At 36.7% G+C, this 115,343-nt stretch carries 86 protein-coding genes, 6 pseudogenes and 1 riboswitch (1 of these 93 running past the window's edge); of the genes and pseudogenes, 29 read left to right on the top strand and 63 right to left on the bottom strand.

Translation table 11 applies throughout. The annotated features are described in order from the left end of the window. Window positions 1-134: 134 nt before the first annotated feature. From F6K06_RS00585 to F6K06_RS00625, 9 genes and pseudogenes are all read right to left on the bottom strand, one after another. The gene (locus tag F6K06_RS00585; RefSeq protein ID WP_240039114.1) at window positions 135-317 is read right to left on the bottom strand and encodes a hypothetical protein; all 183 of its coding nucleotides are present in this window, start codon (window positions 315-317) and stop codon (window positions 135-137) included. Between the two features lie 29 nt (window positions 318-346). Then, window positions 347-598 carry a hypothetical protein gene (locus F6K06_RS00590; RefSeq protein ID WP_287308793.1) on the bottom strand — a complete coding sequence of 84 codons (252 nt, stop codon included), beginning with the start codon at window positions 596-598 and terminating at the stop codon, window positions 347-349. 68 nt (window positions 599-666) lie between these two features. Next, window positions 667-1,215, bottom strand: coding sequence for a protein kinase (locus tag F6K06_RS00595; protein ID WP_124146437.1), 549 nt, complete (start codon window positions 1,213-1,215; stop codon window positions 667-669). Between the two features lie 445 nt (window positions 1,216-1,660). Then, window positions 1,661-4,756, bottom strand: coding sequence for a UPF0182 family protein (locus tag F6K06_RS00600; RefSeq protein WP_287239157.1), 3,096 nt, complete (start codon window positions 4,754-4,756; stop codon window positions 1,661-1,663). 1,054 nt (window positions 4,757-5,810) lie between these two features. Next, window positions 5,811-5,951, bottom strand: a pseudogene (locus F6K06_RS00605) (diguanylate cyclase domain-containing protein); the annotation flags it as partial. An 11-nt stretch (window positions 5,952-5,962) separates the two neighbouring features. Continuing rightward, the gene (locus F6K06_RS00610) at window positions 5,963-6,265 is read right to left on the bottom strand and encodes a PAS domain-containing protein (protein WP_205127480.1); all 303 of its coding nucleotides are present in this window, start codon (window positions 6,263-6,265) and stop codon (window positions 5,963-5,965) included. Between the two features lie 108 nt (window positions 6,266-6,373). Continuing rightward, the gene (locus F6K06_RS00615) at window positions 6,374-6,754 is read right to left on the bottom strand and encodes a PAS domain S-box protein (protein WP_124146439.1); all 381 of its coding nucleotides are present in this window, start codon (window positions 6,752-6,754) and stop codon (window positions 6,374-6,376) included. After that, a complete protein-coding gene (locus F6K06_RS00620; RefSeq protein ID WP_338043229.1) occupies window positions 6,727-7,128 on the bottom strand; it encodes a PAS domain S-box protein in 402 nt (133 codons plus the stop codon). Before F6K06_RS00620 ends, F6K06_RS00615 begins: the two co-directional genes overlap by 28 nt. A gap of 810 nt (window positions 7,129-7,938) precedes the next feature. Further along, window positions 7,939-9,591 carry a cell wall metabolism sensor histidine kinase WalK gene (locus F6K06_RS00625; RefSeq protein WP_124155470.1) on the bottom strand — a complete coding sequence of 551 codons (1,653 nt, stop codon included), beginning with the start codon at window positions 9,589-9,591 and terminating at the stop codon, window positions 7,939-7,941. Between the two features lie 237 nt (window positions 9,592-9,828). Between F6K06_RS00625 and F6K06_RS00630 the strand changes: the two genes are divergently transcribed. Further along, entirely contained in the window at window positions 9,829-14,226 is a 4,398-nt protein-coding gene (locus F6K06_RS00630; protein WP_287239152.1) for a response regulator, read from the top strand. A gap of 609 nt (window positions 14,227-14,835) precedes the next feature. Here the strand turns inward: F6K06_RS00630 and F6K06_RS00635 are convergent. The 4 genes from F6K06_RS00635 to F6K06_RS00645 form a co-directional block, all read right to left on the bottom strand. Further along, window positions 14,836-14,979, bottom strand: coding sequence for a hypothetical protein (locus F6K06_RS00635; protein WP_161565078.1), 144 nt, complete (start codon window positions 14,977-14,979; stop codon window positions 14,836-14,838). A 348-nt stretch (window positions 14,980-15,327) separates the two neighbouring features. Further along, entirely contained in the window at window positions 15,328-15,546 is a 219-nt protein-coding gene (locus tag F6K06_RS33670; protein ID WP_124155404.1) for a PEP-CTERM sorting domain-containing protein, read from the bottom strand. Next, on the bottom strand, window positions 15,473-16,669 hold the full coding sequence (locus F6K06_RS00640; RefSeq protein ID WP_287239150.1) for an LL-diaminopimelate aminotransferase: 1,197 nt from the start codon (window positions 16,667-16,669) through the stop codon (window positions 15,473-15,475). The genes F6K06_RS33670 and F6K06_RS00640 overlap by 74 nt, the downstream gene beginning before the upstream one ends. A gap of 38 nt (window positions 16,670-16,707) precedes the next feature. After that, complete coding sequence (locus F6K06_RS00645; RefSeq protein ID WP_124146749.1) at window positions 16,708-16,920, bottom strand: hypothetical protein; 213 nt, start codon at window positions 16,918-16,920, stop codon at window positions 16,708-16,710. Between the two features lie 779 nt (window positions 16,921-17,699). Here F6K06_RS00645 and thrB point away from each other — a divergent pair. Next, a complete protein-coding gene (gene thrB / locus F6K06_RS00650; RefSeq protein ID WP_124146750.1) occupies window positions 17,700-18,617 on the top strand; it encodes a homoserine kinase in 918 nt (305 codons plus the stop codon). Between the two features lie 1,086 nt (window positions 18,618-19,703). On the opposite strand, the gene F6K06_RS00655 is transcribed toward thrB, so the two are convergent. Continuing rightward, window positions 19,704-21,536 (bottom strand): ABC-ATPase domain-containing protein, encoded by a 1,833-nt coding sequence (locus F6K06_RS00655; RefSeq protein WP_287239144.1) that lies wholly within the window; start codon window positions 21,534-21,536, stop codon window positions 19,704-19,706. A 644-nt stretch (window positions 21,537-22,180) separates the two neighbouring features. Between F6K06_RS00655 and F6K06_RS33675 the strand changes: the two genes are divergently transcribed. Beyond that, window positions 22,181-22,543: a hypothetical protein gene (locus tag F6K06_RS33675; RefSeq protein WP_353734938.1), complete on the top strand. Its 363-nt coding sequence runs from the start codon at window positions 22,181-22,183 to the stop codon at window positions 22,541-22,543. A 300-nt stretch (window positions 22,544-22,843) separates the two neighbouring features. Here the strand turns inward: F6K06_RS33675 and F6K06_RS00665 are convergent, their stop codons facing one another. The 6 genes from F6K06_RS00665 to glgX all read right to left on the bottom strand — a co-directional run bounded on the left by F6K06_RS00665 (window position 22,844) and on the right by glgX (window position 29,496). Next, complete coding sequence (locus F6K06_RS00665; RefSeq protein WP_124146752.1) at window positions 22,844-23,749, bottom strand: LD-carboxypeptidase; 906 nt, start codon at window positions 23,747-23,749, stop codon at window positions 22,844-22,846. Between the two features lie 298 nt (window positions 23,750-24,047). After that, window positions 24,048-24,311 (bottom strand): hypothetical protein, encoded by a 264-nt coding sequence (locus tag F6K06_RS00670; RefSeq protein ID WP_161564665.1) that lies wholly within the window; start codon window positions 24,309-24,311, stop codon window positions 24,048-24,050. Between the two features lie 42 nt (window positions 24,312-24,353). After that, a complete protein-coding gene (locus F6K06_RS00675; RefSeq protein WP_124146753.1) occupies window positions 24,354-24,776 on the bottom strand; it encodes an ATP-binding protein in 423 nt (140 codons plus the stop codon). A gap of 186 nt (window positions 24,777-24,962) precedes the next feature. Beyond that, on the bottom strand, window positions 24,963-26,402 hold the full coding sequence (locus F6K06_RS00680) for a GAF domain-containing SpoIIE family protein phosphatase (RefSeq protein WP_124146754.1): 1,440 nt from the start codon (window positions 26,400-26,402) through the stop codon (window positions 24,963-24,965). A gap of 345 nt (window positions 26,403-26,747) precedes the next feature. After that, complete coding sequence (locus tag F6K06_RS00685) at window positions 26,748-27,086, bottom strand: anti-sigma factor antagonist (RefSeq protein ID WP_124146755.1); 339 nt, start codon at window positions 27,084-27,086, stop codon at window positions 26,748-26,750. A 289-nt stretch (window positions 27,087-27,375) separates the two neighbouring features. Next, complete coding sequence (glgX, locus tag F6K06_RS00690; protein WP_124147545.1) at window positions 27,376-29,496, bottom strand: glycogen debranching protein GlgX; 2,121 nt, start codon at window positions 29,494-29,496, stop codon at window positions 27,376-27,378. Between the two features lie 96 nt (window positions 29,497-29,592). On the opposite strand from glgX, the gene F6K06_RS00695 reads away from it, so the two are divergent. Continuing rightward, on the top strand, window positions 29,593-30,012 hold the full coding sequence (locus F6K06_RS00695; RefSeq protein ID WP_205127555.1) for a Uma2 family endonuclease: 420 nt from the start codon (window positions 29,593-29,595) through the stop codon (window positions 30,010-30,012). 373 nt (window positions 30,013-30,385) lie between these two features. Further along, window positions 30,386-31,345, top strand: coding sequence for a DUF192 domain-containing protein (locus F6K06_RS00700; protein ID WP_124147544.1), 960 nt, complete (start codon window positions 30,386-30,388; stop codon window positions 31,343-31,345). A 468-nt stretch (window positions 31,346-31,813) separates the two neighbouring features. Here the strand turns inward: F6K06_RS00700 and F6K06_RS00705 are convergent, their stop codons facing one another. The 9 genes from F6K06_RS00705 to F6K06_RS00745 all read right to left on the bottom strand — a co-directional run bounded on the left by F6K06_RS00705 (window position 31,814) and on the right by F6K06_RS00745 (window position 44,957). Beyond that, window positions 31,814-32,770 (bottom strand): NAD(P)-dependent oxidoreductase, encoded by a 957-nt coding sequence (locus F6K06_RS00705; protein ID WP_287239129.1) that lies wholly within the window; start codon window positions 32,768-32,770, stop codon window positions 31,814-31,816. Between the two features lie 1,386 nt (window positions 32,771-34,156). Next, a complete protein-coding gene (locus F6K06_RS00710) occupies window positions 34,157-34,345 on the bottom strand; it encodes a hypothetical protein (protein ID WP_124144757.1) in 189 nt (62 codons plus the stop codon). 40 nt (window positions 34,346-34,385) lie between these two features. Then, complete coding sequence (gene hemE / locus F6K06_RS00715; RefSeq protein ID WP_124144756.1) at window positions 34,386-35,450, bottom strand: uroporphyrinogen decarboxylase; 1,065 nt, start codon at window positions 35,448-35,450, stop codon at window positions 34,386-34,388. A gap of 1,295 nt (window positions 35,451-36,745) precedes the next feature. Further along, window positions 36,746-37,252 carry a hypothetical protein gene (locus F6K06_RS00720; protein ID WP_124144755.1) on the bottom strand — a complete coding sequence of 169 codons (507 nt, stop codon included), beginning with the start codon at window positions 37,250-37,252 and terminating at the stop codon, window positions 36,746-36,748. 776 nt (window positions 37,253-38,028) lie between these two features. Next, window positions 38,029-38,574 carry a hypothetical protein gene (locus F6K06_RS00725; RefSeq protein ID WP_124144754.1) on the bottom strand — a complete coding sequence of 182 codons (546 nt, stop codon included), beginning with the start codon at window positions 38,572-38,574 and terminating at the stop codon, window positions 38,029-38,031. Between the two features lie 15 nt (window positions 38,575-38,589). Next, complete coding sequence (locus tag F6K06_RS00730; protein WP_124144753.1) at window positions 38,590-39,321, bottom strand: DUF429 domain-containing protein; 732 nt, start codon at window positions 39,319-39,321, stop codon at window positions 38,590-38,592. A gap of 725 nt (window positions 39,322-40,046) precedes the next feature. Continuing rightward, entirely contained in the window at window positions 40,047-41,429 is a 1,383-nt protein-coding gene (gntT, locus tag F6K06_RS00735) for a guanitoxin biosynthesis MATE family efflux transporter GntT (protein WP_124154830.1), read from the bottom strand. A gap of 1,309 nt (window positions 41,430-42,738) precedes the next feature. Continuing rightward, window positions 42,739-43,743, bottom strand: a complete 1,005-nt coding sequence (locus F6K06_RS00740) for a serine/threonine-protein kinase (RefSeq protein ID WP_124154829.1) — start codon at window positions 43,741-43,743, stop codon at window positions 42,739-42,741. Window positions 43,744-44,201: 458 nt separating this feature from the next. After that, window positions 44,202-44,957 (bottom strand): serine/threonine-protein kinase, encoded by a 756-nt coding sequence (locus F6K06_RS00745; RefSeq protein WP_124154828.1) that lies wholly within the window; start codon window positions 44,955-44,957, stop codon window positions 44,202-44,204. Window positions 44,958-45,336: 379 nt separating this feature from the next. Between F6K06_RS00745 and leuS the strand changes: the two genes are divergently transcribed. After that, entirely contained in the window at window positions 45,337-48,129 is a 2,793-nt protein-coding gene (gene leuS / locus F6K06_RS00750; RefSeq protein WP_124154827.1) for a leucine--tRNA ligase, read from the top strand. 1,448 nt (window positions 48,130-49,577) lie between these two features. On the opposite strand, the pseudogene F6K06_RS00755 reads toward leuS, so the two are convergent. Further along, window positions 49,578-49,865, bottom strand: a pseudogene (locus tag F6K06_RS00755) (XisI protein); the annotation flags it as partial. Window positions 49,866-50,090: 225 nt separating this feature from the next. Next, a complete protein-coding gene (locus tag F6K06_RS00760) occupies window positions 50,091-50,387 on the bottom strand; it encodes a hypothetical protein (protein ID WP_124144750.1) in 297 nt (98 codons plus the stop codon). A 124-nt stretch (window positions 50,388-50,511) separates the two neighbouring features. Between F6K06_RS00760 and F6K06_RS00765 the strand changes: the two genes are divergently transcribed. Next, a complete protein-coding gene (locus F6K06_RS00765; RefSeq protein WP_275670358.1) occupies window positions 50,512-50,634 on the top strand; it encodes a hypothetical protein in 123 nt (40 codons plus the stop codon). Window positions 50,635-51,179: 545 nt separating this feature from the next. On the opposite strand, the gene F6K06_RS00770 is transcribed toward F6K06_RS00765, so the two are convergent. Next, a complete protein-coding gene (locus F6K06_RS00770) occupies window positions 51,180-51,512 on the bottom strand; it encodes a putative quinol monooxygenase (RefSeq protein WP_124144749.1) in 333 nt (110 codons plus the stop codon). An 826-nt stretch (window positions 51,513-52,338) separates the two neighbouring features. Between F6K06_RS00770 and F6K06_RS00775 the strand changes: the two genes are divergently transcribed. The 7 genes from F6K06_RS00775 to F6K06_RS00805 all read left to right on the top strand — a co-directional run bounded on the left by F6K06_RS00775 (window position 52,339) and on the right by F6K06_RS00805 (window position 58,668). Further along, on the top strand, window positions 52,339-52,686 hold the full coding sequence (locus F6K06_RS00775) for a carboxymuconolactone decarboxylase family protein (RefSeq protein WP_124144748.1): 348 nt from the start codon (window positions 52,339-52,341) through the stop codon (window positions 52,684-52,686). Window positions 52,687-53,112: 426 nt separating this feature from the next. After that, window positions 53,113-53,679: a hypothetical protein gene (locus F6K06_RS00780; protein WP_124144747.1), complete on the top strand. Its 567-nt coding sequence runs from the start codon at window positions 53,113-53,115 to the stop codon at window positions 53,677-53,679. Window positions 53,680-54,179: 500 nt separating this feature from the next. Next, entirely contained in the window at window positions 54,180-54,785 is a 606-nt protein-coding gene (locus F6K06_RS00785) for a DJ-1/PfpI family protein (RefSeq protein WP_124144746.1), read from the top strand. A 487-nt stretch (window positions 54,786-55,272) separates the two neighbouring features. Beyond that, window positions 55,273-57,093: an AGE family epimerase/isomerase gene (locus tag F6K06_RS00790; RefSeq protein WP_287239114.1), complete on the top strand. Its 1,821-nt coding sequence runs from the start codon at window positions 55,273-55,275 to the stop codon at window positions 57,091-57,093. Window positions 57,094-57,153: 60 nt separating this feature from the next. Next, window positions 57,154-57,306: a hypothetical protein gene (locus F6K06_RS00795; RefSeq protein ID WP_161564489.1), complete on the top strand. Its 153-nt coding sequence runs from the start codon at window positions 57,154-57,156 to the stop codon at window positions 57,304-57,306. A gap of 754 nt (window positions 57,307-58,060) precedes the next feature. Next, window positions 58,061-58,261 carry a hypothetical protein gene (locus F6K06_RS00800; RefSeq protein ID WP_124144744.1) on the top strand — a complete coding sequence of 67 codons (201 nt, stop codon included), beginning with the start codon at window positions 58,061-58,063 and terminating at the stop codon, window positions 58,259-58,261. A 68-nt stretch (window positions 58,262-58,329) separates the two neighbouring features. Beyond that, a complete protein-coding gene (locus tag F6K06_RS00805; RefSeq protein WP_124144743.1) occupies window positions 58,330-58,668 on the top strand; it encodes an anti-sigma factor antagonist in 339 nt (112 codons plus the stop codon). Between the two features lie 555 nt (window positions 58,669-59,223). On the opposite strand, the pseudogene F6K06_RS00810 reads toward F6K06_RS00805, so the two are convergent. Together F6K06_RS00810 and F6K06_RS00815 are read right to left on the bottom strand one after the other, a co-directional pair. Continuing rightward, window positions 59,224-59,373: pseudogene (locus tag F6K06_RS00810) on the bottom strand (4-Cys prefix domain-containing protein); the annotation flags it as partial. Window positions 59,374-59,495: 122 nt separating this feature from the next. Further along, a pseudogene (locus tag F6K06_RS00815) lies at window positions 59,496-61,022 on the bottom strand (GUN4 domain-containing protein). Between the two features lie 430 nt (window positions 61,023-61,452). Between F6K06_RS00815 and F6K06_RS00820 the strand changes: the two are divergent. Together F6K06_RS00820 and F6K06_RS00825 are read left to right on the top strand one after the other, a co-directional pair. Beyond that, window positions 61,453-61,695, top strand: coding sequence for a hypothetical protein (locus F6K06_RS00820; RefSeq protein WP_124144741.1), 243 nt, complete (start codon window positions 61,453-61,455; stop codon window positions 61,693-61,695). A 253-nt stretch (window positions 61,696-61,948) separates the two neighbouring features. After that, window positions 61,949-63,553 (top strand): B12-binding domain-containing radical SAM protein, encoded by a 1,605-nt coding sequence (locus tag F6K06_RS00825; RefSeq protein ID WP_124144740.1) that lies wholly within the window; start codon window positions 61,949-61,951, stop codon window positions 63,551-63,553. 731 nt (window positions 63,554-64,284) lie between these two features. Here the strand turns inward: F6K06_RS00825 and F6K06_RS00830 are convergent. Next, entirely contained in the window at window positions 64,285-64,446 is a 162-nt protein-coding gene (locus tag F6K06_RS00830; RefSeq protein ID WP_161564487.1) for a hypothetical protein, read from the bottom strand. Window positions 64,447-64,579: 133 nt separating this feature from the next. Next, the gene (locus tag F6K06_RS00835; RefSeq protein WP_124144739.1) at window positions 64,580-65,209 is read right to left on the bottom strand and encodes a Lumazine-binding protein; all 630 of its coding nucleotides are present in this window, start codon (window positions 65,207-65,209) and stop codon (window positions 64,580-64,582) included. Window positions 65,210-65,849: 640 nt separating this feature from the next. Between F6K06_RS00835 and F6K06_RS00840 the strand changes: the two genes are divergently transcribed. The 4 genes from F6K06_RS00840 (at window position 65,850) to F6K06_RS00855 (ending at window position 70,499) form a co-directional block, all read left to right on the top strand. Then, entirely contained in the window at window positions 65,850-66,137 is a 288-nt protein-coding gene (locus tag F6K06_RS00840; RefSeq protein WP_153183409.1) for a hypothetical protein, read from the top strand. A 685-nt stretch (window positions 66,138-66,822) separates the two neighbouring features. Further along, window positions 66,823-67,083: a DUF5132 domain-containing protein gene (locus tag F6K06_RS00845; RefSeq protein WP_124144737.1), complete on the top strand. Its 261-nt coding sequence runs from the start codon at window positions 66,823-66,825 to the stop codon at window positions 67,081-67,083. Between the two features lie 330 nt (window positions 67,084-67,413). Further along, entirely contained in the window at window positions 67,414-68,454 is a 1,041-nt protein-coding gene (locus F6K06_RS00850) for a J domain-containing protein (RefSeq protein ID WP_124144736.1), read from the top strand. Window positions 68,455-68,642: 188 nt separating this feature from the next. Further along, window positions 68,643-70,499 (top strand): tetratricopeptide repeat protein, encoded by a 1,857-nt coding sequence (locus tag F6K06_RS00855; protein WP_287239106.1) that lies wholly within the window; start codon window positions 68,643-68,645, stop codon window positions 70,497-70,499. A 10-nt stretch (window positions 70,500-70,509) separates the two neighbouring features. On the opposite strand, the gene F6K06_RS00860 is transcribed toward F6K06_RS00855, so the two are convergent. Together F6K06_RS00860 and F6K06_RS00865 are read right to left on the bottom strand one after the other, a co-directional pair. Then, window positions 70,510-70,722 (bottom strand): hypothetical protein, encoded by a 213-nt coding sequence (locus F6K06_RS00860; protein WP_287239104.1) that lies wholly within the window; start codon window positions 70,720-70,722, stop codon window positions 70,510-70,512. A 336-nt stretch (window positions 70,723-71,058) separates the two neighbouring features. Beyond that, a complete protein-coding gene (locus F6K06_RS00865; RefSeq protein WP_287239103.1) occupies window positions 71,059-71,952 on the bottom strand; it encodes a response regulator in 894 nt (297 codons plus the stop codon). 376 nt (window positions 71,953-72,328) lie between these two features. On the opposite strand from F6K06_RS00865, the gene F6K06_RS00870 reads away from it, so the two are divergent. Both F6K06_RS00870 and F6K06_RS00875 read left to right on the top strand, forming a co-directional pair. Next, the gene (locus F6K06_RS00870; protein ID WP_287323161.1) at window positions 72,329-75,964 is read left to right on the top strand and encodes an ATP-binding protein; all 3,636 of its coding nucleotides are present in this window, start codon (window positions 72,329-72,331) and stop codon (window positions 75,962-75,964) included. 24 nt (window positions 75,965-75,988) lie between these two features. After that, a complete protein-coding gene (locus F6K06_RS00875) occupies window positions 75,989-77,926 on the top strand; it encodes an ATP-binding protein (protein WP_287239097.1) in 1,938 nt (645 codons plus the stop codon). A gap of 450 nt (window positions 77,927-78,376) precedes the next feature. Here F6K06_RS00875 and F6K06_RS00880 read toward each other — a convergent pair whose 3' ends face one another. Next, window positions 78,377-80,752, bottom strand: coding sequence for a calcium-binding protein (locus F6K06_RS00880; protein WP_124155737.1), 2,376 nt, complete (start codon window positions 80,750-80,752; stop codon window positions 78,377-78,379). A gap of 471 nt (window positions 80,753-81,223) precedes the next feature. Next, window positions 81,224-81,448, bottom strand: coding sequence for a hypothetical protein (locus F6K06_RS00885; RefSeq protein WP_124143495.1), 225 nt, complete (start codon window positions 81,446-81,448; stop codon window positions 81,224-81,226). Between the two features lie 5 nt (window positions 81,449-81,453). Here F6K06_RS00885 and F6K06_RS00890 point away from each other — a divergent pair, with 5 nt between their 5' ends. Beyond that, window positions 81,454-81,618: a hypothetical protein gene (locus F6K06_RS00890; protein WP_287239092.1), complete on the top strand. Its 165-nt coding sequence runs from the start codon at window positions 81,454-81,456 to the stop codon at window positions 81,616-81,618. Between the two features lie 36 nt (window positions 81,619-81,654). Here the strand turns inward: F6K06_RS00890 and F6K06_RS00895 are convergent, their stop codons facing one another. The 4 genes from F6K06_RS00895 to F6K06_RS00910 all read right to left on the bottom strand — a co-directional run bounded on the left by F6K06_RS00895 (window position 81,655) and on the right by F6K06_RS00910 (window position 86,823). After that, window positions 81,655-82,545: a calcium-binding protein gene (locus F6K06_RS00895; protein ID WP_287239089.1), complete on the bottom strand. Its 891-nt coding sequence runs from the start codon at window positions 82,543-82,545 to the stop codon at window positions 81,655-81,657. A gap of 655 nt (window positions 82,546-83,200) precedes the next feature. Further along, window positions 83,201-83,348, bottom strand: a riboswitch (cobalamin riboswitch). A gap of 294 nt (window positions 83,349-83,642) precedes the next feature. Beyond that, a complete protein-coding gene (locus F6K06_RS00900; RefSeq protein ID WP_124155739.1) occupies window positions 83,643-84,887 on the bottom strand; it encodes a PD40 domain-containing protein in 1,245 nt (414 codons plus the stop codon). A gap of 780 nt (window positions 84,888-85,667) precedes the next feature. Beyond that, complete coding sequence (locus F6K06_RS00905; protein WP_124147364.1) at window positions 85,668-86,462, bottom strand: YdcF family protein; 795 nt, start codon at window positions 86,460-86,462, stop codon at window positions 85,668-85,670. Between the two features lie 13 nt (window positions 86,463-86,475). Further along, window positions 86,476-86,823 carry a hypothetical protein gene (locus F6K06_RS00910; protein ID WP_124147365.1) on the bottom strand — a complete coding sequence of 116 codons (348 nt, stop codon included), beginning with the start codon at window positions 86,821-86,823 and terminating at the stop codon, window positions 86,476-86,478. A 368-nt stretch (window positions 86,824-87,191) separates the two neighbouring features. Between F6K06_RS00910 and F6K06_RS00915 the strand changes: the two genes are divergently transcribed. The 3 genes and pseudogenes from F6K06_RS00915 to F6K06_RS00925 all read left to right on the top strand — a co-directional run. After that, a complete protein-coding gene (locus F6K06_RS00915; protein ID WP_205127542.1) occupies window positions 87,192-87,383 on the top strand; it encodes a hypothetical protein in 192 nt (63 codons plus the stop codon). Between the two features lie 214 nt (window positions 87,384-87,597). Continuing rightward, window positions 87,598-88,953 carry a pyridoxal phosphate-dependent aminotransferase gene (locus tag F6K06_RS00920; RefSeq protein ID WP_124155509.1) on the top strand — a complete coding sequence of 452 codons (1,356 nt, stop codon included), beginning with the start codon at window positions 87,598-87,600 and terminating at the stop codon, window positions 88,951-88,953. 438 nt (window positions 88,954-89,391) lie between these two features. Further along, window positions 89,392-90,051, top strand: a pseudogene (locus F6K06_RS00925) (homocysteine S-methyltransferase family protein); the annotation flags it as partial. A gap of 53 nt (window positions 90,052-90,104) precedes the next feature. On the opposite strand, the gene F6K06_RS00930 reads toward F6K06_RS00925, so the two are convergent. The 5 genes and pseudogenes from F6K06_RS00930 to F6K06_RS00950 form a co-directional block, all read right to left on the bottom strand. Next, window positions 90,105-91,700: a helix-turn-helix domain-containing protein gene (locus F6K06_RS00930; protein WP_345789243.1), complete on the bottom strand. Its 1,596-nt coding sequence runs from the start codon at window positions 91,698-91,700 to the stop codon at window positions 90,105-90,107. A 473-nt stretch (window positions 91,701-92,173) separates the two neighbouring features. Then, window positions 92,174-92,665 carry a helix-turn-helix domain-containing protein gene (locus F6K06_RS00935; protein WP_124147368.1) on the bottom strand — a complete coding sequence of 164 codons (492 nt, stop codon included), beginning with the start codon at window positions 92,663-92,665 and terminating at the stop codon, window positions 92,174-92,176. 969 nt (window positions 92,666-93,634) lie between these two features. Continuing rightward, window positions 93,635-93,892: pseudogene (locus F6K06_RS00940) on the bottom strand (transposase family protein); the annotation flags it as partial. Between the two features lie 706 nt (window positions 93,893-94,598). After that, window positions 94,599-94,898, bottom strand: a complete 300-nt coding sequence (gene fdxB / locus F6K06_RS00945; RefSeq protein ID WP_124146397.1) for a ferredoxin III, nif-specific — start codon at window positions 94,896-94,898, stop codon at window positions 94,599-94,601. A gap of 939 nt (window positions 94,899-95,837) precedes the next feature. Further along, window positions 95,838-97,637: a PAS domain S-box protein gene (locus F6K06_RS00950; RefSeq protein ID WP_287238995.1), complete on the bottom strand. Its 1,800-nt coding sequence runs from the start codon at window positions 97,635-97,637 to the stop codon at window positions 95,838-95,840. A 579-nt stretch (window positions 97,638-98,216) separates the two neighbouring features. On the opposite strand from F6K06_RS00950, the gene F6K06_RS00955 reads away from it, so the two are divergent. After that, complete coding sequence (locus tag F6K06_RS00955) at window positions 98,217-98,987, top strand: adenylate/guanylate cyclase domain-containing protein (RefSeq protein WP_124146399.1); 771 nt, start codon at window positions 98,217-98,219, stop codon at window positions 98,985-98,987. A gap of 180 nt (window positions 98,988-99,167) precedes the next feature. Here F6K06_RS00955 and modB read toward each other — a convergent pair whose 3' ends face one another. Next, window positions 99,168-101,075 carry a molybdate ABC transporter permease subunit gene (gene modB / locus F6K06_RS00960; RefSeq protein ID WP_124146400.1) on the bottom strand — a complete coding sequence of 636 codons (1,908 nt, stop codon included), beginning with the start codon at window positions 101,073-101,075 and terminating at the stop codon, window positions 99,168-99,170. Between the two features lie 1,027 nt (window positions 101,076-102,102). Between modB and F6K06_RS00965 the strand changes: the two genes are divergently transcribed. Beyond that, a complete protein-coding gene (locus tag F6K06_RS00965) occupies window positions 102,103-102,330 on the top strand; it encodes a hypothetical protein (RefSeq protein WP_124146401.1) in 228 nt (75 codons plus the stop codon). A 95-nt stretch (window positions 102,331-102,425) separates the two neighbouring features. Here the strand turns inward: F6K06_RS00965 and F6K06_RS00970 are convergent, their stop codons facing one another. After that, a complete protein-coding gene (locus F6K06_RS00970; protein WP_205127474.1) occupies window positions 102,426-102,599 on the bottom strand; it encodes a hypothetical protein in 174 nt (57 codons plus the stop codon). Window positions 102,600-102,895: 296 nt separating this feature from the next. Then, entirely contained in the window at window positions 102,896-103,711 is an 816-nt protein-coding gene (gene modA / locus F6K06_RS00975) for a molybdate ABC transporter substrate-binding protein (RefSeq protein WP_124146402.1), read from the bottom strand. Between the two features lie 153 nt (window positions 103,712-103,864). Here modA and F6K06_RS00980 point away from each other — a divergent pair, with 153 nt between their 5' ends. Further along, window positions 103,865-103,987 carry a hypothetical protein gene (locus F6K06_RS00980; protein WP_275670424.1) on the top strand — a complete coding sequence of 41 codons (123 nt, stop codon included), beginning with the start codon at window positions 103,865-103,867 and terminating at the stop codon, window positions 103,985-103,987. A 550-nt stretch (window positions 103,988-104,537) separates the two neighbouring features. Here F6K06_RS00980 and F6K06_RS00985 read toward each other — a convergent pair. From F6K06_RS00985 to nifK, 11 genes are all read right to left on the bottom strand, one after another. Then, window positions 104,538-104,855 carry a 2Fe-2S iron-sulfur cluster-binding protein gene (locus tag F6K06_RS00985; protein WP_124146403.1) on the bottom strand — a complete coding sequence of 106 codons (318 nt, stop codon included), beginning with the start codon at window positions 104,853-104,855 and terminating at the stop codon, window positions 104,538-104,540. 516 nt (window positions 104,856-105,371) lie between these two features. After that, window positions 105,372-105,722: an iron-sulfur cluster assembly accessory protein gene (locus tag F6K06_RS00990; protein WP_124146404.1), complete on the bottom strand. Its 351-nt coding sequence runs from the start codon at window positions 105,720-105,722 to the stop codon at window positions 105,372-105,374. 319 nt (window positions 105,723-106,041) lie between these two features. Next, entirely contained in the window at window positions 106,042-106,809 is a 768-nt protein-coding gene (locus F6K06_RS00995; protein ID WP_124146405.1) for a HesA/MoeB/ThiF family protein, read from the bottom strand. A gap of 12 nt (window positions 106,810-106,821) precedes the next feature. Then, window positions 106,822-107,133, bottom strand: a complete 312-nt coding sequence (gene nifW, locus F6K06_RS01000; protein WP_124146406.1) for a nitrogenase-stabilizing/protective protein NifW — start codon at window positions 107,131-107,133, stop codon at window positions 106,822-106,824. 667 nt (window positions 107,134-107,800) lie between these two features. Next, entirely contained in the window at window positions 107,801-108,274 is a 474-nt protein-coding gene (locus tag F6K06_RS01005; protein WP_124146407.1) for a NifX-associated nitrogen fixation protein, read from the bottom strand. 4 nt (window positions 108,275-108,278) lie between these two features. Next, window positions 108,279-108,698, bottom strand: a complete 420-nt coding sequence (gene nifX, locus F6K06_RS01010; RefSeq protein WP_124146408.1) for a nitrogen fixation protein NifX — start codon at window positions 108,696-108,698, stop codon at window positions 108,279-108,281. Between the two features lie 265 nt (window positions 108,699-108,963). Beyond that, the gene (locus F6K06_RS01015; protein WP_124146409.1) at window positions 108,964-111,768 is read right to left on the bottom strand and encodes a bifunctional nitrogenase iron-molybdenum cofactor biosynthesis protein NifEN; all 2,805 of its coding nucleotides are present in this window, start codon (window positions 111,766-111,768) and stop codon (window positions 108,964-108,966) included. Between the two features lie 375 nt (window positions 111,769-112,143). Further along, window positions 112,144-113,442, bottom strand: coding sequence for an RNA-guided endonuclease TnpB family protein (locus F6K06_RS01020; protein WP_192901295.1), 1,299 nt, complete (start codon window positions 113,440-113,442; stop codon window positions 112,144-112,146). A 382-nt stretch (window positions 113,443-113,824) separates the two neighbouring features. After that, on the bottom strand, window positions 113,825-114,055 hold the full coding sequence (locus tag F6K06_RS01025) for a hypothetical protein (protein WP_205127671.1): 231 nt from the start codon (window positions 114,053-114,055) through the stop codon (window positions 113,825-113,827). Continuing rightward, window positions 114,036-114,452 (bottom strand): hypothetical protein, encoded by a 417-nt coding sequence (locus F6K06_RS01030; RefSeq protein WP_287238977.1) that lies wholly within the window; start codon window positions 114,450-114,452, stop codon window positions 114,036-114,038. Before F6K06_RS01030 ends, F6K06_RS01025 begins: the two co-directional genes overlap by 20 nt. A 33-nt stretch (window positions 114,453-114,485) precedes the next feature. Then, a protein-coding gene (gene nifK, locus F6K06_RS01035; RefSeq protein ID WP_287238974.1) for a nitrogenase molybdenum-iron protein subunit beta crosses the window boundary here: on the bottom strand, window positions 114,486-115,343 show its 3' portion. It continues 681 nt past the right edge of the window; only the last 858 of its 1,539 coding nucleotides appear in the window; its start codon lies beyond the right edge, outside the window; its stop codon occupies window positions 114,486-114,488.

Genomic DNA, 115,343 nt, shown 5'->3' on the forward strand with positions numbered 1-115,343 from the left:
ACCGATTTGAAGCCTGTGGAGAAGATAAGTTGCAGACAATAGTCAGTGGTCTTCTGGGAAACAGGAAGCTAGCTCCAAAGCTCATGCAATCATTCATGGGTAAGTTTGGGTAAGTTTAGTAGAACGGTTTACTACTACTGTTTTTGTTTGACTAACTTTTGGTTAGGTTGGGGTGGAGGTTTTACTACTACTGTTTTTGTTTGACTAACTTTTGGTGCTGGTGTTGGTTGTGGTGTGGGTGGTGAAGTTGTAAAACCTAAAGCTTCTAAGACTGCCGTAGCATTTTCATAACGCATGGGAAAATATTCATGTACCATCCTATCTAATACATTTGCCAGACGGTTACTTACTTGTGCTTCATTTCGCCAGATACATTTCCAGTCTTGGAGTCTTTTTGTAAGTTGTGGGGATCTTTTCCTGTCAGTGCTTTTATTCCTACCATTCCCACTGCATAGATATCGCTACTCAGTTTTGGTTGACCGTTACTTTGTTCGCCTGGCATATATCCAGGTGTTCCGACTGCTACAGTAAAAGTAGTCGTTCCTTTTTGGTAAGTAGTCAATACACTTATTTCTTTTACTGCGCCAAAGTCTATCAATAGAGTTGTCGCTAAATAGAGGGAAAAAATCGCTCCAACCTAGACAGAGCAATAATTTCAAGGCCTTTTTAGCCACCAATAGCTACAATCCTTATATAACAAGGTTTTTGGGGGTTTTTGAAGTTATAAAGCGACAAGTCTAATACTATTTTTTGATCTGACTTACGACGCATCAAATTTTGTGGTTTGATGTCTCGGTGAACAATATTATTTTGATGAGCTACTGCTAATGCTTCTAAGATTCCTGTGAGTAAGGTGATAGTGTAAGACTCGCTTAATTTTTTCCCCGGGGTCAGTTCCTTACTTATATCGTGCCCTTCTATATATTCTTGTACTAGGTAAAATTCTGTTCCTTCCTGGAAATGAGCAAATAATTTTGGTATTTGGTCTGAGTCTTTGCCTAATTTGTATAAGGTCTTTGCTTCTGTCTCAAACAACTTTTGGGCAACAGGCAAAACTCCTGGGTCTGAACTTTTAGGTTTGAGATGTTTAACTACACATTTCGGATTTTCTGGTAGGTCTAGGTCTTGAGCTAAGTAGGTATCTCCAAATCCTCCACTTCCTAGAGGAGAGTCGATAATTTTGTAACGTTGTCTCAAGATTTTTCCAGACTGCATTTTCAGTTATCAGTTATCAGTTATCAGCTTTTTTAGTTATTAGTTACCAGTTATTAGATTTCTTCTTATTCAGTTATCAGTTATCAGCTATTCTTCAACAATTAGCAATTAAAGAATTCAACTCATTCATTATTAATGATTCTTTATTTTAGTGGGCATGTATAGTTTTTTGGCCTAAGTTATTTGAGTATATATGAGCGCACTTTTTCCATTATAAGTATAATACCATGTCAAGTTTTCTTGTCAACCCCCCCCCTTTTTTCAGTTATCAGCTTTTTCAGTTATTAGTTATTAGTCTAAATAGAATAAATTTAATTTCTTCAGGATTTACGCACGGAAACTAAATCCAGTGAGGGCGAATGCCATTCGCCCCTACATATGGCGTTTTCAAGGTTAATTTGTGTAAGTCCTGTTCTTCCTTCTTCCTTCTTCCTTTTTCATCGACCTATTCCAAAGGTGGCACAACTAAGGGTTGTTCTAATGGTTCTACTTCAAAAACTTCTTTTAATGCTTCATCTAAAGTTGGTTTCATTACAATTCGGTTTTCATAAGAAACAATAACTCTAGCTAAAGTTGGCAAACTATTTTGCTCTGCTTCTAAATAAATCGGTTCCACATAGAGTAAGGATTGATTAATTGGTATTACTAATAAATTTCCTTGAATTGCTTTCGATCCTTGACGATCCCAAAGAGAAATTTGCTGCGATATTTCTGGATTTTGATTAATCAAAGCTTCAATTTGTTCAGGACCATATATTAATCGTTGTTTAGGGAATTGATATAAAAGTAATTTACCGTAATTTGGTGCATCCGATCTAGCTGCCAACCAAGCAATTAAATTATTACGACTTGCTGGAGTATAGGGTAGAAAAAGAATAAATTCTTCTGAAGTTTCTGCTGGTAATTTTGTAATTAAATAATAAGGTTCTACTTTCTGCTGTTGATTACCATAAATCTCAATAGGTACTCGCCACAAATCTTCCCGATTATAAAATACACGGGGGTCATCCATGTGATAAGTTGCCAATAGTTCGGATTGTACTTTAAATAAATCTACTGGATAACGGATATGAGTATAGAGACTTTTTGGCATTTCTGCTATGGGAGAAAACATATTAGGAAAAACTTTTTTCCAGGTTGTAATAATTGGGTCTTTAGGGTCAGCAACATAGAATTTTACTGAGCCATTGTAGGCATCAATTACAACTTTTACTGAGTTACGAATATAATTAAATTCGTTATTTTCTGGGTCAGAATAAGGATAGCGATCGCTTGTAGTATAAGCATCAAAAATCCAGTAGAGGTAACTGGGAGTTGTTTGAGTAACATCTTGTTTGCCGAATTGAGGATTAGCTACTACTAAATATGGGTCTTGGTCATAACGTAGAAATGGAGCGATCGATCGAACTCTGGCATTAATATTGCGGCGATATAAGACTTTAGTTGTAGGTATAAATTTATTAGTGAATAACATTCTCCAGTTCTTCAAATATTTAGCAAATACCCATCTTTTCCAGCTTGTACCGATGACAATACCACCACTGCCACTATAAGTGTTATAGGTATTTGTTTCTCCACTGGGATAGTCTAATTCTCTATCTTTTTCCGCAGTGGAAGTAATGACATGAGTATTGGTAAGTTCTCCATAATAAATTCTAGGTTTACCAATAGGAATACTGAATCTAATCCTTTCTAATACTTCTAAGGTACTATTCTTTTTAAGAGTTGGATCTGGTCCGATATTTTTAACGAAATATTCTGGTAATCCACTTTCTTCAACTTGATTAACTGGAGAAAGAGTAAAACCATAGCCATGAGTATAGACTAAATGTTCATTGACCCAAGTTTGTGCTGGTTGAGGCACAGATTCATAGTTTAGTTCTCTAGCTGCGATGATTACTTGTTGTTTTTCGGTAGGATTATTTTTTGTTCTTTCTTCTTTTTTCTTCAGGAATGTATAGCGGTCTATATCGGCATTTTTAAATTCATAATATGGTCTGATTTCTTGTAATTGTCGATTCGTTTGTAAAATTGGTCTTGTATCCCAAAGGCGAATATTTTCAATGGTTAATTTATTATTTATTAAGTCAGTATAGGTAAGTTTATTTTCTGGATCAAATAGTTTTACTTCTAATTTTTCTGGATCGAAATATGCTTCTCTAGTAAATTTAATACTACGTTTAATATATGGACTTTCTCGTTCTATTTCGTTAGGTTGTACGATGGTTATTTGTACAATTTCTGGTAATAACCAACCAGTTACTGCTGCGATGGCTAAATACCATGTTAATATAGCCCTTAATGAATAGCTATTAGCAAACAGTTTTGCACTCAATTTTCTCTTTTTTTTCCTTCTTCGACTCAAACGCAAAAATCGGAGACTGGCTTCAATATAAGGCTGAATATTTTTAACAGAAAAAATTGCTTGCCAAAACAAAAATAATGCAATTAATAATGCTAAAACTGCCAAAAATATATAAGCAGGAAGCTGAACTTTGACATCTGTGTAACCAGCACCATAGATGACACCACGCTGAGAGTAAAGTAATTCAAAACAAGCTAGAAAGTAACTATATGCTATGGTTAATATCAAACCTCCACCTAAAGCATGAAGATGTCGTTGTTGTTGTTGGGAAAATTGATTAAAATTGCCTTTACTTAGACTATTTCCAGACAATAAATAGATGAGAGTGCAAGCAACCAGTCCATATAAAAATAATCCGACCAACCAAAATTTTAATAATTGTAAAACGGGAATTTGAAAAACATAAAAACTGATATTGATATGAAATAAATCTTCTCTTTCAGGAAAGGGAGTAGCATTAAATAGTTGTAATATATTTCCCCAATGACTCGAAAGAATAAAACTAAAAACTAAACTTAGTACTATCGCAAATATACTTAACCATAATATAGGATTAACAGTGATAACAATACCTAATACAATAAATAATCCTAATAGCCACCAGTTAGACGGTATTTGACTGAATATTTGCCAAATTGATTCTACGCTAAATTCTGAAGGAATTTGTGGAGATACCTTTGCAACTGTGAAATCAGGATACCAGTAATCAGTAAATACCTGAATATAATGGGTTAGAATCAGTCCTATTAATAAAATTAATCCTAATACTAAACATAACAACCAGCCTAGACTAAATGAGGGTTCAATACGCAATTTACTTGATGGCATAGTTACTGGTGGAATTAGCATTATTTCTTCATATACTTTGGTTTTTCGATTGTGATTTTTTGGATACTTAAATATACTCGCTAGTCTGAGATTTGCTAAAAAGAAGACTGATGTAACTACAAAAGTAATTATCCATAATAAAGTTTCTGTTTGCAATTTAGTTATTAGTACGGGCAAATAATTAAGTTCTTCAAACCATAAAAATTCAGCCAATATATTAGTCGATAAATCAAATGCTGCCCACAATCCTAAGAGAATGACAAATATAATTAATATCTGTAGGAAGTTGAGTTTTTCTAGTGTTTTGGATAACCTAAGTTTTAGCTTGTAAATAATATTTAATTTCATGGTTTATAATTTTCGATTAGTTGTTTTATAGCAATTTTATTGAGTTTATATACACTTATATCATGTCTGGTTGAATACTTAAACTTTGGAGAAAGAAAGGTAGAAGGCAGAAGGGAAGAAAAGGCTTGAAGGGAAAAAGTTTTTTGATCGTTAATTATCCGGATATGAGATTATACCAAATTAATAAGAAGCTGCATAGAATAATATATTGATTGGGATTGAGTGTATATCGAGATAGACAAGTTAATAAATTTCATAATTGTGTGCCACCTCACATAAAATTTGTATAATATCAAATCCGGTTAATTGCACATAGAATCCTGTTATATAATATCTGTTTATAATCCTATAATTATACCAATTTCCTAAAGTCAGACTAAACATAACTTGACACCTTAGTTTTCAAGCTTGATAGATACTTTTACAAGTGTTGTTTCAGTTTATGAAATTGGTATTACTTCAATATTTAACCTCCTCCTACTCCCCTACTCCCCTACTCCCTCACTCCGCCGCTCCCAACTATATAATAAATATTCAACCGTATTTGATATAACACCCAATACCTAAGATATACGACCTAATACCTCATTCTGTGCAGTCTCACATCAAATTAGTATTAGCAGGAACGAGAGTAGTCAGTCATCAATACTAAGTAGCAATATCAAGTCTCATTAATTAGCCATAATAAAAATGTTCTTCTCTTGAGAGAAAATATTTTTTAAATTTCCCCTTGTTCCCTACTTCCTACTCCCTACTCCCTACTCCCTACTCCCTAAATTTTTCCGAAGCGGTTATTTAAAGAGACATGATATAAAAAGGCATTTAATAAGCTATATCAAATCCTTTGAATTTGGTCTAAAAAAATTTTCCATCTGAGCGCCATTGCCAAATCTTTCAAGATTTCCCCCTCCTGGGAGGGGTTAGGGGTGAGTCCCCGCACTCTTTATCTAATTACACCAATACTACGGGATTTGATATTAGTCTCCTGAGTCGGATAGGAAGACTTGTCAAAAATTATAAAATATAATTTTAAATTTTAAGTTCGATCTTTTAGTTAATTAATAATTATATCACCTACATAAGGAATCACCTGATTTCTACCTTTTTCTTTTGCTTGATAAAGTGCTCGATCTGCTCCTGCAATTAAACTTTGATAAGTGGCTTCAGTAAATGGGATAATACTAGATACTCCTAAACTTGATGTTCTTAAATAGACTGTATTACTAAATTAATATCATCAGGATACATACGATTTTTCCAATCATCTACATGATTAAAAATCTCCGTTTCTGTATAACCTAAAATTTCTTGGCAACGGGTTGAATAAAAACATTCATTAGTTTTAATATTCCAATCCCATATACCATCATTATTACCGCGCAACGCTAATTTCCAACGTTCTTCACTTTTTTTTAAATCTAATTCCATTTGTTTACGCTCAGTAATATCTTTAATCAAGTCAATTAAATATTTTGGTTCTTGGGAAGTTTTGATTAAATATATATTCAAATATGATCAAATAATTTTACCTTTTTTGTGAATTAAATGGTTATCAGTTGAATATTTTTGTATATTTTATGCCAGAAGAGAGCGTAAATTAATTTGAGAATCTTGCCGTTATTCTGCATAAATAATATCCACCAAGTTTAACTTTGATAAATCGGCATTACTATATCCAAAAATATTCCTAAATACTTGGTTAACTCGGAATATTTTTCCTGATAAAGTAGCAAAAAATATTCCCATTAAAGTCTGTTCAAAAGTCGCACGAAATTTTTCTTCACTTTCTTTTATTACTGCTTCAGCTAAAACATAGGAAGTGATATCTTGAAAAATTACTTGATAAAATTTTTCATCATTCTCTAACTGAATAATTTTATAATTGAAGAAGGAGACAGGAGACAGGAGACAGGAGACAGGAGACAGAAGGAAAATTACATGGGGATAGTCAACGAAGGGCCGCTCCGCGTCTACGCTCCCCCAAGTAATTTTGAACACCCCCGTTGACGATGGGGTATTAAACCCACAAAGAAAATGATAATATTTATCCAAATCCAATTGCCGTCTTTCCTCAAAGCTAGAATATTTGGTATAAAATTTTTGCCATTTTTTGCTGTTTCCAGTATTGTCGCTATTACTTTTTGGTGTATTTCTGGTGGATGGATTTGTTTGGCGTGCATTTGCACAAGTTCTTCTCTGTGATAACCCAATATTTCTGTAGCTTTATAGTTAGCTTCTATAATCTTTCCCTGTAAATCAGCAATTAAAATTGCCTCACCCACATCTTGCATAAATGCACGGTACTTAAACTCTGAATTTTTTAATTTTTTTTCAGTTTTTTTGCATTTTGTTATATCAACATAATAGGAGATTTTTTTGTACTATCATTTTGTACAATTTCTTGAAAGATTGATATTTTGCGGAGCAAAACGCCATCCCACCCTACGGGAAGCTGCGCTAACGATCGCTTGCATCTAACGCCGACGCGGGGTCACACCGCTATTCCCTAAAATCTACAATATCTCACAACTCAAATAAGATTGCTATATATAGTAATTAGGAATGATTGATAAAAATTTTATTGCTTCGGTGTTTCCCATTCCCTATTTCCTATTTCCAGTTAAGAGTTTCCTAAAAGTCTAGAAGACCTAAAAACTCAAATAAGATTGTTATATCATGTCCGGATAATTAGTGATAAAAAAAACTTTCTCCTTTTTCTCCTCTGTCTTCTTTTTCTCCTCTTTATTCTTTATTCTTGCTTCTTCATTCTTGCTTCTTTATTCCCTCCTGACTCCTAATAAATAATCTAGTTATTTGTAGCAAATATTTATCAAATTGGTATTAGAGAATTTTCCGAAACAGGGAAAGATTAAAATTAAGCTGTACAAATCAATTTCCTTGAAGAAGGAATAAGGAAGAAGGAAAAAGTGGATGGGTATAGTCAACGACCTAGCACTTTGTATCTACAAACCCCAACCAATTGTAAACAGCGTGTAGATAGCGGGGTATTAAACCCAAAAGAAAAAGATAAATGCTTACAGCGCTTTTCATTTAAGTAGACTACAAAATTATTTTTGCGCGCGGGAGCTAAGGAACAAGCAGCAGGGAATAGGGAGTATAAAAATACTTGATAGCTGTAGTATATACTATGTGAAAACCGCTATAATTGCAAACAACAAAAGCTATTGTTTCACTGAAAATTTCACAGTAAATATACTGCCTCGATCTAACTTTGAATAAACTTGAATAGTTCCTCCCATTCCTTCTACCAAAGTTTTAACAATAGATAAACCTAAACCAGCTCCACCAGAACGATTTCTAGCTTCATCCGCTCGATAAAAACGTTCAAAAATCTTAGCTTGTTGTGATAAAGAAATACCCTGACCTTTGTCACATACCTGAACGATCGCTTCACCACTTTGTTGACACAAATTTAAAATTATAGGAGAATCTTCACCAGAATATTTAACAGCATTATCAATTAAATTTAGTAAAACCTGTTTGAAGCGATTGCGGTCTACCATGACTTCAATTAACGATAAATTTATAGTTTTATCAATCTGATATTGTGATTTACCGACAATATTTTTTGATTTTAAACTTAATTTACTAGCAATATAATTATTATTGATATTTTGCTCTAAACTTAGTTTTTTAGAGTTGCCAATCTGGGCAGAGACTAGATTACTTTTTTCTGTAATAATTGAATTTTTATTATCACTAAATATTTGCTCTAGATTAACAAAATCACTTCCATTACCAAACCTCAGAATAATTTCTCGACCACTAAACTGTTTAGCCATTTCCACTACTTCTGCTACCAAATCATTCAGTACAACCGCTTCTAAATGAAAATGAATTTGTCCACTATCTGCTCTAGCTAACTCCAGCAAATCTTTCAATAATTCAACAGTACGTTGTGCTTCCCCAGAAGCTATCGAAATAGCTTCTTTCTGAATCTCCGTTAAATTATTACCCCTTCTCAAAAGACTCTGAAGATAACCAGAAACAATAGTCAAAGGAGTTCTTAACTCATGAGAAACATTACTCACAAACTGCCTTTGCTGTTCCCAAGAATCAGACAACCGGCCCAACATAGTATCTAAAGTTCTCGCCAACTCCTTAACTTCACTAGGAGCGCGTTCTAAAGAAACTGTTGCTCGATCTAGAATATCGGCATTAACATTATCAGCAAGTTGACTAATATGACGCAGAGGTATGAGAGAACGTTGAATATAGACAGTTATAGCAAGTGTTACTCCAATTATTGCCAAAATACTCGCCACACTTAAACTCATAACCATCGTCACTAGCATCTTTTGATCGCGGGAAATGTCTAGAGCGATATAAAGTTTACCAACATTCATCCCATTAACTGTTAAAGGACCACCACAAAACACAAAATAGCGTCCATTTATTGGATAAACTAAGGGTTTTGAGGGCATTTCAGCTAAAGATTTTAAAACAAAATGGTCACTGTCACTCTGGAAATTTTGTGATTGAACTATCACAGTACCTTGCTGATTTTTGACCCAAATAAATACATTGGCCAATGTTAAATTATCAATAGCTTTCTGTAAACTTTTCTTGACATACCACGTTTCACTGTACATTTCAACATCTCTGGGAAAACGTTCAGCTATCTGCTCAATGTTATGCTTATGAGTGACTATCAACAATTGCTGCATCTTCCAACTTGTCCACAAGGCTACACTCCCTAGTCCTAATACTGAAAATAATGCAATACCCAATGTTAGGCGTGTCTGCAAAGAAGATGGCTCGAGTTTCCACCGCCCTAATTTGAGATTTTTCGGCCATTTAGCGATAAACTTCATCTTAAACTTAATTATGGGTAAAAAATATTTAAACTACAATTGTCATTAATTTAGCTACATATCCTGAGAAAACCCTGATAATTTTGTGGAGATATTCATACCTTTTGCTATTTGAAATTGCTACGCTGTAATTAGGAAACTATTTCTAGGATAGAAAATTTAAAGAACACTTTTAGACACAATCATGTCTAGGGTAGTAACCATTAGGGAAAAGCGAATCACTAATTCATAATTCTTATGTTCCAACAAGAGTTACAAGAATTTGTAGTGGTTTGTTGCATAAGAGCAATAGGGAAAGACCCGATGAAACTTCGTCAAAAAACATTAATAGTTATTAGTACGGCGATGGCTAGTTTGATAGTGGTGTTGTTTATTACAGCATCAATGATATTGTTTTATGGCTGCCAAAATTTGGAAGTCGATTACGTTTATCTAGATGTAGCAAGGGCATTAAATCTATTAGATGATGAGATGTCTAATTTATCTGTAAAAGTAAAACAGGATAGAATATTTGCCTTATCAAAAAAGTTAGTTGATCAGAATAAACTAGAGTCCAATAATATAAATAAATTTATTGATTTTAATTCATTCGATAATTTTTGGATTAATCAAAAACTGAACTTTCTATTACTACTTAATGCTCGAGGAGAAATTTTATTTAGTCAAGAATTCGATGGAAGTCAACAAACAGAAATACTAATATCTGAGAACTTAAAAAAATATCTACCGATAGGTAAAAATATAAGTCAGCAAACAGGTATTATTCTTTTACCAGAAACTTATCTCCCGATCGCTGATACTCCTATTTTGAATGAAATAGATAGTCTAAACGTCCTTGGTGAATTAGTGTATGATATTAATCTTAATTATTTAGGAGTCAACCCACCCCTCGCCCCTCCCCCTCCCAGGAGGGGAAGTCAGTCGGACCGAGTCAGGAAGAAAGAAAGAAGAAGAAAGAGTCGTAGAGGGAGAAAGTTTTTTGTTTGCGCTCTTATCCGGACAAGACATCATACCTCTTTTCACCAACGCCATCTAAACAATAACATCCTCATTGTTGGGTGCTATCTAAATGATGCAACAATAGCAAAGTTAGCTGAATTAACAAAATTATCACTAACTTTTAGTCGGTGGGAAAATAACTCGCAACAAATTGATCGGCAACTGAAAACTTCAGAAATAGTCCTAGAACCGCTCAATTCCGATCGAGTAAATGGTTATAGAACTGTCAAAGATATCGATACTCAACCTCCTCTAATTTTACAAAGAGAAGTAGATCGAATTATCCGCCACCACAGTCCCTCGTTTTGGAGTTACTTTATTTTTTCATCGGTAATAGTAGGTCTAGTTTTTGGGATCGTTATGCTGGCACTCAGAGAAAAATTGTTAGTCTCTCGTATTTCAAAATTAAACAAAATAGTTAATAAAATAGCTTCTAGTGGAGACCTTTCAATGCGCGTACCAATGCCAGGGGATGATGAGTTGTCAAACCTAGCTCAGACTATGAATAAAATGCTAGAAGCTTTACAACATTCTCAACTTGAATCTCAAGACAACGAAGAACGATATAGACTAATGGCAGAAAACTCCACTGATATGATTTCTCGTCACTCTCCAGATGGGGTTTTCCTTTATGTATCCCCCGCTTGTCGCAACCTGATGGGATATTCTCCATTAGAAATTGTTGGTACTCATCCAAAAGAGTTTTTTGCATCTGAAGATATTAAAGCAATTGCCAAAGCTTATCACACTATTATTAACAATCCCGTAACTTACACTATTGCCTACCGCGTTCTTTGTCAAAAAGGTAAATATATTTGGTTCGAAACCACCGCTCGTACAATTCGCGATCCTGAAACGGGGAAAGTACAAGAAATAATTGCAGTTTCTCGTGACATTTCTGACCGTAAACAAAGAGAACAAGAATTACAAGAAAGTGAAGCTGCTATTCGGAGATTGTACGAAATAACTTCTACTCCTTGTCAAGGTACAAATCAAGATAATTCTATTATCTTCTGTTTTTATGACCGCCTCCAAAAATTATTAGAAATGGGCTGTCAAAAATTCGGCCTAGAAATAGGAGTATTGTCTAGAATTGAAGATAATAAATATACTATTGTTGCAGCTAAAACTCCAGATAATTCTATTTTGAAAGGAGAAGAATTTGACTTAGAAAAAACATTTATTTTTGCAGCAATAGCAGAACAGCCAATATGTTTTGAATCTATTCAATATTCAGGTTTTTGTATCACAGTAGATATGGCTTTCCAAATCGAGGCTTATATGGGAACGTCAGTTATGGTGGGCGGCTCAGTTTATGGGACTCTCAATTTCTGGAGTCCTAAAGCCTTAAATGAACCTTTGAAAGCTGTAGATAAAGAATTATTAAAACTAATGGCTCAGTGGATAGGTGGAGAATTAGAACGTCAACAAACCGCTAATGATTTAGCAAAAGCTAGAGATGAAGCACTCGCTGCAACGAGAGCAAAAAGTGAATTTTTAGCTACTATGAGCCATGAAATTAGAACCCCGATGAATGCAGTTATTGGCATGACTGGTTTACTATTAGATACTCCTCTCAAAACAGACCAAAAAGATTTTGTCCAGACTATTCGTAGTAGTGGTGAGACTTTACTTACACTCATTAATGATATACTTGATTTCTCAAAAATAGAATCTGAGAAACTAGATTTAGAAGCAAATCCTTTTGATTTACAACATTGTCTAGAAGAATCTGTTGACTTGTTAGCAGCAAAAGCTAGTGAAAAGAATTTAGAACTTGTCTATTTCATCTCTCCAGAAACTCCAACTACTATTATCGGAGATATTACTCGGGTACGTCAAATTTTAGTTAATCTTTTGAGCAATGCTGTGAAATTTACCTCTAATGGCGAGGTATTAGTTTCTGTTAGCAGTAGACGGCTAGAAGCAGAAGAAAATTCACAGAATTTAAAGGCAAAAAATAGCTCAGAATTTGATAATTGTGATATTTTTCCCGTATATGAAATACAATTTTCAGTCAGAGATACAGGTATTGGTATTCCTGCTACTCGCATGAATCGTTTATTTAAGTCTTTTAGTCAAGTTGATTCTTCTACCAGTAGGAAATATGGGGGTACAGGTTTAGGACTAGTTATTAGTAAAAGATTAGCTGAAATGATGGGTGGTCAAATGTGGGTTGAAAGTATGGGTGCAGTTGGAGGTAATCCCCCAGCAGGCTATAAGTTTTTAGATGAAAAATTAGAGTATATCAACGAAAAATTAGGTTCAAATTTTTATTTTACAATAGTCACAGAATGTAGCATTAAAACTGTCAAAGATCAATTAATTCAAACTAATTATTTAGATAATAATCGACATAGTTTAATAGACAAAAAAATACTAATAGTTGATGATAATACTACAAATAGAAAAATTTTGTTGAAACAAACTGAATCTTGGGGGATGGTAGTTAGCACTGCTGAAAATGCTACTCATGCTTTAGATTTAATGACTAAAAAGTACAAATTTGATCTAGCAATTATAGATATGCAGATGCCTGAAATTGATGGTTTAACTTTAGCAAATAAAATTCGTCAAAATCCAATGTATCGGGATTTACCTCTAGTGATTTTGACTTCTTTCCGTAGGCAAGAAATTAATGATTTTTATCAATTATTTGCAGCCATTATTAATAAACCTGTTAAACAATCTCAGCTTTATGAAATCTTACTAAATATTTTTTCTGGTAAAGGTATTGAAATTAGAATCACAAACAATAATAGTAAATGGAATTCTCAAACTATTCCTTTATTAGCAGAACAATTACCGCTGCGAATATTATTAGCAGATGACCATTTAGTTAATCAAAAAGTAGCTTTACAAATTTTACAACGCATGGGATATCGTGCTGATGTTGCTAGTAATGGTTTAGAAGTTTTAGAAGCTGTATTTAGTTTGCCTTATGATGTGGTTTTGATGGATGTACAGATGCCTTTGATGGATGGCCTAGAAGCTGCTCGTCGTATTCGGCAAAAATATGAAAATATCACAGAACATCCTGAAAAAGTTTCTCAGCGAAGACCTCGAATTATTGCTATGACAGCTAATGCTATGCAGGGCGATCGTGAAGAATGTATAGCTGCAGGAATGGATGATTATATTAGTAAACCAATACGGATGGAGCAACTTATAGAAGCTTTAAGTAAAGCTAAGTCTGTTGTGTCAGAAGGAAAGGAAAAATTGACTTTCCCACAATCAAATTTATCTCCAGCAACCGTTCCAGACGATAATCACATTTTCACAGAACAGACTATTCTTGAGAGTAAGGTAATAGAAGAGTTAAAAGAAGTAGAAGCTCTAGATGAAGTAATAGATATTTATTTAGATACTTCTCCCGAACTTCTGGAGAATATTAATATTGCTATTAATCAAGCCGATCCACTTATACTTAAGAATGCTGCTCATTCTCTCAAGTCTATTAGTGGTACTCTAGGAGCAATGATTCTTTATAAAATTTGTCAAGAATTAGAAATTATGGCTCGTTTAGCTTATGAGTCAGAAAATTCTACTCCAACAGAAGCAATAGAGATTTTTTCTCAGGTTAAAGTGGAGTATGAAAAAGTTATTGCTGCCTTGAAAATAGAGCGACAGAAATAGTAGGGGCAGGTTCCGCGTTAAGTTAATGCTGTTACAAATTATTCAGATGAACCCGCCCCCAACCCAATAATCTAACTGAAAATATATTTTTATTTCCGAAACAATTTAATATCAAAGGAATAGGAAATATGATTAATAGTCACAAAAATCAACTCGTAGGGGTGGGTTCATCTGTTCAATTATGATACCCAAAATTAATATCATAAACCCACCCCCATCACCATTAATTGCACAGTACAATATTTATTCATGGGTTTTAGGTAGGTTTTGTTAATAATTAACGATCGCATAACCGAAATACCCGATTTGGTAAAGATTTAATCATCTTGGGGACTGAGTTACATTTGTGTAGTATTTAAATTACATTATCGGTAATCTTCTGGCTGGAAGAGAGTAATTAAATAAAAGCCTAAATATTTATTGGTAATTAAGACCCTCAACAATCAGAGGGTTTTTTTTATTTTAAAAGAGGTTTACTGGAAAGTATAGCGCTACGGGCAAGTCATAAGTTAGTAGGGGCGAATGGCCATTCGCCTCTACAGAAGTCAGAAGTCATCCCTGACTAAGTTTGAGCATTTATAAACGTCCTAACCTATTTGCGTAACCTGTTTAATTTGCTGTTGGCAATTCCCCTCCCGTTAAATCGCCCGATGATAACGGGAGACCCCTTGCCGAATCAAGTGGGATAAGTATTTTCTCATTTTCTCGCGATCGCTTGAGAATCAATACATTTGTTGCAACTTTAAAAAACACAGTTGTTTAATTTCTTTGCACCTGCAATGAAAATAAAATATCCCTAAATAAAGAAGGGAGCTTTGTTGAAACTCCCTAATACATTTAATACTGACTTATAATACTGACTTATATCATGTCCGGATAATTAGTTATAAAAAAACTTTCTCCTTCAACTCCAGTTGTTCTTCTTTCTTCCCTCTTTCCTCTTTCCTCCTGACTCCTGACTTCCCCTCCTGGGAGGGGGAGGGGCGAGGGGTGGGTTGACTCCTGAGGACTCCCTAGTTATTTATTTATCACTGTTTAACCGGACATGATATTAATACTGTCAAACTATTCACTCACAAGCAAAGAAGCTATTGGAATGATTTACTTTTGAGACTTGTGCTTAGTAGCAGCAACTAAACCACCGATAGTCATTAGACCTAATAAACTAGAAGGCTCAGGTACAGATTCAGATAAGATACCACCTGCTGATGTAATCTCGAAATTGTAGAGACCTTCGTGAGAACCTTCAGCATTTCTGCAAAAACACTGAAATTTTCTCCACAGCCCTTGACAAAACCTCCGACTTATGAACCAAAGCAAACCTCACATACCCTTCTCCAGCTTTACCAAAACCAGCTCCTGGGGCTACTGCAACCCCAGTATTTTTCACTAAGTCCACACAGAAACCTACAGAATTATTGGCCCATGCTTCCGGCAACTTTGCCCAAACATACATAGTGGCCGATGGAGTAGGCACAGGCCAACCAATTCGATCTAATGCCCCAACAAACACATCCCGACGTTGGCGAAAAATATCCACAGTTTCTCTAACTACCTCTTGAAGACCAGTCAAAGCAGCGATCGCTCCATTGAGAATGCCTTGATACTGATTAAAATCAATACAAGCTTTAACCTGTCGCAAAGCTTGAATCAATTCAGTATTACCAATGGCATAACCAACTCGGAAACCGCCCATACTATAAGATTTAGACATAGTAAAAAATTCTATAGAAACAGTTTTTTCTGGGTCAGCTTGAAAAATAGAAGGAGCGATAGATTGTTTTTTGGGTGCTTGAGAAAAGGTATCAAAAACAAAGTCTAAATATGGAGCATCGTGAACTAAGACTAAATTATGTTTTTGGCAAAAAGCAACAGTTTCTTGGAGAAAAGATAAAGGAGCGATCGCTGTTGTCGGATTATGAGGGTAACTCAAAACCATCATTTTTGCCTGAGATAAGACAGCTGGAGGTATGTCTGCCAAAACTGGCAAAAACCCATTTTCTGCCAATAAAGGCATAGGGTAAACTTGACCCCCCGCCAAAAACACCCCACCACTATGAGAAGGATAACTAGGGTCTTGCAGTAAAGCAAAATCACCAGGATTAAGTATAGCCAAAGGTAAATGAGCCGTACCTTCCTGAGAACCAATTAGAGGTAAGACTTCAGTTTCTGGGTTTACTGGAATGTCAAATTTATCAGTATACCACTGAGCTGCTGCTTGCCGAAAAGCTTGAGTGTTAGAAAATAACGAATAGCCGTGAGTAGTAGAATCTGACAAAGATTGAGCGATCGCTTCTAGAGCTTTGGAAGGCGCTGGTAAGTCAGAAGACCCCAGAGATAAATCTATTAAATCTTGCCCTGCTGCTTTTGCTAATGCTTTTGCCCGGTCCATATCGGCAAATACATTAAAGCTTAGGGGGGCTAAACGTTGTGATAATTGCATTTTGATTCCACCTCTGAATTGACTTGTGTAGTTATTATCTACTTTACTTTTGCCAAATATTTGTCAATCTTCCAATACCCGCTGTCAAAAGTCAAAATTTGAGAGGCACACAGTCGTACATGGGAATTAGGCAATAATTGAAAATACTTCAATACACCCAACTCCCCATTACCCCATCTATTTCCCATCAAGATTTTTATATCTGAATTCAGCGATCGCTCTAGGTTTCTCCACCAATCTCTGAAATACATTTGTATTGCATTGTATTATTGCGACATACGCATTAGCGGTACTTTGGGAAAAAATATGTTAAGAACAGCATCAAATCCTTATATAGTCTAGGTTTTACATTTAACCAACCTTTTTCCTGATATATCTAGGTTTTCCTGCGGAATGCTACGCAAAGAGCCATTTTTAGCCAGAGCAACGTATTTCCCTTGCCCCTACTAGCTTTGAAGGCATTTTCGCTATAAAAAATATCAAAGTACTGTTAGTAGAGAAGGGATCTGAATTCAGTGGTCGCTCTAGGTTTCTCCACCAATCTCTGAAATACGTTTGTCTTATACTGTATTATTGCGACATACGCATTAGTAGAAAAGGAATATGTTAACTAGGAGGTTTATAGAACCCTGATGGTATCTTGACCTTGATGACAATTTTGAGCCATGGAGTCTTCGTGGGATAGAGGCAAGAGGAGAAACTGGTATTAGACAGAAAAACGTTGCGTAAGTCCTGAGAATATTGTCAACTACGCAAATTATTCAGTATTCTAAATAAACTACTCTAACTAATAAAATAACAATGACCAAAAAAGAGGGTCAATAGCCTCCCCTTTCAAGGGGATGAAAAAAGTAAACTTCAGTATTTTCTTGCCTCCGACTGAGGCCAGAGGTACTGATAACTGATAACTGATATAGCACTACAAGAATTGGTTAGGACATTTTTCAATCCGAAAATCCTTTTACAGTTTGCTATTCCCTGTTCCCTGTTCCCTATTCCCTAGCGCGTAGCGCTATAACTGATAACTGAAATGACCACACCTTCCTCTGTTACCGTTACCGTTCCCGCAACTACTGCAAATATCGGCCCTGGTTTTGACTGCATCGGTGCTGCTCTCTCCTTATATAACCGCTTAAAATTTTCTATTGCGGATAGCGCAACAGAACTCAAAATTTCTGTCACTGGCAAAGAAGCTGCACGAGTAAGCACAGATAATACCAATCTCGCCTATCAAGCATTCGTCAAATTATATGAACATCTCGACCAAATACCGCCATCTGTAGAAATAGAAATCGACTTAGGCGTACCCTTAGCTAGGGGTTTAGGAAGTTCAGCTACTGCAATAGTCGGAGGTTTACTCGGAGCAAATCAACTGGCGGGACATCCTTTGAGTCAAACAGAAGTAATGAATTTAGCGATCGTCATTGAAGGACACCCAGATAACGTTGTACCTGCCTTACTCGGTGGCTGTTGTTTAACTGCCTCCACTCCTACTGGTTGGGAAATATGTGATATTCCTTGGCATTCTGATATTGTGCCAGTAGTAGCAATTCCAGACTTTGAACTTTCAACAGCAGAAGCGCGACGAGTTTTACCAACAGAATACTGTCGCGCCGATGCAATATTCAATGCTGCCCATTTAGGCATTTTGTTAAGAGGTTTAGAAACTGGTAATGGAGATTGGTTAAAAGCTGGAATGCAAGATAAAATTCACCAACCCTACCGTAAGTCTCTAATCACAGGATATGAAAAAGTCAGATTAGCTGCTTTAGATGCTGGTGCTGATGAAATGGTAATCAGTGGTGCTGGCCCGACTTTATTAGCACTGACAAATTCGCTCACAACATCAGCAGTAGTAACAGCAATGGCAGATACTTGGAAAAATCAAGGAGTAGTTACAGAAGTAAAAGCTTTAGAAGTTGACACTAGAGGAGCAATTTGTAATTAGCTTGGTGATTTGATAGAAGGCGATCGCTACCTTGGTATAATTGGCAAACAAACACCAATGCTTGTCCAAATTTTCCATAAATTTAGCGATCGTCATAATTTTTTCCTTCTAGATTAAATATACATATAGCACTTTCGGTGCAGACTGGTATGCAAACGTGCAGGTAATATCATCTCCGGATAATTAGACTTGTCGCTTTATAACTTAAAAAATCCTCAAAAACTTTGTTCTGTCAGGATTGTAGCTATTGGCAGCTAAAAAGTTTTGGAATTATTGCTCTGTCTAGGTTGGAGCGATTTTTTTCATCTATTTAGCCACAACTCTATTAGTTATGAAAAAAAACTATCCTTTCAGTTGCTATCGCAAATCTCTTTTTTCTCTCTAAGACCTACAGACGTTCCATGCAACGTCTCTACTACTCCCTACTCCCTACTCACTTATTTATCAGTATTCAACCGGAGGTGATATCACCAAATAAATCATTTTTTGTACCTTTTTCCCAAAAAGCTCTTCCCTGTTCTACCAAGCGTGAAAAAAGAATGTTACGAATAATTAGAAGAGTTAAAATACTTGACATCAGATGTTACAAGTGACTAAAAAGACGTCCTAAGAAATCATACTTAATATATTAGACTTGTCGCTTTATAACTTAAAAATCACCCAAAAACCTTGTTCTGTAAGGATTGTAGCTATTGGATAGCAAAAATGCTTGGAATTATTGCTCTGTCTAGGTTAGAGTTATTTTTTCCCTTTATTTAGCGACTACTCTATTAATTCTGTACGTCGCCCTAACGACGGAGACCCTAACTGAGTTCCGAGTTCTGACTCCTAAGTACTCACATAATTATTTGTAGCAAACATTTGTCATGCTTGGTATTCCCTGTTCCCTACTTCAGGCCAAAATTTATATCTTTTTCACCAGAGGTCTATTTATCAGTATTCAACCGGACATAATATAACAGGGAACAGAGAAAGACTGTTAAACTATCAGCTCTATTCAATGAGTCAATATTTATATACCCAATTTCAATGCTAAACAGCTTATGCTAAATGTTAATATTAAACATTATTTTTCCTCAGCAGTAATTATTTAACTTTCAAAGTCCGTAAACGATTGATCGCTGCTGCCAACTCAAAACGTCGGAAGATAGCTAAATCTGCTTGTGGAAAAGGAACCAAAACATCCAAACCTTTAGATTCAATATCTACCATAATAGCATCAACAACATCTGATAATGTTCGCTCGCTATCCATGTATTGTTTTTTAGCATAAACCATAGCAGCACCGATCGCCGTTAGTTGGTCTTTGCTCACTAACTGTTCAACACTAGAGAGGTCAACATCCTCACCACCAAACACCACCTCATCAACATCTCGTACTTTTAAACGTACATCTCGTCGCCCTCGACTGGGGTCTAAACTTTCTGGTAGTGGTATCCGCGCTCGAATTTCGCCAAACTCTTCACCACCTTCAGGAGTACGACCAGTAACATACTTTTCGGCGATCTCTTTAGCTTTTTCTGTAACTTCCCTTGCTTTAAAGTTTTCCATAGCAATGATTTTATCTGCCACTTCAAAATAATCACCACTACCACCCATAACCAAAATTGTTGATACTTGATAGTCATTATATAACTGTCTTACCTTATCAATAAAAGGAGAGATCGGTTCATTATCTTTCGCAATAAGTTCTTGCATCCGGCGATCGCGAATCATAAAATTAGTTGCTGCCGTATCCTCATCTACTAACAATATAGGCGAAGTTGTAGCAATTTCTTCAGGTGGATCTTTTTTAACACCTATCTCCAAAACTTCCATAATATTTGCAGCTTGAGAGGTACTACCACTAGCATTTTCAGTAGTAAATTCAGTAGTAGAACGACCTTGAGGCAATTGATTAATAAACGGCGAAATATCTACACCTGCAACACTACGACCATCCTCTGCCCTAATTTTCACCGCTGCTGGATCTGTCACCACAAATTCACGTCCATCACCAGGAATATGGTTATAAACCCCTAATTCAATCGCTTTAAGGAGAGTAGACTTACCATGATAACCGCCACCCACAATTAAAGTCACACCTTTAGAAATTCCCATGCCAGAAATTTTACCTTGATTCGGACATTCAAGCTCTACCTCCAAAGATGCAGGAGACTGAAATGGTACTACATTCTCAGATGACAAAGGACGACTGTCAACCCCGCTACGACGTGGTAAAATTGCACCATTAGCAACAAAAGCAACCAAATTTTTTTCCACCAACTGCTTCCGTAAAGAATCTGTATCTTCTACAGTTTCTACATGACGGCGACAAGCATCAGCATCTAATTGTTCATATTTGAGACTCCGATGAACAATATAAGGCATATCATCACACAACATTTCTGCGGCCTGTCTGCCTAGAATACGACGACCATTTGCCGGTAATCCAACTATTAACCGTACTTCAACACCTTTTTGAGGATTGTTTTTTAATTTTATCGGTTTTCCTCTTTGTAAAGCGGGGTTTGAGCCAGGAGAAACAACTTTAGGAGCTGGAGGATCTATATTAGCCAAATATACCGATGTTCGTTCCAGCACTTCCTGTCCCATTTTCGTAATTGCCACCATCCCACTTTTGCCAGTGCCACGGCGTCCACTGACCTCATAAGCCATTCTGTCAAATTTACGAGTCAGGAAATCTCGTAGGGCAACTTCTCGAATTGGACTTTTATAAAGTTCTGGAGGAAAAGCAGCAACTGTATAAGGCACCTGTACCCGAAGTTTACTAGGAGCGCCAAAGGGGTCTCCCTGAATATAATCAATGATTAGGGTAAAGTCAGGAAATTCGTAACTACCTTGAATGTCTCTGTAGGCTTTGTAGTTACAGTTGTCTAGGTCTAAAAGTTTCTGCCTCAGAGTTTGTTGATTAGTCATTTTTCAGGTATCAGGTGTCATTTCAGTTATCAGTTATCAGTTATCAGTTCCTCTGGCTGTGAGCTTCCGCATTCCGCAGGAAAGTCAAAGGCTTGAAATACTGAAGTTTATTTTGTTTATTCCCCTTCAAGGGACAGGAGACCTTATTTTTTGGTCACTATTAAGATTTTGTATTTGACGATTGATCTTTTATAGTCAGTGCCTGTAAGAATACAGAGTATTTTATAGATTAGAACATATATTTAATCAGTAACCAAAAACCTTACAGTAAAATTTGTAATTATGGTCTAATGATAACCATTATTTTCCAAAATGTATAAGTTAATCCAAACCTCTAATTATACTCTTGCTCAAGTATAATATCAAGCCTAAAAATCAGAAAAAAAAGATAAGAAATATTTTACTACTGAGTATAATAGGAAAATTTCGTTGGATTTAGTTATACTGAAAGTCAGATAAAAAATTGGGTATCAGACAAACAACCAGTCCAAATATCTAAATTAACAGCAAAAAAGATAGAGCAATTCATTGGTCAAGTTTTAGGCGATCGCTATCGTATCCAATCTGTACTTGGCGGTCAAACTGGTCGTAGAACTTTTCTTGCTAATGACTTACAAACAAATTTGTTGGTTGTTGTGAAGTTGTTGCTATTCAGTCCTGACTTCACTTGGGAACAACTGAAACTGTTTGAGCGGGAAGCTGAGGTGCTGAAATTTATCGAACATCCAGCTATTCCTCAATACCTGGATTACTTTGATGTAGAGATGGGGTTAGGAAAAGGTTTTGCCTTAGTTCAAACTTATATTGAGGCTAAATCTTTTATCTCGATTTTATTTGGAACAATTAGATTTCGTATTACTCAATCAAAGATTTCTCACTCTTTGGAAATATTCGGGTTGAGGTGGTGGCAATTAACTGCACCTCGACAAAAGATTACACAAATTGAAATTACCCCCTCATATATAATACAAAGAGAGCGAAGGAGGTACTGCAAGAGTACCTCCTAAAATTAACATTTGGGTAGGAACGAAGAAATTCACAGTAGGTGATAATTTAAGATGGAATAATAATTTCGACTTGACTCCCCCTGAGCGTGATTGCCTTGCTCAGGAGTTAAGCTCCTGGCTAAATTTACCGATTAGCAGGAATTTTTAATAAAAAATTTTGACTCGCCAAAAGGTTAAAATTCAGGAAGGAAAAATCACTAAGTCTTGGGAAAAGATGAAGAATGCTTAGAGGTTGTACTCCCATCACAATGAAATTAAGTTGGAAGTAGTCAAGTATCCTAACTAACAACTCCCTACTCCCTACTTCCTGTTAATTTCTAGAATACCTTTGTCACCATCAAGATTGGCCTCAACTCCCACAGGTAAAGCAGCATTAGGACCATCGTGGCCAAAAGGAAGTTCGGAAACAATGGGAATGTTTAGATCGGACAGGCGATCGCGCAATACGTCTTCAACAGTAAACTCTGTATTATTCATAAGGCCAGGGGAACATTGACTAAACCGCCCCAGAGCAATACCATTTACCTGCTGTAAAACCCCAGCCATCCGCCAGTGGGTCAACATTCGGTCAATACGGTAAGGAACTTCATTTGTATCTTCTAAGGCTAAAATTGTCCCAGTCAAATCTGGTTGATACTTAGTGCCTAATAAATGACCAGCTACAGTCAAATTTGCAGGCATTAAATATCCCTTTGCCTGGCCTCCACCCCAACCATTGCCCTTTAAAGGTTCTAGGGAACGACCCTCTACCAAGTCAAATAGTCGTTGAATTGACCACTCTGGTTCTGCAGCTAAAGTAGTTAATAATGGACCATGAACACAGGAAAAATTGCTAATTTTACTAAAAGTCCACAACAGGGCAGTAATATCAGAAAAACCAATCAACCATTTAGGAGCAGGCAATGAAAAATCATTGAGGTTTGGCCAGTTTTCGAGTAAGCGAGTCGTACCATAACCACCCCTAGAGCAGAGAAGACCACGATAATTTTCATTACTCATCGCTGCTATTAATTGAGTGAGGCGACTTTCGTCTGTACCTGCTAAATAACCCCATTTCTCATCATAACCAGGAGTTAATTCTACTTGGTAGTCATGCGATCGCCAAATTTCCACTCCCTTTTCAAAAGCATCTAATTCTCGCAGACAACCGCTTGGTGAAATAACTTGTAGTAAGTCACCAGGTTTTAACCAATTTTGATTTAGCATATTATTATTGTAGAAGGAAAAAGGAAGAAGTTTGATTATTTATCTTCCGTTATTTGAACTATAGCAACCGTCAGGTTGATTAGGATAATTAGTGGGAGCATCTTGCTCGCGTTATGAATCATATCATGTCCCCTAGTGTCGTTTTTGTAAAAGTTAGCGTGAATATCTACAGCATATTTAAGTTTTTTCAGGCTTTTAAGCCTTCTTCCCTCTTACTTCTTCCTTACCCTTACCAAAGTTATGTTATAATTTTATCCATTCTTTCAACAGTAATGGTATTGATTGAACTAGGGACAAATCATCTAATGATATCAGCTACGATCGCCTCCGCTCCAATGAAAAGAAAGCGGTCGTTTTGCTGGCGCACAACTCCGTTAACGCTGCGCGATATGTTTGCGGAGTATGACCTAGGAAAAAGCGGAGCTTCCCGTAGGGTGGGATGGCGATCTTCGGAGCGGGTCTGCAAGAACGGGTCTCCTCGCCATATCCAATCGACCAAGAGAGAGGATGTATTTCGGTTTCTTTCCCATCTCCCCATCTCCCCATCTCCCCATCTCCCCATCTCCCCATCTTCCCATCTCCCTCTATCATTACGGCGACACCACTACCTAACTTGATTCACAACTAAAATATTACGATTTCGGTCACCTACTCGTTTATACATAAACTTATCAACACTGTCTTTTGCTAAATATATTCCTAATCCACCTATAGGGCGTTTATCTAAGGTTTGTTGTAAAGTTTCTTCTGTTACCATTTCTGCTTGAGTAGGGTCATAAGGTATGGCTGTATCTTCAATATAAACAGTTAAATTGTGCTCATTTATTTCTGCTTGTACAGAAATATCTCCTGCTAAACCAGCTTTATCATAGCCATGAGTAATAATATTTGTTGCTATTTCATCTACTGCTAAACGTAATTTATATGATGCTTTTTTTTCTAAACCAGCTTCTTTTCCTGCCGACATAATATACTGACCAATTTTTCCTAAAGAGTCTAGGTTAGCTGACACTATTAAAGGTTTCATAATGCTCCTTTTTTTTTAGTTTTTTTTAGTAATAATTTTCATCTTTTGTGTGGCGGGTTTAATACCCCATCGTCACCCGCAGTCCTTAAAATTGTTTTGGGTTTGAATCCCACCATGCAATTCTCCCTTCTACCTCCCCCCTTTGAAAGGGGGGAAGGGGGGGATACCTTCTGCCTTATGCCTTCTTCAATAATTTCGACGCACCGCTAATATTGTAATATCATCAAATTGTGGCGCATCATCCATATAATTAAATAAATTATCTTTAATGCGTTCCATCAATTCTGAGGCAGAATTAGCAGATTTTTCTACTATTTCTTTTAGCTTATTATCTGTAAATAACTTTCCATCAGGAGATTTTGCCTCAGTTACTCCATCAGTATAACCTATTAATATATCTCCCCTTTCTAAATGAACCTGCTGAATTCCAAACTGCATATTTGGCATCATTCCTACCGCAGGACCAGTAGAATTTAATAGTTGTTTTATTATACCATCTTGATTAACAATAAATAGCGGTTCATGTCCTCCATTAATATAGCTGAGTATACCCGTTTTCGGATCTAGCACCCCAAAAAATAATGTGGCAAACATACTCATTTGCCAATGTTTTTCTGCAACATAGTTGTTTGTAAGACGAACAGCTTGAAGAGCATTCTGGTGAGCTAAGTTAGTTGCATTTGACTCACCTATCCAATCAGAATTTTTAGGTTTATGTGCTTGAAGTATAGGAGCTGCTGTTCCTCGGAATTGAATTTCCCCAGAAAAAATACGAATTAAGCTGCGGAATAGAGCCATAAATAATGCTGCCCCTACTCCTTTATCACAAACATCTGCAATTACTAATCCTATTTGATTGTTATCAAATGTGAAAGCATCGTAAAAGTCTCCTGCCACTTGCTTTGCTGGATGAAAACAAGCAACTATTTCCCAATCATCCAACTTAGGAAGATCGTAGGGAAGAAAGTCTATTTGAATCTGTCTACCCTTTTCCAATTCATTGTCTAGAGCTTTAGAATAAGTATCGAGTTGCCCATAAAGTCTGGCATTTTCTAATACTAATCCGATGTGTTCCGCTATAGCTTGCATTGACTCTGCCATTCTCAAAGTAAAATGATTTGTTTGAGAATGCAGCAAGGTAATGATACCAAGCAACTCTTTTTTTCCATTGATAATTGGAACACCCAATGCTGAACGAACTATATAAGGTTGATCGGGTAAAGTCAACCAGCGGTCGTCTTGTTCGGTATCTGTAATTAGTCCTAGCTCAAGGTTGCGACTTACCCAACCTGCTAACCCTTTATCTAAAACATTACCAATTAATTTAGCACGTTGTTCTGGAGTTACTTCCGCGCGAGTCAGAATAGCATCTATAATTTTTCCAGATGCGGGATCTAGTAAAAATAAACTTCCTTTCTCCGCATTACAGGATACATCAGCACAAACATCTAAAGTTTTTTGTAAAGCTCCTCTAATAATTCCTCCTGGTGAGCAATGACAACCTCTTGTGACTTCTATCAGTATTTTTTGAGCGAGTCGGAAAGCCACCATTTCATCTTGGAGTTTAGTCATCTCCTGACGTAGTGAGTCTATTTCTGCTCTCAAGTTTTCTTCTGTAGATACCATTGTTTCTAATACTCTTAGCCTTATTTTTAGGTAGTCCTGCATAGTAATTGTATACAGGAAAAAGGAATATATGGTATGGGAGCAAGATGCTCCCACTGCTATGCAGCGTCCCTTTGGCTCTGACTAAAATGGTGAAAAGTCAACTTAATCTCATAAATTCAAAGCCTCCATCCCCGTGTCTCCGTGTCTCCTGTGTCTCCGTGTCTCCGTGTCCCCGTGTCTATCGAGAATGAAACAGCCCTGGGGGGTAGGGGGGATGTCTTCAGCATAGCTGCCTTGTTCCATCTACGGGGGAACGGTTGTTCGCCCCCACTACTGACTATTTCTTCAATGCATAAATTTTATTTAAATATTCTCTATCTTAGCTGCATCATATTCATCCAGTAAATAAATACTTTGATCGAAACCTGTTTTCTTGATGGTATCCAGCACCATTTCTTGAACACCTACCATATAAATATCAACACCTGTGCCCATTTTTTGTTTAGAGAAAATCAATACCCGGAGACCCGCACTTGCCATATACTCTAGGTCATTCATCATCAAAACAAGTCTTTTCGGACTTTCGGCTGCTGCTTCCTCTACTTTTTCCTTAAAAGCTGGAGCAGTAGACCCATCTAGCTCTCCAGATAAAGTTATTTTAGCGATGCCGTTTGTTGTTTCTAGATTTGCTGTAAAAGCCATAATTTTCCCTTATTTATTAATTTCGTCGTAATTTATACTACTGAGCGATATTTTTGGTTTTTCTATCATATCATTAGCGAGGGAACAGGGAACAGGGAACAGGGAACAGGGAACAGGGAACAGGGAACAGGGAACAGGGAACAGGGAACAGGGAACAGGGAACAGGGAACAGGGAACAGGGAGAAATAATTGATTTTATTTTGGATTTTTACTAGATGTCTAGCGATAAAAAAACTTTCCCTTTCTTCTTTCTTCCCTCCTGACTCCTTCGTCTCAACCAAACATAATATTATTTTCCTACCAGAATAACTACTGAGCGATCGCCAAGTAATAACCCATGCTGATTTTCCAAAACAGGTTCTTTACCAGGTTCCCAAACATCTTCTGGCGATGGACAGGCAGTATTAGCAAAAACGTGCCACTGCATTCCTTGTGGCAAACCAGGAATTTCAAACCAAAGACTTTCCCAGTGCATATTCATTGCGACATAAATATAGTTATCTGTCTGTTTTCCTTCTTTAGCGTGTTTGCCACAGAGCATAAAAGCAATAGTACGACAGCTTTCAGACCAATCTACATTCCACGCCTGGGTTCCATGCCAAGTAATATCTGCATAACCACTACCAATATAATCTTGATTTCTGAAATGGTTGCGATTTCTTAATACTGGATGTGCTTTCCTAAATGCAATGCAGTTTTTCACAAATCTAAATAACTCAGCATTAGTTTTGAGAAATTCCCAGTTAAGCCAATTTAGTTCCGAGTCATGGCAGTAGGTATTATTATTACCATGTTTACTACGTCCTATTTCATCTCCCATCAGCAACATAGGCACACCTTGACTAACCATCATAATCGCGATCGCATTTCGCATCTGACGGCTACGCAAAGCATTAATTCCCGGGTTATCTGTCCAACCTTCTGCCCCACAATTCCAACTTTCGTTATCATTAGCACCATCATTATTATTTTCGCCATTAGCTTCGTTATGTTTCCCATTGTAAGAAACCATATCGGCCAAAGTGAAACCATCATGGGCGGTAATAAAATTAATAGATGTTGCCGGAGCGCGACCTTGCCAAGCATATAAGTCTGGGGAACCTTGTAATCTTTGTGCCATTTCCCCTACAGTACAATCACCTTTAATAAATTTGCGAATTGCATCGCGATACTTACCATTCCATTCTGCCCAACGTCCAAAAGCTGGAAAAGAACCTACTTGGTATAAACCTCCTGCATCCCAAGCTTCTGCAATCAATTTACAGTTAGCTAAAATTGGGTCAAAAGCCAGGGTTTCTAAAAGTGGAGGATTTGCCAATGGTGCCCCCCAGGGGTCACGACCAAGAATTGAAGCTAAATCAAACCGGAAACCATCAATATGATATTCACTTGCCCAATAACGCAAACAATCTAATACCACACCACGAACGATGGGATTATTACAGTTAATCGTATTACCACAGCCACTAAAGTTATAGTAATAACCTTCGGGTTTTAGCATATAATATACTTTATTGTCAATACCCCGGAAAGAAATTGTCGGACCGTTTTCATTCCCTTCTGCCGTATGATTGAATACAACATCTAAAATCACTTCAATTCCATTTTTATGCAGTTCTTTAATTAGAGTTTTTAACTCATCCATCTGCATCCCTGACTTGCCTGTAGCTGCATAACCTGCTTTTGGGGCAAAAAATCCGACCGTACTATAACCCCAATAATTGTAGAGCATTTCTCCTGTAATTGGGCCGGGGCGGGAATTTTCAAACTCATCAAATTCATAGATAGGCATCAATTCTACTGAATTAACACCCAATTCTTTGAGGTAGGGAATTTTTTCGCGGATGGCAGCAAATGTTCCGGGATGTTTGACTCCAGAAGAGGGATGAGCGGTAAAACTACGAACGTGCATTTCATAGATAATTTGGTCTTCTGGTGGAATTTCTAGAGGACGGTCATTTTCCCAGTCAAAATCATCATAAGCAATTCTCGCTCGATGTTGATAATTGTCATCCCAGTTAGGAAAAACTCCCCAAACATCCCGACCCCCAATAATCTTAGCGTAGGGGTCCATGAGAATTTTATTCTTGTCGAACCATTGACCTTCCTGGAAGTTATTTGGTCCGTCCATCCGGTAGCCATATTCAATATTTTCTATATTCAGGTCGAAGACAATCATACAATAAACGTTCCCAATTTTAAATTTTTCAGGAAAGGGAATTTCTGCCATTGGTTGGAGAGCACCTTTTTGAAACAATACCAATGTACAGGATGTGGCATTAGAGGAGAATATAGAAAAATTCACTCCTCCAGGCACCAGAGTTGCACCAAATGGGAAGGGTTTCCCACTACGCAGTTTGAAGTCACCGTGACTGTCGGTAGGGTGAATATCAATACGATCTAATTGCATGACTTTTGATTAAATAGATGGGGGAATAGGTTATTGGTTCTCGGTTGTAGGTTTTAGGTAAGCTAAGAAGCATTTAGATTTTATCAGGAATTACGCATGAACGCTATTGGTAGTGGACTGACACACCTTAAATGGTGCATTAGAATAGCCAGCCAAAAGTTACTATTGCCAAGACAAGCGATCGCTCTTCAACAGGCAGTCAAAAGAGAAACTTGGCTTTGTGGCGAAGTTGGAAGAAAAGCTCTCAGAGAAGCGATCGAAATGGTAAGGGAGAATACATCCGCAGGTTTTAAACTCCTTAATTGTGCTAACCGTTCTCCCGATACTCCCTGGATACCTATAGAAAAATGGAATAATTTAACACCTGAACAAAGAACAAAATTTTTACCTCTTTGCCCTGATTTTTTAATCGAATTAATGTCACCTTTCGACAGCTTGTCTGAAACCAGAGACAAAATGAAAGAATATCTGGAAAATGGAATGCAGTTAGGTTGGTTGATTAATCCCAAAAATTAGCAACTATAAATTTATCGTGCTGGTAAAGATGTGGAAATATTAGACTCGCCTCAAACATTATCTGGTGAGGATGTTTGATCAGGGTTGGTTTTAGATATGTCAGTAATTTGGTAGTTAATTAGAATTAAAAATATTACTAATTTAGCTAAAAATTTATAACGCTTTTGAGATGGATGAACTACAATAAATTCAAAATACCAACGCGATTAAAAAAAATTGATTAAACATCCATACTACTGTAAAAGAGAAAAGATATAGTAGTCGAAGGAAAGGTTAAAATATATCAAAAGCTTAAAAATCAGACAACACCAGATTTTTTCTTCCTCCTTCTTCCTTCTGCTATAACTGAAAATTGATATAAACATAAAATCTGATGACTAATATTCAAGGTACACCAGGTATTGATTTTCTCAGTGGCACTCCTGAAGATGACATAATTGCTGCTTTGACAAGTAAAGATATTGTTCAAGGTTTCGGGGGTAATGACCAAATTTTCGGCAATCAGGGAACTGATGTCCTTCAAGGTAATCAAGGGGATGATATTATATACGGTGGACAAGATGCTGATACAATTTTTGGAGGGCAAGGAAATGACTTGATGTTTGGAGATTTTGGCCCTGACTGGTTAATTGGTGACTTGGGCAGCGACACTATGAGTGGAGGTGAGGGTGATGATTTATTTGCTATTGGTAGACGTGGGGGTCTATCTTCTACTGGTGCGGTAAATATTACAGATGCAGATGTAATTACTGATTTTGGTAATGGTGGCGATCGCCTAATCCTAACTGGTGGCTTACAATTTAGTGAGTTGAATATTATTTCTTCTGAGAGTAATACTATTATTCAAGACCGAGTAACGGGAGAATATTTGGCAGTTTTGTCAGGGGTGACAAGTCTTGAGGAGTCAAGTTTTAGTTCTATTTTTGGTGAGGTGGAGTTGGGTCAAATGTTACCTATTTCAGCACAGGCAAGTTTTTCTGGTCAAACGGTTAGTTTGGAGGTGGCACAAACTCCACTTGAACAGGGAATAGGTTTAATGTTTAGGACTGAGTTGCCAGAGGATCGAGGAATGTTGTTTGAGATTAACCCTCCTCGGACTGTGAATTTTTGGATGAGAAATGTGTTTATTAATCTGGATATGGTGTTTCTGAGGAATGGGGAGGTACAGGCAATTTTTTCTAATTTACCTCCTTGTGAATCTGAACCTTGTCCTACTTATGGACCTAATGTTCCTGTGGATGGAGTGATTGAGTTGAGGGGGGGAAGATCTACTGAGTTGGGTTTAAGGGTTGGCGATCGCTTGGATATTCAGCCTGTTTTTTTGGCTATCTAATTTTTTGTGTTTTGATGGTTAGCCTAATTAAGTGCTGTTTTTTTTGTTGAATAAAAAGTCATGTGTATAGACAGGGCAACCCTTATAGTTTTATACTACCACAATTTTTTTGTTTATTCCCAGGGAATTTACCCTAATTTTTTTGAGCTTCAGAAAATGAAACAAACAAATTTTTCTGGCTTTAGGATATGAGAACTTTGTATTTCTTCAGTTATGGAAAATATCTCTAGTTCTCAAGATATGGCGAACTTCTCCAGATCATCCATCGCCACATTCTATGTATAAAACTCTGTGATCCTGTTTTTGGGTTGAATCAAAAGTCATTTATATAGGCGAGCTTAACCTTATAAATTTATACTATCACAGTTTTTTGTTTATTCCCAGGGAATTTCCTCTAATTTTTTTGAGCTTCAGAAAATGAAACGAACAAATTTTTCTGACTTTAGCAGTTGAGAACTTTCTAGTTTTTCAGTTATGGAAAATATCTCTAGTTCTCAAAATATCAGCAAGAGTAGGACAAGAAATTGGTAGTTTAAAAGTAGCTGGATTAACTGGATTTTGATATGTAAAATGACGATATTCTAAACAAAATCTATCCCAAGCAGCTATTTGAATTTGAAATACTACAATTATTAGTTCTATCAACCAAGGAGACAAATTAAACTGGAAATATATTCGCTTCTTCAGATATGCACAAATTTCCGTAATTGCCTGATTAACTGTAACTGGTGTATTTCCCAAAACTAATTTCTGAAGTTCCTGAGACTGGGGTGGGTTTTCTACTAGATAATTAACGACTCTAGCAATATCCTCAGCATGAATAAAATGGAAACTACCATCAGCTTTTAACCACCGAATTAAACCAATATATCTAATTATTTCTGGTAAACCAGAGGAAAGATGAGAATAAGGTTTTTTGTCATCTCCACCTAAAACTAAAGTAGGAAAAAGACAAGTTAGAGGAGGTACATTTTTGAGTAGAGATAACTGATACATACAGTCATATTTAGATCGTATATAATCAGTGCCAATTTCACCAGCTTTTTTAAGTAATTTATTTTGACTATCAAGAATACTAGCTGTAGAAAAATAGATAATATTTTCACATACTTCTGGATTAAGTAATTTGACTAATTTAATTGTTTTGACAACATTTATATCAAATACTTCCTGTAAGTTTCCCCAAGCAGTAGCAATGAGAATAGCTACATTAATTTCTGAAAGTAAGTCTGAAAATCTTTCAATTTCTCGGAGATTTGCTGTTAAAAGATTTACACCCGAACGAGCTTTATAATCAACTTTTAACTTTTCCGGACTTCGTACTAATAAGAAAAGTTCGTGTTGAGTATTTTGAATTAATGACTCAACAATATAGTGACCGATGCACCCACTAGCACCCGTTACAAAAATCCGTTTATGGCTCATAAAAAAATATTTTAAGTTTTAGATGATAGGTAAAATTCCGGTTATAAGTAATTTTTGACTCTTGATACTATCTTCTAAGACTATAGCAATTGAAGAAGGAGACAGGAGACAGGAGACAGGAGACAGGAGGAAAATTACATGGGGATTCTAACCCCAAGTAATTTTGAACACCGTGTAGACGGTGGGGTATTAAACCCACAAAGAAAATGATAAATTTTATGTATCCACAGAGGTGTACCCTCTTTTTTAGCTATTTTAGGTCAAAAATTTGGATTTTAGCTAAGGGGAAAAATCGGAATATGTAATACCATTTATCAAAAACTTTTCTACTTTTTTTGAGTAGGGGGGTAGGGGAGTAGGATAGCAGTAAAAATAAGAATAATTAACATTGAATTGGCTCAAATCACCAAAAAAGTGATAAAGCCAGTATTAAGTAATTAATAACTGAAGTGTTACATAAGTATAGAATCAATCCATGGGAATTGGTATAATACTAATTTCATCGAATAATATTATAAATAATAGGAGTAATTGTCGGAATTTCTTTTTGATGTCCGTCAGAGTGCAAGGCAAAATACCCTGCCTAAATCAAGTTTCACATTTGTTACCAAGAAACTAAATGATGAGATAAATAAGGCAATAGCAAAAAATCAATTATCCAATTCTTAGACTCTCTTTACTCCCTACTCCCTGCCCCTCTAAGTTCAGTGCAATGAGATTTTTTTTACTTGGAAGTCCCTAATAATCCCTAATAAGTTGAATAATATAGCAGTTGCCATTATTGTATTTGACATATCAAAAGCTTACCGAATAATTAAGTTTGAAAGTCTCTCCTTTAAAGGAGAAAAAAAGCGGTCGATCTTCGGAACTTTCCGAAGGGTTGGATGGCGATCTTCGGAGCGGGTCTGCAAGAACGGGTCTCCTCCGCATATCCAATCGACCAAGAGAAAAAAAATTTTCCCTATCGCGTCAATCCTCTTCTTTTCAAGGAGAGGTAATATCAAATCCGGTAGCATCGGTATAAAATCTTTTGAAGTAGGAGTCAGGAGTCAGTCCTCAGGAGTCAGGAGGGAAAAAATTTATGAAGATTTGGTAATGGTGAAGATAAAGAATGTTTTTATACCGAATTAAACGGATTTGATATAATTATTAATTGTTGAAAGTGCTTTTCATTTAAGTAGACCACAAAATTAATTATTTTGGGGTAGGGAGTAGGTAGTAGAAAAATGCACCGTTTCTGAATAAATGTATGATTTCACAGAAGGACTGAGTCAGGAGTCATTAGGTAGAAAGGAGTTTTTCGGTGACTAAATAGAAAGAAATAGGTATAGTTTGCACTATTGTTTTGGCTGAAAACTTACTCAAAGTTGACTTTCATTCCTTACTTCAGCAACGCCAAAAATGCTTTTGGGTTGCCCGTACTAACTGTAGTCTACCGAAATGAAAACCGCTATAAAACTCAGACAACACAATATTTTTCTTTCTTCCTTCTTCCCTCTTCCTTCTTCCCTCTTCCTTCTTCCCTCTTCCTTCTGCTATTAATATAGGGGCGAGTATAAACCCACCCCTAGACAAAACAAAAATTAATGGAAATCTTACATAAGGTTGAATTTAATTAAGCAGTTACTGCTAGTAAATTGCTGACCTCTTTGGCAGTTTTAAAGAAGAACTCTACATTTTCTTCAGGGGTCTTTTGCAAAACACCATGTCCTAAATTTAATATATGACCTTGGTTGCCTGCTTTGCGGATAGTTTCCAAAATGCGAGATTTGATAAACTCTTTAGAACCAAAAAGTACGCCGGGGTCTATATTTCCCTGTATGCCAATATTTTTACCTAGTCGCTGTCTTGCTTCGCCGATGTCTACTGTCCAATCTACACTAACTATATCAACACCAGTTTGGGGCATTCTCTCTAACAATCCAGCACTGCCATTAATATAAAGAATAAAAGGTGTGTTTGGATGAGTTGCCTTAACCTGTTGGACTACTCGTTTTTGATAAGGCAAGGCAAAAGTTTCATAATCTTGAGGACTAAGTTGACCTGCCCAAGAATCAAACATTTGGATGACTTGTGCTCCACTATTTATCTGGTAACGAGCATAAACGGCGATCGCGTCTGCTAGTTTGCCAAGAAACTGATGCAACATTTCTGGTTCGCAAAAGGCCATTCTTTTGATAAAGGTATAATCCTTACAACTTTTACCTTCTATAGCATAAGCGGCTAATGTCCAAGGTGCCCCAATAAAGCCTAAAATTGCTGCTTCGTTCTTAACTTCTCTTTTGAGAATTTGTAAAATTTCTCTGATAAAAGGTAGAGACTCTTCTGGTTCGATGGGATGAAGTTGGTCAATTTGAGATTGAGTGCGAATAGGAGGGTCAATTATTGGTCCTTTACTTTCGACTATATCAAAATCAATGCCTATTGCTGGAAGTGGGGTGAGGATATCTGAGAATAAAATTACTCCATCAGGTTTAAATGCGTGGAAAGGTTGCAGAGATATTTCCACAGCAATATCTACGTTTTCGGAACGCTCGCGAAATGAGGGGTATTTCTCTCGTAAATCTCGATAAGATTTCATGTAACGTCCTGCTTGTCTCATCATCCATACAGGTGGACGGTCTAAGACTTCACCCTTAGTTGCTCGTAATAAATATGGTAGTTGGCTTGATTCGGCCATCTTTATTTTACCTTCTACTTCTCAAATTTTTTATCTAAATAGCTAGCAAAGCATAAGGTTGGGACATAACAAAAGTCTCAAACTCAAATTTTCAAGATAGCCTTTCCCTTTTGCCTTCTGCTATATCAGTATCAGTAGGTCAATATGATTGTCCTGATTAGTTAAGTTTACAAGGACGTGACATCTGTGGAAATAGTAGACTTTGGATTGTAACGAAAGTTTACTATTAAGAAAGGGAATAGGGAGTAGGGGATAGGGGACAGGCAAAAAATATTTATTCGGAGTTGTGTCATATTAATCACTGAACTTGCTGTAAGTTATAAGAATTCGTCACTAAAATGATTAAAAAAAATGGTAGTTCGTCATAGTAATGGTATCTGAGTTAATCTTGATATTTACCTAAATTTTGATTCCTCTAAATATCCAAGAGTATTTTGATAATGAGTTGCGAAAAAATTATTTTCCCCTAGCTTCTACAATTACTTTTCACCAGTACCAAAAAAATTACTTAATCTGGCTTTTTACCAAATATCTGAAGTTTTGAGAAAGTTTAGTATTTTTGTTGGGAATTGGTATCAGACTAATTTTTATATAAATATGGATTGGTATATTTTGTGTATCTACAAATTATCAGGAACCTCTAGTTTAAATTGCCAAATTTTTAATCAATTCTGGTCTTAAAGAACAAAGTTTAATTACTATAGCAATTCCCAAGAAGAGTGAGGTAAAGAATTCGTTGATTTTAGGGAGTAGGGAGTAGATCCTAGTAATTGGGGAAACTGAGAACAGACAAGAAGAAAAACAACTGTTATTGCTCGGGAGTAGGGAGTAGTTGCATACAACGTCCGTACAGAGTAGTAATTCGGGAAACTGGGAATAGAAAAGAAGAAAAATAATTGTACTTCAGTAACTTGATAAACGCTATATATTTGGTAGATATAAAAATTATCAGGAAGCTCAAATTAAAATTGCCGTCTTCAAGAAGAAAGTTTAATTACTATTGCTATTTAATTGTCTGTATTGTTTGTGTAAAGTACTTATAGTTTAGTTTTGCATCTGTTATTGCTCGGGAGTAGGGAGTAGTTGCATACAACGTCCGTACAGAGTAGTAATTGGGGAAACTGGGAATAGAAAAGAAGAAAAATAATTGTACTTCAGTAACTTGATAAACCCTATATATTTGGTAGATCTAAAAATTATCAGGAAGCTCAAATTAAAATTGCCGTCTTCAAGAAGAAAGTTTAATTACTATTGCTATTTAATTGTCTGTATTGTTTGTGTAAAGCACTTATAGTTTAGTTTTGCATCTGAAAGTTTTTAATATATTCTTTGAATAAGGAAGGTAGGCTAAATAAGCTATTGTTAGTTTTTATTTGATGTAATAAGTATCGTCTTTTCAGGGATTGTAATCCATTGACAATATCTATAGAGGACAATGAGCAGGATTTTTTTAAGTCTTCTATTGAAACATTTTCATCGCATTTACTTATTGTTAAAACTATTTGTTTTTCTACGTCTGACATTCTCTGATATGAGGTGTCGAAAAGTAGTTTCATTTCTTCTGTGATAATTAAGTTCCCTTCAGCTATCAATTGAGATACTAGGTCTTGAAAGATATCTTTGATTAAAGTACATATATATTGTAAGTATAAGGGATTGCCTATATACATATTGTTTAAATTCAACCAATTTTCTCGGTCTTGTAGTTTATATTCTTTGATTATTTCTATTCCGGCTGAATTATCTAAGCTTCCTAATTCTAGACATTGAATTGGATATAATTCTCGGTCTAAGGCTGTCATTTCCTGAGCTTTTTCTTGACTAATTAATATTACACAACTTTAGCAATTACAAAATTTAGCAGAAGCAGGAAAAAATCCCCAGGAAAACAAACAAAAAGCAAAAGGAGTAATTAGATTTTTTAAAGGCTTATTTACAGAGTTACCTAAGACGGCAAAATTAATCGAGCAGTGGGAAAAATTATTACCAGCTATCGCTAGTTTCTTTTGATTTGAAAATTAGGATATATCAGCAAATCTTCAGATGACGAAAAGACAACTAAATTGGCGATGAATTAAAATTTATTCCCGACTTTGATATATGAGAAAATTCCGACAAAAAACTTACCACTTGTAGGTTGGGTTGAGGAACGTTAGCGGAGCTTATCCGTAGGATAAACCAAACAAAAATAGAGGTGTATTTCGACTTTTTTCATCTTTCTTTTGCTATGTATGTTGGGTTAAGCGGTAGCGTAACCCAACCTACGGTATTCCCGATTTTTACAGGTCATAAAATTAGACAAAAAATTTACCATTTGTCGGTTGGGTTGATAAAAAAACTCAACAAAAATAGAGGAGTATTTCGATTTTTTTCATCTTTCTTTTGCTATATATATATGTTGGGTTGCGCTGTCGCTTAACCCAACCTACGGTATTCCCGACTTTTACAGGTCATAAAATTAGACAGAAAATTTACCATTTTTCGGTTGGTTTGACAAAGGAAACTCAACAAAAATAGAGATGTATCTCAATCTTTTTTCCTCTTGCCTTTTACTGATAACTAATAACTGAAATTACCCTCACTCTATTTCTTTATTTCCAAGTTCAAACCCATTGTCTTTAACATAAACATAAGGAATAGTTGTGGCTTTAAAATCAACTATATTAGCTGCATTTTGTACCCACTCACAATAAAGTGGGTTTAATTGTTGATAAATTTGTTTGAGATTTTGTATTTCTGCTTCAAGTTGATTAGCTTTTTCGTTGACTTTTTTCACTTGCTCCTGTAATTGTTTTCCCCCTTGATAAACTTTTTCTTGTAGTTCATGCCATTCTAGTCGAGATTTTTTTGGTGCTAATGTAGTTTTTTTCTGATTAAGTTGTGCTTCTAATATTTTGAGAGATTGATTAATTTCTTGTAATTCTTCTTGCCACTTTGCAGCTTCTTCAGCATTTTTTTTGTGAAATTCTGCTAGTGTTTCAGGAGTATTATTTGGAGGAAAACTCACATCTATTCGGAAAGAAGAACGTTGATGACGAAGAGTATCTACTTCGGTCTGTAAAGTTTCTACTTCGGTCTGTAAAGTTTCTACTTCTGATTTGAGTTCTGCTATATTTTCTTTCATATATTTGAACAGGATTTAATCTAGTCGTTCAGGAACTACTATATATCCGGTGGTGTCATCGCCCAAAACTAAATTTTTTGCTTGACCCCAATACCACCAGTATGCACCAATATAAGCACAGATTAAACTATCTAATTTATCTTCTGTAATTTTGAGGGTAGCTATACTATTGATATTTTCAGTATCTAGGAAATTTTCGGAAATTTCTAGAGTTGGTTCGAGGGTAGTTAAGATATTTGTTATGTATTGGTGCAGTTTCAAAAGTTCTGATTTACGGTCTGCTAATTTCCCTTTTTTGTATTTCATAATTTTTTCTAAACTAAATAAATTAACTATAGCTGGATGAGGATAAACTTCGATTTGAAAACGTCCTGGTTGTTGCGGTTCAATTGTTGGTGCATGAATAAATCCTTTAGCTGTCAAACTCATGCCAAAATTCACGGTTTTCTGAGCAAAAGGACGGTTAAGATTTGCTGGATAACATCCCGCATGATAACGACCAAAATATTTATGAGTAAGTTTATCTGGTAGTCTAGTTCCTGTTTGATTGGGAATTATTGTTGGAGCATCTACGGCAATTAGAGCAGGAGTTGGTAAAGGAGTAAAATTATCAATCCAATTGAGAATATCTTCAGTTTCTAATATGCAGTCTAAGTCTAATATATTTAATTTTTTGTCTGAGTATTGTAGACAGCACAAACCACTTTTTCCCGAACTCCAACCGAGGTCTATTCCTATAAATTTCATAGTGTTGTTTTGGTAAATAGGGTTTGCTGAAAAAGTATTTTTTCAGGGTAATTTAAGTCATCAGTTATCAGTACCTATACAACAAGGAGGCTTTGAAGTAAACATTTCCTCCGGAATGCTGCGCAAACAGCCGTCAGCTCTCAGCTATCAACTAATATCTACTATTTGTCAATGACTAGAATTACTTGGGTATTTGTACTTGTTCAAAATTTGTTTTTTTTGAGGCTATACCTCTCGGCTGAAAATTGGCATATTTGAGGTGTTATTAACGTAAATACTAGCTTGTAGCCTTGTATTGAAGAGTCTATTCTTAGGTGTAGGCACAACATTGGCACAATATCTTATGTACAAACTATGTACCAAATCGCTGAAACAACGCAAGTTCGTGAAATATTTTGTAATAATTTGGGGAAAATTAGACTACTTTGATTTAGATAAATAATATTAAAAGCTGATTTGATTAGTCAAAAAGGCCATCTGGGAGTAAATCCCGGAAGGCAGGTGCTATGTTAGCGCAGCTCCTCTGTCAAGAGGCAGCAGAAAGCCCCTAACAGTGATGTTAGGGAATCCCGCGCTGTCTCGTAGAGCAGCGTCGGGAGGATGTCAATCAGTGTTATACCAATGCAAAAAATAATGCAAGACCTTGCTCAAGGCTTAATTTATTAAGTAATAAGTAAGTAAGAGCAATGTTTTTAGTGTGTATTATTCTTCTGTTTACTACTCCCCTACTCCCCTACTCTCCTACTCCCTAACACCAAATTTTTTTCATTATTGTCTTTGATAAGTTCTATTGAGGGAGAAAATTGTTCAACGATTATATTAGGAATAGCTTTGCCTAAAGTAATCGCCCTAGCTGCCATAAACATTGCTAAAGCTAACCATAATATATGATTACTTTTTAACAACCAACCCACCATAGCAAAGGGTAAAAATCCTACTAAACTAGCAATTAAAGTAGAATTGCGCAATAAACTTCCTTGAGTTAAACCGAGAAAATATCCATCTAACATATAAGCCATTCCCCCAAACCCCAAAACAGGTATTAGCCAAAAAACATAACTATTAATATTGTGAATAATTTCAGTATGATTAGTCAACAAACCAAATAAATAGGTAGGGAATAAACAGAATACTAAAGCAAAAATCAACCCGATACTCACACTAATTATTCCTGATAATTTTACTAATATCTTTAATTGTTCTTGATTTCCTTCACCATAACTTTTTCCTGCTAAACTTTCTGTGGCAAAAGCTAAACCGTCAATAAAATAAGCAGCTAATGTCACTACCTGTAATAACAGGGTATTAGTTGCTAAAACTAGAGTATTTATGTATGAACTTAAATTAGTAAATACAGCAAAAGTAGAAATTAGGGCAAAAGTGCGAATCAGAATATCTCGATTGAGAATAAAAGTTTCTCTAATTACTTGAGGTTGCCAAATATCTTTGATTAACTGAGGAATTTCTCTCAAAGATATTAAGTTAAAAATACAAATTATGCCTACGACTAAAGTAATATATTGACTTATTGCTGTAGCACTACCCGCACCGCTACTTTCCCATCCCCAACGGACAATAAAAATATAATCTAAGATAATATTTGTGCCTTTATTAACTACTGATAATAGTAAAACTTTTCCTCCTTGTTCGAGTCCTAAAAACCAACCTATTAATACGAAGTTTAATAAGGTAGCAGGTGCGCCCCAAATTAAACTTTGATAGTAGCTAATACCACTAGCTTTTACTTCTGGAGTTGCACTAAGTAAACTAAAGCCAATTTCTCTCAAAGGATATTGGAAAATCAGAATAATTGTGCCAATAACTAAAGCAATTAAGCAGTTCCGTAGGCAAATTTGTTTTACTTCCTGATGGTTTTCACTTCCTCTAGCTTGAGCAGTTGTACCAGTAGTACCCATTCGTAAAAAGCCAAAAGTCCAGTAAATATAGTTAAATAAAACTGTGGCTAGGGAAACTCCTGCTAAATTATGAATTTCATCTAAATAACCTAAAAAAGCTAAGTCTACTAGACTTGCTAAAGGAACCATTAAATTAGATAAAATGTTGACTAAAGTTAATCGGATAAAATCATTCTTAATAAGAGACTTCATATTTTCCAAAGAGTAGATTTATCTCCCATTTTACTCACAGAAGTTAGTTATAGAGAAACAAAATTGAGATTTTAACTTTTTTTTGACAATAAACAGTCTCTGAGATAATAAAATATCTAATATTGATTTTCTTTGGAGAAAAACTAAACATGAAACTTACTCCTCAAAACTTTGCTGATATAATATCTAATATTCAGTTTCTTTTTATTCAACCCGATAATAAAATTTCTCTATGTCTTTAGAGGATAAAGCTAATTTTAACTTTTTAGGAAAATTCCTGATTTATTATGAAACTAAGATAGGTTTTAAAATTGGCGATCGCTAGCTAAAAAGCAATTTATCATTAGGTATGTCTTTAGAGGATAAAGCTAATTTTAACTTTTTAGGAAAATCCCTGATTTATTATGAAACTAAGATAGGTTTTAAAATTGGCGATCGCTAGCTAAAAAGCAATTTATCATTTCTATTAAAAATACCGAAAATCTAAACAAATACTATAGGATATTTAATCATCGTTATTTTATTTATTACAATCTAAAAAAACAATTATTCAAACTAAAACTAGCCATACTAGAAAAAAAGGATTTACCAGATTATTTATGAGGAAAAATGGCTAAACAATGTCATTTAACTAAGCGATAATTTTTAGCTTTAATTGATTGTCATAATATTCAAGAATAATATGAGAACAGACTATATTAGCAAGGGGTTTTAAATTCTCCTGAAGAGTAAAAAAACTAGAGGTAAGCATTCAGCTATTAGCGATTAGCTAGCCTCCTGTGGAGGAACTACGTTAACAGCTATTACTTTGAGTTTGCTATAAAAGCTCTTTCATTGAAGAGATGAAAATTACTACAAAAGCCAGTTTTAACTTTCTATATTCGTTGAAATATTATCCTTAAGCTTGAGGTTGGAAAAGCTGAAAGCTTAAAGCTGACAGCTAATAGCTGAATGCTTACAACTAGAGTTTATAAAAAAAAGAGATTGATATTAACTTAAATCTGTTGCCAACTTAGGTCTAAAAATATTTTTTCTTGCATACTTCTGTATGAATTTCAAATACTCTTATCTCGGTCAAATTTTACAGCTTTTCAAGATAACTTTTTTTGACTACTGATAATGGAGTCGATAAATTTTTCAAAGCCATTACTATAAAAAATGTATTGAGACATAATTATTCAACCTTCATAGGAGAAAAGTATACTCATACCATTTTATTGAAATGGTGAATTACAGTTTCTCTTAGTATATTTACCTGGTTTATAAATTTATAAAACTTTGTGCTTCATCAACTAAAAAACTGCTGTAACTATTTTCGACGATTGGGGCATTTTCTTTGGTTTTTATCTGGAGATAAATCTTCTATTTTGGCAATTTCAGGAGATTGACTTAGTTGCGTATTATAAGCGCTGAAAATAGCATAAGCAGCACTCCAAACTGTCATAAATCCCACAATGGTAATTAATGCTGTTTTAGTCAAATTTTGTTTTTGAGAAGGGGCTAATACTTCTAAAGGAATTAAAGCTTCAAGAGCTGATTCTGCTGATGAATATCTATCTTTATAATTAGGTTGTACCATTTTTTCTAGCCACATAATAAAGTCTTGACTTAGGTGCTTTACTTGCTGCTGAAAATTAATTTTTCCTGTCTCATCCATGAGAATTCCTACTTCTGTTGCTGGGGTATTTGTTAATAAACAAATTAATGTTGCACCGAGACTATATAAATCTGATGCTGTTGTTAATTCGCGATTAAACATTTGTTCTGGAGGCATAAATCCTAATGTACCTTTGACTACGCTACTAACAGCAACTTCTCCTCCTCCTATTCTGGCAAAACCAAAATCTACTAGGCTAATATTCATCTGTTCATCTATTAGAATGTTTTCTGGTTTTAAGTCTCTATGAATTACTGCTGGAATTCTGTTTTGGAGGTATTTAAGAATTTCTAGAACTGAAATTGCTATTTGTTTAATTTGTTGGGGTTGCCATTTTTGAGAGGTTGCTAAGTTTGCTAAAGAAATGGCGTTTTTATATTCCTGTACCATGCAAAAACCTGATGGTGTTTGGAAGGAATCTAAATAGTGGGGAATGTTGGGATGGTCTAGTGTTTTTAATACTTGAACTTCTCTTTCATAAGCTTGATATTCTGACCAATGCGCTCCGGTTGTAGCAAATTGAAATTGTTTTACTACTACTGTTTTTTGAGTGTTAATTTCTGTGGCAAGATAGGTTACTCTTCCACCTGCCCGGTTGTGTCCGAGTTCTTTGATTATTTGATAGCCGTAGTTGGAAAAATTGGGGTAATTAGTCATGGTAATTAGTAGGTTTTTAGTGAACAGTTCAATAATGGATAATGGATAATTGATAATTACCTCTGTCTAAAAGAAAGAGGATTAAATAAAAGGAGAAGGTTTTCTTCTTTCTCTTGAAATAGAAGGCTTTAAACCTTAATTATTCGGTAATAGGAAACAATTAAATTTTTACATTAGGTTCCGAGTCGCTATATTTTGATTATGGTTTAATTAAGTTTGGCTCTGCTTTTCTGTATTTAGAAAATATTTTTACAGGTTTGGATATTAAATAAATTAGGGGTATTAGAGTAATAGAAAGAGAGGCGATCGCTACTATTGCTGAGTCGAAAATTTATCCTAAAGTAAAGCAGTGTAGTTGAGGAATGAATTCATAAAAATGCTTAAAAGTTATAATTAAGCTAAGGTTTAGTCCTATTGTTAAAAGAGCTATAAGTCTTTTTTTTGCTTCGGATAACAATTTATCTATCAGTATATTTTGGTTCTGTTATCTTTTCTAACCAATTAATCCAACCCCTTTCTAATGGTGGTACTAAATGACGAAAAATTATCCGATAATTCGCATCAATTAAATTGCCAATATCTGTCGATTTTATCCCAGTTAATAAACAAATTAATGTCGCACCAAGACTATATAAATCTGAACTTCTTGTTAATTGACGATTAAACATTTGTTCTGGAGACATAAATCCCATCGTACCTTTAACAACACTACTTGCTGCTATTTCTCCTCCTCCCATTCTGGCAAAACCAAAATCTACTAAATAAACATTTAACTGCTCATCAATTAAAATATTTTCTGGTTTAATATCTCGATGAATAACAGGTTGTTTTTGATTTTGGAGATAGACTAAAATTTCTAAAATTGAAATAGCAATCTGTTTAATTTCTTGGGGTTGCCACTGACGATAAATTACAGCAGATTCGGCTGCAATATATTCTTGAATCATGCAGAAACCATCCGCAGTTTGAAAAGAATCTAAATATTTAGGAATTCCTGGATGATTGAGACTTTTTAATACAGCTATTTCTTGAGAGTAGGCATCATATTCTGCCCAAGTTGCTCCTAATTTGGCAAATTGAAATTGTTTAATAACTACCTTTTTTTGAGTCTTGATATTTTCAGCTAAATAAGTGACTCGCCCGCCAATATTATTGTGTCCGAGTTCTCTAATTATTTGATAGTCTTGAGAAGAAAAATTAGGGTAATTATTCATGGGTTTTTAGTAGGTTTTAAGGAACAGAGAATAGAAAGCAATTAAATTTTTACATCCGATTCTCGATCACTCCGACTACTAATAGTCATATTTCTCCCAAGGTTATGCAGTTTAGAAGTTCACAATAATATTTCCACAACAAACAAAAATTATCACCTTTCCGAAATCCATATATTACACTAAGTAGTATAATGTAACCATAAATCCTCAAAGTCGGGGAATATAGCAGTCGTCATTACTGTTACGGCATATAAAAAGCTTAAAACTCAGACAAAGCAAGGTTTTTCCTTCTTCCTTCTTCCCTCTTCCTTCTGCCTTCTGCTATATGCAAAAATAATCAAGAAAACAAGACTATAGAAAAATAATACGGAGAAAAACTGTGGACTCCAAATATAACCCTGTATCCATTGAACAAAAGTGGCAAAAAATCTGGACCGAACAAAACCAAAACAAAACCCCTACAGACAAAAACAAACAAAAATTCTACGCTCTATCCATGTTCCCCTACCCATCCGGGAACTTACACATGGGTCATGTTCGTAACTACACAATTACCGATGTCATTGCCCGACTCAAACGGATGCAAGGTTATCGTGTCCTGCACCCCATGGGTTGGGACGCATTTGGACTACCCGCAGAAAACGCAGCTATTGACCGTGGCATCCCACCCGCCCAATGGACCTACCAAAATATCGCCCAAATGAAAGAACAACTAAGACGTTTGGGTTTCTCCATCGACTGGGAAAAAGAAGTCGCCACCTGCTCCCCCGAATACTACCGTTGGACTCAATGGATATTTCTCCAATTTTTCCAAGCAGGTCTCGCTTACCAAAAAGAATCCGCCGTTAACTGGGACCCCATCGACCAAACCGTACTTGCCAACGAACAAGTAGATGGCGAAGGTCGTTCCTGGCGTTCCGGGGCAAAAGTCGAACGTAAATTGTTGCGCCAGTGGTTCTTCAAAATTACCGACTACGCCGAACAACTCCTCAACGACTTGGACAAATTGCCTGGTTGGCCAGAAAGAGTTAAAACCATGCAGGCCAACTGGATAGGTAAATCTGTTGGTGCTTATCTCGAATTCCCCATAGTCGGTATGGATAAAAAAATCGGTGTCTTTACCACCAGACCTGATACTGTCTACGGCGTTAGTTATGTTGTCTTAGCTCCCGAACACCCTTTAACAGCACAGGTGACAACCCCAGAACAACAAACTACCGTCGAAACCTTCATTCAAGAAGTAGCTGCCGAAAGTGAACTAGAACGTACCGCCGAAGACAAACCAAAACGTGGCGTTCCCACTGGTGGCAAAGCTATCAACCCATTCAACAACCAAGAAATTCCCATCTGGATCGCCGACTATGTACTCTATGAATATGGTACAGGTGCAGTTATGGGAGTACCTGCTCACGATGTACGCGACTTCCAGTTTGCCAAACAATACAATTTACCCATTACAAATGTCATTGTGCCAGATGACTCCGATAATGATGACTGGGAACTTACAGATGCTTATACCGATATTGGCGTCATGGTCAACTCCGGTCCGTTTAATGGTGAAAAATCGACCTTTGCCAAAAAAGCAATTATTGAACTTGCAGAAGATGAAGGTTATGGGGAAGGTCGCATACAATATCGTTTGCGAGATTGGTTAATTTCTAGACAACGTTATTGGGGAGCGCCAATACCTATTATTCACTGTCCGAAATGTGGTGCTGTACCTGTACCAGATGAAGATTTGCCTGTGAAATTGCCAGACAGTGTAGAATTTTCTGGTCGCGGTCCGTCACCGTTGGCAAAATTAGAAGATTGGGTGAATGTTCCTTGTCCGAGTTGTGGCACTCCTGCAAAACGGGAAACGGATACGATGGATACTTTTATTGATTCGTCTTGGTATTATTTGCGTTATCCAGATGCGACCAACGAACAACAGGTGTTTGACTCAGAAATAGTTAACGACTGGTTGCCTGTAGACCAATATGTGGGTGGTATCGAACACGCAATTTTGCATTTGTTGTATTCCAGATTTTTTACAAAAGTTTTGCGCGACAGAGGTCTATGCAATTTTGACGAACCATTCCAACGTTTGTTAACTCAAGGGATGGTACAAGGTATCACCTACAAAAATCCAGTTACGGGTAAATATATTCCCTCTGCTGAAGTAAACCCGGAAGACGCTAAAGACCCGAAAACAGGAGACGAGTTAGAAGTCTTTTTTGAGAAAATGTCTAAATCTAAATATAACGGTGTCGATCCTTTAGATGTGATGTCAAAATATGGAGCTGATACCGCGCGGATGTTTATCTTATTTAAAGCGCCACCGGAAAAAGATTTAGAGTGGGATGATGCTGATGTGCAAGGGCAGTTTCGTTTCCTCAACCGAGTGTGGTTATTGATAACTGAGTTTTCTGCAAATCATAGTTTAAGTGAGTTGAAAGTAAAAAATAGTGGTGTTACTCAAGCAGACTTGAAAGATTTGGGTTGGTCGCGATATTTGATTACTGAAATCACGAAAAATCTTGCTGCTTTTAAACTCAAAAATGTGGTGAAAGTTTATGCTGCTGCTGAAGTGAAAGCTGCAATAGAAGCAAAGTTGAATCATCCAGAAACTCAACAAGAGACTAAGAATGATTTACAGAAAGGGTTGAGTTGGATAGAAACTAAGTTTGCTACAGAGTTAACTAAAGCAGAGAAAGATGTACGACGAGCGGTACATATTGCTATTAAGGAAGTAACAGAAGATTTAGATGGAGATTATCAGTTTAATACTGCCGTTTCTGAAATGATGAAATTGAGTAACGCTCTTGCTGATGCTAGTTGCAAAGATTCGCCTATTTATGCGGAAGGTTTGGAAACTTTGCTGTTGTTGTTGGCACCGTTTGCGCCTCATATTATTGAGGAGTTGTGGCAAGTTGCTGGTAATTTTGGTTCGGTGCATACCCATTCTTGGCCTAAGTTTGATCCGGATGCTTTGGTTGTAGATGAAATTACCTTGGTGATTCAGATTAAGGGTAAAACTAGGGGAACTATTCAGGTGTCAGCGCAAGCAGATAAGGCGACTTTGGAAAAGTTAGCGCGAGAGTCGGAAGTCGCGCAGCGTCATTTGGAAGGCAAGGAGATTAAAAAGGTAATTGTGGTACCTGGAAAATTGGTTAATTTTGTGGTTAGTTAACAGGAGTATTAGACTGACACAGCTAAAATGGTGCAATAGTAGGGGTGGGTTTGAGCAGAAATTTTTATACTTACCCTAAAATTTATATAAACCCGTCCTCATGCACACTGATTAGATATGTCACGCTAGTAGTAGACCGACACACCTTAAAATGTAGGTTGGGTTGAACTGAGTGAAACCCAACAAAACCCTACTATAGCGCTGTGCGCAGGGAACAGGCAACAGGGAACAGGGAACAGGGGGAATAAATTGCCGTTTGCGCAGCATTCCGAAGGAATAATATAAGACTTCTAGCTCTTTTGCCCCTACTACAATTTGTAAATATACCAGCGCTCATTGCTATAATGTCTAATGTTGGGTTTATCCTAACGGATAAGCTCCGCTAACGGTAACTCAACCCAACCTACGCCTATTGAACCATTTCAGATGTTTCAGTCCAGTAGGGTAGTTTTTCAATTATCAGTTATCAGTTATCAGCTTTTTCAGTTAGTTGCAAATAATATCATGTCCGTTGGTATCGTTTGTGTAAAAGTTAGCGTGGATATTTACAGGAAATTTAAGTTTTTTTCTTGCTCAATTGCCTTCCTGTTTTTTGCCTGTTGCCTGTTGCCTGTTGCCTACCTTTTCTATAGAATACCGATGCTACCGGGCATGATATTATATCATGTTCGGATAATCAGTTATAATAAACCTTCTGCCTTCTAACCTTGCTCTTTCCCTTCAGCATAGCTGCCCTCTGCCTTCTGCCTTTGGTCCACAGATATTATAAGTATTCAACCGAACATGATATAATATCAAATCCGTTTAATTCGGTATAAAAAAATGTTCCATCTTCAACCATTACCAAATATTTCTTGATGTCCCCATCTCCCCACCCTCTTTATCTAATTACACCGATGCTACCGGATTTGATATAATGTATCTTTATAGAAACTTTAGTGTTTACTATTAAAGATATATTATAATCGTAATATGCTTTATTTAAGCAGATAAATATCTTAAGATTTGCTTTATAAATTAGTTCTATACATACTTTAATTAAATAACTTTTAAAATCTATTACTTGTAGAACTTTGAATGTAAGCATTCAGCCGTCAGCTATCAGCTATTATTTTAGCAAAAGCAGATAAGGTGACATAAGGCGACATATAGAAGGTAAGGAGATTAAAAAGGTAATTGTGGTCCCTGGAAAATTGGTTAATTTTGTGGTAACTTGATTTATGATCGGGAAGTTATGTACAACTTCCCTACTATCATAACCATCAGGATACCAATCAAGAAATTAATCTAAATTAATCAACTGAATATCCTGTTTTTTCGTAATATTAGTAATCACTTTCTTTAGGCTAAACATATTAATAATTATCTATAAAATCATAAATTTAATTAGTCACGAAAAAAATAAAAACTTTTTTATTATACTCCTGGTTTCTTGCTTTCTCCTAGTTTTAATAAGCAATACCATAGCCCCTGTATGGACGCTTGTAAGGCGGATGTAACCCCAATACAATATCTTCTTGAGCAATACCCATTTCAATTAATTCTTGACCGACATCAATATCAGTAGCGTTATGCTGAAGCCAAATTTTGCCATCTTTGATATCGAAATGTAAAACAGTATAGTAAATTCATTCCAACCCTTTCCAACTAACTCGCATAAGTTGATAATGATTCCGTATGGGGTCAAAAAATAGTTCGTTTTCTACATCTTCGTTGCGAAATGTTGATTGACCATACTTTTCTAATAGGGTTTAAATGTAGGTTCGATAAAGCTCTAACTTATCCATTGGACAATCTCCTCTGTTGCAGGTTCATATAGCAGGGAATAGGAAACAGGGAACAGTAGGAAAAACATTTCCCTCTCTAAGCTTTATCATGTGAATATCTACAGGAAATTTAAGGTTTTTCAAGCTTTTAAGCCTTCTTTCTTTTTCCTTCTTCCTTCTTCCTTCTTCAAATGACTATTTATTGAGAACATTACAAATTAATTTACCAGCACCATTAGGTTTAAATTTAACAATCTTACCATTTTTTTGTATTTTTTCTTCAGTGCGACAGTTATAAATTTCCAATGGTTTTCTCCTACCATTAATACTAACTTCTGCTCGATATTCCCAATAGTTTTTAGCACTGCGCTTAATATTGAGAATACAAATTTTATTGCCGTTATAGTTACGACAAAAAGATGCTGCTGCGGGGGGTGTAACAGCAAAAAAGAATATTAATAAAAAAATTGACAAAATAATGTATTTCGACATTTTTAAAGATGTTATTTATTTTCTGAACTGTTATTTTCTGAATTAGCGATCGCACGGAAGTCAAAAGTTAAAAGTCAAAAGTTAAAAAGTCAGATTTTATCAGCTCAAAACTTTATATTATACATTGAAGAAGGAGACAGGAGACAGGAGACAGGAGACAGGAGGAAAATTACATGGGGATTCGCTCCCCCAAGTAATTTTGAACACGACCGTTGACGGTGGGGTATTAAACCCACAAAGAAAATGATAATTTCAGCAAATTATTTCACATTTAAAGTTGGAAACTATTTGTGACATCTTTAAAGTGAATTAGTATATATATACCAGCACGCACTGTTATATCTACAAAATAAAAAATCAGGACTTACCCATGAGGTACGAAAAACTAGGATTTGAGATTGCTTTCCATTTCAGACTACTCCGCAAACCCTGTCATTTCAGTTATCAGTTGTCAGTCGCTTCAGACAAAAATACATTGTAGCTGCGTAATATCATGTTCGGACGGGTTAGTTATAAATAAAATTTAAGGACTCCGGGTATCGACAGTACCAAAGAAATACTGAAATTATCAATACTATTCCTCCAATATTTACTCCTGACTCCTGACTCCTAACAACAGTTATTTATAACTAATTATCCGAACATGATATAATATCATGTCCGGATAATTAGTTATAAAAAAACTTTCTCCTTCAACTCCACTTCTTCTTTCTTCCCTCCTGAGGACTGACTCCTCCGTAGTTATTTATTTATCACTGTTCAACCGGACATGATATAAGTCCTAAAAATAAACTAAAGTCCGAAGCTCAATTTATCAATATCATAAACTCTCACTTCTGCATCTTCAGCTAAAAGTTCTGATATTTCTTCAATTAAAGGTGCAATGTAAGGTTGCTTAAGATGGGAATTAAGAGCTTCTCGGTCTATCCATTCTTCAAAATATAAAAAGGTATTAGAATTATCAAACTCTTCATATAAAGTATAACTAATATTTCCAGCTTCTTTATGAGTTTCTTCAATACCAGGTTTTGCAAGTTCTAAAAATCGTTCTCGTTTTTCTGGTTTGATTTTGTATTTCCCAGCTAAAACAAGTGTAAATTTTTTGTCTTCATTTGCTTGATTCATGTTTAAATCCTTGAATTTTGGGCGTTGGTGATTTGAGTTATGATATCATGTCCGGATAAGAGCGCGAACAAAAAAATTTTCTCTTCTACTGCTCTTTGCTTCTTATTTCTTCCCTCCTGACTCCTGACTCCTGACTCCTAAAAAATTGCTTTCCGTTCCGGACTGCTCCGCAAACCCTGTGGGTCGCAATGAGGAAAACTAGAAGGATTCTATTGCAGTACCGTTACCAAAATTATTATTAATATTAACAACCTGAGCATATACAAATTTTATCACATAGGTTATAATTATCGCCTTTATGTCAAACCTGATTACAGTTCATTCATTCTCATCAACTTAGAAAAGCTTAACAATACTTAAATGCTTGTAATTGAGTAATAAGAAAAAACTACAAAAATGATTTAGATCATTGTTAATTTAGATCGCTAAGTAACATTTTAGAATATTTATCAGAAAATCTCAGCTTATTCCAATAAAAAAATCATAAAATCAATTTAATTAATGAATTAATGTAAGTTAAGGTGATAATCTAGTTGATAGAAAAAATGTTTCGGATATATCTAATAGATTTGCCTCACATCTGAACAGCAAATCAGATTGGTCAGAAGTGTGGACAATGATATTATTTAATATCTCGAACAAGTGGCCTCCATCTGCTTATGCAAAGGCCGATAGCTTACTAACAAATTTAGATGTTAAACTGTGCAAGAAAGCGATTATGCTCAGTAATGCTAACGGGATATTACTCTATAACGCTGACACAAACACAGTCTTGAAACAAATATTCAAAGATCATAGCAAATTGGAAAAATTAAGCGGATAAACTATGGAATACAAAAACGCAGTTCTAGATGACAAAGCTCTGCAAGAAGGCTTAAATGGGATCAACCCCAAATTCGGGGACTTTTGTACTCGTGTAGCAGGTGAAGCATGGGGTTTACCACTCATAGACCAGAAAACCAAAGCTCTGATTACAATAGCAATTGATGTAGTCAATCAAGATCATGTAGGTCCGGGAAACCCTTTTGGCGCTCATGTTAATATGGCAATGCAACAGGGAGCTACCCGTGAAGAAATAGAGGAGTTGCTAGTATTCACCTGTGTTTATGCAGGATTTAATAAAGCAGCAGGTTGCTTCGGCGCTCTGAATGAAATTTTAGGCCCGTCCGCATAATCTTGAAGAAGGCAGAAAGCAGAAGGCATACCCCCTACCCCCCTTTGAAAGGAGGGAGTATAAATTTAACAAATGCGGTCGGGCAAGACCCGTGAATGCCTGTGGATGAGTAGCCGCCGACGGTCTCAGTAGAAGCAGGAAGTAAACATTAAAATATCACGCTATGTGACGTTTTATATCAGTTTTATGAAGCAGCAGAAGGTCTAATTGTTTATTGATAGTCTTCGACACGCCATTCTGTGTCTACAAACCCTAAACAATTTTCAGCGCCGTGTAGACGGTAGACAAAAAAATTTACTTATGTCTTCAAGAGCAAAGAAAGCACAATTCTATAACTACGAGAAAGTGTGGTTTCTTTAACGATCGCTCGCGTCACCCAGCAATTTTGTTTCAACTAATGAAAAAACAACTACAAGTTCAGATATTATGAAAAAGCGCACAAATTATTACAAAGACCTAGCAGTAGATTACTCCCGAGCTATTCCAGTAGCTGCTGATGTTGCCACAGAGATGATTGCTCTAGCAGAAAAAATCATTGCCATGAAAGAAGCAACATTACCAGATCTCAGTCCTGACTACACATTAGAACAAATAGAGAAAGAAAATAAAGAGTGGTGGCCTACTCATTGTGAAGCTTTGAGACAGGGACGCGGTGATATTCTCACGGCAGAATATTATAAAGATTTAGTCTATTTGTGCCAAGACGGACAATATTTTGGTCTAGAGGAACAAAAAGAAAGGGAACAGCATTGGTGGGCATTGATTTCTCAACCAGGGGTTATCATGTGCTGGCCTATTGTTATGTTTTCTGGAGAACATACATTCTTCGAGTGGAAAAGTGTGGATCTCGAAACCAACGAAACTATTGCCAAGGGAAATGTAACTTGGGTACGTCGTGGTCACAGAGGTGGTTGTTACTTAAAGACTGAGCAATTAACATTCTATCGTGATGTATTTGCTCCTGATTCACTCTTGAAGTTGATTACTACATAAGAGAAAAAATTAGACATCTCCTCCAAAAGAGGGAGTAGGGAGTAGGGAGTAGGGAGTAGGGAGAAATAATTGAGAATTTCTGTGGGATAATTGATTTTATTTTTTATTCTTGGAGATGTCTATTAGATAGTTAAACTGAAGGAAGTTGATAATAATTTCCAGCTCCCTATTAACTATAATTTTTGCCAGAAAAAGTATCGAATATTGAATCTATTATTTGAGCGCACCATTGAGTTGAAAATTATCACAAAGGTAGAGCGTCATATAATTAATAGTGGAAGCTAAAAGTACAAGCAAAAATTTAGAGACTTGAATATAGTTAGCATCTAATTATAATATCTAGATACTGAGTTATTACATCTGAAAAGAGCAACTAAATAGCTATTTATTGATAATAATGATGTGTAAAATTATAGTTACTCAGAATCAATGATGATAATGTTATCCCTCATAGATTCATTGTTTGATTATATTTTGTAAATAATAAGGAGTAAAAAAAAATGGCTACTGCAACAAAAGGTAAAATTGGAGTCTTAATAGAAGACCATTTTGACCCTACAGAATATCTAAAATTTAATGAATTTTTCCCTCAAAAAGGCTATGAAGTAGAATATATTACTCATTTATGGGGTAATAAAGAATTACATTTTGGCTCTAACCCAGAAAATAATATTGTCGAACAACAAGTTACTGTTTCTACAGAAGTTAATGATATTAACCCCTCAGACTATAAAGGGATAATTTGTATTGGCGCTTACGCTATGGATAGATTGAGGTATCAGGTAAACCCCAAAAAAGGTGAACCAAACCAAGCACCAGCAGTAGCATTTCTCCGCAAAGCTGTCAATACTGAGAATGTGAAATTAGGAGCAATTTGTCATAGTTTATGGCTATTTTGTGCCGATAATGAAATGATTAAAAATAAAAAAGTTACCTGTGCTCATAACATTATTTGTGATGTAGAAAACGCTGGAGCAGATGTAATATTTGATGGAGATCAAACAGCAGATTTAGTGATTGATGGAAACTTAATCACAGCCAAACATCCAGGTGTAACAGATGAATTTATGGAAAAATTTGTAGAAGCGATCGAAGTTAACAATTAATATAGCAATTCCCAAGAAGCGTGAGGTACAAAATCCCCTTGTTTTAGGTTCGGACGTTACATGCAACGTCCGTACGGAGTAGGGAGTAGAAAAGAAGAAAAACAACTGTACCTAAGTAACTTGAGAAACACTATATTGCTTTTTGTAGCGGTAGATTTTACCTCAATATTCAGAATAAAATTAGAGGATAATAATTAAAACCTGCCACACTCATATAGAACCCATTTGATAGCTATCTATTTTTTAAAGATGGGGAGTAGGAGAGTAGAGAAATTTTTCTACCTTTTTCCCTTATTCTCTAACTGAATCTCCTGACTTCACAACTCCTGTACATCGCCCTACCTACGGCGGCCTTAATAAAAAATCAAATCAACTGTCGCACTCTTATTTATCAATTCTTTCTCCCTACTCCCTACTTCCTTTTTTCTAGATGTCTAATGGGTTCTATACAAAAAAAACTCGTAAACAAAGTTAAAAATAATTCAACATGAGCACCCAAATAGAATTTAGCTTTTCTGACCTAATAGCAGGATATGTTACCAAATACGACTCAGAAACAGATATTTTTGGTATCAAAACAACAGACGGCAGAGAATTTAAAGCCAGACTAAGTCCGATTTCTTACGCCAAACTCGTACAAAACTTAGATGAAGCATACCCAGATGCTACAGGTTCTATGCGGTCAATGTTAGTACCTGGTCGGTATATATTCACTTATGGAGTCTTCTACCCAGATAGTCCCATATTTGAAGCCAAACAAATTATATTTGTCGGTCGCCAAGCAGAGGACTACGTTTTTGAGAAACCAAACTGGTGGGTAGACCAGGTGCGTTCCCTTGCTAATTTTTATGTCAAAGCTCAGTTTGGCGACGAAGAAATTGACTACCGCAACTATCGCACAACTCTAAGTCTATCCGGTGCAAAATCTCAGGTAAACTTCTCTCAAGAAACTGATACTATTTCCCGGATGGTTTACGGGATGGCAACTGCCTACATGATGACTGGGGAAGAAATTTTTCTAGAAGCAGCAGAAAAAGGTACCGAATATCTGCGAGACCACATGAGGTTTGTAGACCTAGACGAAGGAATTGTCTATTGGTATCACGGTATTGATGTACAAGGAGAGCGGGAACAAAAAATCTTCGCTTCAGAATTCGGCGATGACTACGATGCTATTCCTGCTTACGAACAAATTTATGCCCTTGCAGGTCCATTACAAACATATCGACTCAATGGCGACCCTCGGATCATGGACGATACCGAGAAAACCATCAAACTATTCAACGACTTCTACCTGGATAAGAGCGATCGCGGCGGTTATTACTCTCACCTAGACCCCATAACTCTAGACCCCCTCAGCGAATCATTAGGACGGAACAAAGGTACCAAAAACTGGAACTCAGTGGGAGACCATGCACCAGCATATTTAATTAATCTGTGGTTAGCAACAGAAAAACCAGAATATGCTGATATGCTCGAATATACCTTTGACACTATTGAAAAGCGGTTCCCAGACTACGAGAACTCTCCCTTTGTCAATGAAAAATTCTTTGAAGACTGGAGTCCAGACCATACTTGGGGATGGCAGCAAAACCGGGCAGTAGTTGGTCACAATATGAAAATTGCCTGGAATTTGATGCGGATGAATAGTCTCAAAGCCAAAGATTCTTATGTCGATTTGGCCAAGAAAATTGCCGATCTTATGCCAGCAGTAGGCAGCGACCAACAACGAGGTGGTTGGTATGATGTAGTGGAAAGAGTATTAGATAAAGACGAAAAAATCCATCGTTTTGTTTGGCACGACCGCAAAGCTTGGTGGCAGCAAGAACAGTCTATTCTAGCTTATTATATCCTCGCCGGAATTCTCAAAGAGCCAGAATATCATCGTTTAGCGCGGGAAGCTGCTGCTTTTTACAATGCTTGGTTCCTGGATACAGAAGATGGTGGGGTTTATTTCAATGTTCTTGCTAATGGTATTCCTTTCTTGGCAAGTGGTAACGAACGAGGTAAGGGGTCTCACTCCATGAGTGGTTATCACTCTACAGAGCTATGTTTCCTTTCTGCTGTTTATACTAATCTCCTGGTTAACAAGCAGCCAATGGATTTTTATTTTAAACCTATTCCTGGTGGTTTCCCCGATAATATCCTGCGGGTGTCGCCAGATATTCTGCCTCCAGGTAGTATTAAAATTGGCTCTGTAGAAATTGATGGCAAACCCTACAGTGATTTTGATACTGAGAAACTGAGTGTCAAGTTGCCTGATATTAAAGAAAGGGTGAAAGTTAAGGTAAATATTGTACCTACCTGAGTGGGTGGTGGTGCATAGTCATGGCAAAGGAAACACCGGGAATTTAGGGAGATGGGGAGTGTGGGGAGCACCGAGAGTGTGGGAGAAAAAAATATATATCCTCACCATTACCATCCAGGACCACCCCTGAGCGGGTTGAAAGCAAAAAGTTCAGATAATACCTTAGATGTATCTATGGGGGTGGTGGTGCATTGTCATGGTCGTGCATTGTAATTATTTTTGTTACGATATACGGTAGTGGGAGCATCTTGCTCCTTTATATCATGTCCGGATAATTGGCGTTGCACAGCGACGAATGATTTGAGATTTTTGATTGAATTGGATTGTGGATTAATCAATTGCCAGAATGATTAATTAATGGTTATTTTTAGTCAAAGTCTAAACTAATTTTTGGCAATATCATTCCATAATGTGCAACCCCGGATAATTAGTGATGAAAAAAATTATCCTTTCACTTGTAGGGCAAATCTATTTTTTCTTCTTCTCTTGGTCAGCATTCCCTTGCGACTGTCGTCGTCGCGGGGTCGCACTGCTACTCCCTTCCCTACTCATATCATGTCCGGTAGCATCGGAGCGTGTATAAAATTAAGGTGACAATAGGATCAAACCTTCTGCCTCCTGCCTCCAGCATAGCTGCCTTCCTTCCAGCAAAGTCTAATTATTCAACCGGACATAATATCACTTATTTATATATTCAACCGGACATAATATTACTCGCGGGCAGGATGCCCACACTAGGCATTGCTTGTTCCTATTTACCATTACGCCAGCAGGACTACCTTTATGGGTTTAATATCATGTTCGGACGGGTCAGTTAGAAATAAAATTTAAGAACTGACAGTACCGACAGTACCTAAAGAAATACTGAAATTATCTTTACTTTCCTCCTTTCTTCCCTCCTGACTCCTGACTCCTGATTCCTCACAACAGTTATTTATAAGTATTCAACCAAACATGATATAAATTATTGTTTTGGTTAAATTTGTGGTATAAAATCTGTGGTAGTAGATTGAAGAAGGAGTCAGAATCAAGAGTGGGGGACAATTCAGACCCATCACTAATAATTGCAGACCACCAAAGCATCAGATTTGCTGCTGGTATTCAACCCATTTCTTCATCCGCCAGTTGTACAGAATTCTATCTAGCAATTCAGACAGTACGCTACTGACGGCTAATTTACCTCTACCTGAATTCTTTGTTGATAACTGAGACCAAACACTTAAATATTGTTATATCATGATACAAATTGATATTAATACAGTAGTAGAAAATATTACAGTAGTAGAATTAACAGGGGACATTGACGCTAGTACAGCACCTAAAGTTTCAGAAGAAATATTACCTCTAGCGACTCCTGGCTGCAAAATTCTGATAAATATGAGCAATGTGCCATATATGTCTAGTGCAGGGTTGCGCACATTACTATCACTGTACCGACAAACAACAGCAAAGGAAGGAAAAGTTGTATTAGTGGGACTTTCTGAAGAGCTTCAAGATACTATGTCTGTGACTGGGTTTCTAGACTTTTTTGCAACTGCTGAAAATGTTGAGTCAGGAATGGCAACACTAAATTGAAGCAGGTGGTAGTTCAACAATTAATAATTAATTATTAATTATTAATTATTACCTCTCCTTCAAAAGAAGAGAATTGACTTAACTGGCTATCAGCTATCAGCATTTGAGCTAGCCTCCTAGGTCGGAACTGCGTTAACAGCTTTTTGACCTTGGGTTTATACCCCGACAACTAATGCGCCGGATGGTTGAGTCGGGGTTGAAATCCCCGACGAGGGCGTAAAAAAAGTCCTAATGCTGACCGCTGACTGCTATTTAAAGAAAAATTTTGTCTTTTTTCCCTTTTAAAGGAGAGGCTTTAAACCTTGATTATTCGGTAAAATTTTGTTAAGCTGTTCAGCATTTCAAAGTATATATCCAATTTTTGTGAAAGGGAGTAGGAAATATAAATAGGACTTAGGCACTGACAATAGATATAGGGCTTTGTGCGTTACGCTACTACTAACAAACCCTACTGGACTACTTTGCTACTTTTTTTTCTTGACGGCTGAAACAGCTATATGTTATAATATATTAATATATGCGTGAGATAATAGAACCTGAAATAATACCCACTCAAGCTAAAAAAGTTCGACCAAAACCACCTTGTCCGATAATACTTTTTGCCCAATAACGTTCTACAAGTAATAGTTTATCTCCACATTTTTGACAGAACTGAAAATTATCAGGATTAATAGTTAGACATTCCGGGTTCAGACATTGAGACATAATAAATTAATGGATAATTGATAGAGAAAAAATAGATGTTTTTAATGTTGATTTTAATGATTTACAAAGGGAGTTATACCGTGGTTGAATTACCCGCAATAAATACTTGTATATGTTAAATTCTACAAGTCTCTGTGTGATAGAAGGGTACTACCTACATCAGGATGAGAGTCCAAACCCACAAACCAAGTTAACCAAATCATAGTAAAATCCCATCTTTTTCCTTGCCATTGTAGCCTAACAAAACACAGTGGGAAATAACCTAAATTACAGGAATAAAAATTTGACAGTGAAAAAATCAAATCTTCGTATTCTAACCATTTCCCTTTTTTACGCCAACCTACTTTGTCTCCGAACGCTTCCCATACTTTGGAATTGTACTTCCGTGTACCACCTAAACTCTGATAAATTTTCTTCTGTACAGAAAAGCCAAATTTACCATTACTGTATCTTACCCAAAGTCGATCAATTGTGCAGAGGTCTGTATAAGGAAAATAATCTATATGTTCAACATTTAGAAAACCCAATTTCTCTTGTCTTACAACTTCTAACATACAACGCTTAGTTTCCTGATCCGCTTCTTCCCACTTTCCTAATGCTAATAAATTTTGTAGTTTATTATAGTCTACTCTTAGTACAACTGGAGGTATATTAGTATGGGTAGAATCTTGAGGATATTGTGGAGGTAATGAAGGTAGTAAAAGTCTATTAGTAGCAGAAGAATATTTTGGAGATTGTTGATGATTGTGAGTATGATAAACAGAATAATTACCAAATCCTAAATTCGCCAAAACATCCTCAACATTCTGATAACGTTGCTTTGGTTTTTGCTCCACCAAACCATCTAAAATTTTCCCTGATTCATCACTCACAAAATTTCCATTTAAACAATCTCGCCATACCCATTCCATTTCCATTACATCATACAAATCAAAGGGACTCATCTGAGTCAATAAATGCAAACAAACAACCCCCAAACTATACAAGTCACTCCCAAATTTTGCCTTTCCCATCGACTGTTCCGGGGCGCAATATTCTGCGGAACCAATAACTGTTCCTGTCACCGTCCGACTTTGAGTTTTCGGCAGAACTTTAGCAGCTCCAAAGTCAACCAAAACTAACCTTTTATCCGCCTCTCTCCTAATAATATTCTCCGGTTTAATATCCCGATGAATCACATTATGACTGTGAACAAACTGCAAAACAGATAATAAGTCAATTAACAATTCTCGAATCTGACCTTCATTAAAAACCCCATGATTATCTAACTCTTGTTGCAGAGTTTCTCCCTGAATAAATTCCTGTACTAAATATTGACGACTATCCACAGAAAAATAAGCAAAAAGTTCAGGAATTTGTGGATGCTTTCCTAATAACTCCAACCTTGACGCTTCCTGTGCAAATAACTCGGCAACTTTTGCCACAGTTTCTGTTCCCTAAGCTTGAGGGAGAAACTGTTTAATCACACAAGGAGGTTTAGAAGGTTTAAACTTATCCACAGCTAAAAAAGTTCGACCAAAACTACCTTGTCCGAGAATACTTTTTGCCCAATAACGTTCTACAAGTAATAGTTGATCTCCACATTTTTAACAGAACTGAAAATTATCGGGATTAATATTCAGACATTCTGAGTTGAGACATTGAGACATGATAATAATTTTTTTTTAGAATCTACTAAACTCTATGACTAAATTATAAACAGGACTTAAGCAGCCAAACAAGAAACTGGGTTTATAGTATTTTTTTGCTTCATGAGGTACATTGACGATCCTCCTAAATCTCCCTTAAAAAGCTATGCTTTATCAACATCTTTCTTCACATAAAAATTGACAAAATAGACAAGTTATGTATAAGTCTTGGAGGGAATTTTTCAGGAGAAAAGTGTATTGAAAAATACATTTTTTTGAAAACTGTAGACAAGATTTTTGCCCCCCACACTCCCCACACTCCCCACCCTCCCCACAAGGTTTTCAGGAGTTCCTTATCAGGTATAGCTTAAAAAGGGGGACTTTGAATACTCCCCTCTTAAAAAGGGGGGCGGGGGGATCTAAAACTGTACCTGATAGATTATTGAATTTATTGTCAGTTATTGTTTTGGAAAAATTACCAGAAATGAGTCATCAGGAGTTAGAAGCTATATTTAGTATTAATGATTTGAAAAAAAACTCTTTTGCTCAGGAATTAATGGCAGAAGCAGAAGAAAGAGGAAAGTTAAAGGTTATTCCTGAATTACTAAAGCAAGGCTTTTCTGTGGAAAAAATTGCTAATATACTTCACCTTGATGTTCGGCAAGTCCAACAATTTATTAATAATCTCAATTAATTAGAATTACTACCAGTAAAGAAAATCTAGGTTTGGTTAATTTATACATTAGTAGAGTGTCTATCAATAGAGAAAACCCAACAAATTTTTTCCTATTCTAGGAGGTAATGATAATTGATAAATGATAACTGAAATGACTACTTTAATAAATAATTAATATTTAATTTATTGCCGAAATTAACTTAATAACGTTAAAGTTAGGCAGAGTTTGTGTAAACAGACATTTAATCCTAATTTGAGGAGCGAATATTTAATGCGAGTTTTATTAATTTATCCCTTATTTCCCCAATCTTTCTGGTCTTTTGAAAAAATTCTGGAACTGATAAATCGCAAAGTAATGCTACCTCCTTTAGGGTTAGTAACAGTAGCAGCTATCTTACCCCAGGAATGGGAATATAAATTAGTCGATAGAAATATTAGGGCAGTCACAGAAACAGAATGGGAATGGGCAGATTTAGTCATACTTTCGGCAATGATTGTCCAAAAAGAAGACTTACATGACCAAATCCGAGAAGCAAAACGACGTAATAAATTAGTAGCTTGTGGTGGCCCATATCCCACAGCATTACCCCAAGAACAATTGGACAGTGGTGTAGATTTTCTAATTCTGGATGAAGGGGAAATTACTTTGCCTATGTTTGTCGATGCTGTCAAACGTGGGGAAACTCACGGTATTTTCCGTGCAGATGGGAATAAACCTGATGTGACAACAACTCCTATTCCCAGATTCGATTTATTGGAAATGCAATATTATGAATCTATGTCGGTTCAGTTTTCCCGTGGTTGTCCATTCCAATGTGAATTTTGTGATATTATTGTTCTGTATGGTCGTAAACCCCGTACCAAAACGCCAGCACAATTATTAGCAGAATTAGATTACTTATACGACTTAGGATGGCGTGGTTCTCTATTTATGGTAGATGACAACTTTATTGGTAATAAGCGTAACGTTAAGTTGTTGCTCAAAGAATTAAAAGTTTGGCAAGCAGAACATCAATGTCCATTTAAACTGACTACAGAAGCTTCCGTTAACTTAGCAGAAGACCCAGAATTAATGCAATTAATGGTAGATTGCAATCTTAGAGCGGTATTTTTAGGAATAGAAACGCCAGATGAAGATAGTTTAGAGTTAACCCATAAATATCAAAATAATCGTAACCCTCTCAATGAAGCAGTAGAGAAAATTATTAAGTCTGGTATCAGAGTAATGGCAGGGTTTATTATCGGTTTCGATGGAGAAAAACCAGGAGCAGGCGATCGCATCGTTAAATTTGTGGAAGAGACAACTATTCCGACTGCCATGTTTAGTATGTTGCAAGTCTTACCAAATACTGCACTTTGGCATCGTCTAAAAAAGGAAGGTCGTCTTTTAGATAAAGGTGCTAACGTTAATCAAGTAACCTTGACAAATTTTATCCCCACCAGACCAATAGAAGATATTGCCAGAGAATATGTAGAAGCATTTTGGCAGTTGTATGACTATGAAAAGTTTTTAGATCGAACTTATCGACATTTTTTAATGATGGGCGCTCCCACTGCTAAAGGTGCTGCAAAAATGCCCAGTTGGATAGAATTACGAGCATTGTTGATTATTTGTTGGCGACAGGGAATAAAGCGGAACACTCGTTGGAAATTTTGGCATCATTTGTTTAGCATTAGAAAAAATAATCCTAGTGCTTTGACATCTTATATAAGTACCTCCGCTCATATCGAACATTTTTATGAGTATCGTCATATTGTCAAAGAAAAAATTGAAGCGCAGTTAGCTGAATATTTAGCTGAGAATAAACAGTTAAATGTCATAGAGAAGGAACAAGAAAGACCAAAATTAAAAAAGGTAAAAGAAGAAGCAGCTTAAAGTCTGCAAGTAGAGAGGTTTAATACAATTTCTCTACATTTCTATTTTTCCTTTGGTTAGCAAAACCACAATCTTTAAATCATTAACTAGCTGTCAGCTAAAAGCTTTCAGCTCGGGTTAAAATCTCCTTTAAATTGCATTTCTCTAGGTTTCAGCGAGCGATCGCTGTTTGTGGAGTATGACCCTAGAAAATGCTGACTGCAACAATTGGTGTTTACGGAGCATTCCGTCAGGAAATACTTTTTAAAATCAGATCATATCTGGTAGCATCGGTATTGTAAGCGCGAAGGTAAGGAAGAAAGCTATTGAGTAAGAAAAAACCTAAATTTCCTGTAGATATTCACCCTTGGGTTTACACAAACGATTGCCTTCGGACATGATATGATTTATAAAGTAAATATTAAGAGGCTGAATTTTTTGGAATACAAGGGTTTTGGGAGTTATAGCCCAATAATATCAAATCCGGTTAAACAGCCATAGAATGGTTAAGTTAGGAGTCCTCAGGAGTCAGGAGTCAGGAGTCAGGAGGAAAAAGAATTACAAAGATAAACGTAGTTATGGCGATTGAAGATTTTTTTTATGTCCAATTAAACGGATTTGATCTAATACCTAAATCCCTGAAAGTTAGGTGAAATAAAGGTTTTATCTGAATTTACAAATCAGCTTTAATAGCGCGATCAAAACTTTATACTTCTATTCCTTTTTCCTTCTTCCCTCCTAATACCATCCTCTTAATACCATTTCTGAATAGACATCTCCAGAAAAGGTTCTTCAACCCTTATAATACTGTTCCAAAATCGATATTTTTGGAGAAGTCTAATAGTAATGCTATGTTTGATTACCATTTCCCCATCTCCCCATCTCCCCATCTCCCCATCTCCCCATCTCCCCATTATTAAAGATATATAACAAACTTTTTGAGATTTGGTATGACTCTAACTCCTGAAGACTGACTCCTGAGGACTGACTCCTGATTCCTCCGTCGTTATTTATCAGTATTCAACCGGACATGATATCACTCAGCTTTCAACGGAGTTTTTTTGCTAAAATTTGCCCTACCTTTTTAACTATTGGGTCAATTTCAATCGCAAAATATTCTCCAATTTCCTTTTCTACTAAATTAGTCAAATTAACTGTTTCTGGATAAATATCAAACACCAAAGAAAATTTGGCCATATCCCTAATTATTAACAGTACTCCATCCAAACAAATCAGGTCTTTAACATCAAGATATTGAAGAAAATCATTCTTCCAAAGTACCTCAATTTTTATCCCTCCCCCTGATAAATTCTCTTTAGAAATTAACTGACAATACCCCGAAGGTACACCATAAAATAAAGACCCAGAAATTTCTTCTCCCAAACGAATAGACCTTTCTAAATTGAGCTTTTTCTGTCCTTCATATTGTGCAGCAACTTTTGTCGAAGCTAGATAAAACTTTAATAGATAAAACTCTCCTAATATCTCTTTACCTAAAATTGTTAACGCCCTCCCATTGACAGAAATATTAGACTTGATTTCCACTTCAGTATATAAACTATCAGAAACATCAAGAATTAATTCACATCCCAAACCTTGTAAGTGAAGTTGATAAACTTTTCCCGTTTCTTGAATAATTCCAGTAAACATTAAAGAGTAATTGGTAATAGTTGACACTCATTATCTGATTTATTTGTCGCTATATATAGCAATACGTCTTTTGGTATAGGACAATAAATTTTAGTTGTCAGGGAATAGGCAACATGGAACAGGGATATAGAGAAATGCCCTAAAATAATTTTTAGTTCTTCAGCTAATTCAATAATTTTGAGCTTGATTAAGACACATCTATAGAACCCATTTGGTATCTTTGTCGCCGATTCAGTTTTTTTGTCATAAGTAATAATTAAAAAGTCAAAAGTCAGAAAGTAGGGAAGGTATAAAGGAAAAAGCGGATGGGACTCCGCGTCCTTCGGGTATCTCTTTCCTCCTTCGGAGGAGCTACGCTAACAGAGACGCTTTGCGTATGGCAGTTGCTTTAAGTGGCTAATAAAGGGCGGATGCAGGTCCTGCCCACAGCTCCTTGGGAACCCGCAGGGCGCACTGCTCGACCAAGAGAGCGGTCAGATCCCGCGTCGGTTCAGACCCAAGGGAATGCTGACCAAGAGAGGGAACGCGCACTAAGCAGGTTGAAAAATACTCCCCACCTCCCCACCTCCCCACCTCCCCATCTCTTTTTAAATAGATATCAAATGAGTTCTATAGTATTCACTGTTAAGAATTGGTATTGTATCTTACCCAACGAGCAAAAACAATATTGCTAAACATCAAAAAATACTTAGGGTTTGCGCTCAAAAGTCTTATGGGTGAGGGTAGGAGACAGGAGACAGGAGACAGGAGACAACCCACCCCTCGCCCCTCCCCCTCCCAGGAGCGGAGAAATGGGAACGAGCGAGGAGGTAGGAGCGGGCGTTTTGTCCCAAGATTGTTCTGCTCAACTCTTGACCAAAATCCTGAATTTTTGAACCATTACCACCTAAAACCTCGCACCCCCTCCAGACCTAAAATTGCTCAAACTAATACCAGTCAATACTTTGATATTTAATCAGCAAACCCTACTTAATATCATTTCTTAAAAAGAATTCTATAGTTATGCAAGACTTCAATGATTAAGTAATTATTAGGATTCAATAACGTGAATAGCGATTATTAGGTAGTAAGTATATATTATTCTTATGTTTGCTACTCCCCTACTCCCTCACTCCCCTACTCGTTTAGTGCTTATAGGGAATAGGGATTTCTCACAGAATCCAAATAATATAAATTGAATTGTTTGAGAATAAATACTTATAAAATTACCTTAGTAGATTATTGTCTTTTAAGTTTAAGATTACTCTCTTACTCCTTTCAAAGTCTTTAAAATTAAGGTTTTCCAGGTTAATATTAAATTTTTCTAATAAAATAAAGTTATGAATAACCGTAACAAGGGTTGCTTTTTTTCGAGAATAGTATTAATCTATAAATTAATGAAGCAATAAACCTAGTTTGAACTCAGAGGTTAGCATTAGTAATAGATCAGCGGTTTCAAATTAGAGAAATTTAATTTAGGAGAATGACTTATGAGATTGGGCTACAGTTAAAGATAAAAATGAAAGCTGTAGATAATCTAACAAATTTAGTAAATAAAGCTAACTCTAACTCTACAACAAAACCTCCACAATAAATAGCAAAATTCTACCGAGAAAAACTTGAAATACTCGTAACCTTAAGTAAAAAAAAGGAAATCAATTATGTCAAGTCTACTGAAAACAGTTAAGCAGATTAATGTATTAGCTTTAATATTTAATTTGAGTTCGGTATCAGTAAACTCGAGGGTGAATCCAGTACAAAAGTCTATTGCTAAGACAATTATTAAAAGCGGGACCAGACTTTATGAAAATGGTAAAGCAACTTTAGCTGAAATTGGAGAAATAGTTAATACTTTAGTAGTTGAAGTAAAGACAGAAAAAATCACAGCAGCGCAAATGGTAAAAGTTTCTGTTAAAGACTAATATAAATAAAAAGCATATTGTTGGTAAATTCTGTTGGCAACAGGGGATGTTATCCCCTGTTTTTTTTGTGTTAATGATTTTGAGTAATTTGGTAAGAAACAATTTCCATCTTAGCTTTTTGAATCAATTAGAGATACTATAGCACTACGTAAATAGGTTAGGACATTTATAAATGCTCAAACTCAGTCAGATATTACTTTTAACTTTTAACTTTTAACTTTTGAGTTGCGCGTAGCGCTATATATTCTTACTCAGATGACACATTGAGTAAATTACGATAGACTGTAAAAGATTAAATTACCAAAGTTTTTATTATTATACTTACTATCTATGCCAAGAAAAACTAAAAAAACAGCAACTTCTAATTCTCTACCTCAAGAAAATGCTTTATCCTTCTCTTCCATTCACGCTAGGATTGATTTTCTCAACGAAAAGCATAAAAAACTTCTGAGCAAAATCAAACGTAAAAAAACTGAGTTGTCTAACCTGACTCAACAAATGCAAACACTCACTCAAGAAGTGCGTCAAAAAAGTAGACCATTGTATGACAAAATTAATAGTCTAGATCAAAAAATTCATGGGCTATTTGATAAAATTTTAAGTAATAAACTTTTAGGAAAACGTCAAAAGCAAGAAGTTATAGATATTTATCGAATCTTACAATTGACAGGTAAAATTTCTCCTCGCCCAGAATATTTTTCTCGGTCATCATCGACAAATTTTCAAGATGAAGATAGAGATGATTATGAACAGACAACGGAGAAAGATTTTTTTGGAGAAAATCATCATTACGATGAAAATGAAGATATTTGTCAACCACGTCCTAGTAGAGACCTGAGAAAAATATTCTTAAAATTAGCCGATAAATTTCACCCAGATAAAGCTAGGGATAATGAAACTCGTGTTTTCTATACTGAAATCATGAAAGAAATTAATATTGCTTATCAAAGTGGTGATCTAGCTCGGTTACTAGAGATTGAAAGAGATAAAAATCAAGAAAAAGTTAAGTTTTCCCAAAATGATAGTGAAAAAGAATGCGAACAATTAGAGAAAGAAATTGAACTATTATCTCAACAATATGAACAAGTTAAATCAGAGTTACGAGAAGTGAAAAAGACTCCTCAAGGAAATATGGTAAAACAGTATCGCAAAGCAAAGCGAAAAGGAGAAAATTTGATGGAAAATTTGGTTGCAGAAGCAGAAGTTGATCTAAATTCTTTGCAAGTATTGCATAATTTTGTTAAAGATTTTAAAGACCGGAAAATTACACTAAAAGAGTTTGTTAGAGGTCCTAATTCTGTAAATAGAGATGATATGGAAGATCTGATTAATGAAATGTTTGAAAAAATGTTTGTAGTGGTAAATGTATAAATTAACTTAATCGGTATTGTGATTGTATTTAAGAAGGAAGAAGGAAGAAAAAAGAAGGAAGAACCGAAGAAATTAAGGAAAGGAAAAGTGGATGGAGTCAAACCCCAACAAGCTTGTAGAAACTATAGGTGAAGTGGGTAGGAATGAAACTTATAAACGAAAAGATAAGTAATTAAAACGATTTTAAAATGACAGAATCTATTTCTTGGCAGGAACGCTATCTCAATTTAATTGACCACATTTTGGAAATTACTCTCAAAGGTCAAATTCGTTCTAAGGAACAAGTATATCAAATGCTGGTAAAAGAAATTAGTAGTGGTACGGGCGAAATTTTTGAACGTTGTTTTGACGAACGTCTGCAAACTGTCCAAAACCAAGTAGATACAGAAACTGATGAGTTAAAACAAGCAAAAGCTAATCGTCGTTTGCGAGCACTGAAAACTATTCAGGGAGAATGGGAGCGGTGGGAAAAACTAAATCAAACTCAAGAAGCGATCGCTTCGTCTGTACAAGAAATTATTAATGCTGAGTCTAGCGATCGCCTGACTACTTTATTCAATGCTATTGACCCTAACCAAAAACAACCTCTAACTCTCAATCAACTACAAAAACTGGCCCAAAATTTAGACGGACAAAAACTCCAAACTGCTGACCCTGATTTAGAAAAAGACTTGCAACAGTTTGCGACTGGTATTACTAAAGGTTTAGATGCTTGGCAACGACTGCAACCTTATTTGGTAAGTTGGATTTATGACCAAAGTAGGGGTCAATTAGGATTTGGTGGTACTCCCGAACAACGAGGACCGTGGATATTATGGGCAAAACAGGTAAATAGTTCTTTTCCAGAAGGTTTATTCAATACTATTGCTTTGGAAAAGTCGATTGTAGAATTTGCGAGTAAGGCGAGTATTGAAGCTAGTAATTTAGTTGAATTGGTATTAATTTTACAATGTTTACAAAGAGGATTAGTAGAATGGTTTGATAAGTTAATTTATGATGCTAAAGTAGGGGCAAAATTATCTATTTCTACTTTTTTAACTTTTGCTACTATTTGGTGTCAGTTAGCTAATGGTTTTCAAGCTAGACCTCGTTTAACTAATTCTTGTTTTCAGGTGGCATTGCAAATTTTTCGTGCCTTTTCTCAACAGGAATATTTTCCGCTCTATGGTGGGATTTTTGCTTCTTTTTCTGGAGAATATTTACAGAATGCTTTGAGTTATTTAGATGCTCCTTTGCAAATAGTTAAAGGTACTCAAGCTAAGGCAAGAATTTTAACTTTATTGGGTTATTCTCAGCAAACTTTGGGGGAAAATTTAAAGGCAATGGAATTTCATAAAAAAGCTTTAGAAATTGCCCAAGAAACGGAGGATAAATTCTGTGAAATTGCTAATCTTAATCATTTGAGTCGGACCTGTGTAGCGATGCAGGATTATAGTGAGGCAATTAATTATAGTCAAAGGGCGTTGATGTTTTCTCGACAAATAGGGGATAAAAAAGGGGAAGCTAATGCTTTGGCTAATTTAGGTTTTAGTGAAGTTTTCCAAGCTAGACAACAAGAAATGATGGAGACTGAGATTTATGAAAATGCGATTAATTATCTACAACAGGGTTTAAAGTTATCGGAAAGTTTGGGAGATGGTCAGAGTAAGTCTCTTTGTTTTAGTAGTTTGGGAATTGCATTTATGGTGTTAGAAAAACCCGAAGATGCACTGTTATATTTGGCGGGTGGTTGGCAAGCTGCTCAATATTCTGGGGATTTGTATTTGCAAGGTTTGAATTTGGCTTATCTTGCTCAAGCTTACTATAGTTTACAAAATTTGGAGCAAGCTATTTTTGCTGGTAGTTTGGGTATGTATTTGTTAGAGCAAATTGGTGCTAATGAATGGCGACAAACTGCTGGGTTGATGGTTGTTTTGAAGGGGAAATTGGGAGAAGATTTTAATGAAATTTTAGACCGGAAACGGTCAGAAATTTTGCCAGTTATTGGGGTGGATGGTTATGATTATATCTCTGAACTTTTGGTGAAATATCAACAGTCTCTTTAGAGGCTGTTTGTCAATAATTAATAATTAATAATGAATAATTAATAATTACCTCAAATCCGTTTAATTGGACATAAAAAAAATCTTCAATCGCCATAACTACGTTTATCTTTGTAATTCTTTCTCCTCCTGACTCCTGACTTCCCCTCCCCTCCTGGGAGGGGTGAGGGGTGGGTTGGGAGGCGTTAGGGGTGGGTTGACTCCTGAGGACTCCTAACTTAACCATTCTATGGCTGTTTAACCGGATTTGATATTATAGCGCTGTGTGCAGGCAACAGGCAACAGCGGTGCGACCCCGCGACGACGCCAGTCGCAAGGGAATGCGCACCAAGAGAGGCAACAGGCAACAGGGGGAATAAAAAACCGATAATATAAGGCTTTTAGCTATTGGACAGTTCTTGTAATTTGTAAATATCCCAGCGCACATTGCTATACCTCTTCTGTAATAGAAGGATTGGCTAAAAGGATTTTTTTCTTCTCTTGGTCGATTGGATATGGCGAAGAGACCCGCCTAGAAATCAAAGAAGAGAACAAGAAAAAAGCGAAAAGAAGATATCAAGCATTATTCAACAATGAGTTTAAGGGGGGGTGAAAAACCTTGATAGTCAGTGCTTTGTAACTTTTGTAGAGCTTGTTGTAACTGGTAGTTTTTCTTTTCTAACTCTTCTTGCAAACATTTAACTTGTAGTTGCAGATGTCTAACTTTTAATTGATTTTCAACTCTAGCTAATACCTCAACTGTTTTAAAAGGCTTGGTAATGTAGTCACTACCACCTACAGAAAAAGCTTTAACTTTATCCCAGGCTTCATCAAGAGCGCTAACAAAAATCACTGGAATATCTTTGGTTTTAGGATTTTCTTTAAGTTTTTGACAGACAGTATAGCCGTCTAGCTGTGGCATATGAATATCTAACAATACCACATCAGGACATCCTACGGTAATCGCTTGTAATGCAATTACACCATTAATTGCTTGTTGTACTTCATATCCTTGTTCTTCCAGTAAATCAGACAACAGTTTGAGATTTTCTGGCTGATCATCCACCAATAGAATATTACCCTTCTCAGAAACTGAGAGAACTGGGGACAAGTCAACTGGAGACGAGGGAACTGGCGACAAGGAAACAGGTGAAAAAGACATAGACAAAGACGATTCAGGCACTTGTGGCTGATCAGGTATTTTTGTCTCTAGTTTTTTTTCTAGTATAGCTTTAATATTAGACTTAGTAATTTTTTTGCCCAAAACTTCAGAAAGAAGTTGCCAAAGTTTAGGTGCAATGTCTTGCTTCAAATATTTAGGAGAATAACCACATTCTTCTGCAATTTGATCGTAAGTCATTCTATTTCCTTGTAAAGTAGTCAGTAATACAGTACGCTGTAAATCACTAAAACTATTACCCATTTTTTGTTGTATTAATTCTTCGGCTAATGCTAAAAGTTCTTCAAAATTGCTCATGGTAGTAAAACCCTTTTAAAGTAAATATCAACTTAGTATTTAAAATACTATAAATTTAGTATCCTAGCATTCCTAAATTCTTGCTATTATTAATAACACTTTCTCATCAAAAGTATCTTTTTAGTTAGTTTTAGTGAAAGTCCTTATTTTTTTTTAAGGTCATTTTTGAGGATGCCCTTAGGTGTATTTCATACTTAACCTAAACTTAACTTAAACTTAACCTAAATTGATCTATACAAGTAAAGTAACTCTGAATAAAAAAATAGGGTCTTCCTGCCCTTTTTAAGAGGATCAAAAAAAATTAAATTCAGTATTTCAAACCTCCTATTTCAGATTTGAGGTACTGTTAACTGATAACTAATAACTGATAACTGAAATGACTCCAAGAAGGAGAAACTTTGGCTCAATTTTCTATAAAATGAACTGTAAAAAAACTACCCCAATCCCCAAATTGAGCATTCGCACTACCCTTGTAGTATCGTTTGTCATACAGATTGTTGCAGCGGTTGGGTTGACCGGATGGCTCTCGTTTCGTAACGGACAAAAGACTGTGAATTCCTTGGCGTTACAATTATGTACAGAAATTGGTAATCGTATTGACCAACAGTTACAAACTTTTTTAAGTATCCCTCACTTAATCCATCAGAATAATCAAGCCGCAATTGCTCGCGGTCATATAAATGTACGAGATTTAACTGAATTAAGACGTTATTTTTGGCAGCAGCTACATATCTTTAAGTCAGTCACTGATATTGGAATTGGCAATGCTCAAGGGGAAATTGTTGCAGTTAGCTCTGTTGAAAATGTCACAGGTGTAGTCAGAGTATTAAATGCAACAACAGATGGGAAAATGGAAACATACGCTGTCGATCAGTCAGGGGAACCAACAACTTTAATTAAAGTTACACCATTTAACATAGATCAGCGCCCTTGGTATCAAGATGCAGTCAAGGCGGGCAAACCAGTATGGAGTGGAATTTTTCCCCGTTTAACACAGTCTGTATTGGCAATGAGTGCAGTACATCCCGTCTATAGCAAACAAGGTGATTTAAAAGGAGTTCTCTATATCCTGATGCACCTTTCTGAAATTGGAGATTTTCTCCAAAGTCTCAAAATTGGTAAAACTGGACAGAGTTTTATTATTGAATCAAATGGACTGTTGGTAGCGACGTCAACAGGGGAAATTCCTTTCCTTCAGACAGATACTTCCATAGAAAGAATTAAAGCTACAGACAGTAGCAATTCAATTACACGAGCAACCAGTCAATACTTATTAGGAAAATTTAGTGATTTCTTGGAAATCACAAGTTCTCAGCAAATTCGTTTTGAGATTGAGAATAAAAATTACTTTCTACAAGTTTTACCGTTTCGCGATGACAAAGGTTTGAATTGGTTAGTGGCGATCGTTGTACCAGAAGCAGATTTTATGGAACAAATCTACGCTAATAATCGTCAGACTGTTCTACTTTGTTTTCTGGCAATTGGTCTGGCTACGATCGCGTGTTCCTTGACTGCCGATTGGATTACCGCTCCCTTGAGAATTATATCCCAAGCTTCAGATGGACTAGCTCAAGGTAATCTCAAGCAGCAGATAGAACCCAGTTTTTTTATTGAAACTAATATTTTAGCAGAGTCTTTTAACAAAATGGCAAGGCAACTTGAGGAATCATTTGATGCTTTGCGTCAGAGTGAGATGACCAATCGTGCAATTATCAACACCATTCCTGATTTGATGATTCGTGCTAGAAGTGACGGAAGTTATATAGATATCATGGGTAGCAGTGGGCTACCAGGTGTTTATGATATCAAAGCATTCAAAGAAGGAAAAACTGTCAAGGAATCATTACCATTTGATTTAGCAGAAAGGCGAATGCACTATATTCAGGAAGCCCTAGGGACAGGTAAACTGCAAGTCTACGAGCATCAAATTATATTTAATGGTCAAATCCGGTATGAAGAGGTACGGATTATGGTTTTGGGGAAAGACGAAGTATTGGTCATGGTACATGATATTAGTCCTCGAAAGCAAGCAGAAAAAGCCCTGGAAAAAGCTAATCAAGAATTAGAGAAAGAAGTAGCACGACGGACAGTTTCTCTAATCGAAAGCCAAAGAACTTTGACTACTCTGATGAGTAATCTACCTGGGATGGCCTATCGTTGCCTCAATGACTCCAACTGGACTATGATTTTTGTCAGTCAAGGATGCTATAATTTGACTGGTTATTTACCTAAAGATTTAATAAAGAGTTCTCTATATGCTCAATTAATTCATCCCGAAGAGCGAGATAGACTCTGGCAACAGGTACAACAAGCGATCGCCGAAAAAAGACCATTTCGAGCAACTTATCGCTTAATCTCTCAGCAAGGAACAGAAAAATGGATGTGGGAACAAGGACGAGGAATTTTTAATCAAAAGGGAGAAGTACAATTTATTGAGGGTTTTATTACTGATATTACTGATTGGGTTAAAGCTAAGAAAGACCTAGAAAAAAGCAACCTAGAATTACGGGAAATTCTAGAGCAGCTAAAAGTAACTCAAGTCAAACTCCAAATAGCAAAGGAAAATGCAGAAACAGCAAACAAAGCAAAAAGTGAATTTCTCGCTAATATGAGCCATGAACTACGCACTCCCCTCAATAGTGTCATTGGTTTTACTCAAATTCTCTGCCAAGATACCTCTTTTCAAGCAGAACAAAAGGAACGTTTGAGAATTATTAACCGCAGTGGGGAACATTTATTATCCTTAATTAATAATATTTTGGAAATGTCTAAAATTGAAGCAGGTCAAACTACCCTGAGTGAAACAAATTTTGACCTCCATAGTGTTCTTCAAGATTTGCAAGATATGTTTTGTCTCAAAGTTCAAAAAAAAGGAATTCAATTTGTATTAGATCCAGATTCTGATTTACCCCAGTATATATCTGCAGATGAGGGAAAACTCCGACAAGTCTTAATTAATTTAATTGGTAATGGGGTGAAATTTACAGACAAAGGAGGGGTAATTTTAAGGGCTAAGGTGGAGAAAGTTTCAGAAAATAACCAAGATCAACTTCTTCAATTAGAGGTAGAAGATACAGGTCCTGGTATTGCTGCAGAAGAACTCCATAAGTTATTTGTGCCCTTTGAACAAACTACAGCGGGGCATCAAATTAAAAAGGGCACTGGATTAGGGCTAGCCATTACTCAGAAGTTTATTAATTTGATGGGAGGAGAGATTACCACAACAAGCACTGTAGGTGTAGGGACTTGTTTTCAATTATCGATTCCCATTCGTGTGAGTAAAAATCAATATTTTCCTGAGACAGCAGAGAGAGGGAAAGTGATTGGTTTAGCGCTGGAACAACGAGAGTATCGTATTTTAGTGGTGGACGATCAGCCTGACAATCGTTTATTAATGTTAGATTTACTTGGTTCCAAGGGATTTTCGATTCAAGAAGCTAGCAATGGACGAGAAGCTACAGATATATGGAAAGTATGGCATCCCGATTTGATTTGGATGGATTTGCATATGCCTGAGATGGATGGATATGAAGCGACCAAAAAGATTAGAGAGTGGGAATCACAGTTAGAGCCATCTGCTGTAACCACAAAGATTATTGCTTTGACTGCTAGTGTGTTTGGAGAGCGAGAGTTAGTTCTAGCATCGGGTTTTGATGATTATCTGATGAAACCTTTTAAAGAAGAGGTTATTTGGCAGAAGATGAAGGAATATTTAGGAGTGGAGTTGATTTATCAAGAATTAGCGGAGGGTAATGGTCAGAAACTGGAAAAGACTATTTGTTGTCAAGAGCAAGAGCAAGTTAATTCAGAAGATTTACCAGTTATTTTAAAGGATATGTCTTCTGAATGGTTAGCTGAACTACATCAAGCTTCAAGTCAACTCCGGGGTAAAAAAGTGATGCAGTTAATTAAAGATATTCCGCCAGAAAAGGCTGTACTAGCTACCCAACTGCAAACTTTTGCAGATAACTATCAATTCGATCGGATTGTTCAATTACTTAATTTTTCCTAGTTAATTTTCAACTTTAAGAAAATCATGTTTGTTCCACAATTAGAATTAGATAAACTTACTCTTAATTCGTGTTTAGCAGATCTTCCTACCCATGACTTTGAAATTAAAATAACCAGCTTGGGTAAAGTTGTGTCAGAAGCATTTCATGAGCATTTAGAACTACCAGGGGTTATGATTACTGATGATGATAAAATCATCGGTATGATTTCTAGAATGAAATTTTTTGAGTTGCTTAGTCGTCCCTATGGATTAGAAGTTTTTCTCAACCGACCAATTGAAGTCCTGTGGGAAATTATGGCTAAGTCTGAAAAAAATTTAGATACAGAAGTATTAATAACAAGGTATCTATTACTGAGTGCAGATTGCAGCATTTATAAAGCAACAGAACTTGCACTTAAGCGTCCAAGCAGTTTTATTTATGAACCCATCGTAATTGCATGGCCAAATGGAAAGTGGCGGTTAATAGACATACAGATTTTGCTCTTAGCTCAATCTCGGCTTTTCGATCTAGCTAAACAAGCTGCGGAAAATGCTAATAAAGCGAAAAGTGAATTTCTAGCTAATATGAGTCATGAACTACGCACTCCCCTCAATAGTGTGATTGGCTTTACTCAAATTCTCTGCCAAGATACCTCTTTCAAACCAGAACAACAGGAACGTTTGAGAATTATTAACCGCAGTGGGGAACATTTATTATCCTTAATTAACAATATTTTGGAAATGTCCAAAATTGAAGCAGGTCAAACCACCCTGCAAGAAACAGATTTTGACCTCCATGCTGTTCTTCAAGATCTGCAAAATATGTTTTGTCTCAAAGTTCAAAAAAAAGGAATTCAATTTGTATTAGATCCAGATTCCGATTTACCCCAGTATATATCTGCAGATGAGGGAAAACTCCGACAAGTCTTAATTAATTTAATTGGTAATGGGGTGAAATTTACAGACAAAGGAGGGGTAATTTTAAGGGCTAAGGTGGAGAAAGTTTCAGAAAATAACCAAGATCAACTTCTTCAATTAGAGGTAGAAGATACAGGTCCTGGTATTGCTGCAGAAGAACTCCATAAGTTATTTGTGCCCTTTGAACAAACTACAGCGGGGCATCAAATTAAAAAGGGCACTGGATTAGGGCTAGCCATTACTCAGAAGTTTATTAATTTGATGGGAGGAGAGATTACCACAACAAGCACTGTAGGTGTAGGGACTTGTTTTCAATTATCGATTCCCATTCGTGTGAGTAAAAATCAATATTTTCCTGAGACAGCAGAGAGAGGGAAAGTGATTGGTTTAGCGCTGGAACAACGAGAGTATCGTATTTTAGTGGTGGACGATCAGCCTGACAATCGTTTATTAATGTTAGATTTACTTGGTTCCAAGGGATTTTCGATTCAAGAAGCTAGCAATGGACGAGAAGCTACAGATATATGGAAAGTATGGCATCCCGATTTGATTTGGATGGATTTGCATATGCCTGAGATGGATGGATATGAAGCGACCAAAAAGATTAGAGAGTGGGAATCACAGTTAGAGCCATCTGCTGTAACCACAAAGATTATTGCTTTGACTGCTAGTGTGTTTGGAGAGCGAGAGTTAGTTCTAGCATCGGGTTTTGATGATTATCTGATGAAACCTTTTAAAGAAGAGGTTATTTGGCAGAAGATGAAGGAATATTTAGGAGTGGAGTTGATTTATCAAGAATTAGCGGAGGGTAATGGTCAGAAACTGGAAAAGACTATTTGTTGTCAAGAGCAAGAGCAAGTTAATTCAGAAGATTTACCAGTTATTTTAAAGGATATGTCTTCTGAATGGTTAGCTGAACTACATCAAGCTTCAAGTCAACTCCGGGGTAAAAAAGTGATGCAGTTAATTAAAGATATTCCGCCAGAAAAGGCTGTACTAGCTACCCAACTGCAAACTTTTGCAGATAACTATCAATTCGATCGGATTGTTCAATTGCTAGGTTAGGTTAACGAAGTCAGAAGTCAGAAGTCAGAAGCGAGTGTGTAATTCTGAGGGAACCTCAGAATGTAAGACACACTCAAGACAGTCAGAAGTTGTTTTTGTAACGGAGATTTATGCCCCGCTCCAAAAACATTTCGCCTTAAAAGTCCTTGCTCTAAACCCAATTATTTTGGTAAGAATTCTGAAGCCAGCGGATTTGATATACAGCGGTTTTCATTTGGGTAGACCACTGTAGGGGCGATTCACGTTTGCGCAGCATTCCGCAGGAAATCCCCCCTACAGGGTTTTTGTTATGACGATGTGGTTTATTACAGCGGTTTTCATTTCAGTAGACCACAGTAGGGACGTTCCATGGAACGTCCCTACTAGGTTTTGCTTGTGAATATGTGGTTCATCAATCTGAAAAGCGCTGTAATTTGAAAAGCGCTGTAAGTCCTGGTGTAGTTTTTTTACCTAATCTACTAGAGAAAGACTAGAGAAAACATTAAAGCCAAACTGATTTTCTAGAACTGCAATCACAGAACCATCAACCGATAATTCATTTGTTGAGGAATCAAAACTCACATCATTGACGCTACTGATACCATACACACTTTTATCTATCTCAATCACATCTCCTTCAGCATCACTAAAGTCGAGGATTCTGTCAATTCCACCAGTAGAAGTGTTTTTGTTGAAGACAAAGGTATCGTTTCCATACCCGCCAATTAATATGTCATCCTGGTTCATGCCTTCAAGTCGATCGCTTCCGTCTCCTCCTAGCATCACATCTTCGCCACCATTTCCTGTCAGAGTATCATTACCTTCACCAGCAGAAACATAATCTTCATATCCGAATGCCTTGAGACTGTCATTGCTCTCACTGCCGATGAGAACATCGACGACACGGTTTGCGCCAGTAAAGTCCTCTTTACCAATTAATTCAATATTTTTGAGGACAGTTACTACATCAGAACTAGAGATATTGTTCAAAGTAGCAACTTGCTCGCCGGAAAAAGAAAGAGTCAGATCGCTACCAGAGAGAGTGTAATCAAAGCTGATTTCTTGATTACCAGAAGGTTCAAAATACTCTTTAATATCAACCTGAATTTTATCAACTTCATCATTGACGAAATCTACGGTGTAGTCTGTAATAGTGTGATTTCCACCAGAGAGAACAAAGGTATCGTCACCACCATTTCCTGTTAGAGTATCGCTACCCATTGTTACTAACGGAGTGTTGAGCTGAACATCATTACCGTTTTCATCTACCGAATAGTTGCCTATTCCAGTTGATAAGATGTTATCATTATTGTCACCTTCAATATTGTCAGCATTATCGCTACCAACAATATTCTCAATATTGTACAATTTGTCTGTGCCACCAAACCCATTACTCGCACTAGCATAACCATTAGTAACGCTTGATAGATCAACATTAATAGCACCTGTAGAATCAAAATATGATGCCGTATCTGAGTCATTACCTCCATCTATATAGTTGTTACCAGCACCACCATAGAAGATATCGTTACCATTAAAGCCCCTGAATTCATCATTACCAGCATTTCCTGGTGAACTTGATGTTCCTCCTAAATCATCCAATTGGTATCCAGCAATAACATCATCGTGGTTAGTTCCATAGAAGTAGTCAGCATTGTTGCCACCCTGTAGATTCCATCCCGAATAGGCACCCAAAACCAGAAATTTATTACTTCCCAGGTTTTCTAAATCGCTAGAGTCGATATTCAAGGCAGTGCCACCTTCGGAACCTAGAGTTGCACCATTTGAATCAATGTAGATCGCGCTGTCTATCAGGGAACGTTGTATAGCATCTTCAGCGTTATTGTCATATGTAGTGGAACTATCACCAAAAACAGTCCCCGCATCCTCAAACTCAAGATCGGCAAAAATCTGAGTGCTGCTTGAGTTGTTATATTTGAAAGAAAGAGCATTGTCTCCATTGGTATCATCTGAGATATATACATCTTGGTTGACAGGGATAATGACGACATCTTCTCGGAAGTTGAAGTCAGCAATAGTAGCAGAAGCATCACTATCTGGTCGATCTAGTGTCGATGTCTGACCATTCATTATTCCCTTGATACCATCAAATATCATGGGAACAATTTCTTTAGCAATCTTAAATTGGGGAGCAAAAGCTGTGAATGCTAAGTCAGTGACATCCCCTGCCATACTCAAACCGAGGTTCGCCCAGTCTACGTTAAGACCGCCGCCAGTAGTATCGGCAGCTTCACCAAGGAAAAAGGTATCTGCACCGTTACCACCGTCTAGAACATCACTAGCTCCATCACCGAGTTCACCACTGTAGAGTAAATCTGCACCATCTTGTCCATAGAGAGTATCATTACCATCCTGGCCTAACATAATATCATGGCTACTTCCACCATACATCAGATCCGTACCATTTCCACCATACATCAGATCCATACCATTTTCACCATAGAGACTATCACTTCCGGCTCCACCGTAGAGGGTATCGTGACCATTTCCTCCTGCAAGAAAATCTTTTCCAGCATCTCTGCTCGCGTTAGTGAACTGTCCAGTCCTGAAAGAATATCCATCATCACTATCTGGAGATGTGCTTTCATCTCCACCATAGAGTACATCGTTACCAGTTCCCCCATAAAGAGAATCGTTCTCACCACGTCCAACTAATGTGTCCGCATCTCCGTTACCCCAGATAATATCTTCGTGATGCCACCTAGATGTATGCGAAGCCCCAGGGGCAAAAATAAAAAAGGTCTCACTGCTTGTCTGTCCTTCGATATGGTTGGCGTTGTCATTACCTGTTTGGATTCTTTCCTCGACATTCCATGATATTGTCATTGTTCTTTTCTCCTTTGTGTTTAATTTGTTTCTGTAGGAAGAGGTTCTTCTCTTTCCTTTGTTGAAACTATTATTGACTGAATTTTTGGAAAAGACAATACAGGAAAGTTCAGGAAAGTTCAGGAATTTTCAACCTGAATTTTCCTGAACTTTTAGAGGGGAAAATTTGTCTGGCAAATTTCAATTTTTCCGAGAGGTTGATGCAGCGATAATTCAGTCTAGGACTGGAAAGTAGCTATTTAGAGTAGATGTTAATTTAATTTTTTACAGGTATTTATTACTCAGTATTTTGGCGTAGATATACGCCAAATGTAGTACTATTTTATTCAGGAAAATTCAGTTTTATTCAGTGGCTGAAAAAATCAACAACAAATGTTTTATTAAGGTGGTCTTTAAGTATACAGCGCTTTTCAAATTGATGAACCACATCTTCACAAACAAAACTTTGTAGGGACGTTCCATGGAAAGTTCCTACTGTGGTTTACCCAAATGAAAACCGCTGTAAGTGCCTAGATGTCCCATAAATTCCATACAGGTTTGATGAAAAAGGGAGCGATCGCTCCTTATATCCACAAAGTCCGCTCCCACACCATTACTAATACCAGAGTCAAAGGTTAAAGTAATCTCTCCTGGTGGTACTCCTGCGTCTATTTGTTCTTGAGTTAGATCGCCGAGTGATATCATGTCCGGTAGCATCGGTCTTGTATAGCAAAGGTAAGGAAGAAGGAAGAAGGAAGAAGGAAGAAGAAAGAGGGAAGAGGGAAGAAGGCTACCCTCGCAAGAAAAAACCATCATTTCCTGTAGATATTCACCCTTGGGTTTACACAAACGATATAAACGGACATGATATGAAGCAATATCAATAAAATTATCATTTTCTTTGTGGGTTTAATACCCCACCGTCAACGGGGGTGTTCACGCATTACTTGGGGGAGCGAATCCATAAGTAATTTTCCTCCTGTCTCCTGTCTCCCCCTCCCAGGAGGGGAGGGGTTGGGGGTGGGTTGTCTCCTGTCTCCTTCTTCAACTGTTATAGCGGTAGGTTCTAATGTTAGTTCGGGAGTTTGGAATCTTTCATCTACTCCTGATGCAGGGGAATAATTTTGAAATCCTGTTGCCCATGCTGCAAATCTTGGATTAACAATACTGTCTGGTCTGATTAACCCTTCACCCTCAGAACTAATAAAACCAGGGATGGCAGAATCTATTTTTCCTGGGTCTTGGGTGGAACTGGAATAAGGTCCGAGTTGTTGGACAAATATTCTAAATTGGTCTTCGGTAAGTTCGCTGCTGTTAACACCTGAGAGGATGGCTAAAAATTCTCCTGTGACTGCATCTTGGATAATGGTGCTGTCAGCTAGTTCATTACTACCTTGAAAAATATTGAGGTCTTCAAAAGTTATTCCTCCTAATAAACCGATGGCATCTTGTTCTAGATTAAAGTCAGTAATTAAGTCTGCTTGGTTAATATCTGGGTTTCCCGTTGGTGGTTGATTTTGTCGTTGAAGAACAAAATTATCGAAACCCTCTCCCCCAGTTAAGGTGTCTGTACCTACATCGCCATAAATATTGTCGCTGCCAAGGTCTCCAGAGATATTATCGTTCCCTTTACCACCCCGCAGCGTGTCGCCACCTGCATTTCCGTTGAGAATATCGTTGCCTTGGTTGCCACTAATTAAGTCTCCACTTTCGAGACCATTAATTGTGTCATCTCCTGCTAAACCATATATTTCCTCTGCCTCCAAACTACCTGTGAGGAGTTCACTATTTTCTGTTCCTATTATTGTTGTCATTTTATTTCTTTTGAAATTTATGCAAGACTTTCTGTCGCAACTGCTTTGGTATTAGCAAAGAAGTTGCGATCGCTATTAATCCCACCGTTAACTATTGCTCTTATTACTTATTTTTATGTTTTTAACAGTAGATTCCGAAGCACTTTTTGCACTTTTTGTCAACTTTCTAGCTATTATTTTTTTCTTTTTATTGAATAGGGCAAAAGGGAAAATTGCATAGAGGAGATTCCCACCCCAAGCAATTTTAAGCGCGGTGATTATGGTGGGGTATTAAATCCACAAAAGAAAAGATAATTGCTAATTTACTTCTTTTTAATAGGACTTACGCATGAACGCTATTGGTAGTGGCGCGTCAAGCTTGAAATAGTGCTTTAGGAAAATTCTCCAAATCTTAGTCATAGCAAGAATTACACTAAAAAATTTAATACATCATTTTTAGCTTGACACGCTAGTAGGGTGTGTTAGCGCTAGCGTAACGCACCGATGCCCCTTATGTAGTGCCTTTGCGTAAGTCCTGTTTAAGTAGTAGCTGTTTCCCAGAGTTTGGTTTAAATAAGCTTTGTCTAAATATCTGTAGCGAAAGGTTCTTATTTAGGGCTAATTCCCTTTTTGTCAATACTATATTAGTCATCATCCATACCTCGCAGATGTTTGATAAAGTTACTATTCAATCGGCGGGCATTCTGACTGAGAGATAATAAAGTATCTCATCACAGTTGCGGGACAGCGACGGATTTACACCGAACTTTCCCCGTTTCCTCTAACGGCTGGCCTCCATTAGAACCGATTAATTACAATATTAAAACACAGCTACTTAATTAATGCAATACTTTTACAAAATTTTTTTTGCTAACTAGGGTTTGCTGAATAAAGTTAAAAGTCAGGTAGCTTACGGTAATGGAGCTTTTTGTATTCAATTTATCTCCTAAGTTATTGGCTCTTATTTACCTCAAAATACTGAATTTTTCTGCTGAGATTCAAGAAAATTTATTCACATAAAATGGCCGAAACAATTGCCTGTTATCCATCTCCGCGTCCCCGTGTCTCCGCGTCTCCGTGTCCTACCCCCACCAACTAATTTTTTCAGCAAACCCTAACTAGATATTTTCACTCCAGACAAAAACATCCCGACTATTATTAGCATCTCCCACCACTAAATTAGTTGCAAAAGAGTCAAAAGCGACTACTTCCCCGGAAGCAGAAATCGCTGGATTAAAAGAAGTCAAATTTCCTTCTAACCCCTGATAATTTACTGATATTTTAGTCGTGACACCATTTAGCAAATCCCGCACGAATATATCATTAGTGCCATTGCTATCCCCAGGCACCAGTAACGGATCGAAAGAATCAAAAGCTACAAACCGACCATCGCCAGAAATCGTCGGTGCAAAGGAACTTCTACTGACTTGATTACCAAAAATATCCACAGAGACGCGAGTCGTGATGCCATTTAGTACATCGCGCACAAATATATCTCTGGCATCATTGGTATCTCCCGGTACTAGATTAGTTGCCCTAGACTCGAAGGCAATAAAGCGACCATCGGCAGAAATAGAAGGACTGATGGAACTGAAATCTCCTTGGTTGCCTAAAGCATCTACTGAAATACTGCTGGTAATCCCAGTTAAGGTATCGTGCCAAAAAACGTCTCTGGTATTATTGGTATCTCCTGCCACAATATTAGTCGCAAAAGAGTCAAAAGCGATAAAGCGACCGTCAGCAGAAATAGCGGGATTGAAAGAACTGAAATTTGCTCGATCGCCCAGAGAATTTTTAGATATTTGGCTAGTCATACCAGTTAGAGTATCATGTAGAAAAATATCTCTGGCGTTGTTAATATCTGCCATAACTAGGTTGGTGGCATCAGACTCAAAGGCAATGAAGCGACCGTCAGCAGAAATAGTGGGGTTTATTGAGGCAGCATTGCTTTGGTTGCCTAGAGAATCTACGGATATTCTTGTTGTTGTAAAAGTCAGGAGGTCTCTGAGAAAAATATCTGTTGTATTATTGCTATCTCCTGGCACTAAATTAGTGGCATTAGAAGCAAAGGTTACAAAGCGACCATCGCCAGAAACAGAAGGATGAAAAGAATTGAGATTTCCACCAAACCCAAAAGAGTTTACCGAAACAATATCTGTAGTTTGAGTTTGTCTGTCTGTAATGAAAATATCTGTTTGGTTATTTGTATCTCCTATTACTAAGTTATCGGCAGCAGATTCAAAAGCAATATAACGACCATCGGCAGAAATAGAGGGATTAATGGAAAAGTTATTTCCTTCATTTCCTTGAAAGTTTACAGATAGGCGATCGATGTTTGTTTGGGGAATAATGTTTGTAACCATGATCTGGCAATAAAAGTCTATGTTATTGACTTAGTAATAATATCAAGCGCGATAAATATTTGCTACAAATAGCTGGGGATTTTTTTAGGAGTCAGGAGTCAGAATGAATAGCTTCGATACCATTTTTTAGTTCATAATTTATCTTATTCGTCAAAGGGACATCTCCTTCAAATTATTTTTCTCACCCTTATTATTCGTAAAATTATTTTTTCAAATTAGTATTATAATTAATTTTGCCTAATGAGACTTACACAACTTAACTGGTAAAATTAGACTATAATGCTTGTAAATCAATAATTTTACGTCGAAGCGCTCGCTACGGGACTTACACAAAATTTTAGAGCTGCCGAAATCAAGTAAATATTAAGAAGGAAGAAGGAAGAAGGAAGAAGAAAGAGGGAAGAGGAAAGAAGGCTACCCTCGCAAGAAAAAACCATCATTTCCTGTAGATATTCACCCTTGGGTTTACACAAACGATATAAACGGACATGATATCAGTCTAGATCAGGAAATTGCGTCAATGCACTAAAAATCCCTAGAACCCTTGGTAATTAAGGATTTATGCTTTTTTGAGGTAAAAGCCTTTTCCTATATATATTTGAGCCTATTTTCTACTTCTATTTTGTGTAAGTCCCACTAACTCCTCTGTAAAAAGGCTAACTGATAACTGATAACTGAATTGACTATTCCCTAAAAATCTACAATATCTTGCAATTCAGACAATATTGCTATATATTAAATCCTTTGTTTCATGCTAACTACTGACTACAAAAAAATATATTATAACCACCCTCGCAGACGATATACTATTATACCTATATATTCTTTTAAAGCTTTAGTAGAATTTTGTAAATTTGCAGCATCAGGAATAATATTTAACAGAAAACCTTGCCAACTATCTTGTATTTCTTGTAAATCTCTTTCAGTAACTAAAAAATCTGTTGGTGCTGGAATTACTGATATTTTCTGTTTTTTGAAGATTGATATTGAGCGAGGAGTATGCAGTGCTGAAGTTACTAACAAAACATTGCCTTTAATTTCATTTTTCTCTAAAATTTGTTTGACATTAACAGCATTTTGATAAGTATTTAGAGAGTCTGTATCTTGTAAAATTGCTGTTTTTGGTACTCCCATAGTTTCAGCAATTTCTGCCATATCTCCAGACTCAGGGTTCCCTCCATCTTTCCAATCAACTCTACCACCACTTAATATAATTAAAGGTGCTTTACCCTGCTGATATAATCTTATTCCATGTAAAATGCGATCGCCTGCTTCACTAAAATCTACCCAAGGTCGGGGTGAATTTGCTGGTTTAATTCCACCACCTAAAACTACAATTGCTTCTGCTGAAGGTAATTCTTTCGGCGGTAAATTTTGCCATTCTAAGGATTTAATAAGTCCTTGAGAAATCCACGAATTACTAAACATAAATGTTACTGTAAATGCCAGAAAAATTACTAATGCTGACCATTTAGGATACCACCACAATAAAATAAAAGCTATCAGCATTAGCAAGCAAGATAACCCCAAAGGATAGATAAATAAAGGGAGTAATTTAGAAAAAAACAAAAACATTAGAAGTGAAAGATTAGTATTTTTTTCGAGATTTTTGATATCTTCTGGAAGAAACTTGACTTGACCTTGAAAGCCAACTTAAGATAGAAACACCGCTACGTTCTCTAGGTGTTTTAGGCCATGTATTAAGTGGTTTTGGTGGTTTTGGGGAATCTATAGGTTCAGTATTTGTTTTCTCTGGAATTTCTGGTATTGATTCTATTTGTGACCAATACCCTAATAAACCAGCAGAAATGCCTGCAATTACACCCAATACAATACTTAATTTTATTGTATATTCTAGGAGGCTAAAGCTAATGCTGAAAAACAGAGTAGCTGCTAGTCCGGCAATTAAGCCTGTTGATATTGATTGTTTATCCATGCTTTGGCCAAGGCATTAAGTGATTGATGTTTGAAAAATTATATCAACTTCGCTTAAATAGGCATATTAAATTCTATATTCTGACTTCTGGCTTCCGTGAATTGTCCAATAAATGGCTTTCCTACATGAATTACTGATGTGCAATACAATACAATCACAAGTTAGAGTTCTGCTTAATGGATAAGACACGATCAAACTGAAGAGTCAAAGAATTTCCTGATTCGTTAGTAATTTGGCGCGAAGCTAAGTCAACTATTAATCAATTTTTGTTCAATGCAATTCCCATCTTTTTAGTTATTACTGTTATTGCTTCTGTGTTGAATTAGTTAGGAGCGATCGCAGCTTTAGCCAATATTATTAACCCTTTGATGGGATGGTTTAATTTACCCCCTGAAGCCTCATTGCCTATTGTTTTAGCTTCTATTCGCAAAGATGGACTGCTATTATTTGCCGAACCCGAAACCTTGGCTATGTTAACTCCCTTGCAGGTTTTGACTGGGGTGTATCTAGTCGTCCGACAATATTATTTGTTATCCAAACGAATTCAAACTAGGCAATGATTCATTTAACTTCTGTCTATGAGACCTCTTGCAAAAGTAAACTATAAAATAAGGGTTAATTTTAATTCACATCAGGCGTAAGTCCTGAAAGTTTTAATCAATTCTCATACTTATTACTTGACTTCTGCAAAAAGTCTATGGTATTGATTATTTGGATGAACCACTTGCAGTTATTGCAACATGTGGTGGTGTAACAAGCGTAAAGGAAGTAAGCATGAAATTATCCAAAGAGCATTATCTTCAACAACTTCGGAAGATAGTTAACCCTGAACAAAGGGCTAAATATTACAAGCAATTTATTGATAGTGATGTAGTCAACCTATCTACGGCTGAAAATGTATTGTTACTAGACTTTTACCAAGAGAACCAAATTTTTGATGAGCTTCCTGTAATTTCAGCGACAGATATACAATATCCATCGGTTGTGTATGGCAGTCCTGAGTATCGGCAAAGTATTCTGCAATTTCTAGAACAACAATGGAGTCTACCGATTGGAACGATTACTTTAGATGACATTTTTGTAGTTTCTGGTGTGTCGGCAGCATTAGAATGTCTTGGATTTTCCCTATTTAGTCCTGGAGACCAGGTACTAATTCCGGGGCCGATGTGGTACGGATTTCCATGGTGTTTTAGCCAGCGTCCCCAAATGGAATTTATCCATTTTCCAGTTGGCGAGAACTTTGAACTCTCTACACAAAATGTAGTAGATGCGGTTGAAGCCAATCCTAATGCCAAGCTCTTAGTGCTGACTAATCCCCAGAACCCTTTAGGGACAAACTATAGTAAAGAGCAGATGGAAGAGATTTACGCATATTTTTTGGGTCTGGGATCGGATTATCATATTATCTCTGATGAAATTTATGCCTGTTCTCAGAATACTAATGTGGAAGGTAACGAATTTGTCAGTGCTTTTGGATTAGATGCCTACAACATATATCCTACTCGGATACATGTTGTTTGGGGTCTGTCAAAGGATTTTGGTCTGTCTGGCTTTAGGGTGGGTTGTATCATTTCAAAATCGGAACAAGTTCAAGAATCTATGGAGGGAGATGCTTGTAATAGGAGTATTGCCGGGTTCTCACCATTTGGTTCATTAAATCCGTATATGTTGCAAAAGCTCTTTCTCTCTGGAGGGGAGCCAGATCCAACAGTAGCAAATAATGCCATCAGTACATATCAAAGCTCGTTATTGCCATCATCCTATTCCATAGTTAAAGATAAGCTCGACGAGGCATTGATTCCCTATCACCCTAACAACAAGGGAGGGATTTTCTTCTGGATAGACTTAAGTGCCTATCTCGATCGCGTTCAACAAACCACAATTGAACCAGATCCATTACTCTGTGAATCTTTATATCCTCCTGAATTCAACGATCCGAATGAAGGGAAGCTAACTCGCTATCTTCGTGAAGAAGCACAGGTGTTACTGGTTCGAGGACAGGAGTGTTTCTGGAGTGAACCAGGATGGTTTCGCCTTTGTTATACTGCCGAGACATCTGATAAAGTTGCACAAGGTCTTGATTCTATGATCGAAAAATTGAATCAGTTACCACCAAGTAATCCGAATTAGCAATTCGTTAGATTGGGGTGCGTGGCACGAACTTTTCGGCTAGTAATTACAACTTATGTCCCCGCACCTCAACATCCATGGGTTTATAGTCCCTTAAAATTCCAGTCTTGAACGCGGGTGCGTCGCTTTGTTGTGCAAACGAGTCGCTTTGTAGGTCAGGGTGAGGGTACGAAACCCAGAAGTGACAAGCCTTTGTGTACCTAACCCTGCGTCGGAGCGGATGTGAAAGGTAAAGCGTTGGACTTCATTATAAGATGGTCTCACACCGATCAACTTTACCGTTGTTGTGTGCTCATTCGTGCGCCATCGTGATTTATGCTATTTTAAATTGAGAATAATTATCATTCTTACACATAATTATCCTCCTCAGCCTTCCAAGCTGAATAGCTTTGGGGTTAAAAAGGTTGCAGGAGAAGTCCAACTATAACCATTACATCTATGCTAAGTATTGAAACTCCGAAACCTCAGTTAAAGACTTCATTTCTCCAACGGCTCCAGAGTCCAGAGCGTCCAGTGATCATCTTTGATGGCGCAATGGGAACTAACATCCAATCCCAAAACTTGACCGCCGAGGACTTTGGTGGAGCCAAATATGAGGGTTGTAATGAATATTTAGTCATCACCAAGCCAGAAGCAGTGGCAAAAGTCCATCGTAATTTTCTCAAAGCGGGGGCAGATGTTGTCGAGACTGATAGCTTTGGCTCAAGTCCCTTAGTCCTCGCAGAGTACGATCTAGGCGATCGCGCCTATGAGCTAAGTAGAAAGGCAGCAGAATTGGCTCGCAGTTGTGCGGATGAGTTTACCACTCCCGAAAAACCAAGATTTGTCACAGGTTCCATCGGTCCAGGAACCAAGCTACCTACCCTCGGTCATATTACCTATGATGAATTGAGATCGAGCTTCATGGTGCAAGCAGAAGGTCTCTATGACGGGGGTTCCGATCTTTTTATCGTGGAAACCTGTCAAGATGTTCTGCAAATTAAGGCAGCATTGAGTGCTTTTGAGACGGTGTTTGCCAAAAAAGGTGCGCGACTCCCCTTAATGGTGTCCGTGACTATGGAAATCCAGGGAACCATGTTGGTGGGGACAGATATATCTACTGATGTACCAACTATCTGCTTTTTTTTGATATAGTGACGTTTTTTAAATGATTACCCTCCCAAACCTAAAACATTCTGTAATAGCATTTGGTCTTCACCTTTGACTTGAAAGCGTCCACTCTCAATATCTCTAATCCAACTTTGACTTTTTCCAAGCATAGTTGCCAATTGTCTCTGACTTAACTGCTGATTTTTTCTAGCAGTCATAATCTGTTCCCCACAGATCGCAGCAAGCTTTTTTGTTCTTTTACGCTTATTAGAATAGCGTAGCTTTTGTTTTTCAAAATCTGCTAAGTGTTTATCCCATTCTTCGGGCAATTTAAACCAGAGGATACGAGCGTTTAATAACATATTCCACTTACCTCTGGGGCCGTTATCTGTTAGTCTTGTATTTTTACTACCGTCATCAATCCAGAAATCTAAAGCTTCTTCACCATCATCAGGCAGAGCAGCTAATTTTGCCCACATTGGCTGAATTTCCTGGGGGTAAGTTACCGGGTCAAATTCGGGTTTAAGTCCATAGTGATTGAGAACTTCCAGATCACTTTCAAAAGTTCTAATTAGTCGTTTTCGATCATCCCGACAAGAAGATGCTCGTATCACTTTTTGTTCGCCATAAGCTACTCGCATTAGAGTAGGTACAGTCAACCGTTGTTCCCTACCCATTTTGGTTTTAAATAATAACCATAATAGCATTCGAGCAGTACCTTCATGTTGCTGCCAGATACTCATTACTGTAGTTAATATCGACTGAGGCAAAATACCGTATTGATAAAATGCTTTGCCCTGCTTGCAACCTTCTCTGTTGAGGAAATACTTAGTCCAAAGACCAGCTTTGACTCTAAAGGTAAGACCAACAAGATGTTTACATCCTGTAGAATCTTCAGAAAAGTGATGTTGAATGTCTAAGATATGCCATAATTGATCTTCTGGTAATGAGAACGCATTAATTCTGCCCTGCTGAGGCCAATCAATAGTAGTAGTAATATTACAAGGTTGTTGAGCTAGGTTTTTAATTAAACTCAGTTTAGTTGCTTTCGATAAGTCTTTGCGTTTTTCTAACCCTAAGTACCTTTCAATTTGTTGGTCATCGATCACAAATTCTTGCTCCCATGGTTTGTCAATAACTGCTGCATGGGCAGCATAAATTAGGTGCAAACAAGCTGCTCTGATATCCATTGCTGGCATATCTGTGACTTTGATGACATCATCATTTATAATTTGAGATGAATACTCCACATCTTTGATGCTGAAACTGATTGAACCCTGACCTTGCTTAATAGAACGTTGATAAATCAGTTTACCTTCTGCATTCACTGTCCAAGGTAATGATTCTCTCTGCGTCAGAATGTTGCAAGCTTCCCAGATCGCGATAGAAGAAGCAAAAGGACTATGCTTGCCATTGGGAAATAAATTAGAGCTTGTGGGTGTTCTTGTTTCAGCTTTATACCTACCTTTTTTGGCTTTAGTGGGAACAGGACTACTAATAGAACAGTGAATTACACACTGAGGTTCTTCGTAATAACCCTCACAGCTATTACATAGTTCAGGATTAATGGAGTATTTTTCATCTTCTATAGTTATTGCACCTGTTGGGCAGTGGATTTGGGGTACACAGGTGCCACATGAGATACAGTTTTCAGTCATTTTGTGAGTCATAACACCCCCCTGTTATTGCTGTTGAGAAGTTTGTGTTAGTAATACTACTCGTCATCTGTAAGTTGATTTAGCTGATTAATCATAGTAATGTCCTGATTGCTATATAACTAACTATACATGGAGTGAAGAACTCAAATCTTTTGTTTGTTGTTGATTTAAGTATTTTCACTTAAGCTTAATTGACGCTTTAATAATAAGAATTAATATTTCATAATTTTTTTAGATTAGATGTTCATAATAAGCAAATTAATATTCTTTTTATTTTTTATAATTGAGTAATTATAGGATTTTTATAGTTATACATTTAACTTGCAATAGTTAATAACTATAATTATTATTTTTTTACTAATTTATAGTAAAAAACATTAAGGAAAAATGCTAAATAAATATTTTTAAGGTATATTTATCCGCATTTAACTCCATAGATTAACTGTTCATATTTTCATAATTTAGATGAATGCCTAACATTCCAGTTTGTTTTTTGTAGTATTTACTCGATGACTAACTTGTAATCTACCTCTGGGAAGGAGAATATTTTTTTGTTTAAGAATTCTCCTAACTTGAGTACCACTAATTTTGATTCCTGTTTTTTCAGCAAGATAATTTGCTAAACGTTCTCCACTCCAGTGTTGACATTCATAACCGAACTGATGAGGAGATTTTTTGCTGACTTCTACCAATAACTGAATGTACTCTTCTGTAGCTTTACGAAAGTTACCATGCTCTCGTTGATCTCGTAAACTATCTAATTGGTCTGGGTCTCCATGTACACACCAATAAGCAACTGTTCTATAAGAACAACCGATAAATGCAGAAATTTCTGAATAAGTTTTTCCGTCATTTAATAGGAGTAACATCAATACTCGTTCTCGGAAATGAGAGCAATTACCTTCTTGTAAGGCTTTTTGCAATCTTTTCTTTTGCATTGAACTAAGAAAATCTTTAGCAGGCATAACAGCTACCTCAGTTTAACAACTTAATGCAACTTAGCTGCACTATATATATAATTCGCTTTTTGACACCCTCTAAATTGAGAAGATGACCTACGACTCCAAACTCAGACAAAAGTTTGCCTATTGTAGTCTGCTACCCTATAATTCAAGTAAGATTGAGTAAAATTCGTGCTTAGTAATTGAATGGTTTTGACTTCTTCTATAGAAAGCATGAAGAACCGGATTTAACTTAACCCTATATTTTTAACAGTTAATCTGGCCACAACTAGACATAAAAATATAAGTTTGTCTTACCAGATATATGGTTACTGCTAATAAAAATATATTACTTTTTTGTAAAATCTTTTCCTGTCAAATAATTAACAGTTTATTCTCTGATAATTAGAATTACTAAATAACTCTCGCATCTTTAGATGTGTAGATACTCAACCGTTCTTAGAAACCTAGGATAATCTATAGAAATCTATGATTGATCTGTTCTACTCCTGCTTCACTCTGGCAGTGTCGGCACTCACCAGTCCACAGGCTGTCACGGACGTTTGCTGCGCAACGCTAGCGCGAAACGCGGAACGCGGAGCGTAGCTATCACTGCCCGCCATAGCTAAATTTAACCCTGCAAACAAGTCTCATCGCAGCTAAAATTGTAGTGTTTGCAATTTGATTACGCGCTCTGATAAAGACAGAGATTCTTTAACAGTTCCACACCTAGAGCAAGTTTTAGAACTAGGTTTTACCCTACTCCAAAAGACGAAAATTTGATGCTCAGGCAGTGGAGTTATTTGTGCAATGTGCCATGCCCAAGGGTATGATTCAAACAGGTAAGCCCAAAAGCTACAAAGTTGAAATCTAGTTAACTCCAACTAAGGTCATTGTCGCGTTGGCGGAGCAAGTGCGGCAGTTATATCGCAACATTCTAGTTATTTGATTTACTGACTGAATCCATGATCAAAAACATTGTTGTAATTGTTACGGGTCTAAAGGTGCAAAAACTCTGGCAAATGTATCGTTAGATGGAATTCCATTAGGCAGTTCTAAAAAACTTTTTAGCCATTTACATTTAGATTCACCATAAGATTCTATATCTATCCACGTATCTGCACCACAAATTACAGCACAAATAGTAATTGTAATAATATCAATTAATTTATGATGTTTGGTTCTATCTACTCTTGGGTCTTCTAGTTCACTAAAATACTCATAAATACTCTTTTTTGGCTGGAGTTTCATTGTTAAATCTTATTATTACTAGAATAATTATCTTTGATAAATATCTAATCTTCAATTTTAATTAGTTTTTTTTAAGTATTAATTATTGAATTTTTTGGTGAGTTTTGATTGTTGAAAGTTTTGGTATTTTTTGATGGTGATTGCCTCTCGAACGCATAGTCTATTCTGAAATTATCTTTTTGGTCATTTGTTACAAAAATTAGATGCGTTTTCCCTGTGGGGGAGAAGGGGTAGGTATGCTCCGCATACCTACCCCTTCTTTAAAAAGAATTATCATTATTTTAAAAGGAAAAATCAATATTTTAGACAGTTATTTAATCCTTAAAACCTTTATCAAACAATAGTTTTGAGCTGCTTGTCACCCCGTGATAACAGAGAGGAAGTTTAACGTTTTGGCTCTCTCCAGAGGTGATGGAGCAGTGGCTCAACCCAAAGAAAACAGGTACCTATAGTGATATAGCTACCCTTGTTAATGGCTACACTACAATGTTTATTTAGGTTAGGGGGACGGCAAACTGAAGGATTTTTGGCATCAATATTTGCCCTTATGGCAGTGGTTTCGCACTTACCAAATTTTCATGATGACATAGTTGCACAAAAAAAGTCAGGGAGTTCAGACTTTAGGTGAATAATTTTACTAATACACCTAAAGCTGATACTCCACAAACTTCTATATTAATATTTCTGAGTTGACATTCTTCCGAACTCATACAGCTGCAGGAGCATGAGTGAAGCATTTCTTACCACAAATGTTAGCGCAAGCTTCACATCCGATACAGTCATCTGCATTAGTAATAGTCATTACTTTCCGTAATACTTCATCATCATCATCATCATCATCATCCACAAATTCTCCATGCTCGTTGATGGGTCTAAGTTCTAGAACATTTCTATGACAAACTTTAAAGCAACGACCACAACCTAGGCATTTATTCATGTCAATAGATTCGACATACTGAGGAGTCCAAGCTGTACCACCTTTAGTTAAAGCTGTTAATGTTGCCATTGGTTCTTCTCCTTAATTAATAGACTGAATGTTTTGTTTTGTTTGCTTTGTTCCATCTTTTTATATAATAGCTATTTCCTCTAGCAAAAAAGTATAAAAAAATACTTTTTTCAGGTTTTTTGTAATATTTGATTATGGCTTTTTTTGTATGTTTATTTATTAGAAAATATTTGCAATTATTGCTAGATAAATATACCTATAAACCGTCAAAGTCTCTATATAAGTTTTGACGATATTTTTGGTTGAATTGAGACAATACCAGCAAATAAAATGGACTATTGATATTACTTAAGTTTCGTCAGATACTGGTAATAGAAATTATGAATATAATTAGTGTGCTTTAACACAGTTATAAATTATTTTATGAAAACTAAATAGTAGGATATTGAAGTTGAATACTCTATTGTTTAAAACTTCAAATAGTTTGATGTTCGTAGCTACTCTTCCGTTGCGTTTTGAGTGTTAGGAAGCAGATTTTTCTACGTTGTCTGAGTTTTAAGCTTTTGATATTTCCTAACAGTAATGGCGACTGCGATAATTAGACTCTCAAACAAACATATTTACCCTTCAAGTTTTTCGGTTTTCAACTGTACCGTAGGGCATGCGGAAACAGGCTTTTGATAGCATTTGCGCAGCATTCCCATAGGAAAGCTCATCTGTTTGCGGAGCATTCCGAACGAAAAGAGGCAATAGAGTAAACCCTTGGGCAGAGATCTGTGGATTAAATATTGCAAGGTTTTAAGTTTAAGTGGACTCAATGTTGGTGCAGCCTTGCGGAGCGTAAACCAAGAATCCTGGTTTCAGGAGAATCTCCGTGTCTGCCTCTTTCAGAGGAGCTGCGCTAACAGGTCGGAGAGTATGTTAATACTTCTACCCCTAGCTAAATTGTTTAGATTTGGTATTAGGTTTGAGAGCAGCTTTTTCCACATATTACCTTCTTCAATTTCCAGCCTTAACTGGAATTAATATTTCAAATAATGTACCTTCATTTTGATTAGATATACATCTCAGTTCTCCCCGATGTTTTTCGACAACAATTTGGTGAGAAATTGATAGTCCTAGACCTGTACCCTTGCCCACTGATTTGGTTGTAAAAAACGGGTCAAAAATGCGATTTTGAACAGATTCGCTAATACCACGCCCATTATCAGAAAGGGAAATTTTCACAAAATCTTGATTTACTCCTGTTTCTGACTTTTGAGATATTTCTGTTTTTATGGTAATAATTCCCGGTTCTTTTTGTTCTTCAAGAGCATCTATGGCATTAGCAATAATATTCATAAATACTTGATTCAACTGACTAGCATAACACTCAATATTGGGTAAATTTCCATAGTCTTTGAGCAATGTTATTTCTGGTCTTTTTTCTGTAGCTTTGAGGCGATGTTGTAAAATTAATAAAGTGCTATCTATACCAGAGTGAATATCTACTTTTTTCATCTCCGATTCATCTAAGCGAGAGAAATTTCGTAAAGATAAAACTAACTCTCTAATTCGATTAGCTCCTATATTCATTGAGTCGACCATTTTAGGCAAATCTTCAATCAAGAAATCTGCTTCACACTCTTCAGCAAAATCTTGAATTTCTGGAATCGGATCTTGATAGTTTTGTCGATACAAATTTAATAAATGTAGTAGATCTCTAATGTAGTTATTTGTATGAATAATATTGCCGTATATAAAGCTAATTGGATTATTAATTTCATGGGCAATACCAGCAACCATTTGACCTAGACCAGACATTTTTTCTGCTTGTACTAATTGAGCTTGAGTCTTTTGCAATTCTTTTAAAGCTTTTTCTAATTGCAATGCTCTTTCTCGTTCGCGTTTTTCTGATTCTCGTAGTGCAATTTCTCCTTGTTTTCGTTCTGTGATGTCGCGAATAATTGCTAGGACTTCATCTTTACCACTTTTGACATAACGAGCTTCATAATGATAGAGGTTATAATTAATAATAGTAGAATATTCTGCTGCTTGCACTTTATCAGTGCTGAGAGTAAGCTTTAAATAGTGTCGAGCCCAAATAGCTAAATCTTGGGGAAATATTTCTTCTATAGTTTTCCCTAGTACTTCTGATGCTTTGGGGGCATTTTCATCATCTTTTGATGGGTAGAAGTCGAGAAAAACTCCTTTTGAGTCAAGGCGTAACATTAAGTCGGGAATAGCATGGAGAAGACTATGGTTGCATTTTTGACTTTCTTGTAGTGCTTCTTCTACTCTCTTGCGTTCGGTGATGTCAAATCTAATGGCTAAGTATTGATAAGGTTGTCCGAGGTCGTTTAAAAAAGGTACGATAGTTGTATTAACCCAATAATAACTACCATCTTTAGCCTTATTTTTAATTTCCCCTCTCCACACACGACCAGAGCTAATAGTAGACCACAAATCTTTAAAAAACTTTGGGGGATGATATTTAGAGTTAAGCAAACGATGACTTTTTCCGATTAATTCTTCTCTAGAATATTGAGATATTTCATAAACTTTATCATTCACATATTGAATAATACCTCTTTGGTCTGTAATGGCAACGATCGCTGCTTGATCTATAGCAAATTTAATATCAGATAGTTCTTTGAGGGTTTTCCGCAGTATTGCTTCTAGTAAGCGACGTTCTGCTATTTCCTGATTGTGGTTAGTTAAGTTTTGTAAATCGTGATTTTTTTCAATGAAGGATGCTACCATCTGATTGACCTGGTAATTTTCATAATCAGATTGATTTAGCACTTGATTAGTTTCCATTGGTTTTTGTTACTCCTGGTTGGATTTTGATGCACTGCTAATATTTCTAACTCCACTTTCAGGTTGAGAATTATTTGTAGCTTTTTTGGCTCGCAACCTGTAAATATGAAGCTAGTTCCGATCTAGCGACTTAATTTTGGTGAATTAATTTTTAAGCTTAAACATATGAAATGCTTATATTAATATTAAGAGGATATAATTTTTCTACCTTAGAGTTTAGTTAAATTGATTACTAATTTCTCAATCTTTAGGTAAAAATTTATTGCTGATTATTAAAAACATTTAATATAAATATAAATATTTAATGCAGTTATTCTGGATACTTAAATTTCTTTAAAGGCTTGTTTACAACCTCGGAGAGGATTATTTAAAGCTTTTTTTTGTTATACCCTCCCTATTTGAGTTAGATTTACTGGGAACAAAAAATCTCTTAAAGCATCTCTAGTTATTAGAGATTTATTTATTAATTTTTGTAATATTAGCTACAAAAAAATAATCTTTTTGAGTGTAGTCAAAAGAATATTTAGCAAAGCTCAAAATATTTCTTGATTTGAGACTATAAAAATACTAATTTTCTAAATGGAAAATGCCAGATTGTATGATGCTTGTCAGGGTTTTATTCCGGAACAGTTTCTCAGCTTTTTAGAGAAAAAGAGTATTGTGAATTTGAAATTGGGCGATCGCTTGGAACGAGAGATGACGGTCTTATTCTCGGATATTCACGATTTTACTACCATCTCCGAACAGATGACTCCAGAGGAAAACTTCGCTTTTATTAACCAGTATCTTAGTTATATGGAACCCCAAATTCAAAAATATGGCGGATTTATTGATAAATATATTGGTGATGCTATTATGGCTTTGTTTCCCAATTCTGCCGACGATGCGGTTCAAGGGGCGATCGCTATGCTGGAACAGTTGAAAACATACAATTCAGAGCGACAACAAAGGAATCTAAAACCCATTCGTATTGGTATTGGTTTGCATACGGGTACGTTAATTTTAGGAACTGTAGGTGGATTTGGATGCATGGACGGAACTGTGCTCGGGGATGCAGTGAATCTCTCCTCGCGAGTGGAAGGGTTAACAAAAACTTATGGAGTTTCACTTTTAATTACTGATAAAACTTGGCAAGGTTTAAAAAATTCTTTGGCATACGACCTCAGATTTATTGACAGGGTGAGAGCTAAAGGAAAAGCCAAAGCGGTTAGTTTATTTGAAATTTTTTCTGCCGATCCGCCAGAATTACGAGATGCTAAAATCGCCACTAAAGAGAAGTTTGAAAGGACTGTTTTGTATTTCATCAAGAATTATTTCCAGAAGCAGCAGATTTATTTCAAGAATGCTTAGAATATGGTCAGGGCGATCGGGTTATCTGTAGTTATCTTGAACGATGTCATCAGAAGGTAGAAGGCAGAAGGGTAAAGAAAGGTTTATAAGAATTCTGAATTTCCTACGGAATACTCCGCTCGTCACTATCAGACTTTTTCAGCAAACCCTAATTAACCTTATTCCTTCTTCCTTAGAAGATCAATAATTAACCTTCCACCTTCCAGTTTCTTCCTTCCAGCTTCTTCCTTCCAGCTTCTTCCTTCTTCCTTCTGTGATAGTTCCTTCTAGTAACAACAAACGCGAGGGTTGAAGACAAACCTGCCAAGGAAAAGAACGATTTTTGATTTCACGCCATTTTTCCTTAAATACTTCTGCTTGTAAATGGTAGTCAAAAGCATTTTTTGCAGGTTGATATAATTTTAAGTACAAAGTTACTCGATGTTGAGTTTCACTAATAGCTGCTAACCAACAAGGAAAAGTATTCGGTTCTGTTGACTCCTCACTAAAAGTAATCTGGTGAGCGCGAATGCCAACATGAGAAAAAGATTCTGGAATAGGTTCAATTATATCAAGACTGCATCCCCACTCAATAGCTTCTATTTTTCGGTTGTCAATTATTACTGCTTGAGAAAAGTTCTTACAACCAGTTAACTGAGCAACTCTTACACTGGTAGAATATTCAAAAATGTCATGTTTGACACCGTGATCAAGAGCAATTCCGTCATCGACAACCAAAAGATTTTGACAAATGCGGTAAGCTTCCTCTAGGTTGTGAGTCACTAATAAAGTCACCCCTTGATAATTTTCTAGGGTGGCAATAACCAATGTTTCAATCTGATGGCGCAGGTGGGTATCTAATGCGGAAAAAGCTTCATCTAACAACAAAGCATCGGGTTGACTTGCTAATGCTCGTGCTAAAGCTACCCTTTGTTGCTGACCTCCCGAAAGTTCTTCTGGATATCGTTTGCCATATCCTGGTAACTGCACTGCCAATAGATAAGCTTCCACTTGTTGTTTAATTTCTGTGGATGAAAGACCTTTGGGCAAACCAAAAGCAATATTTTGTGCAACAGTCATGTGGGGGAAGAGAGCATAATTTTGAAATAGATAACCGACGTGGCGATCGCGACTAGGCAGATTTATTTTCTGTTGCGAATCAAATAATACTCGCCCATTTAAAACAATTCGACCTCTTGTGGGAGTTTCTAAACCAGCAACGCAACGTAAAATCATGCTTTTACCAGCACCAGACCCTCCTAATAACCCCAATGGTTTGTTATTAGCATTGAAACAAACATCCAAGAGAAACCCAGGCAATTTTTTCTGGATATCTACTAATAGATTTTGTGAATTTGTGTGGGAGTTTAGTCTCAAAGGTTGTGTTTTGACTACAGGTACAGAACGCACATCTACAATTTGTTTTTCTGTTTTTTTTGCCCTACGTTTTTTGATTTTAGATTCTGACCAATAGTTGACACCAGTTATTACTCCTAAAGATATGGCTAAAATTACTAACACCCAGGCAAACGCTTCATTCATATTCCCACTTTCGGAAGCGAAGAAAATAGCTATCGGAATAGTTTCTGTTTTCCCAGGAATGCTACCTGCCAACATTAAAGTAGCGCCAAACTCACCAAGCGATCGGGCAAAAGCTAATAATGTCCCGGCAATAATTCCTGGTTTTGCCAAGGGTAACAAAATTCGCCAAAATACAGTCCATTCAGAAGCACCTAAAGTTCTAGCACAAGCAAGGAGACTGGTATCAATTTGAGTAAAAGCTGCCAGTGATGTTTTGTACATCAGGGGGAATGACACCACAGTGGCCGCAATGACGGTTGCAGGCCAAGTGAAAATCAATGTTATCCCCATTGATGAGAGTAGCTGACCAAGGGGGCCGTTTCTACCAAATAATAATAGTAATAGAAAACCTGTTACGGTTGGAGGCAATACTAGAGGAGATGTTAAGATGGCGTCAATTATACCTTTGCCTTTACCACGATATCCGAGCATCCAACGTGCTGCTGTGATGCCGAGGAAAAAGGTGATTACTGTAGTAACTGCTGCAGTTTTTAGGGAAATCCAAGCAGGAGATAGGTCTAAGTTCATTATTGATGTTGAAGAAGGTTGTAGGCTAATTATTTAGTGGTAGGTTAATAAAATAATGGTTGGGAACTAGGGTAGGCAAATCTGAAATTGAGGTTATTCTGTTTCAGAACTTTAATAGACCTCTCCAAAAATGCCAATTTTATTAGGGCAATATACAGGTTTCAGAATCTTTTCTAGAGATGTCTCAGTGGCTATCCATAATTACTTTATATTTTTATATTTTCTATCTTTTTTCCTGGCATAAACTGTTTTGTTGACTACAAGATAGAGAAATATTTGATTTCTTTAGGGAAAAAAATAGGAACTTTGGCAGGAAAGTTCCTAGATAAAAATTTATTTATTACCAACGCTCAAAATTATGATATAATTAGCGAAATTTGTTAAGCTGTTGTGATCAAAACTTGAGACTAAGACAAGGGAGCGAACTTATGCGATCGCCCCCATACTTGAGATGGACTTCCATTACCCGATAGTCCTGCATAGTAATGGTAGGATACATATTTTTTAATTTCTCCCACACTCCCCTCCTGGGAGGGGGAGGGGCGAGGGGTGGGTTGACTCCTGAGGACTCACAACAGTCATTTATAAGTATTCAACCGTTAGCGTAGCTCCCCCGGAGGGGGAACATGATATTACATTTCATTAACGCACCCTACTGGACTTTGTTATGCTGACGGAATGCTCCGCAAACACTGTCGCTTGCTATCGCAAAGCTGCGCTGACGCACTGACAAAATAGCGTTGCTTTACGTAAGTTTAGCCAAGATTTAGGAGTGATGCGCGATCGACTCATTGCATCAAATTCTCATTCTAAGAGACCAAAAGAATAAAAGAAGGATGCTTTTCATCAAAAAGTAGGGACGTAGCACAAAATGAAATAGTAAGTCAAAAGTCACTTAAGAGAACAAAATAAATGTTAATGTTATAAAAATGTTATTGTTATGGTTGTAGTTGTTTAATGGAAAATTGAAATTATGTAAAAGCTAATAAGCTTATTATTAAGTGCAGTAATAATAGTCTGTGCAAGTATGATTACCGTAGTAGAGCCAGCTGCAGCCTCCCAAATAGGGTTGGAAAATTGGGTAATGGAAAATGAATTGAAATTAAGTATTGATTATGTTGCGTATCCGGGTTTGGTGGAAATTCGTCCGTATGGTAAGGACAAGAGTGTAGTAGGTGAGGAAGTTTTGAAAGAGTGTAATGATGAGGGGGGTGATTTTATTGAGCATGATGATCGTTATTATTGCCTATTTTAATTGTTGTTTAAATTGTGTATATTTAAAATAATAAAATAAATAATTAATAAATGGTGGGTTGCAAATAATATTAGCATCATTTACTCGCCCTGCAGTTACCCCATCATCGCAGCCCCATTTGCTGTAATGAATGTATGGGCAACCTTTGAGCCAAACCAACTTCCCAAAGGGTCTACCTGGTACACCTCCTGGTACCCCTCCAGGTCTAAGTTCAGTTGTCCAGGAACCCCTTCCCTACCCTTTGGTTTGGCCTGAAAACCCTTAGTCATTTTGTCCAAAAAGCAACTCCCCCAATTACGGCGGGGAGTTGTGTTTTTCTTTTTAGGAGTATACCGTTTTGCGGAAGTTAAAAGTCAAAAGTCAAAAGTCAAAAGTAAGGTTTTATAGGCTCAAAACTTTGAGGCTACAGTTTTGACGCTACAGTAATTTCAGGAAATAATTTCACATATAGGTATCATTCCTGACGAGTTCAGTTAAATAGTCAGGACTTACGCAGAAATCGGACGGCAGCTATGATTTTCTTCTAAAATTCTGTCTCCTGTCTCCTGTCTCCTGACTCCTTCTTCTAATAATTGTTGTTTAGTGTAACAAAACCATATTTTTCAAACACAGCTTTTGCCTCTGGAGTAAACATAAATTCTGCTAATTGTTTAGCCGCTTCAACATTTTTACTATCTTTAATTACTGCAATGGGATAAACTACTGGTGTATGAGATTTATCAGGTGCATTAGCAACAATTTTTACTGCCTTTGAAGCGTTAGTATCTGTACGATAAACAATGCCAGCATCAACATTTCCTGTGGCGACATAATTGAGAACTTGGCGTACATTTTTAGCAAAAACTATTTTCTTTTCAAGTGCTTCATAAATACCCAAAGAAGTTAGGACTTCTTGGGCATATTTTCCTGCGGGAGAGCTTTCTGGTTCGCCAATGGATATGTTTTTAATAGTGTCTTTTGTTAAGTCTTGAAATGTGTTAACTGCAGCGGTATTTTCTGTAGGAACTATTAACACTATTTGATTTTTCAAAAGGTCCCGAAGACTTTCATCTATTATTAGATCTTTTTCTTGCAAAATATTAATATGGGAAGGAGATGCGGAGATAAATAAATCAACTGGCGCTCCTTGTTCAATTTGTTGTCGTAGAGAACCGGAGGAAGATAAATTTAAAGTTAAAGAAGTATTGGTATTTTTTTGTTCATAAATAGGCTCTATCTCTTCCATTGCATCTTTGAGGCTAGTTGCTGCTGAAACTGTTAAATTTATTGTTGAAGCGGTAGACTCAGAAGATGAATTATTCGTAGTTTGGCTACAACTAATTGTTAATAAACAGGAAAGTATAGCCATACAAATTAAGACCAGAATTCGATTTTTTTTCATACCTATTACTCCAATTTTTAATTTTGATCAAAATTGTTAATATTGTAGAGGTTTTTTGCTAATATTTTCGGAGTAAATAAATTCAAACTTGGATATAGATATGAAAATTAGTGCTCTTATGGTAGGGGTTATATCAAATCCGTTTCATTGGACTTGAAGAAGGAGACAGGAGACAGTAGACAGGAGACAGGAGGAAAATTACATGGGGATTCGCTCCCCCAAGTAATTTTGAACACTCCAGTTGACGGTGGGGTATTAAACCCACAAAGAAAATGATAAAAAAAATCTTCAATCGCCATAACTACGTTTATCTTTGTAATTCTTTCTCCTCCTGACTCCTGAGGACTGACTCCTTTTGGCTCCTAACTTAACCATTCTATGGCTGTTTAACCGGATTTGATATTAACGGCCGTTAACCCCTACACCGCTGTTAACCACTACAAACTGTGTATAATTTCATCTTTTGTGTAAGTCCTGTAAATAAAATTATAGGCAAGAAAAATAATTTTGATTCCCGACTCCCAACTCTCTGCTGCATATAAATTACCCCCCTAGAGTCTTAAATAAAAACTACAGGAGGGCAAAATATCAGATAATTTACCGAATAATTAATAATTAAATAATTCTGGTTTAAAGCCTCCCCTTTTAAGGGAAAAAAAGCGGTTGTTAGCGGAGCTTCCCGAAGGGTGGGATGGATGGGTTTCCTAACCATATCCAATCGACCAAGAGAAGAAATAATATTTCCTTATATTCAATTCCGTAACGGTTTTAACCAGAGGTAATTATCAATTATCCATTATCAATTATCAATTAATGAACAGTGGTATTACACCAAATAAGCTTCTTGGTGAGTTTTGATAACGCAATCAGACTTAGGTTTGGCGACACACAGTAATACCCAACCTTTTTCTACCTGCTCGTCATCTAAGAAGTTTTGATCCTCTTGATCGACTTCTCCTTCTACTATTCTGGCAGCACAACTAGAGCAAGACCCGGCGCGACAAGAAGAAGGAAATTCTATGTCAGGTTCCAGTTCTTCTGCCGCATCAAGGATATATGTATCCTCATCAACTTCGATAGTGATATCGATTTCTGGGGGTTGTTTTTTCTTGCCTTTGATTAGCTGTACTTTATAAGTAGCCATTGATTGAGATCCTCCTTTTCTTAGTTGTTCTTTCGTCTCAAAAGACTTTTTTAAAAAGCGTTGAGCAGTTTAGCAATCAGTGGTCAGCTTTGCGCGTTTGCGGAGCATTCCGGAACTAAAAGGGGATGAGCAACCCCTCCTAAAATTCAACAAAAGCTAGTGCCACTACGCGGAACTCAAAAGTCAAAAGTCAAAAGTATTGATTGATTGGTAAGGCTTTATAGGATTTTTTAACTGGTCAGTTATTTCCGCCATCCTGCACTAGAAGTCGGGGATTTAAATCCAAGCTTTTCGGTGCGGAATGCTGCGCAAACAAATACCTAATTCTATTCACACAGGACTTACGCAAATTCACCTTGAAAACGTCATATGTAGGGGCGTTAACGATAGTTATGCGAAGCAAATGGTATTTGCTAACACAAAGATCCGCTAACGCCTCACTCGATTTAGTGTCCGTGCGTAAGTCCTGTCACAAATTTTTAGGCTGATAGCTGATAACTGATAGCTGATAGCTAGTTAACTACAAGGTACTCCTGTTGGGGTACAACCTCCTGCTTGGAAAGACTTTCCGCAACTACAAGTTTCTGTGGCGTTGGGATTAATAAACTTTAAACCGCTTTCAGTCAAACCCTCAATGTAGTCAACTACAACTCCTTCTAGTAAAGGCGCACTTTTTGGATCAATAAAAATCTGCAAATTTTCCTTGTAGAGCAGCAAGTCATCTTCTTTGGGAGCGTTGGCAATATTTAAGGCATATTCGTAACCACTACAACCACCATCCACAACAGAGATGCGGATGCCTTGATTTGAGTCTTTCAGGAACTTGGTAAGTTGAGAAGCGGCTTTTTCTGTTAAACTTATAGTCATAATTTTGAAGAAAAATAATTTAGACTTACCGATGACATAATTACCCAGATAGGCGACGACATCCGCCTGTTGTCTGGTTTAAGCAATTGGCACTTAGGAAATTATAGGAACGGGGCGATCGCTCTTTACAGCACTGTGTGAGACTAAATTAGTAGAAATATTGCACCCTGAATTTTGAAATTTCAGTTTCAGTTTCAGCGCTAAAGCATATCGTGTAAATATCACCTTTCCTATAAATTTCCTATTTATAGGCTAAACCAAAGATTTGACTAGAAACTGTTCATAGTGATAACTTCTGTGATTATGTTTTTACCACTTCCTATGAGTCAGCTTTTAACTCTTTGCTGAGGGAACCGCAAACTGGACAGTCTGGGTCATGGTAAGGGCGAAGTTTGGCAAATTCCATGGCATCCAAATCCATTGTCAGCAGTTGTGACCACAAGGGTTTACTAAATCCTGTAATCTGTTTGATTGCTTCTGAAGCTGCTAGACAAGCTAGGGTTCCAGAAACTACACCCAAGACTCCAAACCCACGTCGGTCCCATTCTGGTTTTTCTGGGAATAGACAAGACAAACAGGGAGTTTTACCAGGAACTATGGTAGTTAAATAAGCTTCCATGCTATTCATAGCAGCTTCCACCATTGGTTTGCGCCAACGTACACAGGCAGCATTAAGTAAATTCCGTTCGTCAAAGTTGTGAGCGCAGTCGAGGGCAATATCTGCCGACTGTACTAATGTGTCTGCATTTTCAGCAGTGACATATTCAGGTATAGCTTCAATTTCAACATCTGGATTAATGGCAGCTAGGGTTTCCTTAGCTTTGTCTACTCGCAGCTTACCCACCCAATCATCTGTCATCAAGATTTGACGATTCATGTCATCAAGGCGTAGTTCCCCACCTCGGACTAAAATCAGCTTCCCGACACCTGCTACTGCTAAATACAGTGCTACTGTGCCACCCAACCCACCAACTCCATTTACCACTGCTGTAGCTGATTTGAGTCGTTGTTGTGCTTCTTCACCAAAATCAGGAAGCATCATTTGGCGACTATAACGTTCTAATTCTTTGGGTGTCAGGTCGAACACTATAATTGCTCCTTACTCAGCAGTTATTTCTGTTAATTTAACTACATCTTTATGTTCTTGTTGAAAGACTGGAAATACTTTTTGTTCTTGAGCGCTAGATGTTAAGAAAGTTTGATAAGCTGACTCTAATGCTGTTTTATATTCTGTCAATTTTTCAGTTTCTGTCAGTCCTGTTTTTTCGTCAACTTCTGCAATTGCTACAGAAAACATTTTTAATATATGGAGGCGATTTACGTTGACTGCTGTTTGGTCGTAGGGAATGTCAAAAAAGCTGAGGAAGTCTTCTGCATCTACGAGTTTTTGGAAGTCTGTTAATGTCTTCATTTGATGAACCCTAAATTAATTAGATAAAGTAGTGCCGCTACGCGGAAGTTAAAAGTCAAAAGTCAAAATTCAAAAGTATTGATTTGTAATTGTTTGAGGATTTTGTAACTGGTCAGTTATTTCCGCAATCCTACAGTAGTGACTTTTTCTACTTTATTAGTATAGGTACAAATCTTCTTTTTTTCGTCTACTTTCAATTTTTTTTAATATTTGTGTGCAAAAAAAAAGCACTCTAGTTTGGTAATAATTCAGCTATTAGCTGTCAGCTATCAGCCACAAGATTTTCTCTTTAAGAACAGTGTTTAAATTAACAACTGACTTTAAGGTCAAGGGAAGCAACTTTTGTAGTAAGACAATTAATAGAGTTTTAATCGTAAACTAAAAGCAATAGCTGATAGCTGACGGCTGTTGGCGCAGCATTCCGGAGGAAATGCTTACCTACTTTGAGGGAGAGAGGTTGTTAGATATTTACCGAATCATTAATAATTAATAATTAATAATTAAATAATTCTGGTTTAAAACCTCCCCTTGAAAGGGGGAAAAAAGAAATAATATTTCCTTATATTCAATTCCGTAATAGTTTTAACCAGAGGTAATTATCAATTATCCATTAATTAAAAAATATGGTTCTAACTTTCCTCTCTAAATCTTTAGAAAAAATTACTACTTAGAGCTTGCAAACTTCCTTATATTTTTTGACTAATTCAATGCCTGCTCTACTCATTTTTTCTCCTTCATCTTCTAATTTTTCTAGAGAAGTAAACCCAAAACGTTGAGCATCCCGTAAAGTTCTAGAAACTACCAAAAGACGACCGCAAAATACAAGTGCCCAACCAAATCCTTCATGGTTTATACTAATAACTACTTGCATGATTTGATTGGTTTCTAATTCAATGCAAGTTGCTATTGCATTATAGAATAACTTAATCCGAGCTAAAGTCATCGGATTAACTTCTTCTTCTGTGGAAATTTGGCGTTTTTCTTGCTTACTAACAATATAAGGCTTGATAATTAATTCAGGAGACCAAGACTTATAAACTCCATAAGAGTCTTGAGCTTGAACTGCTCTAATTAATTCCCTAATAAAAGGAGCGGAATAAATGTCGGTTGTTGTTGTTGTTGTTTCTGTTTGAACAGTCATAATTTTACACCTCTTCAAGTACAGCTTCTAAGTCAGATTCGGAAGTTTTTTGTAAAGCTTTTCTGAGCCAGGGGGGAGGGCTACCTTTTAATGTTTCTACTAATCTGTCCAGAAGATCGGTAATTTTGTCTTCTGGAGATTTTGATTTCATTGGGGTCACTTTTTTGTTGATTAAACGACCTGCTGCTGGACCACCAATTTCTAGTACATAAACTATTGTGCAGTCGAGCAAAGCTTCAACTTTGGCATGAAGTTTTTCTAGTTTATCTTGTTTGGGGGCATCTTGATTGAGATTACCACCAAAAACAAGTGGCTCTAGAGTTTCGTATCCTTTGTCATCAACTTCATATAAAGCCATTTGTTTGGCAGAGCCAAAGTGACCATCTATATGAATAAAATCACTGGTTGCAAATGCAACTTTCATTGTTGTTTTCCTCCTGGTTTTAATGTACCGAATAACTAATAGTTAAAAACCATTAGTTATTGATAACAAACTTGTCTTTTAATCGCAGACAAAAATAAACTCTAAAATGAGGGCGGATTCGATTTTGTAGCGGATTTGTATTTAGTTTAACTATTAATTAAACCCGCCTCTGATTACCAAATATTTGTTTATTTATATCTGACTATTTATTAGATCGCAGATTGTAGTTAACAGAAGTGTATCTAACACCTACAACCTACCACCTTCATCGTGACAATAATGAATAATCATTGGTGTGAATTTTTGATTCTTCTTGCTCTAAGAAAATATTACCAATGTCAAATAATAAATTCATTGTACCACGATAACCAACATTACAACGTTGACCATTGCCGAGGCGATCGTGAATTGGCATACCCATGCGATATAGAGCAAGACCTAACTTCTCAGATATTAGTTTACCATGAGAATTGGTAATCAATAAATCTGAACCTGTGGCTACTTCTTCCAAGTCTCCCAAGTCGCCAATAATTACATTTTCTGTAGGCAATTTTTCCAATAAAGGCGATCGCGTAGTTGTCACAGCAGCTTTAATATCTGCTCCCATTTCTCGTAAAAACCAACTGGTTGCCCAAAGTAAATCTGGTTCCAGGGCAATAGATACTTGCTTATGCCCAAAATAGAAGTGGGTATCCAACATCGCATCCTGTAACTGCCGACGTTGGCGTTGGTATTTTGCAGGCACTTCACAACCTTTATCTAAGTGGGGGTCAGTACGAGAAACAATTAGCTGAGACAATTTTAGCAAGAAACTATCCACCGCACCCAAACCAGTCAACCGAGGAAATACTTGATATTGAGTGCCAAATTTTTCCTGCAAAATATTAGCTGCATTCCGCAGACTTTCCCCAATAACCAGAGTAAAACTTGACTGACTCAGGTTACGAAGTTCTTCTATGGTCGTTCCACCAGAACTTGTCGCGCTATAACTATCATCAACCAAATGTCCATCCAGAGACTGAGATAAGTCAGGTACAACTATTGGTATTAAGCCAAAAGATTCCACAATATCTCGAACTTCCTGCACATCTCCAGGAGCAAGACAACTACCTGCTAAAATTGTTACGAAAGGCTTTTTAGTTTCAGTAGGAATAGATTCGCCATAATCATAAGCTACTATACGTTCGACAGTAGCAGCAAAACCATCCTGAGCGGAACCCTTATAATCTGGACTAGAAACATTTAATATTGGCAATTCATCTAACTCAGGATGCTCTTCCCTAAACTTCTTGAGAATACCCTGTACATCATCGCCCCTGGTTTCAGTTAAACCAGTACTCAACAAACCAATAACTTCTGGTTTTGACTTCTCAACTTGGGTGAGAATAGCTGTATCGATGTTATCCTCTCCTCCCAAAATAGTCGTCACCTCACTCATGGCAGTAGTAGAAAGAGGAATAGCTTCGTGGAAGTGATTCACCAACAATACCTTGGCAAAAGCAGTACAACCTTGAGTCCCATGAAACAGTGGCATCATACCTTTAATTCCTAAGTAAGCTAAGGAAGCACCTAGAGGTTGACTCAATTTCAGAGGATTTGTGGATAAGGACTTTTTGGGAAAACTAACTGTTGCAGGTGGAATATTCGTCAGACTTGGTAAAGTTTCTACTGCTAAAACATCTTCTATCTGACATTCTTCTAACCAAGGTACAGGTTGTCGCACTTGTTCCCAAACTGGACTATGGAGTGCTTCATCTAATTCCTTTGCCATTTCGATGGTGCCATGATATCCAGCGTAGGGATGATGGCGTTCTTGGTTAATGTGCAAAAACGGAATTCTAGCTTTGAGGGCGGTATATTGGTTACGACCACCTGCGATGAGCATATCAGCTTTTGTGTCAGCAATGACTTTCAGCAGAATTTCGGCATTGCCCTTTTCTAGCAAAATACCATCTTTGCCGAGCAATTGTTTGATTTTTGCTTTGTCTTCTTCGGTACTTTTCTTAGTGCTGGTAGCGACCACATCCATACCTAAATCTTGAGCCGCCGAAATAATAGACCAGCTTTTCACCCCACCTGTGTAGAGTACAACTCTTTTACCTTTGAGACGTTGGCGATAAGGTTCTAATATTTCTTGGAGAATAGCTGTTTCTTCGGCAATGAGTTTTTCTGTACGCTCTTGCAGGTCAGCATCTCCAATTTTGGCAGCAATATTTCTGAGGCAGTTGTTAATATCGGCAACACCATAAAAAGATTCTTCAATATAAGGAATGCCGTATTTCTCCTCCATTTTCCGTGCCATATTGATCATAGCTTTGGAGCAGATCATCACGTTGAGTTTGGCACGGTGGGCGTAACAAATTTCTTTGTAGGTAGCATCTCCTGTAATTTTTGACAATACCCTAATGCCAAGTTTTTCAAACAGGGGTAACATTGCCCACATTTCACCCGCAATATTATATTCGCCGATGAGGTTAATATCGTAGGGTGTGGTAAATTCTGGTTCGGAAGTACCAACTACATGGTCTAATAATGCTTCCGCACTAACCCGGTTACCTAAATTTTTACTACCAATGAAACCAGGAGAGTTCACAGGAATGACCGGAAGTTCTAATTTTTTGGTGGCGACTTTACAAACCGTTTCTAGGTCATCTCCTATTAAAGAAGTAACGCAAGTAGCGTAGACAAATACCGCTGGAGGTTGATAACGTTTCTTTAATTCAGCGATCGCCTTAAGTAATTTTTTCTCACCACCCATGATAATGTCATTTTCGCTCATGTCCGTTGTGAAACCCATTTTGTAGAGATGGGAATCAGAGGAAAGACTACCACGAGTTCCCCAGGAGTTACCAGAACAACCTAAAGGTCCATGAACTAAATGAGCTGCATCTGTAATAGGTACAAGGGCGATACTCGCTCCATCAAAAGCGCAACCTCCCTGAGCTGCTCCTGGTGTTGCTTGTTGTTGACAGCCTTTTTGTTTTTTATCTCCGTTTTTGTGTTTGTGGTTGTGTTCGCAACCTGGCTCATTCATCAGTTCGGCAACCTTGCCTGGGGTCATCATAGCCATGTTATTAAGTCTCTATTTTTATGTACTACTTTGGGGCGGGGATATAGTATTTAATATTATAATTACAAATTTTTATTATTAGTTTTGTATAGAAATTATCATTTTGTAGGTTGGGTTGAGGAACGAAACCCAACAGAGCGAGAATGACAAATTTTTATTATTAGTCCGGTAGGGTGTGTTAGCGTTTGCGTAGCATTCCGCAGGAAAGCGTAACGCACCGAAATATTTGTTGGGATGGCGGTGGGTTACACTTCATTAACGCACCCTACAAGATGGCTGCTTAAGAATAACAAATTTTTATTATTGATGATTTTTTATAGTGAGTATATAAAGATAATGTTCTTGACCTCTCCCTGGGCTTTAGCCACAGGGATTCTAAGCTGTTGCTACGTGGCAGGATAAATCCGTGCCACTCCGCTTTTTAGCTTTGGTTTCCCAGATGCGAAATCTGGTAGCGAGGGTCAAAACTCGCCTACAGACCTTGGCTAGATTTACACCTAACTGTGTCTCTACTTTGCGAAGTATATTCGCAGCACCATTCAAATCAGCATTAACCAACAAACCTTTGTTAGTGCGGTACATCCCGCGTTTAACTCGTTTCCCCGATGGTTTCCACCCTTCAGGTTTTTCACCGAAAGTAGGTAGTTGATCGCCATCAAGAAAACTGGCTTTACTCGTATATGATTCCTCGCTTTCAACAAATTTAATGCTGTGTTCTGAACACATTTGTTTTACTCGTTCTTTGAGTTTAGCTGTGGGAATCTGCACAAATGATTGGGTTACTTTGCCTAAATTTACCTCTTGCCGTTGTCCTTGGTTCCATCCAAAAACTACCATACCAATTTGGTGTTCAATACAGTGGTTAACAACCAAACAAGCAGCTTTGTTAACTGCATCTCTCATCTGACGGTTACGTTTTTCTGTGATGTGGGCTAATTGGTGATCCCAATAACCCTGGGGCTTACCCTCTTTAAGGGTGGAAACTCGTTTGTTATACCACTGGTTAAAGCTTTTAAGCTTGCGCCCATCAACAATGAAACTAGTCCCAACATTAGAAACGCAACTTAACCAGTTGCTGATACCGGGGTCGATTCCCAAAACATTTTTAGGCTTTAATTCATATTGAACTACAATTTCTTTCTTGTATACAAACTCAACATAAAAACATCGATTACGTGGCAGTATCCGCAGTTCTTTAATGTCTACAAATTGTAGATTAGATGGCATAGGTATCAAAAAACTGTCTAATTTAAACCATCTTTTTACAGTTGTTCCAAGAGGGATTCTGATGTGTTCCCCAACAAGTCTTAAAGCCTGTTTAGGATAAGTTATCATCGCTAAACCATCTTTTTTACGGTAGCTAGGAACTCTCGGCTTAAAATGCAAATTACCCTTTTTGTATTTTTTGTCTAGCTCCTTAAATGATTTAAAAGACTCAGCAACAGACCTAAGTATTTGCTGTGCTGCCTGTGAGTGCAAAACTTGATAGTGTTTATTTGATTTGTATTCTTTTTCTAAATCATACTTACCAATTATTTTCTGGGCTTGGAAAAACAATTGACGGCCATAATAAATACCACAATTGGTTAGCTTGTGGGATTCAGAACAAATAAACTCCAGAATTGATTTTAAGTCTTCATCAGGGTTAATTAGATTTTGTTGACATCCATACAAATAAATCACCTCCTTAATATTATTAATTATCTCCTAAGTTTATATTTATAATGTTAAGATTATGTGGATACTGCGCCCCGGAATCCCGCCGTGTCTCGTTTCATCCCCTGCGAGGATACGACAGGGGCTTTCACGTTCCCGTTAAGTTTCCGGTAAGTGTCGAGCTTGTTGTTGGGTTGCGCTGGCGCTTAACCCAACCTACTAATCTTAAAGAATGACAAATTTTTGTTTTTATTTTGTTTGTATAAAAATAGGAGCAGATCGCTCTTAAATTTCCATCAGTCATTGCCCAATATTTGCACTCATAATTTTGGCAATTTGCTTGAGAATACTTAAAACATCATATAACTGATTTCTGCGAGGTAGTAGCAGATAAAAAACATTAGACATCATATTGGGGAACACCTGCCGTCAACATTTTAACAAACATAAATTCATCCCCACTACTAATCATACCATAGACAGGACGTTCGGGATTGGGATTTGCCATCATATAAGTCATTAGTTGAGGTAAAGCTACTGAAAAACCAATAGTAGATTTAGATTCAACCAGGAGAACCCAAAGTTGTTGTGCAATAACTAAAGTATCCACTCTAACTGCGTAAAATTTCATCCTTGTCTTCTACTTCTACTTCAATACTTGCTTCAGTAGTAAGATAGAAAGGTTCATCATATAAACCTGCCAAAGCAAGTAAAGGTCCAATTAGTAATTGATTAATCACACCTTCTGTGAGAGGGCTTCGTTTTCTATGACGTAAAAATCGTCCTTGAATTTGGTCTAGCTTCTCCTTTTCTTCAGCAGTTACTTCAGGTAAGTCTTGTTGCCATTCCTGAAAGAAAAGGTCATTATCTGTAGGAGATAACTTAAACCTTTGCTCAAGGTCATCTAGAGTAGTAATAGTTTTGGAGATGGGGTAAGTTTGAATCATATAGCAATAGGGAATAGATAGTAGTTCCACCCTAACTTCTCCCTGAAAACCTGTCAAACCAGAATAGGGGCAAACTGCCATTTGCCCCTAGAAAAACTATATGGTTAATATGAATTAACGAATCAAGTCAAAAGATGTATCGTTAACACCTAATTCCATGCTACCACGGTCTAACTCATCGAGGATAGTATTAACGATCCAGTTGAGTAGATTGAATGCTCCCTTATATCCTAAGATAGAATAACGGTGCTGGTGGTGGCGATCGAAGATAGGATAACCAATACGTACTAATGGAGTACCAGTATCACGTTGGAGGAACTTACCATAAGAGTTACCAATCAACAAATCAACTGGCTCAGTATCCAACAATGAACGTAGGTGCCATAAGTCCTTACCGATCCAAACTGTAGCTTCTTGACCGTTAGGATCGTTAGCTAACAATTCCTTAGCTTCTTCTTCAAAACCATTAACGTTACCGTTAGTAACAACAACGTGAACTGGCTGCATACCTAACTCTAGAGTGAAGTTCAACAAGCCCAATACATGGTCAGGATCGCCATAGATAGCAATACGCTTACCGTGTAACCAAGCTTGAGAGTCAGTGATAGCATCAACTGCACGACCGCGCTCAATTTCTAGCTCTTCAGGAATAGCCTTACCAGTCAATTCAGACAATGCCATTAAGAACTCATCAGTACCACGGATACCGATAGGACGATAAGTAGCTGTAGTTTGACCACCTTTTTCTGCTAGGTACTCTAGAGTCTTAGGAGTAGAATATTTCTGGAAGGAGATAGTAGCTTTAGCGTTGATTGAATCAGCACCTTCTTCCAGAGTTGTACCACCATTGTACATCTTGAATTCGCCTAAGTTAGGAGAATCAAAGCTCTCAGCGTTATCAGCTAAAACAGTGTAAGGAACATCCATTGTAGATAGAATGCTCTTCAAATCCCGGATGTTACCAATGTAAGG

The organism is Okeania sp. SIO1H4 (assembly GCF_010672695.1).
Lineage (GTDB): Bacteria > Cyanobacteriota > Cyanobacteriia > Cyanobacteriales > Microcoleaceae > Okeania > Okeania hirsuta.

Bases quoted from the DNA above. Each gene is read 5' to 3' on its own strand.
- F6K06_RS01015 (WP_124146409.1), bottom strand. From the start codon at position 111,768: ATGGCTATGATGACCCCAGGCAAGGTTGCCGAACTGATGAATGAGCCA.
- F6K06_RS00675 (WP_124146753.1), bottom strand. From the start codon at position 24,776: ATGAAACCTTTAATAGTGTCAGCTAACCTAGACTCTTTAGGAAAAATT.
- F6K06_RS01025 (WP_205127671.1), bottom strand. From the start codon at position 114,055: ATGAAATTTTACGCAGTTAGAGTGGATACTTTAGTTATTGCACAACAA.
- F6K06_RS00910 (WP_124147365.1), bottom strand. From the start codon at position 86,823: ATGGATAAACAATCAATATCAACAGGCTTAATTGCCGGACTAGCAGCT.
- F6K06_RS00730 (WP_124144753.1), bottom strand. From the start codon at position 39,321: ATGAAATTTATAGGAATAGACCTCGGTTGGAGTTCGGGAAAAAGTGGT.
- F6K06_RS00950 (WP_287238995.1), bottom strand. From the start codon at position 97,637: ATGGAAACTAATCAAGTGCTAAATCAATCTGATTATGAAAATTACCAG.
- F6K06_RS00865 (WP_287239103.1), bottom strand. From the start codon at position 71,952: ATGAGCAATTTTGAAGAACTTTTAGCATTAGCCGAAGAATTAATACAA.
- F6K06_RS00665 (WP_124146752.1), bottom strand. From the start codon at position 23,749: ATGCTAAATCAAAATTGGTTAAAACCTGGTGACTTACTACAAGTTATT.
- F6K06_RS00915 (WP_205127542.1), top strand. From the start codon at position 87,192: ATGGGATGGTTTAATTTACCCCCTGAAGCCTCATTGCCTATTGTTTTA.
- F6K06_RS00965 (WP_124146401.1), top strand. From the start codon at position 102,103: ATGATTACCGTAGTAGAGCCAGCTGCAGCCTCCCAAATAGGGTTGGAA.
- F6K06_RS01005 (WP_124146407.1), bottom strand. From the start codon at position 108,274: ATGACTGTTCAAACAGAAACAACAACAACAACAACCGACATTTATTCC.
- F6K06_RS00720 (WP_124144755.1), bottom strand. From the start codon at position 37,252: ATGACAGCCTTAGACCGAGAATTATATCCAATTCAATGTCTAGAATTA.
- F6K06_RS00725 (WP_124144754.1), bottom strand. From the start codon at position 38,574: ATGAAAGAAAATATAGCAGAACTCAAATCAGAAGTAGAAACTTTACAG.
- F6K06_RS00805 (WP_124144743.1), top strand. From the start codon at position 58,330: ATGATACAAATTGATATTAATACAGTAGTAGAAAATATTACAGTAGTA.
- F6K06_RS00935 (WP_124147368.1), bottom strand. From the start codon at position 92,665: ATGCCTGCTAAAGATTTTCTTAGTTCAATGCAAAAGAAAAGATTGCAA.
- F6K06_RS00645 (WP_124146749.1), bottom strand. From the start codon at position 16,920: ATGTATTTCAGAGATTGGTGGAGAAACCTAGAGCGATCGCTGAATTCA.
- F6K06_RS00845 (WP_124144737.1), top strand. From the start codon at position 66,823: ATGTCAAGTCTACTGAAAACAGTTAAGCAGATTAATGTATTAGCTTTA.
- F6K06_RS00705 (WP_287239129.1), bottom strand. From the start codon at position 32,770: ATGAGCCATAAACGGATTTTTGTAACGGGTGCTAGTGGGTGCATCGGT.
- modB (WP_124146400.1), bottom strand. From the start codon at position 101,075: ATGAACTTAGACCTATCTCCTGCTTGGATTTCCCTAAAAACTGCAGCA.
- F6K06_RS00875 (WP_287239097.1), top strand. From the start codon at position 75,989: ATGTTTGTTCCACAATTAGAATTAGATAAACTTACTCTTAATTCGTGT.
- F6K06_RS00685 (WP_124146755.1), bottom strand. From the start codon at position 27,086: ATGGCTTTTACAGCAAATCTAGAAACAACAAACGGCATCGCTAAAATA.
- F6K06_RS00985 (WP_124146403.1), bottom strand. From the start codon at position 104,855: ATGGCTACTTATAAAGTACAGCTAATCAAAGGCAAGAAAAAACAACCC.
- F6K06_RS00630 (WP_287239152.1), top strand. From the start codon at position 9,829: ATGTTCCAACAAGAGTTACAAGAATTTGTAGTGGTTTGTTGCATAAGA.
- F6K06_RS00785 (WP_124144746.1), top strand. From the start codon at position 54,180: ATGGCTACTGCAACAAAAGGTAAAATTGGAGTCTTAATAGAAGACCAT.
- nifX (WP_124146408.1), bottom strand. From the start codon at position 108,698: ATGAAAGTTGCATTTGCAACCAGTGATTTTATTCATATAGATGGTCAC.
- F6K06_RS00790 (WP_287239114.1), top strand. From the start codon at position 55,273: ATGAGCACCCAAATAGAATTTAGCTTTTCTGACCTAATAGCAGGATAT.
- gntT (WP_124154830.1), bottom strand. From the start codon at position 41,429: ATGAAGTCTCTTATTAAGAATGATTTTATCCGATTAACTTTAGTCAAC.
- F6K06_RS00850 (WP_124144736.1), top strand. From the start codon at position 67,414: ATGCCAAGAAAAACTAAAAAAACAGCAACTTCTAATTCTCTACCTCAA.
- F6K06_RS00670 (WP_161564665.1), bottom strand. From the start codon at position 24,311: ATGGGGAGATGGGGAGATGGGGAGATGGGGAGATGGGAAAGAAACCGA.
- F6K06_RS00990 (WP_124146404.1), bottom strand. From the start codon at position 105,722: ATGACTATAAGTTTAACAGAAAAAGCCGCTTCTCAACTTACCAAGTTC.
- glgX (WP_124147545.1), bottom strand. From the start codon at position 29,496: ATGCAATTAGATCGTATTGATATTCACCCTACCGACAGTCACGGTGAC.
- nifW (WP_124146406.1), bottom strand. From the start codon at position 107,133: ATGAAGACATTAACAGACTTCCAAAAACTCGTAGATGCAGAAGACTTC.
- F6K06_RS00700 (WP_124147544.1), top strand. From the start codon at position 30,386: ATGACTAATATTCAAGGTACACCAGGTATTGATTTTCTCAGTGGCACT.
- F6K06_RS00585 (WP_240039114.1), bottom strand. From the start codon at position 317: ATGGTACATGAATATTTTCCCATGCGTTATGAAAATGCTACGGCAGTC.
- F6K06_RS00895 (WP_287239089.1), bottom strand. From the start codon at position 82,545: ATGACAACAATAATAGGAACAGAAAATAGTGAACTCCTCACAGGTAGT.
- F6K06_RS00780 (WP_124144747.1), top strand. From the start codon at position 53,113: ATGAAAAAGCGCACAAATTATTACAAAGACCTAGCAGTAGATTACTCC.
- F6K06_RS00885 (WP_124143495.1), bottom strand. From the start codon at position 81,448: ATGCTACCGGACATGATATCACTCGGCGATCTAACTCAAGAACAAATA.
- F6K06_RS00640 (WP_287239150.1), bottom strand. From the start codon at position 16,669: ATGCAATTATCACAACGTTTAGCCCCCCTAAGCTTTAATGTATTTGCC.
- F6K06_RS00740 (WP_124154829.1), bottom strand. From the start codon at position 43,743: ATGACTAATTACCCCAATTTTTCCAACTACGGCTATCAAATAATCAAA.
- F6K06_RS00900 (WP_124155739.1), bottom strand. From the start codon at position 84,887: ATGGTTACAAACATTATTCCCCAAACAAACATCGATCGCCTATCTGTA.
- F6K06_RS00905 (WP_124147364.1), bottom strand. From the start codon at position 86,462: ATGTTTTTGTTTTTTTCTAAATTACTCCCTTTATTTATCTATCCTTTG.
- F6K06_RS00880 (WP_124155737.1), bottom strand. From the start codon at position 80,752: ATGACAATATCATGGAATGTCGAGGAAAGAATCCAAACAGGTAATGAC.
- F6K06_RS00600 (WP_287239157.1), bottom strand. From the start codon at position 4,756: ATGAAATTAAATATTATTTACAAGCTAAAACTTAGGTTATCCAAAACA.
- F6K06_RS00595 (WP_124146437.1), bottom strand. From the start codon at position 1,215: ATGCAGTCTGGAAAAATCTTGAGACAACGTTACAAAATTATCGACTCT.
- thrB (WP_124146750.1), top strand. From the start codon at position 17,700: ATGACCACACCTTCCTCTGTTACCGTTACCGTTCCCGCAACTACTGCA.
- F6K06_RS00955 (WP_124146399.1), top strand. From the start codon at position 98,217: ATGGAAAATGCCAGATTGTATGATGCTTGTCAGGGTTTTATTCCGGAA.
- F6K06_RS00870 (WP_287323161.1), top strand. From the start codon at position 72,329: ATGACTCCAAGAAGGAGAAACTTTGGCTCAATTTTCTATAAAATGAAC.
- F6K06_RS00775 (WP_124144748.1), top strand. From the start codon at position 52,339: ATGGAATACAAAAACGCAGTTCTAGATGACAAAGCTCTGCAAGAAGGC.
- F6K06_RS00680 (WP_124146754.1), bottom strand. From the start codon at position 26,402: ATGGTATCTACAGAAGAAAACTTGAGAGCAGAAATAGACTCACTACGT.
- F6K06_RS00655 (WP_287239144.1), bottom strand. From the start codon at position 21,536: ATGACTAATCAACAAACTCTGAGGCAGAAACTTTTAGACCTAGACAAC.
- F6K06_RS00825 (WP_124144740.1), top strand. From the start codon at position 61,949: ATGCGAGTTTTATTAATTTATCCCTTATTTCCCCAATCTTTCTGGTCT.
- modA (WP_124146402.1), bottom strand. From the start codon at position 103,711: ATGAAAAAAAATCGAATTCTGGTCTTAATTTGTATGGCTATACTTTCC.
- F6K06_RS00930 (WP_345789243.1), bottom strand. From the start codon at position 91,700: ATGACTGAAAACTGTATCTCATGTGGCACCTGTGTACCCCAAATCCAC.
- F6K06_RS00770 (WP_124144749.1), bottom strand. From the start codon at position 51,512: ATGAATCAAGCAAATGAAGACAAAAAATTTACACTTGTTTTAGCTGGG.
- F6K06_RS00745 (WP_124154828.1), bottom strand. From the start codon at position 44,957: ATGAATAATTACCCTAATTTTTCTTCTCAAGACTATCAAATAATTAGA.
- F6K06_RS00860 (WP_287239104.1), bottom strand. From the start codon at position 70,722: ATGGTTAAGTTAGGAGTCCTCAGGAGTCAACCCACCCCTAACGCCTCC.
- F6K06_RS00625 (WP_124155470.1), bottom strand. From the start codon at position 9,591: ATGAAGTTTATCGCTAAATGGCCGAAAAATCTCAAATTAGGGCGGTGG.
- hemE (WP_124144756.1), bottom strand. From the start codon at position 35,450: ATGGCCGAATCAAGCCAACTACCATATTTATTACGAGCAACTAAGGGT.
- F6K06_RS00760 (WP_124144750.1), bottom strand. From the start codon at position 50,387: ATGTCGAAATACATTATTTTGTCAATTTTTTTATTAATATTCTTTTTT.
- F6K06_RS01030 (WP_287238977.1), bottom strand. From the start codon at position 114,452: ATGGCAGTTTGCCCCTATTCTGGTTTGACAGGTTTTCAGGGAGAAGTT.
- F6K06_RS00855 (WP_287239106.1), top strand. From the start codon at position 68,643: ATGACAGAATCTATTTCTTGGCAGGAACGCTATCTCAATTTAATTGAC.
- F6K06_RS00695 (WP_205127555.1), top strand. From the start codon at position 29,593: ATGAACGCTATTGGTAGTGGACTGACACACCTTAAATGGTGCATTAGA.
- F6K06_RS00830 (WP_161564487.1), bottom strand. From the start codon at position 64,446: ATGGGGAGATGGGGAGATGGGGAGATGGGGAGATGGGGAGATGGGGAA.
- fdxB (WP_124146397.1), bottom strand. From the start codon at position 94,898: ATGGCAACATTAACAGCTTTAACTAAAGGTGGTACAGCTTGGACTCCT.
- F6K06_RS00920 (WP_124155509.1), top strand. From the start codon at position 87,598: ATGAAATTATCCAAAGAGCATTATCTTCAACAACTTCGGAAGATAGTT.
- F6K06_RS00970 (WP_205127474.1), bottom strand. From the start codon at position 102,599: ATGACTAAGGGTTTTCAGGCCAAACCAAAGGGTAGGGAAGGGGTTCCT.